This is a genomic window from Occultella kanbiaonis (assembly GCF_009708215.1).
Classification (GTDB): Bacteria; Actinomycetota; Actinomycetes; order Actinomycetales; family Beutenbergiaceae; genus Occultella; species Occultella kanbiaonis.
The window spans coordinates 3,708,448-3,821,337 of the sequence record NZ_CP046175.1; the positions used below are offsets into that span (position 1 = coordinate 3,708,448).

Sequence of the window (112,890 nt, forward strand, 5' to 3'; positions counted from 1 at the left end):
TGGACCTGGAGACGATCAGCCTGCACGCCCCGGTGGCGGAACTGAACGCGAGCGCGCAGGCGCATGACCTGGTGGCTGCGGCGACCCGCGAGTACGAGACCCGCACGGCCGCCGAGACCGCAGGGCCCGCGATCGTGGCCTACCGCGGCCACATCGAGGAACTGCTCGATGCCGAGATCGCCCGCGCCCGCGAGCGCGGCGAGCACTCCGAGGACGTCGAGCGGGCGCTGCGTCACTTCGCCGGCGTCCTCGTGCACTCCCCCACCGCCCGGGCCCGGGACCTGGCCGCGCAGGGCCGGCTACCGGAGCTCACCGATGCCCTCGGGACGCTGTACGGGCTGCACGTGCCACCGCACGACGAGAACACGCTCGGGGTGACCTACCGGCGGATCGGCTGATCCTCGCCGTCGCCCGATCCGCTGGAGCCGGCGGTCCCGCGCAGGGTGAATGATGTGACCGTGACAGGCCACAACAGGATCGAGCGGTACCCGACCCGACGGGCCGCGCACGCGGCGGGCCGGCAGACACGCAAGGTGGCGCCGCGCCGCACCCTCGGCACATTGACGACGTCCGACCGGGACCCCGTCGCCCACCTCACGGAGCAGAACGCCGACCGGTTGCCGGAACTCGTCCCGCTCCGGATGGCTCGGATGCTCCAGGATCCGTTCGCCTTCTACCGCGGCACCGCGGGACTGATGGCTCTCGACCTTGCCGACTCCCCGAGCTCCGGCCTGCCGGTCATCGCCTGCGGTGACGCCCACATCAGCAACTTCGGCATCTACGCCACCCCCGAGCGGCGACTCACCTTCGACCTGAACGACTTCGACGAGGCGGCCGCCGCACCATGGGAGTGGGACCTCAAGCGCCTGGTCACGAGCGCCGTCATCGGCGGCAGGCACGCGGGGTACGCCGCAGCCGAGACCGAGCGGGCCGCCCGCGAGGCCGTGGCCGTCTATGCCGCCGGCCTCAGGGAGCTCGCCGCACTGTCCCCGGCGGCCCGCTACTTCATGCACACGGGCAAGGCGAAGGCCCGGGGATGGCTCGACAAGACCTCGCGCACGGCGCTGAAGGGCGCGGTCGAGTCGGCGCGCAAGCGCACCGCCGAGCGGGCGGTCCGGCGCACCACCGAGCGCGGCCCCGACGGACGGCTGCGCTTCGTCGAGAACCCGCCGACGATGACGCACCCGAGCGGCGCCACCGCCGAGGCCATGGCGGACATCGTCGAGCGCGTCCTCGCGAGCATGAGCGTCGACATCGCCGTCGTCCTGCGCCAGTACGAACCACTGGACCTCGTCCGTCGCGTGGTCGGCGTCGGCAGCGTCGGCACGCGCTGCTACCTGCACCTGATGGGCGGCGCCGACGACGACGTGATGCTCCTGCAGGTGAAGGAGGCAGGCGAGTCCGTCCTGGCCCGGTACGGGCGCGTCGAGCAACCACCGGACATCGCCCGAGGGATCGAGGCGGCCGGAAACGGCCTGCGGGTGGTCGCCCTGCAGCGCGTGCTCCAAGGGGTCTCCGATCCCTACCTCGGCCACGTGCGGGTGGGCGGGCGGGACTACTACCTGCGTCAGTTCCACGACATGAAGGGGTCGATCGACCTCGACGAGCTCGACGCGGCCGCGTTCCGTCAGTATGTCGCCGCCTGCGCGGCCATCCTGGCCAGGGCCCACTCGCAGAGCCCGAGCGCCAGCAAGATCGTCGGCTACCTCGGTAGCGGGTCCGCGCTCACCGATGCGATCACGGAGTGGGCGCACGCCTACGCGGACCAGTCCCGGCGGGACTTCGACGCGCTCCGTGCGGCCGCCGACGACGGCAGGGTGCCCCGGGCCGACCAGCCGTGACGGTCAGGCCGTGGGGCCGCCGAGCCAGTTCACGATCCGCGGTGCGAGATGCTTCAGACGTCCGCCACGGGCGGCTCCGGAACGAGCCCGGTGTGGTGGGCCGCGAACGCGAGCTGGTCGGCGAACTCCGCCGCCTGGGCGTCCTTGGGCTTGCCCATGCCGTGCCCCGCGCGGGTGTCCACGCGCAACAGCACCGGACCGGACTCCCCCGACCCTCCGGACAGGGCATGCTGCAGCTCGGCACCGAACTTCAGGGAGTGCGCGGGCACCACGCGGTCGTCGTGGTCGCCGGTGCAGATGAGCGTGGGCGGGTAGGTGACGTCATCGCGCACCCGGTGCAGCGGTGAGTAGGCGTACAGCGCCGGGAACTCGGCCGCATCGTCCGGGTCGCCGTAGTCGCTGCACCAGGCCCAACCGACCGTGAACCGGTGGAACCGCAGCATGTCGAGTACGCCGACCGTCGGCAGCGCCGCCGCCCACAGCTCGGGCCGCTGGGTCATCGCGGCACCGACGAGCAGCCCTCCGTTCGATCGCCCATGGACCGCGATCGCCGATGCCGTGCCGGACGAGCGGAGCCACTCGGCGCAGGCGTACAGGTCGTCGAACACGTTCTGCTTGCGATCCTTCGTGCCCGCGTCGTGCCACTGCTCGCCGTACTCCCCGCCGCCGCGCAGCGTCGCGACCGCGAGCGTGCCACCGGCCGCGACCCACGCGACGAAGATCGCCCGGAACTCCGGGTTCACCTCGATCCGGAACCCGCCGTAGCCGTACAGGAGCGTGGGCCGGGGTGCACCGTCGGCGAGGTCCGCGCGCTGGACGAGGAACATCGGTACCTCGGTGCCGTCCACGGACGTCGCACGAGGTCGGGTCACGCAGACCTCACCGACGTCGAACGCGCCGGCCGGCCCGGCCAGCACCTTGTGCTTCGGCGCCGGTGCGGTGACGACCCGGTGGTTCGTCCCGGCATCGGTGAACGAGACGGTGCGGACGTGGACGACGGCGGAGCCCTCCTCCACGTCGAGGCCCGCCACGGTCACGGCCTCGCCGAGGTCGACGGCGCGGCGCGCCTCGGTGACGCCCACCGGAACCCCGTCGTCGTCCGCCTGGTCGAAACCGGCGAGCACCACCCGGTGCGTGGCGTCGCGGGAGTAGACGAGCACGAGACCGTCCGCCGTGAGCGCGGACTCCGGACGCAGCACACCGTCCGCGGACTCGGCCACGAGCTCGCGGAACTCGGGCTCCGAACCCGCACCGACGCCGTCGGGATCGATCGTGACGATCCGGCGGCGAGGCGCGCCGTCATCCGTGTGCAGCACGAGCCGGCCGCCCCGGGCGCCGAGGACCGCCCACCGGGCGCGCGCATCGGAGGTCAGCGCGACCTCGTCGGCGTCGATGTCGATGCCACGTGGGCCCGGCACGAGCCGCCGTACCGCGAGGTCGCTCGGCCCCGAGGAGCCCGCCGCGTACCTGATCACGAGCCAGTCCCCCGCGACGTCCGGGTAGGCGAACAGCTTCGGCGCATCCGGCCGGTGCCAGACGGTGACGTCGTCCGCCGGTGCGTCGCCGAGCCGGTGCAGCCGCAGGTACCCGGCCTCGGTGACGTCGGCGAAGGTCGCGCCGGTCGGGGCGTCGTGGACCCAGTACAGGAAGCCGCTCGAGTCGGGCAGCCAGGTGGGCTCGACCCACTTCGTCCACATGATCTGGTCGGGCCGGAGGGCTCCCGTCGCGACGTCGAGCACGCGGATCGTGCGCCAGTCCGAGCCGGCCTCGGCGAGCGCATAGGCGAGCAGTTCCCCGTCCGGGCTCACCGACCAACTGGTCACCGCCGTCGTCCCCGCGGTGTCGAGCCCGTTCGGGTCGAGCAGGACACGGTCCTCGAGGGACGGCACGCCGCCCTCGTCGGAGACGACGAACCAGTCCTGGTTCGCGGTCCCGTCGTTCACCCACGCGAACGTGCGACCGTGCCGCTCGTGCGGGAGGCCAACGCTCGGCGCGTGCAGGATCTGCGAGACGAGGTCGTCGAACACCGGGCGCCCGGGCAGCGCCGCGAGGATCGGTTCACTGAGCGTGTTCTGCGCGGCGACGAACGCCTGCGTCTGTGCCGAATCAGGGTCCTCGAGCCAGCGGTACGGGTCGGCGACGCTCACCCCGTGCAGGACGTCGACGACGTCGGACCGGCTGGCCGGCGGGTAGCTCAGGGATTCAGGGCTCGAGTCGAGATGCATGTGTCCCAGTCAATCGCACCCGGAGCAGACCCCAGCACACGACCCGGCTATCCCCGCGGCGGGACCTCGCCCGTGCCTCGGTGGATCACCCTGGTGGGGATCTCGATGTGGTGCGGCGGTCCGGTGGGGTCGGCCAACCGGTCCAGCGCGAGCCGCGCCGCCCGCCGGCCGAGCTCGGTGGGATCGTAGGCGACCACGCTGATCCCGAACGCATCCGCCAGGTCGAAGTCGTCGAACCCGATGAACGCGACCTCCTCGAGCCGGCGGCCGAGCGCTCGAAGCGCGCCGGCGCTGGCCCGGTTGTTGCCGGTGATGATGGCGGTGGGCGGCTCGGCCATCGACATCAGGTCGCGCACGGCCTCCTCCGGGCTCGGCCCGTCCAGGTCCGAGAGGCGTTCCCAGGGTGACGGGTCGGTGATGCCCGCCGCCAGGAGCGCCTCCCGATACCCGGCGTGCCGCTCGGCGTGGGTGTACAGGTCCGCCGGCCGGGTCACGAACGCGATCCTGCGATGCCCGACGGCGAGCAGGCCGCGCACCGCCTCCGCGGTTCCGGTCCGGTTCGCCAGGACCACCGAGTCCGCGAGCAGGTTGTGCGCCGGCCGGTCCAGGCAGACGACGGCGGTGCCGAGCTGCCGCTCCCCCTCCAGGTAGGACTGGTCCGGTGCGATCGGGGTGATCAGCAACGCCCGAACCTGCTGACGAAGCATCGTCTCCACGACGCGCGCCTCGCTGTCCGCCTCATCCTCGGTGGCCGCGAGCAGCATCGTCATGCCGCGCGTCGCGAGCTCCCGCTCCACGCCGGCGGCCACCTGGATGTAGAACGGGTTCGTCAGGTCACCGATGACGAACGCGACGGTGTTCGTCCGGCCGCCGTGGCGCAGGCTGCGCGCCAGCGTGTTCGGCCGGAACCGGAGCCGCCGGGCGGCCTCCATGACGCGCTCCCTGGTCGCCGGCGCGACGTTCGCGTCGCCGCCCACCACGCGCGAGACGGTCTTCGCGCTGACGCCGGCCAGCCGGGCGACGTCCGCGAGGGTCGCCCGGCTGGCCGTCGTGGCCTCACCCTCTGCGTGCATCGCAGGCTCCCGTCCCTGTTGCCGACCGCCGCGCCGCGGCCACCTCTGATGCGCACCCTACAGCGCGCGGCCGGCTTCGGATGCTGTTCTCACGTTCCAATGACAGCCCTGACATCGAGCCAAGCCATCGAACGTCACATCGTTGCAATACCAACACAATCCACATCAGTGCTAGAGTTGTCAACGTTGACATGCCTCGACCTGGCCGCGTACCGTCGGCACCCAGGCCCGACGATGTTCCACCGCGGCCATCCCGGCGCACTCCGGCGCCCTCAATGACGAGCACGATCAACGGGAGATCACCATGAAGAAGTCAACGGCCAGAGCCGCGGGAGCGCTCTCGGCGGCAACCCTGATGCTCCTCGGCGCCTGCGGGACGGGCGGCGGGTCCGGCGATGCCGAGACCAGCGGCGAGCCGGAGGAGATCTCGGGCTCCATCACCGTCCTCACCCAGCGCACCGACATCGTCGACACCGTGTTCGCCGACTATGCGGACCGGTTCAACGAGGTCTACCCCGACGTCGAGGTGAACTTCGAGGCCATCACCGACTACGAGGGTGAGGTCACCATCCGGATGAACACCGAGGACTACGGGGACGTCCTGCTCATCCCGAACACGGTCGCCCGGGACCAGCTCCCCCTCTTCTTCGAGCCGCTCGGCACGGTGGACGAGCTCAGCGCGGACTACCGCTTCGTCCAGGAGCAGTCGTTCGAGGGGAACGGGTACGGCATCGCGATCACCGGCAATGCCAGCGGCATCCTCTACAACAAGCGCGTCTGGGCCGAGGCGGGCGTGACGGAGGTCCCGACGTCGCACGAGGAGTTCATCGCCGCTCTGCACGCCATCGCGGACAACACCGATGCGATCCCGTACTACACGAACTACGCCGACGGCTGGCCGATGAGTCAGTGGGAGAGCCTGCACGCCTTCACCGGCGACCCGGATGCGGACAACGTCCTCGCCCGGACCGACGCCCCGTGGGCGGAGGGCGAGGAGCACTACCAGATCGACTCCCTCCTCTACGACATCGTCGCCGAGGGGTTGTCCGAACCGGATCCGCTCACCACGAACTGGGAGGAGTCCAAGACGCTGATCGGTTCCGGCCAGGTGGCGACCATGGTGCTCGGTTCCTGGGCGATCGTGCAGATGCAACAGGCTGCCGAGGACGCCGGCTTCTCCGCAGACGACATCGGCTACATGCCGTTCCCGAGCCAGGTGGACGGGGTCTCGTACTCCACCATCGGCGGCGACTACAAGCAGGGCATCAACGTGCACTCGGACAACATCCCGGCGGCGCGGGCCTGGATCGAGTGGTTCACGAACGAGTCGGGCTATGCCTTCGACGAGGGTGGCGTGTCCCCGATGGTGGACGGCCCCGAACCGACCACGCTCGGCGACTTCGAGCCGCTCGGCGTGCAGTACGTGGAGCTGAACCCGCCGCCGGCGGGCGAGGAGACCCTCCTCTCCGACATCCGCACCACGTCCGAGATCGACCTGGGCGGCAACGTCTACCGGCAGCGGCTGGTCGACATCGCTCGCGGCGCAGCCGACGGCGACATGGCGTCCTACTTCGAGGAGCTGAACACCCGTTGGGCCGACGCCCGGGCCCAGGTCGGCTGAGGCGGGGCACCGGATGGCACAGGTCACCTCCGCCACCGGCACCGGTTCGCTCCGCCGGGCCACCGCGCGCACCGCGGTGACCCGGCGGGGCCGCCGGGGCCGGCAGGGCCGGGCGAACGGCTGGCGGATCACCCCGTGGTTGTTCCTGCTCACCCCACTGGCACTCCTGGCGACGTTCACGTACGTGCCCGTGGGCAACATGTTCCTGTACTCGGTGACGAGCTGGGACGGGCTCGACCCGGCCCTGGAGTTCATCGGGCTTGCGAACTACGTCGAGATCTTCACCCGGCCGGAACTGTTCCGGGTGTTCTACGTGAGCCTCTACTACGTCGCCGCATCGGTCGTGCAGATGGCCCTGGCGCTGTACTTCGCCACGATCCTGTCCTTCAGCACCCGGTTCCGGAACGTGTTCAAGGGCATCCTCTTCTTCCCCTACCTCGTCAACGGCGTGGCCATCGGGTTCGTCTTCCTGTACTTCTTCCAACCGGACGGCACGCTGGACACGGTGCTGCACGCCGTCGGGCTCGGCGATCTCTCCCGGCACTGGCTCGGGGACCCGGACATGGTGAACATCTCGCTGGCGGGCACCTCGGTCTGGCGCTTCATGGGCCTGAACTTCGTGCTGTTCCTCGGCGCGATCCAGTCCATCCCGGGCGAGTTGTACGAGGCCTCCGAACTGGACGGGGCGAACCGCTGGCACCAGTTCCGCTACATCATCGCCCCCGGCATCAAGCGGATCATCAGCCTCTCGTTCATCCTCGCGATCTCCGGGTCGCTGTCGGTGTTCGAGATCCCGTTCATCATGACCGGCGGCGCCAACGGCTCCACCACGTTCGTGATCCAGACCGTGGAGATGGCGTTCACCCACCGCAAGGTCGGCCTGGCGTCGGCGATGGCCGTCGTCCTGCTGCTCATCGTCCTGATCGTCACCTGGATCCAGCGGCGGCTCATCCCCGATGACGAGGTGAACCTGACATGAAGAACGTCCTCGCCCCGGCCGGCAAGTACACCTCCCTCGTGGTCGCGTCGGTCGCGACCCTGCTGCCGCTCGCAGTGGTGCTGATCGCGTCCCTCAAGACGCGCACCGAGTACGCCACCACGGGTCCCTTCGACCCTCCGCAGAACTGGTTCAACGTCGAGAACTTCGTCACGGCGTTCACGAACGGCCGGATGCTGCTCGGGTTCGTGAACACGACGGTGATCCTGGCGATCTCGCTGCTCGGCACCCTGCTGATCGGGACGATGGCCGCCTATGCGATCGACCGGTTCTCGTTCCGATTCAAGAAGGGCGTGGTGGCACTGTTCCTGCTCGCCACGCTGGTCCCCGCGGTGACCACCCAGGTGGCCACGTTCCAGGTCGTCAACGAACTCGGCCTGTTCAACACCCGCGGCGCCGCGATCGCCCTGTTCATGGGCACGGACATCATCTCGATCTACATCTTCGTGCAGTTCCTCAGCTCGATCCCGAAGTCGCTGGACGAGGCCGCCATGCTCGACGGCGCGAACCGGTTCACGATCTACTGGCGCGTGATCCTGCCGCTGCTCAAGCCCGCGATCGCCACGGTCGTGATCATCAAGGGCATCGCGATCTACAACGAGTTCTACATCCCGTTCCTGTACATGCCCTCCCGTGATCTCGGGGTGATCTCCACGTCGTTGTTCCGCTTCAAGGGCCCGTTCGGAGCCCAGTGGGAGGTCATCGCCGCAGGTGCCATGATCGTCATCATCCCCACCGTGATCGTCTTCCTGCTGCTGCAACGCTTCATCTACAACGGACTCACCTCAGGAGCCACGAAATGACCGACCTGCCCACCGCCACCCCGCTCCGCACGGACCTCGACCGGGAGTGGGTGCTGTCCGCCGCCGGTGGCCCGGTGCCCGACGCGGTCGCCGGTGTGGAGGTGCCGGCCACCGTCCCCGGCTGCGTGCATACGGACCTGCTCGCGGCCGGCCTCATCCCGGACCCCTACCTCGACGACAACGAGCGGCTGCTCGCCTGGATCGGGGCGAGCGACTGGCGCTACCGGACCACGTTCACCGCTCCCGAGGCCGGCGCCGATCGCAGCGACCTGGTCTTCGAGGGCCTGGACACGGTCGCCACGGTCACGCTGAACGGCACGCTCATCGCGAGCACCGCGAACATGCACCGCAGCTACCGGTTCGACGTCGGTCGCCACCTGCGCCCAGGCGAGAACACCCTCGAGGTGCGTTTCACCTCCCCGGTCCGGTACGCGGACGCCGAGAGCCTTGCGCGTGAGTACCGCCCGCACGTGAACCACCACCCGTACAACGCCATCCGCAAGATGGCGTGCAGCTTCGGCTGGGACTGGGGCCTGGACACGGCGACCTCGGGCATCTGGCGCCCGGTCTACCTGGAGTCCTGGTCGACGGCGCGGCTCGCCCGGGTGCGCCCGGTCGTCTCCGTGGAGACGCCCGACGGCGGAACCCACCATGGTCTGGTCCGCGCCGGTGTGCTCGTGGAGGGGTCGGGCGCCGGTGCCGGCGACCTGTCCGTGCGGGTCACCGTCGCCGGGCAGGTCGCGCGGGCCGCCGTCACCGGCCCCGCCGACGAGACGACCGTCGAGCTGGCCGTTGCGCAGGTGGACCTGTGGTGGCCGCGCGGCTACGGCGCGCAGCCCCGGTACGACCTGCTGGTCGAGCTCCTCGACGGTGACCGGGTCATCGACACCTGGGACCGGCGGATCGGATTCCGTACCGCCCGCCTCGACCTCGAGCCCGACGGCGCCGGCACGGGCTTCCAGTTCGTCGTCAACGACGTCCCGATCCACATCCGGGGCGCGAACTGGATCCCGGACGACGCCTTCCCGACCCGCGTGGACCGGGCCAGGTACGCCGCCCGGCTCGACCAGGCCGAGTTCGCGAACCTGAACCTGCTGCGCGTCTGGGGCGGCGGCATCTACGAGGCCGAGGACTTCTTCGACCTGTGCGACGAGCGCGGCATCCTCACCTGGCAGGACTTCCTGTTCGCCTGCGCGGCCTACCCGGAGGAGGACCCGCAGCGCTCCGAGGTCGAGGCCGAGGCCCGCGAGCACGTGGTCCGGCTGATGAGCCATCCGAGCCTGATCCTGTGGAACGGCTCGAACGAGAACATCTGGGGCTTCCACGACTGGGGCTGGGAGGGCCGCCTGGACGGCCGCACCTGGGGCCTGGGCTACTACACCGACCTGCTGCCCGCGATCGTCGCCGAACTCGACCCGGGCCGGGCGTACACGCCGTCGAGCCCGTGGTCCGGCACCCTCGAGATCCACCCGAACGAGCCCGAGCACGGCTCGATGCACATCTGGGATCTGTGGAACCGGCGCGACTACCCCGCCTACCGGGAGTACCGGCCGCGCTTCGTGGCCGAGTTCGGGTGGCAGGGCCCGCCCACCTGGTCCACGCTGCGGCGCAGCGTGCACGACGACCCGCTGACCCCCGAGTCCCCCGGGATGCTCGTGCACCAGAAGGCGGCCAGCGGCAACGACAAGCTCACCGACGGGCTCGTCGCGCACCTGCCGATGCCGAACGAGACCGAGGACTGGCACTGGGCGATGCAGCTCAACCAGGCCACCGCCGTCGCCTTCGCGATCGAGCACTTCCGATCGCTCGCGCCGCACAACTCGGGACAGGTCGTCTGGCAACTCAACGACTGCTGGCCGGTCACCTCGTGGGCCGCCGTGGACGGCGACGGCCGTGCCAAGCCACTGCTGTTCGCGCTCGCCCACGCCAACGCCGACCGGCTGGTCACGATCCAGCCGCGCGAGTCGGCGCTGATCGCGTCACTGTCCAACGAGACCGACGTCGCGTGGGACGGCGACCTCGTCCTGAGCCGGCGCGCCTTCGACGGCGACGTCCTCGCGCAGGCGTCGGTGCCCGTGCACGTCCCGGCCCGGGGCACGGTCGCCGTGCCGGTGCCCGACGGCGTCGCCGCGGCCGGGCAGGTCGGCGCCGAGGTGCTCGTGGCCAACCTGGGCGACGTCCGCGGGCTCTGGTTCTACGCCGAGTATCGCGACTCCGAGCTGGGCGAGGCCCGGCTGCAGACCGAGGTGACCCGCACCGGCGACGGCTACGACGTGCTCGTCACGGCGGACTCGCTGATCCGGGACCTGACCCTGCTCGTGGACAAGGTCGACCCGGCCGCCGTCGTCGATGACGCCCTGCTCACCCTGCTGCCCGGCGAGAGCGTCCGGCTCTCGGTGCGCTCCGCCGTCGACCTGGATCCGGAGTCCCTGGTGGCACCGAAGGTGCTCCGGAGCGCGAACCAGTTGCTGAACCCCGCCCGGGTGCCGGTGGCGGCCGGCGTCGCGGGCTGAGGCGTGCGCCCGGCACGATCGCGGCGTGGCAGGCTTGGCGCATGAGTTCCTACCCCACCCTGGCCCGGTTCGACTTCCCGGTGGCGCTGGCGGTCTCCTCCGCGAGCGAGGTGCTCTCCTTCGACGGCGACGTCGAGGAGGTCCATCCGTGGAAGTCGGTGACGAAGCCGTTGGCAGCGCTCGCCGTGCTGGTGGCGGTGGAGCAGGGGCGGGTCGGCCTCGACGATCCAGCCGGCCCCGAGGGGTCGACCGTGCGGCACCTGCTCGCGCACGCCTCCGGGCTGCCGTTCGAGGCCGGCGCCGTGCTGCAGGGGCCGGGGCTGCGCCGGGTGTACTCGAACCAGGGCTTCGAGGTTCTCGGCGACCACATCGCGGCGGCGGTGGGCCTGCCGTTCCCCGAGTGGACCCACGCGGCGGTGCTCGAACCGCTGGAGCTGACCAGCGTCACCTTCGACGGCAGCCCCGCGCACGCGGCGAGCGGCTCCGCCCACGACGTGCTCGCCCTCGGCATCGAGATGCTCACGCCCACGCTGATCTCCGCGGAACTCGGCGAGACGGCCCGCACGGTCACCTTCCCCGGCCTGTCCGGAGTGCTGCCCGGATTCGGGCGGCAGGAGCACAACGACTGGGGGCTCGGCTACGAGATCCGCGACCACAAGTCGCCGCACTGGACCGGTGCCTCGAACTCCCCCGCCACGTTCGGGCACTTCGGCCAGTCCGGCAGCTTCGTCTGGGTGGACCCGGACGCGGGCCTGGTGGCCGCGTTCCTCGGCGCCCGCTCGTTCCGGTCGGAGGTGCACGGCGAGCTGTGGCCGTTGCTGAACGAGGAGATCCTCGCCGCGCACCGCGCCTGACCGTCGAGGATCGCGGCGCCGGCCTCGTGGTGGGCGCAGGTCACCTGGGTGCTCGACGTCAGCCGGCCCGGATCAGCTCGACCACATCGTCGGCGCTCGTGCCCTCGGGCAGCGCGATCCGGACGGTGCCGGCCGCCTCCTCGAGCGGTTCGGGCACGGCGGCGGCGGATACCAGCGTATCGCCGACCCTCATGACGAGCCGGGCCGTATCCCCGGCACCGGCTGCCTGAGCGGACAAGTCCCGAAGGACGGCTGTTCCGTCCGGATCGAACGTCAGGTCCACCGCGTCGTGGTCCCCCGCGTCGGGCACGGCCGCAGCGTCCGCGACGCCGGCACGCGAGAACTCCGCGGCGCCGACCTCGACGTGCTCCCCGTTGACCGGTACACAGTCCGCGCCGGAGCCGGGCGTGCAGGACTGCGCCACCGCCAGCTCGATCGCTCCCCCGGTGGGAGTCGGCGTGGGGCCGTCCCCGGCGCCGCCTGCGGAGCACGCGCTCGCCACGAGCACGAGGAGCCCGACGCACCAGGACCGGCGCATTCGATCCGCCATGGGACGACCTCCGTCGAGCGTCGGGCCGGCATCCGCGCCGGGACAGACGTCAGGCTACTAGCCCGTCAGCGACTGCACGCCGGGTCCGGTCAGCTCCCCCGGGCGCACCGGTCGCCCGGAGAGGGCGAGCAGCAGCGCCACGGCGCTCCCCCGCACGTGCTCGCCGTCGCCGACGGTCAGGTCCGCGTCCGTGGCGGTGAGCCGCAGCCCGGCGGCCCGTTCCCTGCCGCCGCCCATCTTCGTGGAGGTGGCGAGCTGGTGCCGGATCGCCGTCACGGCCGCCGCGGGCGGGTAGTCGTGCTCGATCCCGAGCGGGCGCCGGATGTCCTCGCCGTGCACGATCGCCTCGACGAGCCGGGTCGGTAACGGCGCCGGGGCGCCGGTGCTGCGTCGGCTGACGGACTCGAACGCGGCCAACGTCTGCGCCGGGTCCGCCGCGCGCTCGCGGGCCACACCGCGGTCGTTGAACCGGTCGAAATCGAAGCCGGCCCGCACGAACGAGCCGACGAACGAGAGCGTGGTGGTGCGGGCGTCGTCGACGAGGTGCGCGAGCACGTCGTGCACGCTCCAGCCAGGGCACAGCGACGGCGTCGACCACCGCTCGGCGGGCAGGTCCCGCAGGTCCTCGATGAGCGCGGCACGCTCGGCGTGGACGGTCGGCCAGATCGTGGCGGTGTCCTTCGCCATGCTCGCGTGGCTCCCCTCGCTCGGGGTGGACGGCACCCGCGCTCAGCCGGCGAGCAGCTCCGCGTCCACGCGCTGCACCGCGGCGCCACGGTAACGCAGCACGAATGCGCGCACCAGGTGGTGGGCGGCGCTCACATCCGCCCGCGCGACCCGGTCGATGACGGCGGCCATCTCGGCGGCGTCGAAGTAACCGGAGTCGCGGTAGACCTCGATCCGGGTGGTCACCGAGGCCAGGTCCATCTCGGGGTGGAACTGGGTGACGTAGCCGTGCCGGCCGAGCCGGTACATCTGCACCGGGCAGGTCGGCGAGGTCGCGAGCACGGTGGCGCCCGGCGGCAGCACCGTGACGGCCTCCTTGTGCCCGACGTAGGCATGGAACCCCGCCGGCAGGCCGGCGAGCAACGGGTCCACGGCGCCCTCTGGGGTCAGCCGGATCTCGGCGGCGGAGGTCTCCTCGCCGTAGGTCGCGTCCACCACGCCGCCGGTGCAGGCGCCGACGATCCCGACGCCGTAGCAGAGGGCGAGCATCGGCAGGTCGCGGCGGAGCACCTCGTCGACGATGACACCGAGGTCGGCCTCCACCCGGCGCTGCACGGGCGACTTGTGCCGGTCGGAGACGGTGAACGGGCTGCCGCCGATGATCACCCCGGCGTAGTCGGCCGGGTCGAGGTCGGCCACGGACCCGGCCTCCAGACGCACCCGCACCAGCTCGTCCGGGTGCAGCCCGCCGTGGCGCAGCAGGCTGCGGTACTCCTCATCCGCCGCCGCGTCCTCCGCACGGGAGGCGAGCAGGAGGAAGGGGCGCATGCCGCAAGTCTTCCCGACGGCGACGGCTCGCCCTGGCGGGGCCGGGTTCCGTCTCAGTCCGTGGACACCGGCCCCGCCGGGCCGGCCACTTGCGGGCGAGCTACGCCAGCCCCATCGCCGTCCCGGGCCGCGGTGAGCACCGGTGCGGTGGCCCGACGACAGACCTCGGCACCGGAGGCGAACGCCGATGACACCTCGCCGGGATCGAGGTCGGCGAATCGCGCCCGGATCGGCTCGAGCTCGGCCACGACCGCGTCGGTCACCGCAGACTTCAGGGCGCCGTAACTCGTGATGCCCTCGGCCGAGCCGCCACAGGCCGCGAGGATGTCGAGCAGGTTGGTCACTCCGGGCTTGGCCTCGCGATCGGGCCGCACCGAGCCGACGCCCACGTCCGAGTCCGTCACGGCGCGACCGACCTTGCGGCGTACCACGTCGGGCGGGTCGAGCAGGTAGATGGTCCCGCCGGCGTCGTCGCGGGACTTGTCCATCTTCGAGGTCGGGTCCTGCAGGTCCATCACGCGCGCACCGGCCGGCGCCGTGACGATCTCGGGGACCGTGAACACCTCGCCGTAGCTGCGGTTGAACCGCAGCGCCAGGTCCCTCGTAAGTTCGACATGTTGGCGCTGGTCGTCGCCGACCGGCACGTCGGTCGGCCGGTAGAGCAGGATGTCGGCAGCCATCAGTGCCGGGTAGGTGAACAGTGAGACCCGGGTCGAGGGCCGGTTGCGGCCCTTCTCCTTGAACTGGATCATCCGGTTCAGCTCGCCGACGTGGGCGGTGCACTCCAACAGGTAGGCCATCTCGGCGTGCGCGGGCACCTGGCTCTGGATGAACAGCGTGCTCCGGTCGAGCCCGACGGCGAGCAGCAGGCGCGCCATCTCGGCCGTCACCCCCCGCAACCGGGCCGGGTCGTGGTCGACCGTCAGGGCATGGAGGTCGGCAATGCCGTAGTAGCAGGTGTTCCCCGCGGGTGAGACCTGCGCGGCCGCCATCGGACGCAGTGCGCCGAGCAGGTTCCCCAGCGTGAGGTGGCCGGTGGGCTTGAGCATGGACAGATTGATCATCGGGACTCCTTGGATGCGAGCCCACGGGTGCTGTCGATCGGGAGGTGAAACGCACGACGGCCGCCCGTGGGCGGCCGTTTCGTCGAATGCTTCGAACGTGGTCCGCCGGTCAGGCGGGCCACCACTGCATGGAGCGGTGTGTCGTCAGCATGCGGGTCATCATGTCATGGGCGATCCCAGGCCTGGGGCACCGCTGTCCGCAGGTCGCGGCGACACCCGCACGGAGCCGGCGTAGCTCACCAGCAGGGCCGCCGCGAGGACCCAGACCTGGCCGACGGCCGCGAGCCGATCCCCGGCGACGACGATCACGGCGCCGGCCACGATCGTCGGCACGGCCAGCAGCAGAGCGGTCTGCCGGCCGCGCGGGTCGTCACGGCGGATCCCGAGCACCAGGTGCACCACGGCGCCGACCAGCCCGTAGAGGCCGAACGCGACGAGCAGCAGCCACCGCACGTCCGCCGTCAGGGACTCGCCGGGTTCGGCGAGGACACCGCCGAGGACCGCGACCAGGGTGGCCAGCGCGCCGGTCGTGACCAGGTGCAGCGGCCACGCCACCCGCGGGGACACGGCGCCCGTGCCGAGCAGGGCGACGCCGGCATAGCCGCCACGGACGGCGAGGGCCCACAGGGTGACCAGAAGCGAGAACGTGCCCGCCCCGGCCAGCAGGAGGTCGCGGTCCCAGGTGGCCTCACCGGCAGCCGCGACGGCCTGGATCATGCCTTCGCCGAGCACGATGATGACGAACAGCCCGAGCCGCTCACCCAGGTGCGCCTCGTCCCCGGCGAGGGTGCTGACCGTCTCCGGCAGGTCCCGGTCGCCGCGGCGCGGCTCCCGCCCGCGGCCCGATCCGAGCAGGTCAGCACCCTCCCCGGGACCGCGACCCACTCGGCTCCGCCGACCGGACCGGGCCGCGTCGCGGCGCCCGGCGCGTCCGCGTCGCTCACCGCCGTCGATCCGGTCCCGCAGTCCGTCCAGGTGTTCCTGGGCGTTCTGGGCGAGCCTCGGCCCGGAGATCAGCAGCAGGACGCCCACGTCGATCGCGAGGCCGATCGCCCACAGGATGTAGACGACCGATCCGTCGAACCACCAGGACACCATCCAGGGCACGACGCCCCCGAGCGCCTGGACGACGGGCAGGTCCAGCACCACGGTCCCCCGCTGGAACGGCCGCGACGCGAGGATCCGGCCGATCACGTAGGCGATCGAGAACGCGGTCGCGTGCTCGCCGTTGATCTCCGGCACGGCCGCCATCATCACGGCCAGGGCGGCCATCCCGAGGAGCATCGGCCGGGCCCGTGTCGCCTCACCGGCGATGTTGCTGTACGTCGTGAAGCACGCCCAGACCAGCCAGAACGCGACGAACGCGATCGCGTACAGCGCCAGGCCCTCCGGCCCATGGTCGGCGTGCAGCAGGTGGGCCAGGGTGCCGATGCCGGCGACCACGACCAGGTCGAAGAACAGTTCCAGCCAGGACGCGTGCCGGTCGGCTCCCGAGTGCTCCGCGGTTGTCACGGGGACCGAACCTACTCCTGCGCCGCGCCGCTCACAGTGCTCGCGGTGCCGACGGGCGAACGCGCATCCGGTGGCGGCGCGCACCCGGATGGATCCGCGAGACACTGGAGGAGATGAGACTCTCCCCGCCCGCCGACCCGACCGACGACGACGCCCTGGTCGAGTCCTTCACCGACTGGGCGAGCTCGCGTGGCCTCACGCTGTACGAGCACCAGGAGGAGGCGCTGCTGGAGATCGTCACCGGCGCGCACGTGATCCTGTCCACGCCCACCGGCTCCGGCAAGTCCCTGGTCGCGGTCGCGGCGCACTACGTGGCGATGTCCCGTGGGCAGCGCAGCTACTACACCGCACCGCTGAAGGCGCTCGTGAGCGAGAAGTTCTTCGACCTCGTGGAGGTGTTCGGGGCGGACGCCGTCGGCATGATGACCGGTGACTCGGCCATCAACACCGACGCCCCGATCATCTGCTGCACCGCCGAGGTGCTCGCGAACCAGGCCCTGCGGGACGGCGCGGACACCGACGCCGCGCAGGTGATCATGGACGAGTTCCACTTCTACGCCGACCCCCAGCGCGGCTGGGCCTGGCAGGTGCCGCTGCTGGAGCTGCCGCGTACCCAGTTCGTGCTGATGAGCGCCACCCTCGGCGACGTGTCCTTCTTCGCCGAGGACCTCGTCCGGCGCACGAAGCGGCCCGTCGCCGTGATCGCGAACACCGAGCGCCCGGTGCCGCTGACGTTCACCTACTCCACCGAACCGCTGCACGAGCTCGTCCTGGAACTGCTCGGCACCCACCGCGCCCCGGTGTACGTGGTGCACTTCACCCAGGCCGCCGCCGTCGAGCAGGCACAGTCGCTGACGTCCATCCAGGTCGCGAACAAGGAGCGCAAGGCCGCGATCGCGGACGCCATCGGCGACTTCAGTTTCGCCCGCGGGTTCGGCGCCACCCTGTCCCGGCTGCTGCGGCACGGCATCGGCGTGCACCACGCCGGCATGCTGCCGCGCTACCGGCGGCTCGTCGAGCGCCTCGCCCAGGCCGGGCTGCTCGGCGTCATCTGCGGCACCGACACCCTTGGCGTCGGCATCAACGTGCCGATCCGCACGGTGGTGCTGACCGGCCTGACGAAGTACGACGGCGTCCGCTCGCGTCATCTGTCGGCTCGCGAACTGCATCAGATCGCCGGGCGGGCCGGCCGTGCCGGCTACGACACCGTCGGCGAGGTGATCGTGCAGGCGCCCGAACACGTCATCGAGAACGCGAAGTCGCTCGCGAAGGCCGGCGACGACGAGCGCAAGCGTCGCAAGATCGTGCGCAAGAAGGCGCCCACCGGCGTGGTGAACTGGACGGACAAGACGTTCGAGCGCCTGCGCGACGCCGAGCCGGAGAAGCTCACGTCCCAGTTCCAGGTCTCGCACGCCATGGTGCTGGGGGTGCTGGGCCGCGACGACGACGCCATCGCCACCCTGGCCCGGCTGCTCACGGACAATCACGACGAGCCCACCGACCGGAACCCGCACGTGCGCCGCGCGATCGGCATCTACCGGTCCCTGCGCGCCGCCGGTCTGGTGGAGAAGCTGCCCGAGCCGGACGCGTTCGGGCGCCGGATCAGGCTGACCCGGGACGTGCCGGCGGACTTCGCCCTGAACGCCCCGCTGTCGCCGTTCGCCCTTGCGGCCCTTGAGCTCCTCGACCCGGAGGACCCGGACTACGCCGTCGACGTGGTCTCGGTGATCGAGGCCACCCTGGAGAACCCGCGCCCGTTGCTGATCGCCCAGGAGAAGGCCGCTCGCGGCGAGGCGATCGGTGCCATGAAGGCGGACGGTCTCGAGTACGAGGAGCGGATGGCTGCCCTCGAGGAGATCACCTACCCGCGGCCCTTGGCCGAGCTGCTGACCGCGGCCCTGGCCGAGTACCGGACCGCGAACCCGTGGGTGGACGACTACGAGCTCAAGCCCAAGTCCGTGGTGCGGGACATGGTGGAGAACGCGATGACGTTCTCCGAGGTGATCTCCCGGTACGGTCTGGCCCGCAGCGAGGGCGTGGTGCTGCGGTACCTGACCGACGCGTACAAGGCGCTGCGCCAGATGGTGCCGGCCGCCGCTCGGACCGAAGAGCTCACCGAGATCATCGAGTGGCTCGGCGACGCCGTGCGGCAGGTGGACTCCTCCCTGCTCGCCGAGTGGGAGGCCCTGCAGAGCGGCCTGCAGAACGCAGCGGTCGCGCTCGGCGAGCAGACGCCGTCGGGCATCGACGGCACTGACGCGGACGAGGCGCGCTTCGGCGGCGACGACGCCGACCGGCCGATCACCGCGAACGAGCGGTCGTTCCGCATCCTGGTGCGCAACGCGATGTTCCGCCGCGTGGAGCTGGCCGCCCGGGAGGACTACGACCGGCTCGCGCAGCTCGACGCCGCCCTGCCCGAGGACCAGCGCTGGAGCGCCGACGACTGGGCCGAGGCGATGGAGGAGTACTGGGCCGAGTACGGCGAGCTCGGCATCGGTGCCGCGGCCCGGTCGGCGTCGATGACCAGCATCTCCCCCGGGCCGGAGCACTGGGAGGTCACCCAGGTCCTCGACGACCCCGAGGGCGACCGGGACTGGCGGTTCCGGGCGAGCGTGGACCTGGCCGCGAGCGCCGAGCTGGGCCGGGCGGTGCTGCGGATGGTCGACGTCGGGATGGTCAGTTCTGCCCCATGAGGCGGCGGGTCCGGTCAGGAGCCTCGCCTACCATGGCGGGGTGAGCGACAAGGTAGCGGGCTTCTACCCGGACCCGGACGGCCAGAACCGTCAGCGGTACTGGGACGGGGACGCCTGGACGGAGTACTACACGCCGCTCGCGCCCAAGACTCCCGAGGTGCACGGCTCCGCGACCGCCGCCGCCGACTATCCCTACCTGGCCCAGGCCAACCACCCGGACGTCATGGTCGCCCCCGGCACCACACCGAGTTCCTGGCCGACGTCCTCCACCTGGGGACCGGCCGCGCAGCCCCAGGGCGGCGCGGACGAGACGAAGGTGTTCACCTCCGGGGTGCGCGGCACGCCCGGTGGGATGGCCGCCGTGGTCGCGGTGTCCCTGCTCGTGATCATGCTGGTGGTCGGCGTCGGATGGTGGCTCGTGAACGGGCGCAACCCCTCCGACCCGGACCCCACCGCCGGCCCGTCGGCCTCGGGACCGCAGGGCGGTGGCCAGACGAACACCGGCAGCGTGGTCGTCGATGGGAACACCTCCGGCGACGTCCCGGGCGGCGGCACCTGGGTGGGCACCCTGACGATCAGCGCCGACGCCACCTATCTGCTTGACGCTCGCGCCAACGACGGCACCCTGGATCTCGAGCTGGACGTGCGTGACGCGGGCGGCGCGTCCCTCGGCGGCAACGACGACCGCGGCCGTGACCTGTCCGAGCTCGGCGGGGTCTCCCTCGACCCGCTCGCGTTCGTGACGCTGACCGCCGGCGAGTACGAGGTGGTGGTGTCCGAGCACAATGGCGCGGACGCCGGCTTCCAGCTCACCACCACCCAGATCTCCGACCGGCTCGAGCTCGGCGTGACGACCTCCGCCGACGTCCCGTCCGGGGGCGCGTATTACGCCGTGGTGGACCTGCCCGAGGCCGGCACCTACACCGTGGACGTCGCCGACACCGAGGGCGAGGACCCGAGCCTGTACACGTTCGACTCCGACGGCCGGTTCCTGCTGAACGACGACCGTGACTACGACGCCAGCGACTACGACCCGCTGCTCGAGGAGTCCTTCGCAGCCGGGCCGCTCGTGGTCATCGTGACCGAGTACTTCGGCAACGCGACGACGGTCGACGTCACGGTCACCGGACCCTGACGTGGCCAGGAAGAAGGTGGCGGCCGGTCCCCGGACGCCCGCCACCACCGCGCTGACCCGTGCCGGGCTGACCTTCACCACGCATCCGTACACCCATGACCCGGGCAGTGACCTCGGCTACGGGCTGGAGGCCGCGGCAGCGCTCGGGGTGCCGCCCGAGGTCGTCTTCAAGACCCTCGTGGTGCACGTGGACGGGCTGCACGGCTCCGGCCTCGCGGTCGGGGTGGTGCCGGTCAGCACCTCCCTGGACCTGAAGGCGATCGCCGGGGCCCTTGGGCACAAGAAGGCGACGATGGCCGACGGCGCAGCGGCCGAGCGTAGTTCCGGTTACGTCATGGGTGGGATCTCACCGATCGGGCAGCGCACGGCGCTGCCCACCGTGGTGGACTCCTGTGCGCAGGCGCTCACGACGGTGTACGTCTCCGGCGGTCGGCGGGGCTTCGACATCGGGCTCGCCCCCGCGGATCTGGTCGCGGTCACCGGAGGGTCGTTCGCGCCGATCGCGCGCTGAGGCACATCGGCGAATCGCGCCCGGTCGGCCCCAGGTGGTACGACTTGTGGTCATGCAGACATCCTTCGTCACCAGCAGCACCGTTGCCATCACCGGTGGATACGTCGTCCCGATCGACGGCGATCCGATCGAGTCCGGCACCGTCCTCATCGTCGACGGCGTGATCCGCGCCGTGGGCGCACACGTGGACCTCCCCGAGGGCGCCGAGATCGTGGACGCGGCCGGCAGCTGGGTGCTGCCCGGCTTCGTGGAGCCGCACGCGCACCTGGGCGTGCACGAGGAGGCCGAAGGGCCGGCCGGTGACGACACGAACGAGATGACGAACCCGAACGGTGCGGCGCTGCGGGCGATCGACGCCATCAACATCGACGACCTCGGGTTCCGGGACGCGCTCGTGGGCGGGGTGACCGCCGCCGTCATCAAGCCGGGCTCGGGCAATCCGATCGGCGGGCAGTCCGTGGCCATCAAGACCTGGGGTGCGCGGACCGTGGACGAGCAGGCGTTCCGCACCGCGGTGTCCGTGAAGTCCGCGCTCGGGGAGAACCCGAAGCGGGTCTACGGCGAGCGCAAGCAGACACCCGCCACCCGGCTCGGGGTCGCGAAGGTCATTCGCGAGGCGTTCGTGGCCGCACAGAACTACGCGGCCGAGCGTGCCCGCGCCGCAACCGACGGCAAGCCGTTCGCACGGGACCTCGGCCTGGACACCCTCGTCGCCGTGCTCGACGGCGAACTCATCTGGGACCAGCACACCCACCGCCACGACGACATCGCCACCGCGATCCGGCTCGCCGAGGAGTTCGGCTACCGGCTGGTCGTCAACCACGGCACCGACGGCGCCCGGATCGCCGGCGTGCTGGCCGAGAAGGACATCCCGGTCATCTTCGGCCCGATGCTCACATCCCGGTCGAAGGTGGAACTACGCACCCGGGACATCGCGAACCTGGCCCGCCTCGCCGAGGCCGGCGTGCGGATCGCGATCACCACCGACCACCCCGTGGTCCCGATCAACTTCCTGGTCCACCAGGCCTCCCTGGCCGTGAAGGAGGGCCTCGACCGGGACCTCGCGCTGAAGGCCCTGACCATCAACCCGGCCCAGTTCCTCGGGCTCGACGACCGGGTCGGCGCACTGCGGGAAGGGCTCGACGGCGACGTGGTGATCTGGTCCGGGGACCCGCTCGACGTCTTCTCGCGCGCGCAGCGGGTGTTCATCAACGGGCGCGAGGAGTACTCGCTCGAGCTCGGGGTCCGCGAGCGGGACTGAGTCCCGATCCGTCCCGATTCCGGAGCGCGGGCTACGCCGCGCCGGGTCAGGACGCGAACGGCTCGTGCGTGGTGACGATCTCCCGGCCGAGCGGGGTCATCGAGATCGGGATGAGCTTCAGGTTGGCCCACCCCATCGGGATCCCGATGATCGAGATGAACAGCGGGATCGACGTGATGATGTGCCCGATCGCGAGCCACCACCCGGCCACGATGAACCAGATGACGTTCCCGATCCCGGAGATCACCCCCGCCGTCGGGCGCTTGACGACCTCCCGGCCGAACGGCCAGAGCACGTAGTTCGCGATCCGGAAGGACGCGATCCCGAACGGGATCGTGATGATCAGGATGCAGCAGATCACCCCGGCCACGGCATAGCCGACGGCCAGCCAGAACCCGGCGAAGACAAGCCAGATGATGTTCAGGATCGTGCGCACCCGGCCATTCTCTCATTCCCCGACACGGCGGCAGAGTAACTCCGGGACAGGGTGAGACCGGCCCGCCTGCCGGGCGCATGCCTGGGTAGGCTCCGCACGTGGACGATGCTGCGATGACCCCTGAGGAACTGTGCGGCGCGACGCTGTCCCACACCGATCTGGACGGCGCCGTGTGGATCGGCGCCGAGATCGACGAACTGGACCTCGACTCGGTCACCCTGCGCCGGGCCCGGGCCGGTGGCGGCACATGGGAACGGTGCCAGTTCACCGGCGTGGACCTGGCCGGCGCCGACCTCGCCGGGCTCACCACCCGGGACTGCGGGCTGGTGCGGACGTCCCTGAACGACGCCCGGCTGACCGGATCGTCGTGGCTGCGCTCGCGCTGGCGCGAGGTCACCGCCGAGGGCATCCAGGCGGACCTGCTCTCCGCGCACTCGGCCACCTGGACCGACGTGACCCTGACCGGCGGCCGGCTGCGCCAGGCGGACTTCTCGGACGCGACCATGCTGCGGGTCCGGTTCGTCGAGTGTGACCTGACCGAGGCCCGCTTCGCCGGGCTGCGTGCCGACCGGGTCTCCTTCACCGGGTGCGACCTCGCCGGTGCCACCGGCGTCGACTCGCTGCGGGGCGCCACCCTGGCGTGGTCGGATGCGACCTCGGTGCTGCCGTCGCTGGCCCAGCACCTGGGCATCCGATTGACCGAGGACCCCAGCGGCTCGAGCCCGCGCCGATGAGCGACGACGTCGCCGGTCTCGCCCGGGTGCGGGAGCGGATCGACGCGGCGGCCCTCGCCAACGGTCGCGCCGCCGTCGACGTGCAGTTGCTGCTCGCCGTCAAGACGGTCGACGCGACCCGGATCCGGGCGCTGCTGGAGGCGAGCGGCACCACCCTGATCGGGCAGAACCGCGCCCAGGAGCTCGCCACGACCGAGCCCGACCTGGTCGGTGTGGCGCACTCCTCGCATTTCATCGGGCACCTGCAGTCGAACAAGGTGAACGCGGTGCTGCGCTGGGCGGACTGTGTGCAGAGCGTCGACTCGACCAGGCTCGCCGAGCGTCTGGACCGAGCCGCGGCCGCGCGCGGCCGGGACCTCGACGTGTTCGTGCAGGTGAACACCTCGGGCGAGCCCACGAAGGCCGGGGTACACCCGGACGAGGCCACGGACCTGGCCGCCGTCGTCGGCGGCCTCGAGCACCTGCGGCTGCGCGGCTTCATGACGATCGGGGCCAACTCCCCCGAGACGGCACGGGTACGCGCCTCCTACGACGCCCTCGCGCGGGTGCGTGACCAGGTCAGCTCCTCGGGGCTGCCCGGCACCGCGGCCGCGCGTGAACTCTCCATGGGCATGAGCCGCGACCTCGAGGTCGCGATCGCCGCCGGAGCCACCATGGTGCGCGTCGGTACCGGGGTCTTCGGCGCCCGGGGCTGATGCGACGGCGGGGAATACCCAGGCTCCGCGGTCGTTGAATCTTGTGGACAGCCGACCAAGGAGAGCAATGCCCACCATCAACGTCACCACCGACGAGTTCGAGAAGACCATCAGCGACAACGACATCGTGCTGGTCGATTTCTGGGCGTCCTGGTGCGGCCCGTGCCGCCAGTTCGCGCCGGTCTACGAGAAGTCCTCCGAGAAGCACGGCGACGTCACGTTCGCCAAGGTGGACACCGAGGCCGAGCAGGCACTCGCCGCGCAGGCCGGCATCCAGGCGATTCCGACCCTGATGGCGTTCCGCGACGGAATCCTCGTGTTCAACCAGGCCGGTGCCCTGCCGGGCCCGTCCCTCGAGCAGCTCATCGAGGGCGTCAAGGGCCTGGACATGGACGCGGTCCGGGCCGAGGTCGCCAAGCAGCAGACCGGCGAGACCGAGGTGGGATCCGCGGACCCCACCGCCGTTCCGTCGAACTGACGTACCCGTCCCGAGCGCCTCAGGCGCTCGGGACCCGGATGCCGATGGCGCGCGGGCGAAGGGTCACCGTCACGGCGACGACCCGGCCGAATCCGTCGCCATCGAGTTGGATGCTCTGCGGTGGATCGAAGCGCGCCGTGAGCGAGCGGGCCCGGACGTAGGGCAGTACGCGCAGGTCGGGGGTTGCGCGCAGGACGGCCCGGCCATTCCTCGAGCGATGCAGGATCCCTCCGACCCCGAGGCGGGTTGCCACGCGCAGCCACTGCCAGAACCCGGTGGGGCGGAACAGCACCACGTCGAGGAGCCCGTCGTCGGCCCTCGCGTCGGGCAGCAGGACCATGCCGCCGGTGAGAGTGCCACAGTTGCCGACGATCACCGTGTGCGCCCGGATCGACTGTTCTCGCCGGGCGTCCACGCGGTAGTGCATCAGGAAGCGCTGGTTGCCCAGGACCGACCTGCTGATCGGGTCCACGTACGCGAGCCAACCGATCCGCCGCTTCAGCGCGCTGCTGGTGTCGGTCGCCATGCGTGCGTCCAGCCCGACCCCGGTCATCACGAGGAACGCGTGCGAGGTCGTGGACCCGTCATCGTGCTCGAGTGAGACCAAGCCGACGTCGATGGGGCGGGTGGCTCCGGTGAACGCGGTGCGCACGGCCGTCTCGATGTCACGCATCAGGCCCAGGTTGCGCGCGAGCAGGTTGCCCGTGCCCGCCGGCACCACGGCGATCGGGATGCCGCTCGAGTGCAGCTCCTCGGTGACGGCCCGGATCGTGCCATCACCGCCCGCGACGATCACGACGGCCGGGTCATGGACCACCGCGCGCGTCGCCGCCCGTTGCCCGGCATCGTCAGCGGTCGTCTCGAGCCAGACGGTCGGCAGCCACCCGTGCTGCTCCTGCGCCGACGCCACCGCGGACCGCAGCCGTGGGAGATCGACGTTCGTCGGGTTGACGATGACCACGGCCCGGCGTCCGGCCGCGGTGGCGCCCTCGTCGGAGACTCGGGCCGCCGCGACGTGCTGGGCGGGTGGGCGGCTCATGGCTGTGCTCAGGGCACGCGTTCGAGCCATTGAGCGGTCGCGAACTTCTCCGTCACCAGCTGCTCGGCGCGGGCGAGCTCTTCGGGCTTGAGCAGGCCGTCGACCGTGTCGTACCGGGCGCGGAAGTGGTTCTTCATCGACTCGATGATCGCGGCCCGGCTCATCCCGGTCTGCCGGCGCATCGGGTCGACCCGCTTGTTCGCGGACTTGGTGCCCTTGTCGGAGAGCTTCTCCCGCCCGATCCGCAGCACCTGGAGCATCTTGTCCGCGTCGATGTCGTAGGACAACGTGGCGTGGTGCAGGACGGTGCCGTTGGCGAGCCGCTTCTGGGCCGCGCCGCCGATCTTCCCGGTCGGTGAGGCGATGTCGTTCAGCGGGACGTAGTGGGCGTCCACGCCCATCTCGGTCAGGGCGCCGAGGACCCAGTCGTCCAGGAACGCGTAGGACTGCTCGAAGCTGAGCCCGTCCACGAGGCTGCCCGGCACGTACAACGAGTACGAGATCGCGTTGCCGGGCTCCATGAACATGGCGCCGCCACCGGAGATCCGGCGCACCACCTGGACGCCGAACTCGTCGGCCGCCTCCATGTCCACCTCGTTGCGCAGGGACTGGAACGAGCCGATCACCACGCAGGACGAGTCCCACTCCCACAGACGCAGGGTGGGACCGCGCCGACTGGCGGCCACCTCCTCCAGGAGCACCTGGTCAAGGGCGAGGTTCATGATCGGCGGGAGCGCCCGCGGGTGCACGACCTCGAAGGTGTGGTCGCTCCACCCGGACGCGCGCCCGAGGGCCCGCCGGACGGCGATCGCCACGGACTGCGGCGTGAACCCGATCATGTGCGCGTCCGCGGCAGCTGCCTCGACCAGCTCGGTCATCTGCGCGACGGTCGCGTCCTGGGTCAGGCCCGTCAGTGCGGCGTCGATGGCTTCGAGAGCCTCGTCGGGTTCGAGGAAGAAGTCCCCGCTGATCTCGACCCTGCTCAGCCTGCCCTCGGCGACCTCGACCTCGGCCGCCACCAGCTTGCCCTGCGGAACCTTGTATTCACCTCTGGTCACGTACTCACCCTAGGCGCCGCCCGGCTCGACGGCCTCCACCTGCGGCTCGCCACAACTGACCGACTGGGCGCTCGTGACCGCCGGATCGTCCGCCGTCGCCCCCTCGGCGACGACCTCGGACTCACCGTTGGACGCGGATGCACCCATGGCCTCGAGCAGGATCTCGGTCCGGGTCACCTCGAACGTCGCTCCGTCATCGTCGCTGACGGCGTTCAGGCCCACCAGGGCGAGCCCGTCGCCGAGGTCAACGCAGCCCACCCCGGTGCCGTAGCCGGTGAAGCCGAGGTCGAAGGTGTACTGCTCGCCCTCGTCGTTCTGGGTGGGGACGAGGGCGCAGTCCTGGATGGCGTACAGCGACACCGAGCGCCCCGTGTTCAACAGCACGATCGCCGAGCCGTCGCCCAGCCGCCCGGCGATCGCGGTCGCCGCCTGCGGCGCTCCGGCCTCGAAGGTGGTCGCGAACACCCCGCCCGCGGCGGTGGTGACGCCGAGGGTGCGGCCGTCGGCGTCCGAGAGCCAGAGCTCGTCGTCCTGCCCGTCGCCGTCGAGATCCACGGTGGGTACGGGGGTCGCGTCCGGCGGTATCTCGCTCGCGTCGGCCCCGACGGCGGGGCACCCCTCCGCGGTGGCGTCACCGCCGTCGGTGGTGCCGTCGCCGACCGCGGTGCCGTCGCCCGACGGCGCCGGCTCCGTCGTGCTCCCCGCCGAGCCGTCGCTGCCCGGCGGCGAGGTGGCGCCGTCGTCACCGGACGAGCCGCAGCCCGCGATCAGCAGGGTCAGGCCGGCGGCCAGAGCCGTGGCACGAGGCAGGATCGCGGTCCTGGTGCTGCGCATGTGTCCTCCCGCAGGGGCCACAGCCACCGGCCGCCGCCCCCGATCGGCGATGGTCGGTCCCTACCGGTCTAGCACCGGGGCACCGGGCGTGCACCTGGGGAAACGACGACGGACGTGACGACTCCCTGCAGATCGCACGCACCGCCGTCGGGCCTGCGACGACGGCGCCCGGTGCGCTCAGAGCGGGACCACGTCGTGGCGGACCAGTCCGTAGACGAGGGAGTCGACCAACGCCTCCCAGGACGCCTCGAGGATGTTCGGGCCGACCCCGACCGTGCTCCAGGAGTCCTGGCCGTCGGTCATCTCCAGCAACACCCGGGTGACGGCGTCGGTGCCGTGGGAGGAGTCAAGCAGCCGCACTTTGTAGTCGATCAGCTCGAAGTCCTCGATCGCCGGGTAGGCCGTCACCAGGGACTGCCGCAGGGCCGCGTCCAGGGCATTCACCGGGCCGTTGCCCTCACCGGTGGACACCACCCGGACGTCCCCGGTGTGCAGTTTCACGGTGGCCTCGGCGTTAACCTCGCCGGTCTGCTGGGTGTGCTCGACGATCGCGCGCCAGGACTCGGTGCGGAAGTAGGCGGGCCGGGTCCCCGCGATCTCCTCGCGCAGGAGGAGTTCGAACGAGGCGTCCGCGGCGTCGAACGTGTACCCGTTCGCCTCGGCGTCCTTGACCCGCTCGGTGACCCGGCCGAGCAGGTCGCTCTGGCCGCTGAGGTCGAACCCGAGCTCGCGGCCCTTCAGCTCGATGCTGGCCCGGCCGGCCATGTCCGAGACGAGCATGCGCATGTCGTTGCCGACCTTGCGCGGGTCGATGTGCTGGTACAGGTCGGGGTCCACGCGGATGGCGCTCGCGTGCAGACCAGCCTTGTGCGCGAACGCGCTCGCCCCGATGTAGGGCTGCCGGGCGAACGGGGCGATGTTGGTGATCTCGCTGACCGCGTGCGCGATCCGGGTGACCTCGGCCAGGCCCGCGCCGCCGAGGACCGGGATCTCCAGCTTCAGCTCGAGGTTCGCGACCACGGCGAGCAGGTCGGCGTTCCCGGTGCGTTCGCCGTAGCCGTTCACGGTGCCCTGCACGTGGTGGGCACCGGCGATGACGGCGGCCATCGAGTTCGCCACGGCGCAGCCGGAGTCGTTGTGGGCATGGATGCCGAGGCGGCCGTCGGTGCGCTCGCGCACCGAGGAGACGATGTCGAACACCCAGTCCGGCAGCATGCCGCCGTTCGTGTCGCAGAGGGCGACGACGTCCGCCCCGGCCTCGAACGCCGTCGTCACCGCGCGCAGCGCGTAGTCGGGATCGAACCGGTACCCGTCGAAGAAGTGCTCGGCGTCGACGATCACGCGGCGGCCTGCGTCGGTCAGGTAGGCGACGGTGTCCGCGATCATGGCGAGGTTCTCGTCGCCGTCGGTGCGCAGGGCGCGCTCGACGTGCCGGATGTCGCTCTTCGCGACGAGCGTGATCGTCGGCGCGGCGGAATCGAGCAACGCGCGCACCTGGGTGTCGGTGTGTGCCCGGCCGCCGGCCTTGCGGGTCGAGCCGAACGCCGCGAGCTCAGCGTTGGAGAACGTCAGGTCCTTCTCCGCGCGGGCGAAGAACTCCGTGTCCTTCGGAATCGCACCTGGCCAGCCGCCCTCGATGAACGTCACCCCGAGCTCGTCCAGGAGTGGGGCGATGGCCAGCTTGTCCGCGACGGAGAGGTTCATCCCCTCCTGCTGGGCGCCATCGCGCAGGGTGGTGTCATAGACGTGCACATCGGCGACGTCGGGCTTCGATGCGGTACTCATGTCGTCAGCTTCCGGGTGGTACGGGTCCTGCTGTTCTCCTCATCCTCCTCGCCCGGAACGGGGTGCCGCCCGCGCGGATCGGATGTCTGTGCTGCCATCGGCGTCACCGGGATGGTTGGCCCCGGCAACAAAAAGACCCCCCGGGGTGCGGGAGGTCTGCGCGTTCGCCGAGGCGACGAACGCGCTAATCGATAATCAGGACGCTGGTGGGCATCATTCGCTCATGATGTCACATCCGCGGGGCGAGAGCGCACACGGGCGCTCGCGCCGGACGAGGATGTCCGGGTGAGGTCATAACCTCAGGGGGTGGAGATCCTGGTCGCGTCCGAGGCGGGGACGCTGCACGCGCTCGCCCTGGACGACGATCTCGCGCCGACCCGCACGCAGCGGCTCGACCGGTCGGAGTTCGCCGCCTTCGCCGCGTCGGTCGAGCCCGAGCAGCCCCGGTGGGTCTGGGCGGACACGGCGGCCCTGTATCCCGAGCTGCTCCGCGACGACGTCCGGGTGCAACGCTGCCTGGACCTTCGCCTGTGCCACGTGATCCTGCGCCATGCGGCACCGGGTTCGTTCGAGGGGGACGACCTCTGGGACTCGCCGGTACTGGCCGAGGCGGACCCGACGCCGTCGCTGCTCGACGACCTCGAGGACATGGCCCGGCTCGGCGACGTCGGCCCCGAGGAGCTGCTCGCCGAACGGATCCGCCAGCGGGACGCCCTCGTTGCCGTGGCTGACCCGGGCCGGGTGCGCTTCCTCCTGGCCGCCGAGTCCGCCGGTGCCCTGATCGCCGCGGAGATCGCGCACGACGGGCTGCCCTGGGACCTCGAGGCCCACGATCGGATCCTGACCGACGTACTCGGGCCGCGACCCCGGCCGGGGATGCGGCCCAAGCGGCTCGAGGAACTGGCCGGGATCATCCAGGAGCGCCTGTCCGCGCCCCGGTTGAACCCGGACTCGCCGGTGGATCTGCTGCGCACCCTGCGCCGGGCCGGCCTCGACGTGAAGAGCACCAGCAAGTGGGAACTGCGGGAACTCGACCATCCCGTGGTGGAGCCGCTGCTGGAGTACAAGCGCCTGGCCCGCCTCCTGAGCGCGAACGGCTGGACCTGGATGGACTCCTGGGTGCGCCCGGGCACGCAGGATCGGCGCGGCCGGTTCTTCCCGGACTACGTCCCCGGCGGGGTGGTCACCGGCCGCTGGGCCACGAGCGGTGGCGGCGCCCTGCAGCTTCCGAAGCAGATCCGGGCGGCGGTCCGTGCCGATCCCGGTTGGAAGCTCGTGGTGGCGGATGTCGCCCAGATCGAGCCACGGGTGCTCGCGGCGATGTCCCGGGACGAGGCCCTCGCCGCGGCCAGCCGTGGCACGGACCTCTACCAGGGACTCGTGGACGCCGGGATCGTCGACACCCGGGCCCACGCGAAGGTGGCGATGCTTGGCGCGCTCTACGGGGCCACCACCGGTGAGGCGGGGCACCTCATGCCGCGGCTGCTGCGGGCCTATCCGCGCGCGACGGGTCTCGTCGAGGACGCGGCCCGCACGGGCGAGCGGGGCGGAGTGGTCCGCACCTGGCTCGGCCGCACGTCACCGCCACCGTCGGCGACGTGGCGCGAGGTCCAGGGCCAGGCGACCCAGCCGGACGCCGGGGAGTCCGCCGAGCGGCGTGCCCGGCAGCAGGCTCGCGACTGGGGCCGGTTCACCCGCAACTTCGTGGTGCAGGGCACCGCGGCCGAGTGGGCGCTCGTCTGGATGGCGGAGATCCGGCGCCGGCTGACGGCGATGACGAACGGCGCGGATCGTCCGCACCTGGTCTACTTCCTGCACGACGAGGTGATCGTCCACTCCCCTGCCCACCTGGTCGACGACGTCGCAACGGCGATCCGCGACGCTTCCGCGGAAGCGGGCCGGCTCCTGTTCACCGGGTTCGGCGTGGAGTTCCCGCTGGACGTGGCGATCGTGGAGCACTACGGCGAGGCCGAGTGAGGGCCGGTCACGGCAGCGCGACCTCCAGGACCACCCAGGTCCCGTCGAGGAACTGGGTCGTCACGACGATGCCGGCATGGACCGCGCTCGGCGCGGACGCGGTGGTGCCGTCGGCGTGGGTGATCGTGCGCCCGCCCTCCACCACGTCGATGGTGACCCGGTAGGTGTCGTCGACCTGTTCCACGTCCGCGCCGGCGGTCTCGACGCTGGCGGTGCCGCCGGCGAGCGTCGATCCCTGTGTGTGGAGGTCGTTCACGCTCGCGATCGCGCCCGTGCAGAACGCACAGTCCGGTCCGCTGATCGCCTCGAGCGCGGCCACCTCGCGGGCGAGGTGCGCATCGGAGTAGGTCAGGAAGAAGTTGGCCGCCGCGGCCACCGCGCCGGCTCGGCCGGCATCGTCCAGGTCCGCCGGCGGCTCGGCCAGCGGCGCGGCGAACGGCCCCGACCCGAAGCTCACGCCGTCGACCTGCCACCCGTCGGCGCCCCACACGACCGAGACCCAGAGCTCGGGGTAGCGGCCGTTGGCTTGCTCGACCTGACTCCCGTCACCAGAGATCCGGATGCTCGGCGCCTCCACGACATCCAGCTGCACGATGTAGCGCCCATCCGCGCCGTCCTCACCGCTGGTGAGGGCGTGCAGGATCTCGAAGTCACCGCCGGCGTTCCTGCCGCCCTCGGCGTGGAGCTCGGCGGCACCGTCCGCGATCTGCGCGCAGACGGCACAGTCCTCGGTACCCAGCGCCTCCCACTCGTCCAGGTCGCCCGAGGTGAACAGGTACGGGAAGAGGCTGATGAAGTACGACGCTGCCGCGACCGCACCCTCCGGTCCGGGGTCGTCCAGCGCGTCCGGGCGGACCGGTGGCGCAACGCCTTCGAGGGTGTTCTTCTGCCGGTCCTCGGCCTGGGCGACGGTGGCGTTCTCGCCGACCCCGGAGTCGGTCGGCTGACTCCCAGCGGGAGATCCTTCGCATCCCGGGACCAGGACAAGCGCGGCAAGGGCCACCACGGAGGTGACCGAACGGTGGATCCGAGCACTCGAGTTCGATGGCATGCTCGGACGGTAGTGACGGCGTCGCAGCCGTGTGCGAGGCCTGTGGATAACCCGGCGCCGCCGTGCTCGTCTGAGCCGGAGGGAGCGACGTGCAGGTGAGCTTGGCGCTTCCGCGGAAGCGCCGCCGGCGAGCCGCGTCACAAGACTCGCACCGATTCCACGGAGGCGGATCACGCTTCAGCGCTTCCGCGGAAGCGCTGAACGCTCCGCCACGCTCAAGGCACCAGGTTCGTCCCGGCAGGCTCCACGCGGAGCGGGTCTGACACCGCGACCGTCCTGGACGCCGTGCTCGGCGGAACAGGGGGCAGGGGTGTGCAGGTGAGCTTGGCGCTTCCGCGGAAGCGCGAGGTGGGCGGACGCTTCCGCGGAAGCGCGAAGTGGCCGGGTGCTTCCGCGGAAGCGCAAAGTGGCCGGGTGCTTCCGCGGAAGCGCAAAGAGCCCGAACGCTTCCGCGGAAGCGCTACCGGCGAGTCGCGTCGCAAGACTCGCACCGACTCCACGGAGGCGGACCACGCTTCAGCGCTTCCGCGGAAGCGCGAGGTGCCCGGACGCTTCCGCGGAAGCGCGACGTGGCCGTGCCGTGCTCGGCGGAGCAGGGTGCAGGGGCGTGCCAGGTGGGCTCGGCGCTTCCGCGGAAGCGCTACCGGCGAGTCGCGTCACAAGACTCGCACCGACTCCACCGGGGTGGGATCCGCGCTTCAGAGCTTCCGCGGAAGCGCTGAACGCTCCGCCACGCTCAAGGCACCAGGTTCGTCTCGGCGGTCTCCACGCGGAGCGGGTCTGAGACCGTGACCGTCGTGGCCGTGCCGTTCACCGCCAGCCACGGGCCGGTGCCGTTGATCTGAAACTCGCCCGACCAGCTCGTTGTGAGAGTGATCTCGACCGTCTCGGTCGTCGTGTAGACGTGGGTGAGGGTGTGGTCCGGGTAGCCGGCGCCCGCCTCCGTGGTGACCAGAGGGGCGGAGCCGTCGCCGAAGTCCCAGGTGAACTCGACGGGCGTCGCGCGCACCGCGACCGGTAGGCCCAGGACTGTGGTCGAGAACTCCTGGGTGGCGCCGTCCGTGAAGACGATCGTGTCCATATTCACAAGCGTCCACTCCCCCTGGGGCTGGAGATTGATCTCCGAGCCGGCCAGGAGCAGTCTCTGGAAGTCCGTGACGGTGAGCGTGAGCGCCTCGGTCGCTGGCACGAGTTCGCCATCACCGTTGCCAGCCTTGAATTTCATTGCCACCGTGCCGGACTCCGCCACCAGGGGGCAACCAATCGGTATCGCACTGAAGTCGCTGCCGGGCGGCGGGCAGTCCGGGTAGAGCGCGAAGATCTCCTCGACAGTCAGCGCACGGGCAATCGGCGCGGCCGGCTGATTGGAACCATTCGTCTCGAACTCGTCAGTTCCCACGAGTTCGATGACATCATCTTCTGCTCCGGCGTCGACTGCCACCGCAGGGCATGACGCGACGGCAAGCATGATGGCGCAAGCGACCGGCACAGCGAGTAGCCGACGAGTCACTGGTCACTCCCCGTGTTCAGCCCTTCGATCCTCCAACCGTCGGACGTGTAGAGCACCGAAATTAGGATCTCAGGGTAATCGCCACCGACGACCTCTTCGCGGCTCCCATCACCCGAGATTCGGACACTCGGTTCCTCGGAGATATCTAGTTGAACTAGATAGTGGTGACCCTCCCCGTATGGCCCTCCACCCGAGGAGTTCAGAATTGCAATCTCGCCGCCTGTTGTGCTCCCGTCGTCAGCGTGCAATGTCTCGACCTTCGACGAGATGTCTGCACAGAAACTACATTCCTCAGTGCGCATTTCATCCCAGACCGACAGGTCGCCCGTTGCGAAAACATACGGGTACAACTGCATGAAGTACGTACCGGCGGCCACGGCGCCTTCGAGACTCTCCTCGTCCATCGCAGCCGGCCGCTCTGGTGAGGGGAACTCGGTCGGCTCCTCCGTCGTCGGCTCCTCCGTGGTCGGCTCCTCCGTAGTCGGCTCATCGCTCGACTCGGTCGCCGACGTCGGCGGCTCGACGGGCTCCCCACCGTCACACCCGGCGACCAGCAGTACCAGGGCGAGGGCCGCCGTCGGGACGGACCAATGGCGCCGTCTCCCCCGCCACGACCCCCGCGTCATGGACCGACCGTAGTGAATCGACCCCGGATTCGGAAGTCCCTGTGGATAACCCAGGGCGGCGCTTCCGCGGAAGCGCCGGGCGCGTCGGCCCGCCTGTGCGGCGTATCGTCGAACGGCCCGAGCCGAACGGAGCCACCCATGACCGTCACCCAGTTCATCGCCGACCTCAGGGTCGACGATCTCGACGAGGCCCGGCGCTTCTACGTCGACGTGCTCGGCCTGACCGAACAGCCCTTGGGACTGGACTGGGTCACCCGATTCGTCGACCCCAGCACCGGTGCCGCCGTGCAGGTGCTGACCCGCGACGCGACCGCGCCCGAGGACCCCGCGGCGTCGGTGAAGGTGGACGACGTGCATGCCACCTACGCGTCGCTACGCGAGGCCGGCTACGAGATCGTCCACCCGCTCACGACCGAGCCGTGGGGCGTCGTCCGGTTCTTCGTCCGCACGGCCGACGGCACGGTCCTCAACATCGTCCAGCACCACGCCTGACCGCCGGACAGGGACTCAGACGAGCCGGGTCATCCAGCCGTAGGTGTCCTCGTGCCGTCCGTACTGCAGGTCGGTGAGCAGCCCGTACAGCTCGTTCGTGACCGTCCCGGCCGCCCCGTCACCGACGGTGAGGTCGAACCCGGTGCCCTTGAGCACACCGACGGGTGTGATCACGGCGGCGGTTCCACACGCGAAGACCTCGGTGATCTCGCCCGATGCCACGCCGGCCTTGACCTCCTCCAGCGTGATCGCGCGCTCGTGCACCTCGTGGCCGGCGTCGGTGACCAGCTGCAGGATCGACTGGCGGGTGACGCCCTCGAGGATCGTCCCGGTCAGCGCCGGCGTGTGCACGGCACCGTCGGCGGTGACGATGAACATGTTCATCCCGCCGAGTTCCTCGAGGTAGGTGTTCGTAGCCGCATCGAGGAAACAGACCTGCTGGCAGCCGTGCTCGTACGCCTGCTGCTGCGGGAGCAGGCTGGCCGCGTAGTTGCCGCCGCACTTCGCCGCGCCGGTGCCGCCCGGCCCCGCGCGGTGGTACTCCTCGGCCACCCAGATCGAGACCGGCGTGAAGCCCGACGTGAAGTACGGCCCGGAGGGCGAGGCGATCACCAGGTACTCCACCCGGCGCGCCGCCCGGACGCCGAGGAACGCCTCGGAGGCGAACATGTACGGCCGCAGGTACAGCGAGGAGCCGGGCGCGTTCGGCACCCACTCCATGTCCGTGCGGACCAGCTGCCTGATCGAGTCGAGGAAGTCCGCCTCACTCAGCTCGGGTAGCGCCAATCGCCGCGCGCTCTGTGCGAACCGGGCGGCGTTCGCCTCCGGCCGGAACGCCCAGACGGTGCCGTCCTTGTGCCGGTAGGCCTTCAGCCCTTCGAAGATCTCCTGCGCGTAGTGCAGCACCGCGGCCGCCGGGTCCAGGCTGAGCGGGCCGTACGCCTCGATGCGTCGGTCGTGCCAGCCCTGATCGGGGGTCCACGTCGCGTGGGCCATGTGATCGGAGAATACGGTTCCGAACCCCAGCTCGGTCAGCGCGGCGGCGCGCTCCTCACGGGTCCGGGGGTGCGACGTCGGCCGCACCTCGAAGGTCTCCTGTTGCGTGTCGTTACTCATCGTGCCTCTCCACCGTGGGGTTGCGAGTATGACGGTATCCCTACTGACCCGCTTCCGGCGTCAGTAGGGTGAGCGAGGCGCGCCCCGAACGGGGCGTGTCCGCCTCGCTCAGCCGGCTACTCGAGCGGCGAGGGCGTCGCCGATCTCAACGGTGGTGCGCGGCGAACCGTCGCGTGCGGCGATGTCCGCGGTGACCGCGTCGGAGATGCGCGTGGCCTGCTCGGGCAGGCCGAGGTGCTCCAGCAGCAGCGCGACGGACAGCACGGCCGCCGTCGGGTCCGCCTTGGACTGGCCGGCGATGTCCGGCGCGGAGCCGTGCACGGGCTCGAACATGGACGGGAATGCGCCGCTGGGGTTGACGTTGCCGGAGGCCGCGAGCCCGATGCCACCGGTGATCGCCGCAGCGAGGTCGGTGATGATGTCGCCGAACAGGTTGTCGGTCACGATCACGTCGAACCGGGCCGGGTCGGTGACCATGTAGATGGTCGCGGCGTCCACGTGCGCGTAGTCGACGGTGATCTCCGGGAACTCCGCGGCCACGGCGTCCACGGTGCGCCGCCACAGGTGGCCGGCGTTGACGAGCACGTTGTGCTTGTGCACCAGCGTGAGCTTCTTGCGGGGCCGGGCCTGGGCGCGCGCGAACGCGTCCCGCACGACCCGCTCGACGCCGAACGCGGTGTTCACGCTGACCTCGGTCGCGATCTCGTGCGGCGTGCCCACCCGCAGCGCCCCGCCGTTGCCGGTGTAGGGGCCCTCGGTGCCTTCACGCACCACCACGAAGTCCACGTCGCCCGGGTTCGCGAGCGGCGTCGGCACCCCCGGGTACAGGCGCGAGGGGCGCAGGTTCACGTAGTGGTCCAGCGCGAACCGGAGCTTGAGCAGCAGACCCCGCTCGAGCACCCCGCTCGGCACGGTGGGGTCCCCGACTGCGCCGAGCAGGATCGCGTCGTGCGTGCTGATCGCGGCGAGGTCGTCCTCGGTGAGCGTCTCGCCGGTCTCGTGCCAGCGCTTCGCGCCCAGCTCGAACTCCGTGCGCTCCACGGTGACGTCGCTGCCGGCCAGGACGACGTCGAGGACCTTCAGACCCTCGGCGACCACCTCGGGTCCGATTCCGTCACCTGCAACGACTGCGAGCTTGATGGTTCGTGCCATGGTTCGTAGCCTACCCATCGATCCCACGGTATGGACATGCTGTCTCGCATGCTGACCCGAGGGTGATGGTTGCGTCACGTGTTCAAGGGCCGACGGCGGGGGTCGCGTCGCGTCGTGAACACCCCCGACGGCGCGGGGTGGGTCAGGCGGACGGCGTGCGCCGCTTCGGCGGCTTGGGGTAGACGGCCTCGAAGCGCTCGGCGAGGACCTCGGTCCCGTTCGGCAGGGGGTCGCCGCCGGGCGTCAGCCCGGCCTCCGCACCGACACCGCCGCCATCGCCGACCGCCTGCCGCACCACCGCGGTGGTGCGGATCAGTACGCGGGGCTCCCCTCCGCCGTCGAGCAGGATGGAGAGGTCACCGATGTCCGGGGCGGGCTCGTCACCCAGGTCGGCCACGGTCACGACGATCGACGTGCGCGTGCCCGCGAGCACCTCGGCCACGAACTCGTCCGCAGTGGAGCGGTCGTCGGAGAAGGACCACGCGGGTGGCGGGATCGTGTCCCGCGGCGCCTGCCCGACGAACAGCTCGAGCCGGGTGACCTTGCCCTTGAGCCGGGCCACGCGCCAGAACCGGTCGATCGCGTCGTCCTGCTCGGTGTCCATCCGGCCAGTCTGCCGTACCCGTCGGCGCCCCGATCACACCCGCGGACGAGACGCGCTCCGACCTGCGACGTATCGACAGGGTGGCGTGGATGCGGAACGCTGGGTTGACCATCGTTGAAGGAGTGCCCGTGAGTCAGAACCCGCCGTACACGCCGCCTCCCGGCGCCCCGTACCAACCGCCCGTCAACGACAGTGGCAACAAGACGATCGCGATCCTGGCGCACCTGTCCCCGATCATCGCCATGGTCCTGTCCGCCGGACTCATCAGCTTCCTGGGACCGCTGCTGGTGTGGCTGATCTGGAAGGACCGGGGACCGCTGGTCCGCAACGCCGCCGCGAGCGCGTTCAACTTCAACATCACGGTGTGGGTGGTGACGATCATCGGGTGGATCTGCTTCATCACGATCGTCCTGATCCCGCTCGCGATCGTTCTCTGGGCCGTCGTCTGGATCGCCCAGATCGTGCTCTCGATCATCGGCGCGATGCGAGCCAGCAACGGCGAGGTTTACCGCTACCCGTTCCAGGTGCCGATCCTGAAGTGAGTGCCGGGCAGCCGGCTCAGACGGTGCCGGTCGCCCGCAGCGGGAGCAGGATCAGCAAGGCGGCCCAGCTTCCGATGCTGAGCCAGAGGTTCACGGTCAGCATGCCAACGGTCTCGCCGATCGCGGGCGGCACGAACCACCGCGCCCGGTCGAAGGACTCGATGTGGTCGTTGACGTGGTCCGGGATCCTTATCACCCGCCAGAGCGCGCGCAGGCGGCGCATCAGCCGCAGGCCGCCGCGCTCGGCGAGGTCGGCGATCCGCGCCAGGATCTCGAACGAGACGTCCATGAGGTCGAAGAGCCCGGTGAACTGCGTCGCCAGTTCGGCCCTGTCCTCGGCGGCCCGCCAGTACTGCCGGACCCGGTGCAGGAACAGGACCGAGAACACGGCGCCCGCGAGCGCCAGCGCGAGCAGGATCAGTCGGGTCCAGCCATCGGCGCCGACCGCGATCCAGGCGATCCCGATCAGCGGCACGACCGGTACCAGGCCGTACAGGACGGCCGGGATCCGCAGGATCCGGAGCGCCACGGTCAAGGGCCCGGACACCTGCGCGGCCGCCTCGTAGGCGGCCGTCCGCTCCGGATCGCGCTCCGACACCGACTCAGTCATGGGCCGAATCCTAGCCAGCCCGCCCCGAACGCATGAGACCGGACACCCGCCCGGGACCGCCCCTTCGGAAAGGGCGGTCTCGGGCAGTGGTGTCCGGTCTCAGTGGCGAGCAGGCAGCGTCAGCGGCCGCTCGTGCCTCGGGTCAGCTCCGTCAGCGGCCGGCGCTGCCCTCGGTGTAGTCCGCGTCGGAGGGCTTCACCCACGCGAACAGCTTGCGCAGCTCGCGGCCGGTGGCCTCGATCGGGTGCGCCTCGCCCTTGGCGCGGGCGGCCTTGAACTCCGGGGCGCCGGCGTCCTGGTCGTTGATGAACCGCTCCGCGAAGGCACCGTTCTGGATGTCGCCGAGTACGGCCTTCATGTTCTCCTTCACGTGCGGGTCGATCACGCGCGGGCCGGAGACGTAGTCCCCGTACTCGGCGGTGTCGGAGACGCTCCAGCGCTGCTTGGCGATGCCACCCTCGTACATGAGGTCGACGATCAGCTTCAGCTCGTGGAGCACCTCGAAGTAGGCGACCTCAGGCTGGTACCCGGCCTCGGTCAGGGTCTCGAAGCCGTACTGCACCAGCTGGGACGCGCCACCGCAGAGGACGGCCTGCTCACCGAACAGGTCGGTCTCGGTCTCCTCGGTGAACGTGGTCTTGATGCCGGCGGCGCGCAGTCCACCGATGGCCTTGGCGTAGGACAGGGCGAGCGGCCACGCGTTGCCGGTCACGTCCTGCTCGACGGCGACGATCACCGGCACCCCGCGTCCGTCCGCGTACTCGCGGCGGACCAGGTGACCCGGGCCCTTGGGGGCGACCATGATGACGTCGACGGTGTCCTTCGGCTTGATGTAGCCGTAGCGGATGTTGAAGCCGTGCCCGAAGACGAGCGTCGCGCCGTCGGCCAGGTTCGGGGCGATCTCGTCCGCGTACACGTGCCGCTGCACCTGGTCCGGTGCGAGCACGACTACGACGTCCGCCTCCTTGACGGCGTCGGCGACGCCTCGGACCTTCAGGCCCTCGTTCTCTGCCTTCTCACGCGAGGGCGAGCCCTCGCGCAGACCGACGCGCACGTCCACGCCGGAGTCGCGCAGGTTCAGCGCGTGGGCGTGACCCTGGCTGCCGTAGCCGATGACGGCGACCTTCTTCGCAGCGATCAGGGACAGGTCGGCGTCGTCGTCGTAGAACAGCTCGGCCACAGTGGGTCTCCTTCGTTGAATTGCTGATTGTTCGGTTCGGGGTGATCTGGGGTGGGGCGGGGGCGCTCAGGCGGAGCGCGCGATCCGCTCCAGGGCACGGTCCGTCATCGAGCGGCCGCCGCGGCCGATGGCCACCGTGCCCGACTGGACGATCTCACGGATCCCGTGCGGTTCGAGCGCCGCGAGCAGCGCCTTGAGCTTGTCCTCGCCGCCGGTGGCCTCGATCGTGACGGCCTCGGGGCTGACGTCGACCACGTGGGCACGGAACAGCTCGACGACCTGCAGCACCGCGGTGCGGGAGGCGTCGTCGGCCTTGACCTTGACCAGCAGCAGTTCACGCTGGACGGAGGCGTTCGGGGCCAGTTCCACGATCTTGAGGACGTTCACCAGCTTGTTGAGCTGCTTGGTGACCTGCTCGAGCGGGTTGGACTCGACGTCGACCACGACCGTGATCCGGGAGATGTCCGGGTGCTCGGTGGGACCGACGGCGAGGGAGTGGATGTTGAAGGCTCGCCTGGCGAACAGGGCCGAGACGCGGGTGAGCACGCCGGGCTTGTTCTCGACCAGGACGGAGAGCGTGTGTCGGGACATCGTCTTCTGCCTCACTCGTCACGATCGAACGCCGGGCCGATGCCCTGCGCGTACTGGATGTCGTCGTTGCTCACGCCGGAGGGCACCATCGGCCACACCATGGCGTCGCGGCTGACCACGAAGTCCACGACCACGGGGCGGTCGTCGATCTCCTGCGCCTTGCGGATCGTCGCGTCGACATCCTTCGCGTTGTCGCACCGCAGGCCCACGCACCCGTACGCCTCGGCGAGCTTGACGAAGTCCGGGATCCGCGCCGTCTCGTGGCCGGTGTTCAGGTCCGTGTTGGAGTACCGCTGGTCGTAGAACAGCGTCTGCCACTGGCGGACCATCCCGAGCGAGGAGTTGTTGATGATTGCGACCTTGATCGGGATGTCGTCGAGGGCGCAGGTGGCCAGTTCCTGATTCGTCATCTGGAAGCAGCCGTCGCCGTCGACCGCCCACACGGTCTTGTCCGGGGCGCCGACCTTCGCGCCCATCGCCGCCGGCACCGCGTAGCCCATGGTGCCCAGCCCGCCGGAGTTGAGCCACGTGCGCGGGTGCTCATAGCGGATGAACTGCGCCGCCCACATCTGGTGCTGGCCGACCCCGGCCGCGAAGATGGTCTCCGGGCCGGAGATCTCGCCGAGCCGGGAGATCACGTACTGCGGGGCGAGCAGGCCGTCCTCGGTGGGCGACCAGCCGAGCGGGTAGGTGGCGCGCAGCTCGTCGATCGTGTGCCACCACCCCTCCAGGTCCGGCTTCCCGTGCTGGGTCTGCTCCTGGGCGAGCTCGACGGTCAGGTCCGCGAGCACGTCCTTGAGGTCCCCGACGATCGGCACGTCCGCGAACCGGTTCTTGGAGATCTCGGCGGGGTCGATGTCCGCGTGCACGACCGTGGCACCCGGCGCGAAACTGTCCAGCCGGCCGGTGACGCGGTCGTCGAACCGGGCCCCGAGGGCGACCACGAGGTCCGCCTTCTGGAGTGCGGCCACCGCGGGGACGGTGCCATGCATCCCGGGCATCCCGACGTTCTGCGGGTGCGAGTCGGGCAGCGCACCACGCGCCATCAGCGTGGTGACGACGGCTGCACCGGAGAGGTTGGTCAGCTCGATCAGTTCCGCCGAGGCGTTCGCGCGGATCACACCGCCGCCGACGTACAGCACCGGACGGCGGGCGGTCGCCAGCAGGCGGGCCGCTTCCTTGATCTGCTTGATGTGCGGCTTGGTGATCGGGTGGTAGCCGGGGATGTCCAGATCGGCGGGCGGCCAGGTGAAGGACGTCTCCGACTGCATGGCGCTCTTGGCGATGTCCACCAGCACCGGGCCGGGGCGGCCGGTGGAGGCGATGTGGAACGCCTCCGCGATCCGGGCCGGGATCTCACTGGGATCGGTGACCAGGAAGGAGTGCTTCGTGATCGGCATCGTGATCCCGACGATGTCCGCCTCCTGGAAGGCGTCCGTCCCGATCAGGGAGGCGCCGACCTGGCCGGTGATCGCCACCATCGGCACCGAGTCCATGTGCGCGTCGGCGATGGGCGTGACGAGGTTGGTGGCGCCGGGCCCGGAGGTCGCCATGCAGACCCCGACTCTTCCGGTGGCCGCCGCATAGCCCGCGGCGGCGTGGCCGGCGCCCTGCTCGTGGCGGACCAGAACGTGGCGGATCGAGGAGTCGAAGAGCGGGTCGTAGACCGGGAGGATGGCGCCACCCGGGATCCCGAAGATGACGTCGGCACCGACGGACTCCAGGGACCGGACCACCGAGGCGGCCCCGGTCATCACCTCACCGACGACCGCGGGCGCGGCATTCGGTGTGGCTGCTGCCAGCGCCGGCTTGGGCGGCTGCGAACGAGGCGGCGTGGGATGCGGCACGTGTGCCATCGCTCCTCCTGTGCTCTCTCTTGCATGGGTGTGGGCAAACAAAAACCCCTCGTGCCCAGGGGGCGGTCGAGGGGTGCGCGCTCAGTGCGGGATCGTCGATCAGACGGTCGCGTGAGCGCGCCCGGTAAGTACTACGACGATCGCCGAACTGAACATGTTCCAGATAGTAGCCCCGGCTCGCGCGATCCGTCACATCCATCCGGGTCATGTCTCACATATTGGGCCACGAGGCCACATCCTGGACGGCCCGGGGCTCGGTGCACCGGGGCCGGGCCGTCAGTCCCGGGGCCGCCCGAATGCGGTGCACACGCAGGCCTCGTTGCCCTCGGGGTCGGCGAGCACCCAGAACGACGGCGCCGAGTGCGCACTGACCAGCGTTCCGCCGGCGTCCAGGGCGGCCTGCACCCGGGCCTCGGCGGCGTCGAGCGGCACCCACACGTCGATGTGGATCCGGTTGCGCTGGGGGCGCGCGGCATCCATCTGCTGGAACCAGACGGCGGGGTTGCCGTTCACCGGGTCCCCCAGCGCGTCCGCGTCGCCCTCGAACTCGGGCGGCATGTCGTCGTCGTAGCCGAGGACGGCCCGCCAGAACGGCAGCACGGCCGGGATGTCGAGCGCGTCGATCGCGATCTCCTGCACCGAGACCAGCGCCGGCTCCGGGGTCAGGCCGAGCTCGGCCGCGATCGCACTGATCGTGCGGGCCAGGTCGACGTCCAGCTCGGTGAGCCCGTCGGCCGAGTGGGTGGTGAGCACGACCGAGGTCCGGAAGTACCGCAGGTCCAGGTCCGGGTGGTGGTCGGCCGCGTCCGCGGCCGCGCCCACCCGGGTCGCGAACGCGATGCCCTCGGCCAGCGACCCGGTCCGGAAGGTGGCGTGCAACGAGCGGATCAGCACCCGCCAGTCCTCGAGCCCGTCGAGTTCGGAAACGTCCTCAGCCGTCAGGGTGTCCATGCCCCTAGGCTGCCACCGCAACCGGCCACAAGCGAGGGCAGGCGGGTCCTGCTCACCTGGCGGTCCCAGCCGGACGGCGATGCACGCCGCCCGACCGGACCCAAGAGGCGCTCAGGAGAGCACGGCCCCCTGCGACGCCGAGCCGACGAGCTTGGCGTACTTGGCCAGGACACCCCGCTTGAAGGCGTGATCCAGCGGCGCCCAGCCCTCCTTGCGGGCCTCGAGCTCGGCAGGGTCGACGAGCAGGTCGAGCGTCTTGTTGGCCACGTCCAGGCGGATCGGGTCGCCGTCCTGCACGAACGCGATCGGGCCGCCGTCGACCGCTTCGGGAGCCACGTGCCCGACGCACAGCCCGGTGGTGCCGCCGGAGAACCGGCCGTCGGTGAGCAGCAGCACGGTCTTGCCGAGCCCGGCGCCCTTGATGGCACCGGTGATCGCGAGCATCTCGCGCATCCCGGGGCCGCCCTTGGGGCCCTCGTACCGGATCACCACGACGTCGCCGTCGGTGATCGTGCCGTCCTCGAGCGCATCCAGCGCGGCGCGCTCCCGCTCGAACACGCGGGCGGTGCCCTCGAACACGTCGTCGTCGAAGCCCGCGGACTTGACCACGGCGCCGTCCGGGGCGAGCGAGCCGCCGAGGATCGTGATGCCGCCGGTGTGGTGGATCGGGTTGTCCAGGGCGCGCAGGATCTTGCCGTCCGGGTCCGGCGGGTTGATGTCCGCGAGGTTCTCCGCGACGGTCTTGCCGGTCACGGTGAGCGCGTCGCCGTGGATCAGGCCCGCGTCCAGGAGCGCCTTCATGATCACCGGCACGCCGCCGATGCGGTCCACGTCGTACATCACGTAGCGGCCGAACGGCTTGAGGTCACCCAGGTGCGGGACCTTCGCGGCGATCCGGTCGAAGTCCGCGAGCGTCAGGTCCACCTCCGCCTCGTTCGCGATGGCGAGCAGGTGCAGCACCGCGTTGGTGGACCCACCGAACGCCATCACCACGGCGATCGCGTTCTCGAACGCCTTCTTGGTCATGATGTCCCGGGCGGTGATGCCCTTGCGGAGCATCTCCACGACCGCCTCCCCGGAGAGGTGGGCGAAGTTGTCGCGGCGCCGGTCCGCCGACGGCGGCGCGGCCGATCCCGGCAGGGACATGCCCATCGCCTCGGCAACGGACGCCATCGTGTTCGCGGTGTACATGCCACCGCAGGCACCCTCGCCGGGGCAGATGGCCCGCTCGATCCGGTCCAGGTCGCCCTTGCTCATCAGGCCGCGCGAGCACGCGCCGACCGCCTCGAAGGCGTCGATCAGGGTGACGTCCTTCTCGGTGCCGTCCTCGAGCTTGACCCAGCCCGGCATGATCGAGCCGGCGTAGAGGAACACGCTGGCCAGGTCCAGGCGGGCGGCGGCCATCAGCATGCCCGGCAGCGACTTGTCGCAACCGGCCAGCAGCACCGACCCGTCGAGCCGCTCGGCCATCATGACGGCCTCGACCGAGTCCGCGATGATGTCGCGGGAAACCAGTGAGAAGTGCATCCCCTCGTGGCCCATCGAGATGCCGTCGGAGACGGAGATGGTGCCGAACTGCAGCGGGTACCCGCCACCGGCGTGCACGCCCTCCTTCGCGCCCTGGGCGAGCCGGTCCAGGGACAGGTTGCACGGCGTGATCTCGTTCCACGAGCTGGCGATGCCGATCTGGGGCTTGCCCCAGTCGCCGTCACCCATGCCGACGGCGCGCAGCATCCCGCGCGACGCCGTGGCCTCGATGCCGTCGGTGACCTGCCGGCTGCGCGGCTTGATGTCCGGAGTGCTGGGGGTGCTACCCCCGGGTCCTGCGGTGGTGGGAGCAGTCATGCTTCGGATCATAGGACTCCGACGGCAGTGCCGGTGCCGGTGGTCACGTCGCGGACCGCAGCCCTGCCGCTCGGACCGGTTCTCCGCCATGATGTGCGAAGGGTCACACAGCACCGGTTCCGAGCCGGGACCTCCGGCCCGGTTCCTACCCGCAGGTATGCGAAACGATCAGGTCATCCGATCCACCAGCAGCTCACACCGAGGGGAACCGACATGAGCACCGACAGCACCGACAGCACCACGAGCACCGCCACCACCACAAGCAGCGCCGGCGCCCCCGCCGGGGCTGCGAAGTTCGCCAGGCTCACCGGACTGATCCTGCTCATCGCAGGCATCGTGTTCGTCCTCGCCGGGGGCACCACCTGGGGCGTCGTGACCTCGCAACTGAAGGCAGAGGAGATCACGATCTCCGACGACGCCCGCTGGTTCGCCGGACAGCAGGTGGGCGGGCCGTTCACCGCGTACTCGCAGGCGGACGTCATCAACACCCACGCCCTCCACGCCACCGACGGTCGCACCTACGCCGAGCTGGGCGAGGACATGGCTCAGGTCGAGGAGGGCAGCGCCGAGTACGAGGAGCTGGCCGCCCAGCGCGCCACCGTCATGAACGCCTCGTTCCTGCGGGCCTCGCTGTTCACCTCGGTGGTCGCGTATGGCGTCGCGGCCCTGGTCGTCGGCCTGGGCGTGCTGCTCGGTTTCGCCGGCGTCGCGTTCCGCAAGCTCGGCGCCACCGCCTGAGTGACCGGGCCCTTAGCGGGCGCCGCGCGAACTCGCGCGGCGCCCGTTCGCGTGTGCTGGCTACGATCTCCTCGTGGCCGCCAACCCCGATCCGATCGAACTCGTGACCAGCCACGGCCCGGCTCGGGTCCACCCACGACCGGCCGACGGCACGGCCCGGATCGGTGCCCTGCTGCTCGGCCATGGCGCCGGCGGCGGGGTCGGCGCCCCGGATCTGCTCGCGGCCACCTCCGCGGCCCGGACCGCCGGCTTGGACGTGTACCTCGTCGAGCAGCCGTACCGGGTCGCCGGACGTCGCGCGCCGGCCCCGGCTCGCCAGCTCGACACGGCATGGCTCGAGGTGCTCGCACACCTGCGTGCCCACGTCCTGGGCGACGCCCCGGTGGTGGTCGGCGGCCGGTCCTCCGGCGCCCGGGTCGCGTGCCGAACGGCGTCCGACGGCGGAGCCCGGGGTGTCCTGTGTCTCGCCTTCCCGCTGCATCCGCCGGGCCGCGCCGCGGACCCGAGCAAGTCCCGGCTGCCCGAACTGGAGGCCGTCACCGTGCCGGTGCTGATCGTCCAGGGCGAGCGGGACCCGTTCGGGATGCCACCGGCCGGCCCTGGCCGCACGATCGTGACCCAGCCCGGCGACCACTCGCTCAAGGGCGACCCACCCGGCCTGCGCGCCGCCGTCGGGCAGTGGCTCACGCACCTCCTGGCGATCGGGACCTAAGCCCCACCAGCCGCGGAATCCCGCGGAAGAAGTGGGGACATTCGCCCCAGGAACACCCGGCCAACGGCCGGAAGGATTACTCATGAACGGTCCACCAGATGAGGACCACGTCCCTAAGAGGGGAACGAAATCATGAGCAAGACCATCGCACCCGCGGCCCCGGTCCACGAGGCTCGCACCCAGGAGGACATCGTCACCCGTCCGGGTGTGCGCAAGGTCCTCGCCGTGAGCCGCATCGTCATCGGGTTCACATTCCTGTGGGCCTTCCTGGACAAGCTGTTCGGGCTGAACTTCTCGACACCGCCCGCGAACTCCTGGCTCAACGGCGGCACCCCGGCCCAGGGCTTCATCGGCGGCATCGAGGGCCCGTTCGCCGGCTTCTTCGGCCTCTTCGCAAACCCGTTCGGCGACTTTCTGTTCATGTTCGGCCTGCTCGGCATCGGGGTCGCCATGATCGGTGGCGCCGGCCTGCGGATCGCGGCGATCGGCGGCACGCTCCTCATGCTGTTCATGTTCCTGGCCGAGTTCCCGACCGCCACCACGATGGTCGACGGCGAGCTGATCCGCGGCGCCACCAACCCCATCGTCGACTCGCACTGGCACGAGGCACTGCTGCTGATCATCGCCGCCGTCACGCTGGCCGGCGACACCTGGGGCCTGGGCAAGTGGTGGTCCGCCAAGATCGGCAAGCACACCTGGCTCCGGTGACTGAGCCGGACCCATACCTGAGGGGAACGGACCACAACTGAATACGGAGCCCCCGGCTCCCCAGTACTGCGGGCCCGCACCTATCCCCTCGGGTGCGGGCCCGCAACCATGTCCGGGCAGGCGGCCACGCCAATCGGGTGGCCGAGGCTCAGGCGCGGCGGACCAGCACGTCCCCGCTGACCGTCCGCAGCCGCAGCACCACGGCACCGCCACCCTCGCCGTCGGGCCCGTCGCCCGGCGTGAGTTCGCTGCGGACGCTGCCGGAGATCGAGCTGCAGTCGAGCATCGCGGCGGTGCCGAGCGGGATCCCCACGACGACGTCGCCGGACGCGGTCTTCGCCGTGATCTCCCCATCGGCGGCACGGCGGACGATGAGGTCGCCCGAGCCGGTGCGCAGACCGACACGGCCGGCGACCTCCTTGATCACGATGTCACCGGAGCCGGTCGCGGCGTCGACGTCCCGACCGGAGTCGACCCCGACGTCACCGGACCCGGTGCGGACCTCGAGGCTGCCGGCGGTACCGACGTGCACGTCACCGGAGCCACTGACGAGGTGGCCCGTGCCGACGCTGCCGATGCTGACGTCTCCGGAGCCGGACGTGCCGTCCAGGTCCTCGGCGCTGCGGATCTCGACGTCGCCGGAGCCCGACTTGACCCGGACACGCCCGAGCTGGCCGCTGGCGAGCACGTCACCGGATCCGGTCTCGACATCCAGGTCGGACCCAGTGGGCACGTCGACCTCGATGCGCAGCCGCGCGGATCCTCCGAACAGCCGAGTCCGCGTCGAGGGCACCTCGATGCGGAGGTCACCACCCTCGAAGGTGACGCGCGTGGCCTCGGCGATCGCTGCGCCGTCGGACCCCCGGACGATCAGCCGCACGCGGGCCATGCCCGGGACGTCGGCGGGGTCCGCGGCGGCCAGGATCAGATCGCTGGCGCGCAGCTTGGCGTGCACCCGGACGGGGCCGGTGACGGGGAACTCGTAGTCGGTCATCGCCGATCCTGCTCTCTTGGCTCTCTCTGGACGAGGGGTGGTCTGGTTACAGGTTGTCGGCCGGGCGGGGCCGGGTCGCGCTGTTGCGGGTCCCGGTGCGCGGACGACGGCGGCGGTTCAGCCGGGCGAAGTCCTCCTGGATGGGTCCACCCATCCGGGTGGCGGCGATGGCGGCGTAGGCGTTGTCGAACATGTCGGGGCCTCTCAACGGACCCAGCCGGTCATGCGGCGACCGGTCTGGGTGAAGTTCTGGGTGGGCTGATCCTGCGCCGGTGCGGCGAGGACCTTCTGGATGGTGCGGACCAACCAGGAGTTGACGCTCAGGCCCTCGGTCGAGGCGGCGTCGTCGACGCGTGTCTTCAGTCCCTCGGGCAGCCGCAGCGAGATGCGGGTGGTTGACCCGTCCTCGTCGGCCTCGGGCATCGGTGGCACGGGCGGGGCGGGCGGGGCCGGCCGGCCGGCCGGGCCGGAGGCCCACGGCATCGCGCCCGGGCCGTTCGGGGAGCCGAAGGCAACGGTGGGTTCGGAGTCGGCGCCGCGGGGGCGCTGCTCGACGACGATCTCCGGGGCGCCGCCGCGCAGGCGGACCTCGACGACATCGCCGTCGAGCCGGAGGGTGACGTCGGCGGCGACGTCGGACGCGAGCTCCATGAGGCTCAGGCGCAGGGCCGGTTCGAGGGTCTGGGAGAGCCGCTCGGCGGCCTCCTGGACCTCGGGCGAGGAGGCGCGCGTCGCGTTGGCGAGTGCCTGCTGCAGCGAGGACAGGTAGGGGTTCAGGTCCATGACGCCATCATGACATCATGATGGCGTCATGCGCAACCTCAAACTGACGTCAGTTTGAATCAAAGTGACGTCGAACTGACACAGGCGACTACGGTCGGGTCGCGTCGTAGCGGGCGCGAGCGCGCGTGAGGTCCTCCTCGGACAGCTCGCCCCAGGCCCGGAGCCGGCTCAGTCCGCCGTCCGGGTAGACGTCCAGGCGCAGGTGCGTGGCGGGCACGCTCGCGTCGACGAGGAACCGGTGCCGGGTGTCGGCCTGCACGGCCACCTTGGCGAGGATGTCGGTCCACTGGCCGCCCTCGCCGTCGGGAGTGGTGTCCAGGTCCGCCGTCGACTGGGCCAGGTCGGCGACGCTGAGCCGGACCCAACCGGGCGCGTTGCCGACGTAGTAGCTCGTGTCCACCTCGACGTGGGCGATGGTGCCGCGCTGCGCCAGACTGAAGATGGCGTAGTCGTTGCCGGGGCCGCGGCGGCGGGCGTTCTCCCACCCCTCCCCCATGTTCCGGGCGCGTCCGGGCAGGATGATCGCCGCCGGCGAGGAGTAGAACGCGTCCGAGGCGTAGGCGAGGCTGCCGCCGTTCTCGGCCGCGGCCAGGTCGATGGTGCCGGTCAGGAAGTCCGGGTCCGGCACGGCCTCCCCGTGCACGCGGAACCGGGCCACCCCGCCGTCGGGGTAGATGGACAGCCGCACGTGCGTCCAGCGCCGGTCGGAGTCCACGGCGTAGTGGTTCGCGGTGTCCCCGAGCGCGTCGCTGCGCGGCACCAGCGTGTGCCAGTCCGCCTCGAGCAGGTCGGCGACGCTCGGGTAGCCGTCCACGGCGAGCGCCTCCACCGAGACGAACGGCGGATAGTTGCCGCGGAACCACGCGGTGTCCACGACCACGCCGTGCACCACGCCGGGCACGCCGAGGCGCACGATCGCCCAGTCGTTGCCCTCGTCGCGACGACGGCGGGTCTCCCAGCCGTCATAGACCTTGCCCTTGTGGCCGAAGTCGGCGGGGTCGAAGGCGGGGCGGTGCGCGCTGATCAGGTTCTCCCGCTGGGCGAACAGCTCGTCGTTGGCGGCCACGACCGACCCGGCGAGCGCGCGGGAGGCGAGGTCGGGGTAGCTGAGGAAGTCGGGGACCGAGTCCTCGTTCTCCGTTCCGGTACCTCCGGGGGCTGCGTGGGTGTTCATGCGTGTCCTCTCCGGAGCAGCGCTCCTCGTGGTGTGTGGAAGTCCACCTCGACGCCGCGGAGCAGGGTGGTCCGTACCACTCCCTGCAGGGTCCGGCCGGCGTAGGCGGTGATGGGGTTCTTGTGGTGGAGTGCGGCCGGGTCGACGACGAACGTCTGCTCCGGCGCGAACACGGCGAGGTCGGCGTCGGCCCCGACGGCGATCGCGCCCTTGCGCTGCAGGCCGGCCACCCGAGCGGGGCCGGCCGACATCCAGCCGACCACCCGGTCCAGGTCGATGCCGCGCGCCTGGGCCGCCGTCCACATGATCGGCAGCCCGAGCTGCAGGGAGGCGACGCCGCCCCACGCCTGCCCGAAGTCGCCGGTGTCGAGCGCCTTGAGGTCGACGGTGGACGGCGAGTGGTCGGAGACCACCGCGTCGATGGTGCCGTCCGTGAGCGCCTCCCAGAGCCGGTCGGCGTTCGCACCCTCCCGGATCGGTGGGCAGCACTTGAACGTGGTGGCGCCGGCCGGGACGTCCTCGGCGGTGAGGGTGAGGTAGTGCGGGCAGGTCTCGACCGTGATCCGGACGCCGTCGCGGCGGGCGCTGACGATCATCGGCAGGGCGTCGGAGGAGCTCAGGTGCAGGATGTGCACCCGCGCCCCGGTCCAGCGAGCGCGTTCGATGACGACCGCGATCGCGAGGTTCTCCGCGCCGCGCGGCCGGGACGCCAGGAAGTCGGCGTAGCCGGGGCCGTGGGCGGGCGTGGCGTGGTCGATCGCGCCGGCGTCCTCGGCGTGCACGATCATCTGTGCGTCGAACCGGGTCAGTTCGCGCAGGTCCAGCTCCAGCTCGTCGGCGTCGAGCGGACCGAACTCGTCGACGCCGGACGGCAGCAGGAAGCACTTGAACCCGAACACGCCCGCCTCGTGCAGGGGTGCGAGGTTCGGTGTGCTGCCCGGCACGGCGCCGCCCCAGAAGCCGACGTCCACGAACCGCTTGCCCTCGCTCGCGGCGATCTTCGCCGCCAGGGCCGGCACGTCGACCGTGGGCGGGATCGAGTTCAGCGGCATGTCGATGACCGTGGTCACGCCGCCGGCCGCGGCTGCCCGGGTGGCGCTGGCGAAGCCCTCCCAGTCGGTGCGACCGGGCTCGTTGATGTGCACGTGGGAGTCCACGAGCCCGGGCAGCAGCACCTCGTCGGCGGCGAGGGTGCGCACCCGCGCGCCGGCGAGTCCGGCGCCCAGGGGTGCGATGGTCGCGATCGCGCCGTCGCGGATCCCGATCTCGACGGCGGCGCTGCCGTCGGGCGTGATGGCTCGCTCGGCCCGGATCACCAGGTCGTGGCCGGGCTGCTGCGGCGTCACCTGGGCTGCCCGCCGATCAGGTGGTTCCTGCCGAGGATCTCGCTGACGTCCTCCAGCAGCGCCCCGGCCCGGGCGAGGCAGGTGGCCACGTCCGGTTCGATCGAGGTGAGCGGGTAGACGGCGAGGATGCCGTTCTCGCGCAGCCGCTCCGTGGTCAGCGTGGTCCGCCCGGCGACGGCGACGGTCGGCACCCCGGCGGTACTCGCGGCCGCCGCGACGCCGACCGGGGTCTTGCCGAACATGCTCTGTTCGTCGAGGGACCCCTCCCCCGTGATCACGAGGTCGGCGCCGGCCACTCTGGCGTCGAAGCCGATCAGGTCGAGGACCACCTCGACCCCCGGCCGCCGGGTCGCGCCGAGCAGGGCCAGTGCGGCGAAGCCGAGCCCTCCGGCCGCACCGGCGCCAGGGCCGACGGCGACCTCGGCGGCGCGTGCGAACCCGGCCTCGCCGAGGGCCTCGACCCAGCGCGCCAGCCCGGCGTCCAGGTCCGCGATCGCGGTGGCGTCGGCGCCCTTCTGGGCCCCGTAGACGGCGGCCGCACCGTCCGGACCGAGCAGCGGGTTGTCCACGTCCGAGGCGAGGACCACCTCGGTCTCCGCGAGCCGGGGGTCGAGCCCGGACGCATCCACCGCGACCAACCGGCGCAACGCATCCCCGCCCGGGCCGAGTTCGCCGTCGGGGCCGGTCAGCCGCAGCCCGAGCGCCTGGGCGAGCCCGGCGCCGCCGTCGGTGGAGGCGCTACCGCCGACGCCGAGGACGATCCGGTGCGCACCGTGGTCGAGCGCGTGCGACACGAGCTCGCCGGTGCCGTAGGTACCGGACCGGCGTGCCGCGTCGTCGTCCGCGGCCGTGAACGCGAGCCCGGACGCGGCGGCCATCTCGATGACCGCCACCCCATCGCGGGCGGCGTACGTGGCCCGGACCGGCCCGCCGAGCGGGCCGGTCACGTCCACCTCGACCGGTGCGAAGCCGGAGGCGACGGCCGCTGCCACGGTGCCCTCACCGCCGTCGGCCACGGGCAGTTCGTCGATCTCCAGCGCCACCACCGCGCCCTCGGTGACGAGACGGCGCAGGCCCGCGGCGACATGCGCGGCGACCTCCGTGGCCTCGAGGGAACCCTTGAACTTGTCCGGTGCGATGAGGATCCGTGTCGGCGCTGGGGGCTGAGTGGCGTGTGTCATGCCCCTAGTCCAGCAGGGCGACGGCGGTCGGCGCATCCTCCGCCGAGATGGCAAGCGATTCGAATTCGACCACATCGTCGATCTTGACACCCATCGCGATGTTCGTGATCCGTTCCAGGATCACCTCCACCACGACCGGCACCCGGAACTCGGCGGCCATCGCGCTCGCCTTGGCGAAGGCGTCACCGAGGTCGTCGGGCCGGCGCACCCGGATCGCCTTGCAGCCCAGTGCCTCCGCGGCCTTCACGTGGTCCACGCCGTAGCCCTCGAGTTCCGGGGAGTTGATGTTGTCGAACGCGAGCTGCACCTGGTAGTCCATGTCGAACGCCCGCTGGGACTGACGGATCAGGCCGAGGTAGGAGTTGTTCACGACCACGTGCACGTAGCCGATGTTGAACTGGGCGCCCACGGCGAGCTCCTCGAGCATGAACTGGAAGTCGTAGTCGCCGGACAGCGCGACCACGGTCTCCTCGGGCACCGCTCTGGCCACGCCCAGCGCGGCCGGACCGGTCCAGCCGAGCGGACCCGCCTGACCGGCGTTGATCCAGTGCCTGGAGCCGTACACGTGCAGGAATTGGGCGCCGGCGATCTGGGACAGGCCGATCGTGGTCACGTAGCGCACGTCCCGCCCGAAGGCCCTGTTCATCTCCTCGTAGACCCGCTGGGGCTTGATCGGCACGTCATCGAAGTGCGTCTTGCGCTGCATGGTGCGTTTGCGCTCGGCACACTCGGCGGCCCAGCCGGAGTAGTCCGGCACTGCCTCTGCGGCCCTGCGCTCGCGGGCGACCTCGAGAAACAGCTCGATGGCCGCGCCGGCGTCGGAGGCGATGCCGTAGTCGGGGGCGAACACCCGCCCGATCTGGGTCGGCTCGATGTCCACATGGATGAACGTGCGGCCGCGGGTGTACGTGGACAGCTCACCGGTGTGCCGGTTCGCCCAGCGGTTGCCGATGCCGAACACCAGGTCCGAGGCGAGCAGGTTCGCGTTGCCGTACCGGTGCGCGGTCTGCAGCCCGGCCATGCCGACCATCAGTGGGTGGTCGTCGGCGATCGCACCCCAGCCCATCAGGGTGGGGATCACCGGCACGCCGAGGGTCTCGGCCAGTTCGACCAGGCCCGCCTCGGCACCCGCGTTGACGATTCCGCCACCGGCGATGAACACCGGACGCTCGGCGGCCAGGAGCATGTCGATGGCCTTCTCGGCCTGGGCCCGGGTGGCCGCGGTGCGGTGCACCGGGAGCGGGGTGTAGGAGTCCGGGTCGAACTCGATCTCGGTCATCTGCACGTCGACGGGCAGATCGATCAGCACGGGGCCGGGCCGGCCGGAGCGCATCAGGTGGAACGCCTGCGCGAACACGGCGGGCACCTGCCCGGCCTCGAGCACGGTCTTGGCCATCTTCGTCACCGGGGCGGCGATGCTGGCGATGTCGACGGCCTGGAAGTCCTCCTTGTCCAGCTTCGCCACCGGCGCCTGGCCGGTGAGGCACAGGATCGGGACGGAGTCGGCCCAGGCGGCGTACAGACCGGTGATCATGTCCGTTCCGGCCGGGCCGGAGGTGCCGACGCACAGGCCGATGTTGCCGGCCTTCGCGCGGGTGTAGCCGTCGGCCATGTGCGAGGCGCCCTCGACGTGGCGGGCGAGGACGTGGTGGATGCCGCCGTGCGCCTTCATGGCGGAGTAGAACGGGTTGATGGCGGCACCGGGCACGCCGAACGCCTGCGTCACGCCTTCCTTCTCGAGGATGGCCACGGCGGCGTCCACTGCTCTCATGCGAGGCATGGTTCGCTCCTTCGGGTCTGGGGTGGTGCTGGGGGTGTGCGGGGCGGGCGTCGGTGCCCGTGGGGTGTCACTCGGTGCCGGAGAGGCGCCGCACGCCTCGGAACAGCCCGGAGTGGTCGAGGGAGCCGTCCCCGTTGGCGCGGGCGGAGGCCATCAGTTGGCCGACCAGGGAGCCGAGCGGGATCACCACGCCGGCCTCGCGGGCCGCGGAGGTGACGATGCCGAGGTCCTTGTGGTGCAGGTCGATGCGGAACCCGGGGGCGAACTCGCGCCCCAGCATCTTGGCGGCCTTCTGGTTCAGCACGGTGGACCCGGCGAGCCCGCCGCCGAGTACCTCGACGGCCGCCTCGGTGTCCACGCCGTAGGCCTCGAGGAACACGATCGCCTCGGCGAGGGCCTGGATGTTCGCGGCGACGATCAGCTGGTTCGCGGCCTTGACGGTCTGCCCGGAGCCGCTCGGCCCGACCAGGACGACGGTCCTGCCGACGGCGTCGAAGACCTCGGCGGCGGCGTCGAAGTCCTCCCGGGCGCCGCCGACCATGATGGACAGGGCGGCGTTGATCGCACCGGCCTCGCCACCCGAGACGGGTGCGTCCAGGATCCGGAAGCCCTTCTCCTTGGCCGCTGCGGCCAGCTCGACCGTGACATCGGGGCGGATCGAGGAGAAGTCGATGATCAGGGTGCCCGGCCGGGCGTTCGCGAACACGCCGTCGTCGGCTGTGAGCACCTGCGCCACGTCCGGGGAGTCGGGGACCATGATGGCGACGACGTCGGCTCCGGCGACCGCCTCCGCGATGCTCGCGGCCGCGGTGCCGCCCGCCTCGACGAGGGGCCGGGCCTTCTCCGGCGAGCGGTTGTAGCCGATCACGGTGTGCCCGGCGTTGGCCAGGTGGACGGCCATCGGCGAGCCCATGATGCCGAGTCCGATGAATGCGATGGTGCTCATGGCTTCGGTGCCTCTCGTTGGTCGATGGGTTCAGTTCGCGGCGCGGTCGGCCGGCGCCAGCCACCCGAACGGGTCGGTCGCGGCGGACTTGTACTCGAGGCCGAACCAGCCGTCGTAGCCGCCGGCGAGCAGGTCCGCGGTCCAGTCCCCGATCGGCAGCTCACCGGTCCCGGGCCGGTCCCGGCCGGGGGCGTCGGCGATCTGGACGTGGGCGATGCGGTCACGGTGGGCGGCGATCGCGGCGGGTACGTCGTCGCCGTTGACGGCGAGGTGGTAGACGTCGAGCAGCAGGCCGAGGTTGGTCGCGCCGTGCTCGCCGGCCACCCGGTCGATCACGCCGACCGCGTCCGCGGCGGTGAGCAGCGGGTAGCGAGGCGCGCCACTGACCGGCTCGACGAGCACGGTGCCGCCGATACGCCCGACGGCGGCGGCTGCGGCGGCCAGGTTGGCGGCGCCGAGGTCGTCCTGCTCGGTCTGGGCGACGCCCTCGATCCGGTTGCCGTAGAGGGCGTTGAAGGCGCGGCACCCGGTGGCCTCCCCGATCCGGGTGACGACGTCCAGGTTGGCGGTGAAGTCGTCGGAGCGCTCGGGCCAGGACACCAGCCCACGGTCCCCGCCCGGCATGTCCCCGGCGTTGAAGTTCAGTCCCGTCAGTTGCACCCCTGCCGCGGCGAGCGCGCTCACGAACGCGTCGATCTCGTCCGTAGACGGCGTGGACGTCGGGAACGGCCACCAGTACTCGACGGCGTCGAAGCCGGCCGTCCGTGCGGCAGCCGGCCGCTCGAGCAGGGGGAGGTCGGTGAGCAGGATCGAACAGTTCACGGTGTAGCGGGGCGCGGCGCCTGCGGCGGTCATCCGGACTCACTCCTTCGTTCAGGTTTTTCCGTATAGCGGAAGTTGTTTTCCTATTGATGAAAGAATAGGAGAGATCACGGGGTCCGTCAAGGGACCGAGCCGGCTCCGCCGCTCCCGTGAAAGCCCCGTGGCGGCCGCTCAGGCTGAGCGGTACGCCCGCCAGCCGCCGGCGGCCGAGATGTCCGCGTGCCGGCCGGAGGCGACCTCCTCGGGTCGCAGCACCATGGACAGCACGGCGCGGCCATCCTCCAGGCGGATCACGCCGAGCTCCAGCTCGGGCGGCTCATCGGGCAGGAACCGCTCCGCCAGCACCACCAGCGGCACGTCGTAGAGCTCACCGACGATTGCGGCGGTCCCTCCCGGGGCGATGCCGGGGAACTCGTCGCGGACGGAGAAGAACCGGTACCCGGGCGCCGTTCGCACCGGCCCGAGGAACGGGTGCCCCGCGATGTTGTGGTGCACGCCGCCGCCGCGCATGCCCTCACCGTTGACGAACAGTTCAGTCATGCCTGTACACGCTGTCACGGGTGGGCGGGAGAAGCCAGGTCCGGACCCGGACCGGCGTGCCGTCGGAGCCCGCCCAGGAACGCCTCCAGCTCGGCGGTGAACCGTTCGGGGGCTTCGATGCAGCTGACGTGTCCGACGCCGGGAAGGATCACCAGGCGCGATCCGGGGATCGCGGCGCAGAGGGCGTCGGCGACGAACCCCGGTGCCCGGACGTCGGCCGCGCCGTGCAGCACGACCGTGGGCACGTCGATCAGGGGCAGGACGTCACGCAGGTCCGCCTCAGCCGAGGACCGCGCCATCGCTCGGAACCCGCCGGGACGGAAGGATGCGGCGATGTTGTCGCGAACCTCGGCGACCAGGTCCGTCGGGACGTCCGGCGAGAACATGCTCGGCACCATGGTCGATGCGAACTCCGGGGCCGGCAGCAGCGACGCCGCAAGGCAGGTCTGCAACCGCTGCGCGACGGTGGCAGCCGGCAGCGATCCCGTCCAGCCTGCGTAGGCACCGGCGAGGAAGAGTCCCCGCACCTGGGCACCACGATGCCGCCAGTACTCGAGAGCCAGGGCGCCACCGAAGGACAGCCCGACGAGGACGGGCTGCTCGAGTCCGAGCGCGGAGATCAGCCCGGCGAGGCTGGTCGCGTAGTCCGGCAGCCGGAACGACTCGGGCACGTCCGAGGATCCACCGGACCCTGGCGGGTCCCAGGAAACGACCGTGTAGGAGCCCGACAGGGCGTCGATCTGGTGGTGCCAGGTCCCTGCCCCGTCGCCGACGAACCCACCCAGGAGGACGATCGGCCGGCCGCGGCCTGCCCTCGTGAAGGCGATCCGGATCCCATCGACGTCGACGGCGTCCACCGATCCATGATCCCACCCGCCGGGCCGGGACGGAATGGCGTCGAACAGACGACCGGGACGCCCTCGGCGCGGCATCACGACTCCCGCCCACCGTGGTGTCCGGCCGTCTCCGTGGCCGTGGTGCGGACCCAGGCATCGATGCGGTGCGCCACGTCGGGCCATCCGCCGTCGAGCATCAGGTCATGACCCGAACCTTCGACGACCACGGCTCGGGTGCCGTACGTACGCGCCGTCCGTTCCATCTCCGCCAGGGTGAAGAACCGGTCCTCCTCGGCCGCCAGTACGAGCACCGGTGCCCGGACCCGGTCCGGTCGGGGCCGCACCACGATCGTCTGCAGGAAGGCCAGGTAGGACTCGTCCCGGAGCCGAATCCAGGTGTCATGGACGACCCACGGGTCGGTCCGGGCCGTGAAGAAGAGATCGCGCACCAGGGCGTGGGTGCGGACGAACGGCCGCATCCGCAGGGTCATGGTGGCGCGCAGGAGAGCGGTCGGGTGCCGCAGTGCCAGGCGGCCGACGGCGGGCAACGTGCCGCGGGCCGGTGTCGGCGCCAACAGCACCAGCCCCGCCACCCGCTCGTTCTCCAGGAGCCTCTGCGCGACGAGGCCACCCAACGAGTGCCCGACGACGACCAGCGGCGGCCGACACCCGGCCGCCGCATCCCGGACGTCCTCGACGTAGTCGTCGATGCGGTGCCAGATCCGCCCGGTCCGCCCGTCGTGACCGCGCAGCTCGACGGTGCGGACGTCGTTGCCGAGGTCGCCGAGCCGCTCGGCCATGTCCTCCCAGCACCATGGTCCGTGCCAGGCGCCGTGCACGAGCAGGATCGTCGCTCCGGTGGTGACACCGGTCGGCGCCGTGAACCCGGTGGCAGGATCGGTGGTCACGGCCGCGCCTCGTACACGATGTTGAACGGGGTCTCGGTGACCCGCCGGAACCGGCCGAAGCCGGCCTCTTCGATGATCCGGGCGATCGGCTGCTCGCCGGCCTGGTTGCCGAGCGCATCCGACGCGCCCTCGGAGATGGCGTGCGGGACGCACAGGAAGATCGAGAGCGAGTAGTAGAGCCGGCCGACCGGCGTCAGGTTGTCCGCGACGACGTCGCCCGCGTACGGCTCGACGATCAGCCACACGCCGTCCGCGGCCAGCGTGCTGCGGATGTGCCGGGCGGCCCCGACCGGGTCGCCCATGTCGTGCAGGCAGTCGAACGTCGTCACGAGCCCGAGTCCGCCTCCCGTGAAGTCGGCCGCGGCGGCGACGGCGAACTCGACCTTGTCGCCGAGCCCTGCCTGCGCCGTCAGCTTCCTGGCCAGCTCGATGGAGCCCGAGTCGTTGTCGTACCCGATCACGGTGGAGGCCGGGTAGGTCTCGGCGAGGATCCGCGTCGACGACCCGAGCCCGCAGCCGACGTCGGCCACCGTGATGCCGCCGTCCAGCCGCTCGACGAGCCCGTCCACGGCGGGCAGCCAGCTGCTGACCAGGTTCGCGACATAGCCGGGCCGGAAGAAACGCTCGCAGCCCACCGCGACGTCGTCGCCGTGCTCGCCCCAGGCGAAGCCGCGCCCGCTGTGGAATCGGTCGATGATCGCGTCCCGGTCGTCGAAACACGCGAGAGCCATCTGGAACGCGCCGGGCAGCACGAGCCCGTCCGGGTCGGCGAAGGCGAGCGCCTGTGCCGGGGTCATCCAGTACTGGTCGGTGTCCGGCCGGTAGCTCACCAGCTTTCCGGCTGCCTGCCCGCGCAGCCACTCGCGCACGTACCGCTCCACCGTGCCGGTGTACTCGGCGAGCTCGACGGCGGTGAGCGGGCCGGCCTCGGCCAGCGCGCGATACAGGCCGAGCCGGTCACCGATCACGATGTTGCCGGCGGCGCCCGTGGCCCCCAGGTCGGTGACGAAGCGGCCGAGGAGTTCGTTCAACTCGGTCTCGTCGATCGTGGTGTTCGTCATTGGTCCCTCTCCTGACCCGGCCGAGCCCGGTGCTCGGGCCGTGTCGCTCAGCGTGACCCGGCGACCCTGGCCGGAGGTTGGCGCAGTGTTGGCGGAACCTTGGCGGCCGCACGCGGGCACACGGCCGGGCGCCGAGGAACGGCCGGCCATCGAGGTCACAATGGGGCTGGACCGAACGAGAGTCCTCGGAGCAACCAGGCAATCAGAAGCGAGGCACACCTCCATGACGGCGACAGCTGACCACGACGCGTACATCGCCCAAGCGCCCGAGCCCTTCCGGCCCTCACTGAAACGGTTGCGCGCGCTGCTGTCCCGCGCCCTGCCGGAAGCGGACGAGATCGTCGCCTACAACATGCCCGGCTTCAGGATCGGCGGCACGGTCGTCGCGAGCTACGCGGCGTTCAGCAAGCAGTGCGGGCTCTACGTCCTTCCGGGCGCGATCTCCGAGTATGCCGAGGAGATCGCGACCGCCGGCCTCAAGGCAACGAAGACCGGCATCACCTTCTCGCTGCGCAACCCCATCCCGGACGACCTCGTCGAGAAGCTGGCACGGGCGTCGCGAACGGGCGCCGGGGCCTGACGGGCTCAGTCTGATCGATCAGGCGGTCACCTCCCGTCATCGGAAGGCTCATCCGGCAGGCACGTCCTAGCGCAGGAGCTGGTGGTAGTAGCGCTGCACCGTCGCTCCGGGCTCCGTGCCGAGCTCCTCGCTCAGGATCATCCGGAGCCGCCCGTAGCAGGCCAGCGCCTCGGCCTCGTTCCCGCCGGCCGCGAGTGCACGCATCAGCAGCAGGTGCCCGGTCTCGCGCAGTGGCGCGAGCTCGACGAGCTCGCGGGCCGACCGCTCGGCCCCGGGCAGCTCGGTGGCGTCGATCGCGAGGCAGGTCGTCGCATAGCACTCCAGGGCGCGGAGCCGGGCGTCGGCGAGCCGGCGCCGCCAGCCGTCCAGCCACTCGGCGTCCACCCCGGGTAGGAGCGTCCGCCGGGCGACGAACAGCGCGGCGAGGCTCGCATACCAGGCTCGGTCCCACTGCCGGGCGCCGACGGCCGACTCGGCCGTGTGCAGGGCCACGAACGCGCGGTCGACGTCGACGTGGGCAGGTTCGGGCAGTACGACGGCGAGTTCGGCGCGCCCGCGGATCAGGTCGGCGCCGACGGCGGAACGCAGCTTGGAGATCAGCACCGTCAGCGCGTTGGCGGCAGCCGCCGGAGGCGACTCGCCCCACAGTGCGTCGACCAGTGCGTCCCGAGCCATCGGCTGGGGCCTGTTCAGGACGAGAAAGGCGAACAGCGTGCGCGCCTGACGGCTCGGCAGATCCTCGGCGAGACTGCGGCCGCCCAGCTCGACGGCGAACGTCCCGCACAGCTGCACCCGAACGCCGGCTCTGTCCTGCACGCTGTCCCACCTCGGCTCCTGCGTGGCTTGCCGCCATCGATTGTCATCCTGCGGGGCGGCGAAGCACAATCGACACATCATGATCCGTCAGGTGCGTTGTGAGTGCGGCTTCACCGCGCGTGGCTCGACCGACGACGAGGTGATCACGCTGATCCTCGCCCACGTCGGGCAGGACCATCCCCACCTCGCCGCCGTCGAGACGGCCGACGACGTGCGTGGCTGGATCGAGCTCGTCCCGGAGTGATCAGGCCCGCGCCGGCCGCGCCAGCGATGCCAGCGGTGCGCGCTCGAGGCCGGCGAGATCGGCGGCGGCAAGGGCGCCGCAGTCGAGGCCGCGCAGCACGAAGCCGGCGAGCGCCTTCGCGGTGGCGGGTTCGTCCAGCACCGCGCCGGCCCGCCGGTCGAGGTAGGCGCCGAGCCGGGTGACGGCGTCCGGTGCGGACGCGCGGAAGTAGGCGTAGGTGGCGGCGAACCGGCTCGGCAGCTGCGCCGGGTGCAGGTCCCAGCCCTGGTAGAAGCCGCGGTGCAGCGAGCGGGTGACCAACCGGCCGTGCAGCGCCCAGGCCGCCCGCACGCCGTCGGGCTCGCCGACCGGCAGCACGTTCGTGGAACCGTCGGACAGGTGCACGCCCGTGCCCGCCGCGGCGAGCTGCATGACGGCCTTCGCGTGGTCGGCGGCGGGATGCTCCATGCTCTGGTCCGCGGCGGCGATGCCGAGCGAGGCGGAGTAGTCGTAGGTGCCGTAGTGCAGGCCGCTGACCCGGCCCTGGCCCGCGTGCAGCATCGGTGCGATGAGGGCGGTGCCGTCCGCGCCGAGGATCGCCTGCGGCGTCTCGACCTGGATCTCGAACCTGAGCCGTCCGGTGACCAGACCGAGCCTGGCCTCGAGGTCGGCGCAGGCGAGCACCATCGCCCGCACCTGGGCCACGGAGGTGACCTTCGGCAGGGTGAGCACGAGGCCGTCCGGGAGCCCGCCCGAGGCGAGGAGTTCCCCGACGAACAGCGCGAGCGTGCGGAGCCCACGCGCCCTGGTGGCCGGCTCGAGGCACTTGAACCGGATCCCGACGAACGGCGGGAGCCGACCCGCGGCGCCGGCCTGCGCGACGGCACGGGCCGCGGCACGCACGTCCGCGTCCTCGTCGTCGCCGCCGTAGCCGTCCTCGAAGTCGATCCGCAGGTCCTCGATGGGCTCCGCCTCGAGCTTGGCGAGCACGAGGCCGGCGATCAGGGCTCGCTCGCCGGGGTCGGTGACCAGCGCGTGGGCGTCGAGCAGGACGTCGATGCCGCCGACGGCGTCCAGTGCCTCCTGTGCCTGCCTGCCCCAGCGGGTCGGCAGGTCCGGGTTGTACCGGTCCCCCGGCACGTAGACCGTGTGCACCGGCTGCCGGGCGCCGGCGTCCCCCGGGTAGAGCCGGGCGGCCCGGGCGTCCGGCTCGGCGAGCAGGTCCTCGATGGCGCGCGCCGCCGTCGAGGACAGGCCCACGACCGCCCCGCGGTCGGTGCCGTCCTCGCCGTCCGTGCCCGCTGTGCCGTTCATGCCGTTCGTGCCGTTCGTGTCGTTCGTGCCCGCCACGGCTCAGCCCCCGACCGTGGCCGAGAACTGGGGCGCGGCGGCGTCGATGTCGGGCTCGACCGTGTGCCCGGCTCGCTCCCGCTCCACGCGGGCGACGTCCTGGACCGCCTTCGCGACCGCCTCGGCCACCGTCGGGTCGAAGACGCTCGGCACGATGTAGTTGGGGTTGCGCTCGGAGTCGGCCACGGTGTCCGCGATCGCGACGGCGGCGGCGCGCAGCGTGGCGTCGCTGATGGCGGTGGCGTGGGCGTCGAGCAGCCCACGGAACAGGCCCGGGAACGCGAGCACGTTGTTGATCTGGTTCGGGTAGTCGCTTCGCCCGGTGGCCACCACCGCGGCGTGCTGGGCGGCTTCGATCGGGTCCACCTCGGGATCGGGGTTCGCGAGTGCGAAGACGATCGCGCCGTCGTTCATCGCCTCGATGTCCGAGCCGTCGAGGATGCCCGCGGCGGAGACGCCGATGAACACGTCCGCCCCGGCCATGCCCCCCTTCAGCGACCCGGCGAAGCCCTCGGGGTTCGTGTTCTCCGCGAGCCAGCGACGGTGCGCGTCGACGTACTCACGTCCGGCGTGCACGGCGCCGGTCCGGTCGAACCCGATGATGTTCGTGGCCCCTTCGCCCGCGAGCAGGTGGATGATCGCGGAGCCCGCGGCGCCCACGCCGGAGACCACGATGCGCACGTCGGCGAGCTCCTTGCCGACCACCCGGAGCGCGTTGATGAGGGCGGCGAGCACCACGATCGCGGTGCCGTGCTGATCGTCGTGGAAGACCGGGATGTCCAGTTCCTCGCGCAGCCGCCGCTCGATCTCGAAGCATCGCGGCGCGGAGATGTCCTCGAGGTTGATGCCGCCGTAGCCGGGCGCGATCGCCTTGACGACCATGATGATCTCCTCGGTGTCCTTGGTGTCCAGGCAGACCGGCCAGGCGTCCACGCCACCGAACTGCTTGAACAGGGCGGCCTTGCCCTCCATGACGGGCATGGCGGCGGCGGGCCCGATGTCGCCAAGGCCGAGGACGGCCGTGCCGTCGGTGACGACGGCGACCGTGTTCCGCTTGATGGTCAGGCGGCGGGCGTCCTCCGGCTTCTTCGCGATCGCCAGGCAGACCCGGGCCACGCCGGGGGTGTACGCGCGGGACAGGTCGTCTCGGTGGCGCAGGTTCACCTTGGGCCGCACCTCGAGCTTGCCGCCGAGGTGCATCAGGAAGGTGGCGTCGCTGACCTGGCGCACGCTGACGCCGTCGATCGCCTCGAGGGTCGCCGAGATCGTCTCGACGTGTGCGCCGTCGACGGCATTGCACGACACGTCGACGACCATGCCGGAGTCGGTGGACTCGACCACGTCGATGCCGGTCACGGCGGCTCCGGTGGCGCCGACCGCGGCCACGATGTCCGTGGTGGTGCGCGGACCGGTGGGCGCCTCCACGCGCAGGGTGATCGAGTAGCTCGGGCTGGGGAGGGCCATCATCGGTCCAATCTCTCGCGATTCGGATTCACACTTCCACTTAGTGGAAGCATAGGCGATACTGGGATCTGACGGAAGCAGGTTTCACGCCGGGCCCAGCGATAGGAGAAGGTAGGGACATGGAGAGCACACCGTCGACGGAGACGACCCAGCCGGAGCCCCGGGAGAAGGTCGCGAGCGGCCAGGTGCAGTCCGTGGACCGCGCGATCGAGCTGCTGGAACTGATGGCGGATGCCGGCGGAGAGGCGGCGCTGTCCGAGCTCGCGGCCAGCACCGGGCTGCCGCTGCCGACGATCCACCGGCTGATGCGCACGCTCCTGTCCCGCGGGTACGTGCGTCAGCTGCCCTCGCGGCGCTACACCCTCGGGCCCCGTCTGATCCGCCTCGGCGAAAGTGCCGGACGCCAGCTCGGGGCCGGCGCCCGCCCCTACCTGACCGCCCTCGCGGCAGAGCTCGGCGAGACCGCGAACCTGGCCATGATCGACCGCGACATGGCGGTGTACGTGGCCCAGGCGGCATCCCGCCACTCGATGCGGATGTTCACCGAGGTGGGCCGCCGGGTGTTCACCCACGCGACCGGCGTGGGCAAGGCCGTCCTGGCCCAGCTGCCCGACGCCACCGTGCTGGAGATCGTGGCCCGGGTGGGCATGCCGGCCGCGACCCCCCAGACGATCACCGACCCACAGGCGCTCCTGGCCGAGCTCGCGAAGATCCGCGAGCGCGGCTATGCCATCGACGACGGCGAGCAGGAGATCGGGGTGCGCTGCTTCGCCGTCGGGGTGCCCGGCGCGCCCACGCCCACGGCGCTGTCCATCTCGGGACCGTCCGCACGCGTCGGCTACGACTTCGCCGAGACGGCGGTGCCGGTGCTGCAGCGCACCGCCGCCGACCTGGCCAAGGAACTCATCTCCCCCGCAGGCTGACCGGCTCACGGGCTACTCCTCGCAGACCGCTCGGACCTCGTCCCGGCTGGTGATCTCGCCGCTGGCGACCTTGCGCCGGACGACCTCGTACCGGTCGTCGGGGACCACCGGGACCTCCTCGCCGTCGGCGTCGACGACCTTGCCGCCCACCACCGAGTCCCCCTCTCGCAGCGACTGCAGGTCCACCTGCTTCAGCAGCCGCACCGAGGTACCGGCCACGAACACCGAGGAGTTGTCGGTGTTGCCGGCGCGGATGTGGTTGAAGACGATGTTCAGCAGCACGGCCATGAGCGCGGCGGAGCTGATCCCGGAGTGGAAGATGATCGTGAACCAGTCCGGGAACGCGTCGTAGAACGTCGGCTGGACCACGGGGATCAGGCCGAACGCCAGCGACACCGCGACGATGATCAGGTTCATGTTGTTCTCGTACCTGACCTTGGCCAGGGTTCGGATGCCCGCGGCGGCCACGGTCCCGAACAGCACCACGCCGGCCCCACCGAGCACCGGCGTGGGGATCGCCGCGACGACGCGACCCACCAGCGGGAACAGGCCGAGCACCACCAGGATCACGCCGCCGGCGCTGACCACGAACCGGCTCTTCACACCGGTGATGGCGACCAGCCCCACGTTCTGTGCGAACGCCGTCTGCGGGAAGGAGTTGAACACCGGCGCGACGGCGGAGGAGAGCATGTCCGCGCGCAGGCCGTCAGCGATCCGGCGCGAGTTCACCTTGGTCTTGACGACCTCACCGACGGCGAGGATGTCCGCCGTCGTCTCGGTCATCGTCACGATGATCACGATGAACATCGAGACGATGGCGGCGACGTCGAACGTCGGCCAGCCGAACGCGAACGGCGTCGGGAACGCCACCACGGCGCCGTCGCCGACGCCGGAGAAGTCCGCCATGCCGAGCACCGCGGCCACGATGGTGCCGATCACGATCGCGAGCAGGATGGACAGGCGGGACAGCGTCGCGCTGTTGACCTTGGACAGGATCAGCACGATGGCCAGGGTCAGCCCGGCCAGGCCGATGTTGGCCATGCTGCCGTAGCCCTCGGCCTCTGCGTTGCCGCCCATCGCCCAGTTCGCGGCCACCGGCATCAGGGTCAGACCGATCGTGGTGATCACCACGCCGGTCACCACCGGTGGGAAGAATCTGATGATCTGCGCGAAGAACGGTGCGATCAGCAGCCCGATGAGCGAGGCCACGAGCACGGCGCCGAACACGTCGCCGAGGCCACCTCCGCCGTCGAGGATCGCCAGCATGGTGGCCACGCCTGCGAACGAGACGCCTTGGACCAACGGGAGCTGGGACCCGAAGAACGGCAGCCCGAAGGACTGCAGGATCGTCGCCAGTCCGCCGATGAACAGGCAGGAGGCGATCAGCAGGCCGATCTCACCCGGCGCGAGCCCGGCGGCACCGCCCATGATCAGCGGCACGGCGATGATGCCGCCGTACATCGTGAGGACGTGCTGGAGACCGTAGGCGAACGAGGCGCCGATCGAGAGGCGCTCGTCCTCCGGCCTCGTGGGCTTGGTCCTTGTGTCTGGTGCTGCCTCCGCCATGGCGGTCACTCTCCTTTGAGTCTGGTCGGCCCGGGCTGCAATCCTCGGACGACGTCGGGCCTCTGGTCCGGTGGGACCGATGCGGCTGTGGTTCGTCAGTTCCGGCGGACTACGCTCGCCGGGTGGACGTGTGTGGTGTGGTGCTCGCGGCCGGGGCCGGGAGCCGGCTCGGCCTGGGCACGAAGGCACTGTTGCGGTTTCGGGGTACGTCCCTGGTCGAGCACGTCGTCGGTGCGCTCCGGGCCGGTGGCTGTGCCCGGGTGGTCGTGGTGCTCGGCGCGGAGGCGGACCGGGTCCGTTCGGGTACCGAGCTCGGCGACGCCCAGGTGGTGGTGAACGCCGACTGGGCGAGCGGCCTGGCATCCTCGTTCCGGGCCGGGGTGGCGGCCGCACGGGCCGCCGGGCCGGTTCCGGTCCTGATCGCCCTCGTCGACCAGCCCGGCGTCAGCGGCGAGCTCGTGGCCCACCTGCTGGCCGAGCACCGGGCGGGAACGGTCACCGCGGCCCGGTTCGGGCCGGACGCGCGGCCGGGGCACCCGATGGTCTTCGACGCCGACGTCGCCGCCGCGGCGGCCGCTTCGGCAACCGGCGACGAGGGTGCCCGGCGCTACTTGCGCGCCAACTCCGAGGTGCTGCGCCCGGTGGACTGCACCGGGCTCGGCGCAGCGGAGGACGTCGACGTCGCCGGCGACCTGCACCGACTCCGGTCCTGACCAGCGCACCGTCGCTGCCCCGATCAGCAGAAGCCGGTGACGGAGGCCCAGGCGCGCGGCTCCGGCGTGGCGTCCTTGCGCTGCACGGTGGCCTCGATCAGCCCGTACGGGCGGTCCGCCGCGAAGAAGACGACGTTCGGGTTGTCCTGACCGAACGGGCTCAGGTCCACCAGGAAGTGGTGCTTGTTCGGCATCGAGAACTTGATCTCGGCGATCTCCGGGTGCGCCTCGAGGACCGCGATGCCCATCTGGTACAGGGTCTGCTGCAGCGCGTAGGAGTGCTGGGTGGCGAACTGCTCCAGCATGAGCCGGCGAACGTCGTCGAACACCGCGTCGAAGTCCAGGTCGGAACGGGTGTAGCGCCACCGGGCCTTGACGTCGGTGGCCAGGATCCGGTCCGTGGCCTCGGCGAGCGTCGTGTACTTGTCGCGGGTGAAGCCCACGAACTCCGACGCGGTCGACTTCAGCACGGTGAGATCCTGCAGGCCCGCCACGACGAACACGTCGTCGCCGTCGCGCTGGACGACGGCGGTGCGCACCTCGGTGCCGCTCCTGACGAACGAGTGGTCGTGCTCGCCGGCACCGGTGGGGATCCTGACCCAGGAGTACTTCTCGATCTCCCAGCGACCGCCGGAGATCCAGTCGTAACTGGACGTGAAGTGCTCCCCCAGCCGGAGCGCGAACTCCTCCGGGGTGCCGACGCCGTCCCGGGCCAGGGAGTACACGGTGTTCTTCTGGCTGTCGGTGGCGACGCAGTGCGCGTTGTCGCCGTCGGTGTGGATCGCATCCAGGTCGCCGCGCAGCTGTGATGAGACGTTGAAGTCGGTGATCTCGTGGCGTGGCGTCTCCCGCTCGATCCGGACGAGGCGAACCTCGGCCTTGCCGTACTGGTTCTCGCCCAGGACGGCGATGTCGCTGGTGGTGTTGTCGGGCATGTCAGCTCCCTCTGTAGGTGGAGTAGGCGAACGGACTCAGCAGCACCGGTACGTGGTAATGCTGGTTCGGCTGATCTGTCACTGCCACCCGGAAGGACACGGTGACCTCCGGGTAGAACGTGTCGACACCCCGGGCGTCGAAGTAGGCACCGGTGGCGAAGGTCAGCCGGTAGGTGCCCCCGGGCAGCGCTTCGGGCCCGAGGTCGGCGATGCGGCCGTCGTCGTCGGTGGTCCCGGTGGCGACCTCGGCCCAGCCGGAGCCGCCGGAGACGGCGCCCTCGAGGACGACGGCGATCCCGGCGGCGGGGCGACCGGCGGATGCGTCCAGGACGTGGGTGGTGACGTGGGACATCAGTTCGTTCCTTCCAGGACGGACTCGAGGCGGAGCACGGCGATCTCGCGCAGTTGCGACGCGGCGATCCGGCGCTCCTGATCGGGCGTATGGGTGAGCCGCTCGTCGAGGGCGGCGAGGATCTGCGCGGCGCTGCGGCCGGCCGCCCGGATCAGGAACACGTGCCCGAACCGCTCCTCGTAGGCGGCGTTACCGGCACGCAGCCGCTCCTGCACCTCGGCATCGGCATCGATGCCGGACTGCTCACGACGTGACATCGCCGCGTCGGCGGCGCCACCGTCGGCGCGCTCACCGATCCGCGGGTGGCGGGCCAGGGCGGCATCGATCTCCGCATCGGTCCAGGGCTCCGCCGCGGTGCGAGCAGCGGCCAGCGCCTCGGCCACCGTCGCGAACGGCAGCGCGTCGGCGACGGCCCGGGCCCACCGGTCCACGTCCGCGCAGCTGCGCAGCACCGCAAGGGCGTCCTCCCTCGGTGCGGTGTTGAACTCGGCCAGCCTCATCGCTCGGTGCCTTCGCCTTCCGCTTGACTTCCGTATGTCGGAATCTAACTTCTGCTAATCGCAAGTTACTCGGACGATCCGATGGGTGTCAAGAGAACCATCGCGTCGACATGGCGGCGGGCAGACACCCTGAGGGTGCCTGCCCGCCGTCGTCCTCACCCGCCTAGGCCACACCCAGCTCCTCGCGCAGGGCGCGCACGTGCCCCTGGGCGGCCACGTCGTAGGCGACCGAGGCCAGCGTGCCGTCGGGCGCCACCACGAACGTGGACCTATGCACGGAGTCGAACGTCCGGTCGCCGAAGGTGACCGGACCCCACGTGCCGTAGGCCTCGGCGACCGAGTGGTCGAGGTCCGAGGCGAGCGGGAAGGTGAGGTGCTGCTCGGTTGCGAACGTCTGCAGGTCGGCGACCGGATCGGCCGAGAGGCCCACGACGGCGTAGCCGGCGCCCTGCAGCGAGGCCAGGGCATCGCGGAAGTCGCAGGCCTCGGTGGTGCACCCGGGGGTGCTCGCCTTCGGGTAGAAGTACACGATCACACCGTTGGTGGCACCGTCCCTGAGATCGGCGAGGGTGGCCTTCTCCCCGTTGGCGGTCGGCAGGCTGAAGTCGGGGGCGGTGTCCCCCACGTCGAGTCGGCTCATCGGATCGGCTCAGTCCTCTCAGGGCATGCGTTCGTAGGCGGGCAGGGTGAGGAAGTCTGCGTAGTCGTCCGCGACGGCGACGTCCAGGAAGGTCTGGCGAGCCTCGGCGTAGTCGGCAGCGTCGCCGTCGAGCTTGTCGACCTCCTCGGTCACGAGCCGGTCGATCAGCTCCCGCGTGACCTGCTCACCGGAGTCGGCCAGGACGATGTCGTTGTGCAGCCACTGCCACACCTGCGAGCGCGAGATCTCGGCCGTGGCGGCGTCCTCCATCAGGTTGTTGATGGCCACCGCACCGAGCCCGCCCAGCCAGGCGTGCAGGTACTGGATGCCGACCGAGATGTTCGAGCGCAGACCCACCTCGGTGACCTCGCCCGGTGTGGCTGCCACGTTCAGCAGGTCCGCGGCGGAGACGGACACGTCGTCGCGAGTCACCTCGATCTGGTTCGGACGGTCCCCGAGGACGTCGGTGAAGACCTCCTTGCAGAGCTCGACCATGCCCGGGTGCGCCACCCAGGATCCGTCGAAGCCGAGGGTCGCCTCGCGGGTCTTGTCCGCGCGGACCTTCTCGAAGGCGGCCTCGTTGACCTCGGGATCCCGGGAGGGGATGAACGCGGCCATCCCCCCGATCGCGTGTGCGCCGCGCTTGTGGCAGGTCTGCACGAGCAGGTCGCAGTAGGCCCTCATGAACGGAACGGTCATGGTGACGGAGTTGCGGTCCGGGAGCAGGAACTCGGTGCCGCGGGTCCGGAACGACTTGATCACCGAGAACATGTAGTCCCACCGGCCGGCGTTCAGCCCGGCGGAGTGCTCGCGCAGTTCGTAGAGGATCTCGTCCATCTCGAAGGCGGCCGGGTAGGTCTCGATCAGCACGGTCGCACGGATGGTCCCGCGCGGGATGCCGAGGGCGTCCTGGCCGATGACGAAGGCGTCGTTCCACAGTCGTGCCTCGAGGTGGGACTCCATCTTCGGCAGGTAGAAGTACGGGCCGAGGCCCTTCTCGATCTGGCGCAGCCCCGCCGTCGCCAGGTAGAGCGCGAAGTCCACGAGGCTGCCGGAGACGACCTCGCCGTCGACCGTGATGTGCTTCTCCGGGAGGTGCCAGCCGCGCGGGCGCACCACGATGGTGGCGAGCTCGTCGTCGGGCTTGAGGGCGTAGGACTTGCCGGTCTCGGCCGTGAAGTCGATGGTCCGGTTGATCGCGTCGAGCAGGTTGACCTGACCGCCGATCACCGAGGACCAGTGCGGGGTGTTCGCGTCCTCCTGGTCCGCGAGCCACACCTTCGCCCCGGAGTTGAGCGCATTGATGGTCATCTTGCGGTCGGTGGGACCGGTGATCTCGACCCGGCGGTCGGCCAGGCCGGGCGCGGCCGGCGCGACCCGCCAGGTGTCGTCGGCGCGGATGCTCGCGGTCTCGGGCAGGAAGTCGAGGGTGCCGCCCTCGGCAAGGGCCGCCACGCGCCTGCTGCGCGCCTCGAGCAGCTCGAGGCGGCGGGCGCCGAGCTGACGATGCAGGCTCGCGATCAGTTCGAGGGCCGCGGCGGTGAGGACCTCCTCGGCCCGCTCGGGGAGATCGCCGACGATCTCGAGGCCGGACACATCGCTCATGGGAGGACTCCTTCTTCGGGCGTGGCCTGGCAGCCGGTTCGAGCATGCCAAGGCCGGCAAGGTGTGGCAATCGGTCAAGACACTTCCGCTGTGCGGAATTGTGATTCCTTTGGATGATACCAGCGGGTTGCTGCCGCAGGACGGCACGTCCCATGCGCAATCTCTTGCCCTCCCCGCCCCCGGACGCGGAGGATGGCCGGATGGATCCCGCGGACTTCCCCACCGGTCTCGTCGCCGATCTCCACGCCCCGCTCCGCTCGGTCATACGGGCCGCCGAGCCCCGCCGATACCACTCGACCTCCCTGGCCGGACCGACGTTCGACCCGCGCCCCGACGGCGGGACGGCGGGGCGGGCGAGCCGATGAGGGCCGTCCGATACGACCGATACGGGCCACCGGAGGTGCTCCGGCTCGAGGAGGTGCCGGTGCCCGTCCCCGGGCCGAGGCAGGTGCTCGTGCGCGTGGCCGCGACGTCCATCAACCTCTCGGACTGGGAGTGTCTGCGCGGTCGGCCCGCCTACGCCCGCACCAGTGGGGTGCTCCGACCCGAACGGGCACCGGTGCTTGGTTCGGACATCGCCGGATGGGTCGAGGCCGTGGGCGCGGAGGTCACCCGGTTCCGCCCCGGGGACGAGGTGTACGGGGACAACCTCTTCGCCAAGGGTGGCTTCGCCGAGTACGCCGTGGCACCGGAACGGGTCCTGACCCACAAGCCCGCCGAACTGACCTTCGCCGAAGCCTCGACCCTGCCCCAGGCCGGGGCGATCGCCCTGCACGTGACGTCCGGCATCCGTCCCGGGGACCGGCTCCTGATCAACGGCGCCGGCGGCGGCTCGGGAATGTTCGCGATCCCGCTCGCGGTCGCGGCGGGAGCCCACGTGACCGGGGTGGACAATGCCGGCAAGCTCGACTTCATGCGCTCCCTCGGGGCGAACGAGGTGATCGACCACCGGACCCAGGACTTCACCCGGACCGGGCCCTACGACGTCATCGTCGACCTGGTCGCCCACCGGTCGCCGTTCGCGTACCGGCGCGCCCTGGCCAGGGGTGGGCGTTACGGGCTGGTCGGCGGCGGGGTACCGACCATGCTCGGGGTGGCGACGGTCGGTGCGCTCGCGGGTCTGGTCACCGGCCGGCGGCTCGGGATCATGGCCGTGCAGTCCGGGCCGCCGTTCTTCGCGCCGCTGACGCAGCGGTGCATCGACGGAGAGGTCACGATCAGGATCGACCGCACCTTTCCGTTGGTGGACGTCGCCGAGGCTCTGACGTACGTCGGCAAGGGGCGCGCCCTGGGCAAGGTGGTGGTGGAGGTCGCCTCCTGAGACGCCGGGCAAGGCGCGCGGCGATACGATCGGGGCTTGGTCCATGGCGCTCGACGTGACGAGGTCCTCCGTGCAACGAGACCAGTATCCTTCGGCCCGGTCGGTGCCTCATGTCGAGCGCCCCGGACGGGCGGTGGCCTCGCCGGTGCACGCGCCTGCACCGGACCGGCGACTGCTCCACGATTCTGCTCTCGCGTGGCAGCGGGAGGTTGGCAACGGTGCGGTGAGCCGGCTCGCCGGCGGCGTGCCGATCGTGGTGCAGCGAGATGTGCTCATCGGCGACGAGACCCTCCCGAAGGGTGCGATCGTCACGGCACTGAAGGGCCGGCCCGAATGGCGGGCGCTCGGCGGGCTCGCGGCGATGGAGGACGTCATCCGGCTGGTCGAGGCTCAGGTCGCTGACTTCGAGGACGGAGGCTTCTTCGAGGACTGGTCCGTGGTGATCAAGGGGCTCCGCTTCTTCGCGGTAGGTACAGACGTCTTCGAGACCCGGCTGGAGGCCCGCGACTCGCTGACGAAGCACGACCCCACGTTCGCGACGGTGACGCCGGAGGTCTCAAGAGCCCTGGAGTCCTGGCTGATCGAACACCGCGCGTTCAAGGACTGGGCCGAAGCCACTGCCGCACTGCCACGACCCGAACCGATACCGCAGGACGCGGCGAAGTTCGTCAAGATCGGGGAGCGGCAGTACACACTCGTCGGCACGATGCACACCTCCACCGCCCCGGACCTGTCCGGCGCCGTACCAGCGCAGAACCTGACGAACGCAGATCTGATCCTGGAGTACCCGCCCCTCGTCGAGCACGCCCGGGAATACACGGCCAAGGACATCGCGAAGGTCCACGACAAGACGCAGACGGCCCTCGCGGCGCAGGCACCGTACCGCCCGACCATGACGGTCATCGGTGCGGACGGGCGGAAGTTGCAGATCGCACCGGGCGAGCACATGTCGCTGTCCATCCGGAACAAGCGGTCCGACGATTTCGTCATCGAGACGGTGGATATCGATGCTGGCGCGGTCCGCAAGGAAGTGGCCGGTTACCTGAGCGCATGCACCGGGAAGGATGACCTGCCCGGGGTGCTGATGGAGCCACTGGGCACCTGGGTCGGGTACCGGGACAAGACCGACCTCCAGGGCGTCCTCGGAAAGACCGCAGAGCGGGTCCGCGCACTCTCCCGCGACCGCGACGAATCCACGATCGCGCTGATCCATCAGCATGTGCTCGGGGTCCTGGACCGCAATCTCGCGACCGTCGCCAAGGACTTTCCGAAGGACCTACCGGACTACACGGCGGCCCAGCGCACGCAGGCCCGGAACTCCGAACTCGTCAGCGCCGCGCTCGATGCGGTCTGCAACCTGCTTCTGTTCACCCAGACCCTGGCGAGCAGGAAGCCGAACGTCGTCGTCGCGTTCGGCGACGAACACGTCAGACCTCTCACGGCCCTACTCGAGCAGGTGGTCCGCGACCTGCGCGCCCAGGAGCAGAAGGGTGACCCCGCGGAGCAGAAGCGGGAGGGCGATTGATCGGGCAGAGATCCGCGCTCGTCGGCCCCGACGCCGGCCTGAGCCGGCGGGTGGCGTCCCATCGCGAGCGGATGAGCTGCCAGACCCTTGACCGGGGGCGACCCGCCGCTGGTAGCCTTCCGGGCACCGGCGACGACACCCGAGTGGACCGCTCGCCGCCGGTTCCTGGATCAGCAGACAGGACCTCACTGAGCTGGCGGCATGGTCGCCGCCCGTGACCGCGCCGTTCGTCAGAACCGAAAGGCGATCCCCGTGAGCACCCTCTGGCTGTCCCACCCGCAGGCCATCTTCACCGGCACCGGCGCCGACTCCGACGGCAGCGCCGCCGGCGGCCTGGTCGTCGACACCGAGACCGGCACCATCGTCGAGCTCGTCGGCTCCGGCGCGCGACCGACCGTGACGCCCGACCAGACCTACGACGCGTCCGCGCGCGTGGTGATCCCGGGGCTGATCAACACCCACCACCACTTCTATCAGACGCTCACCCGCGCCTGGGCGCCGGTGGTGAACGTCCCGCTGTTCCCGTGGCTGGTGAACCTGTACCCGGTCTGGGCGCGGCTCACCCCGCGCGCGCTGGAGCTCGCCACGACGGTCGCGATGGCCGAGCTGCTGCGCTCGGGCTGCACCACGGCGGCCGACCACCACTACCTGTTCCCGGACGGCATGGAGGACTCGATCGACATCCAGGTCGCCGCCGCCCGGGCGCTGGGCATGCGGGCCACCCTGACCCGCGGCTCGATGACCCTCGGCGAGAAGGACGGCGGGCTGCCGCCGCAGTCCACCGTCCAGGACCCGGACGTGATCCTCGCCGACTCGCAACGGCTGATCGACACCTACCACGAGCGTGGCGACGGTGCGATGATCCAGATCGCCCTTGCCCCGTGCTCGCCGTTCTCCGTGACCACGCGGATCATGTCCGACAGTGCCGAGCTGGCCGCCGCCAACGACGTCCGCCTGCACACCCACCTCGCCGAGACGATCGACGAGGAGGACTTCTGCCTGGAGCGGTTCGGGATGCGGACCGTGGAGTACCTGGACTCGGTCGGCTGGCTCACGAACCGCACCTGGCTCGGGCACGGCATCCACTTCAACGACGACGAGATCGCCCGGCTCGGCGCGGCCGGCACCGCGGTCGCGCACTGCCCCACCTCGAACATGCGGCTGGCCTCCGGGATCTGCCGTGCCGTGGAGCTCGAGGACGCGGGCGTCCCCGTCGGCCTCGGCGTGGACGGCTCCGCCTCCAACGACGCGTCCAACATGATTCTCGAGGTGCGCCAGGCGATGTACCTGCAGCGGCTGCGCTACGGCGCGGAGAAGGTCACCACCGAACGGGCCCTCGGCTGGGCCACGAGGGGCTCCGCCCGGGCCCTCGGCCGGTCCGACGTGGGCGAGCTCGCGCCCGGCAAACAGGCCGACCTGGCCCTGTTCCGCCTGGACGACCTGCAGTTCTCCGGTAGCCACGACCCGCTCGCCGCGCTGCTGCTGTGCGGCGCCGACCGGGCCGACCGGGTCATGGTCGCCGGGACCTGGCGGGTGACCGACTCCGAGATCGTCGGGCTCGACGTGCCCGCGCTGATCGCCGAGCACAGCGAGCTCGCTCGCGCCCTGGTGGCGGGCTGACCCGGCCGGAGCGCGACGGAGCGCACGCCGCCCGGGGTGGGCTCCGCCGTCGGGCCGTAGTCAGCGCCAGCTGGCCCGAGCGCCGGCGTACTCGTCCTCGAGCATGCCCATCCGGATCGAGTCGTAGTAGCGCTCGGAGTCGAGGTAGGCCTCACGGACCCGGCCCTCCACCACGAAGCCGAGGGACTGGTACAGCGCGGCCGCGCGGGGGTTGAGGCTGAGCACCTCAAGGCCGACCCGGTGCAGGCCGAGCCCGCCCGCGTCCGGAGTCTCGAACGCGAACCCGAGGACCAGCATGATGGCCTCGCGCCCGTACCCGCGGCCCCGGTGGCCGGGGTTGGTGAGCAGGCGCACGTCGGCCCGCCGGGACGTCAGGTCGATGTGTTCCAGCGCGATCTCGCCGACCATGCGGCGGCCCTCGGTGCACATCGCCCAGTCGTACCGGCCCTCGAGCTCCGCGGCCGTGGCGGCCCACTCGGCGACCTCCTCGCGCGTGCGCACGTCGGTCTCGCCGGTCTGCCGTCTGCCCTCCGGGTCGCTGACCCCGAGCCACAGGTCGTCGGCGTCGGCGGCCTCGATCGGACGCAACGTGACCATCTCGCCCGGAAGGGTCGGAACGGCCCAGTCGACTTCCGGCATGGCACTCCCCCGTCGTCGTGATCGGCGAGCCCGATCGGCGAGCCCGATCGGCGCCCCTCTGCGCGGTCCGGCCTCCCGACCGACGCTAGCACTGAGTCGAGCGCGCGAGCGCGCACCATCCCGCTGGATCCGAGCGGGATCGTGCGCACTCGCGCGCCAGGGGCTTCAGCTGAGGCGCTCCATGATCAGCTCGCGCACGCGGCCGGCGTCGGCCTGGCCGCGGGTGGCCTTCATGACCGCGCCGATCACCGCACCGATCGGGCCGAGGTTGCCGGAGCGGATCTTCTCCGCGATGTCCGGCTGGGCGGCGAGGGTCTCGTCGATGACCGCGAGCAACGGGCCGTCGTCGGAGACCACCTCGAGGCCTCGGGCGGTGACGACGTCCTCGGGGGACCCCTCGCCGGCGAGCACGCCCTCGAGGACCTGCCGGGCGAGCTTGTCGTTGATCCGCCCGGAGTCCACGAGCGCCTGCAACTGCCCGATCTGCTCCGGGGTGACCGGAAGGTCCTCGAGCGCGACGCCCTGGGTCTTGGCCGTGCGGGCCAACTCACCCATCCACCACTTGCGCGCGGCGGCCGGGGACGCACCGGCGGCGACGGTGGTCTCGATGATGTCGACGGCGCCGGCGTTGACCACGTCGCGCATCTCGGCGTCGGCGTAGCCCCACTCCTCGCGCAGGCGGCGCCGGCGCGCCACGGGGGCCTCGGGCAGGGTCGACCGGATCTCCTCGACCCACTCCCGCGGCGGCGCGAGCGGCACCAGGTCGGGCTCGGGGAAGTACCGGTAGTCGTCGGCGTCGGACTTGACCCGACCGGAGGACGTCGAACCGGTGTCCTCGTGGAAGTGACGCGTCTCCTGCAGAACGGAACCTCCGCCGTCGAGCACCGCGGCCTGCCGCGACACCTCGTACCGGACCGACCGCTCGATGGAGCGGAACGAGTTCACGTTCTTGGTCTCGGTCCGCGTGCCGAGCGGGGCGTCCGCGGACTCGCGCAGGGACAGGTTCACGTCCGCGCGCACGTTGCCGCGCTCCATCCGCGCCTCGGAGACGCCGAGGGAGCGGAAGATGTCCCGCAGCGTCTGCACGTACACCCGGGCGATCTCCGGCCCGCGGGTGCCGACACCGGTGATCGGGCGGGTGACGATCTCCACGAGCGGGATGCCGGCCCGGTTGTAGTCCACGAGGGAGTACTCGGCACCCTGGATCCGGCCGGTGGCGCCACCGACGTGCGTGTTCTTGCCGGCGTCCTCCTCCATGTGCGCCCGCTCGATCTCGACGCGGAACACCTCGCCGTCCTCGAGCTCGATGTCGAGGTAGCCGTCGAACGCGATCGGCTCGTCGTACTGGGAGGTCTGGAAGTTCTTCGGCACATCCGGGTAGAAGTAGTTCTTCCGGGCGAACCGGCACGTCTCGGCGATCTGGCAGTTCAGCGCCAGGCCGATCCTGATCGCGTACTCCACAGCCCTGCCGTTCACGACCGGCAGCGCGCCGGGCAGCCCGAGCGAGACCGGGGTGACCGAGGTGTTCGGGACCTCGCCGAAGGAGGCGGGCGCGTCGTCGAACATCTTCGTGGCGGTACCGAGCTCGACGTGCACCTCGATGCCGAGGACGGCGTCGTAGCGGGCGATCGCGTCGTCGTAGTCGACGAGTTCGTCGGTGACACTCATGCGTTGACCTCGAGTTCCGGGGCGCGGGACAGCAGCGGGGCGCCCCACTGGGCGAGCAGCAGGGATTCCAGGGCGGCGCCGACTCGGTACAGCCGCTCGTCGGCGCGGGCCGGGGCGAGGATCTGGAACCCGACCGGCAGACCGTCGTCGGACAGCCCGCTCGGCAGGGACAGGCCCGGCACGCCGGCCAGGTTCGCCGGGATGGTGGCGACGTCGTTGAGGTACATCGCCATCGGGTCGTCGACCTTGTCACCGAACTTGAACGCCGTGGTCGGCGCCGTCGGGGAGACGAGCACGTCCGCCTGGGCGAACGCGGCCGCGAAGTCCCGCTGGATGAGCGTGCGGACCTTCTGGGCGCTGCCGTAGTAGGCGTCGTAGTAGCCCGCTGAGAGGGCGTAGGTGCCGAGGATGATGCGGCGCTTGACCTCGTCCCCGAAGCCGGCGCCGCGGGTCGCGGCCATCACGCGCTCGGCGGTGATCGGGCCCTCGGTGGGCTCGACCCGCAACCCGAACCGCATGCCGTCGAACTTGGCCAGGTTCGAGGAGGCCTCCGACGGCAGGATCAGGTAGTAGGCGGCGAGCGCGGCGGTGAAGCTCGGGCAGGAGACCTCGACGATCTCCGCGCCCGCGTTCGTGAGGAGCTCCAGGCTCGCCTCGAAGCTGGCGCGGACCCCGCTCTGGTAGCCCTCGCCGCCGAGCTCGGTGACGACGCCGACCTTGAGGCCGGTCAGGTCGCCGGTGGCGCCCGCCTTCGCGGCCTCGGTGTACGACGGCGCCCGCTCGCTCAGCGAGGTCGAGTCACGTGGGTCGTGGCCGCCGATGACGTCGTGCAGGAGCGCCGAGTCGAGCACGGTGCGGGTGCACGGGCCGGCCTGGTCCAGGCTGGAGGCGAGCGCGATCAGCCCGTACCGGGAGACGCTGCCGTAGGTGGGCTTGACGCCGACGGTGCCGGTGACGGCGGCCGGCTGGCGGATCGAGCCCCCGGTGTCGGTGCCGATCGCGAGCGGTGCCTCGAACGCGGCGACCGCGGCGGCCGAGCCACCGCCCGAGCCGCCGGGGATGCGCTCGAGGTCCCACGGGTTGCGGGTGGGCCCGTACGCGGAGTGCTCGGTGGAGGAGCCCATCGCGAACTCGTCCATGTTCGTCTTGCCGAGGATCGGCATCCCGGCCGCGCGCAGCCGCTCGACCAGGGTCGCGTCGTAGGGCGGCACCCAGTTCTCGAGGATCTTCGATCCGGCCGTGGTGACCTGGCCCTTGGTGACCACGACGTCCTTGACGGCGATCGGCACGCCGGCCAGTGCGTGCAGGTCCTCGCCGGCGGCGCGGGCGGTGTCCACCGCGGCCGCGGCGGCGAGCGCCTCGTCGGTGTTGGTGTGCAGGAAGGCGTGCACGGCGCCGTCGACCGCGCCGATCCGGTCCAGGTGCGCCTGGGTGACCTCGACGCTGGAGACCTCGCCGGCGGCGAGCCTGGTGGCGAGTTCGGCCGCGGTGGCGCGGGTGAGGTCGCTCACTGCTCCTCCCCCAGGATCTGCGGCACCAGGAACATGCCCTCCTCGGCGGCCGGCGCCTGGGCGAGCACGTCCGCCACGGGCAGGGTCTGCCCGACGGTGTCCTCGCGCAGCACGTTGGTGAGCGGGATCGGGTGACTGGTGGCGGGCACGTCGTCGCCGGCCACCTCACTCACGGTCGCGACGGCCTGGACGATGACGTCGAGCTCACCGGCGAGGCGGGTGATCTCGTCGGGAGCGAGGTCGATTCGGGCGAGCGCGGCAAGGCGCGCGACCTCATCGGAATTGATGGTGGACATGGCCGCGAGTCTACCCAGCGGCCGGCACCCGTCCGCCCCACGCGTACCGGTCGTCAGGAGCGCGCCGTTCTACGGCGGATCAGGCCCGTGAGCCGCAGATCAGCACGTTCGCAGGGCCGCGGTGGGCCGTCTACGGTTGTGTGCGTGAGTGAGAACGGGATCGCCGGAGACGACAAGGACTGGACCTGGGTCCTCGACCGCCGGTGCCCGGACTGCGGCCTCGACGCCGGCGCGATCACGCTGGCGGACGTCCCGGGGGCGATCCGGGCGCAGATCCCGCTCTGGCCCGAGGTGCTGCACCGCCCGGACGTGCGCGAGCGGCCGGACCCGGGCACCTGGTCCACCCTGGAGTACGCCGCCCACGTGCGCGACGTCTTCGAGGTGTTCGCCGGGCGGCTGAACCTGATGCTCACCGAGGATGACCCGCTGTTCCCGAACTGGGACCAGGACGCCGCCGCCGTGGCCGGTCGCTACGGCGAACTCGAACCGCATGATGTCTCCTTGGAGCTCCAACGCCGCGGCGCCTCGCTCGCGTCCGACTTCGACGCCGTCACCGGTGAGCAGGCGACCCGGTCCGGGCTGCGCAGCAACGGGTCGGTGTTCACCGTGCTGACCCTCGCCCAGTACCTGATCCATGACCTGGTCCACCATGCCTGGGACGTCACCCAGGGCCGGGCCGGACATGAGGGTGGCGCCGCCGTCGCGGGTGCAGCCGGGTCATCCACCGAGCCTGTGGCGGGTCTGGCCGCCGTCGCGGCGCCCGAGAACAACGCGGCCGACGGCGGCCCTCGCGCTGTCGAGGACGGTTCCGTCGGCGAAGGCTCGGCCGACGCCGGCCCGGACACCGGCGAGGAACCTGTAGCCGCCCCCGACGCCGCAAGCACGCAGAGCGAGACCACCAAGGAACTGCCGCCCATCCAGCGCTTCGCGCACGAGCACCGGCTCGCCGTCGGCCTGACGCTCGGGGTGCTCGCACTGGCGCTCGCGGTGCTGTTCGCCATCGCCACCCCGGACTCGGACGCCACCGGCTTCTCGGGATTCGTCACCCGGTGGGCCAGCTCGCTGTGCTGGCTCCTGGTCTCCGGTGTCGCCGTGTCCTGGGCGCTGCGGGCCAAGCGCACCACGACGAACGGCCTCGCCTGGCTCGGGATCGCGTGCTACGCCTGCTACCTGTTCTTCCGGGCCGGCTGAGCCCGCTCCCCCCACTCCGACGATGTCGGCGCTCGGTCGCACACTTGAGCATGACCACCGGCCCCGTGCTCCGCGCCGTCGACTGCGTGACGATCCCGGTCCCCGACCTCGAGACCGGCCTCGCGTTCTACGCCGGCGCGCTCGGACACGAACTCCTGTGGCGCGACGAGACCACCGGGCAGGCCGGCTTGCGCCTGCCGGACACCGAGACCGAACTCGTGCTGACGACAAGCGCTCCGTACGCGCCGGCGTGGCTCGTCGACGCGGTCCCGGCCGCGGTGGCGGGCCTGGTCGCGGCCGGCGCCACCGTGCGCCGGCCGGTCGAGGCGATCCCCGTGGGCCGCATCGCCGTGGTCACCGACCCGTTCGGCAACGACCTCGTACTCCTCGATCTGTCCGCCGGCCGCTACCCGTGACGCACCGCTCTCACGTCACGTGGTCGGCCCGCGACGCCTGGCGGAACTGCGACGGGCTCGAGCCGCTGACGGCCCGGAACTGCCGGGAGAAGTAGAACGCGTCCGGGTAACCGACCTCGCGCGCGACCTCGGCCACGGTCCGGCTCGTGGTCATCAGCATCACCCGAGCCCTGGCCATCCGGATGCTCTTGACGTACTCGAGGACGCCGCCGCCGGTGGCGTGCCGGAACAGGGCCGCGAAGTGGGAGGCGCTGAGGCCCACGTGCGCGGCCAGTTCCGGGACCCGGACCGGGGCGTCGAGGTGCTCGAGCAGGTACTCGCGAGCCCGCTGGACCGGGCCGGCCTCGTTGCGCGGCCCGGCCAAGCGGTCCGCCCCGATCTGGGCGAGGGCGTTCCAGGCCGCCCCGGCCGCGGCCATCAGTACCGGGCGGGTCTCGTCCCGTTCGAGCGCCTGCACCACCTGCTCCATCGTGTGCACCGTACGCGCGGGATCGTGCAGGTCCACCACGGCGTGCCCAGCACCGCCGACGATCGGAGCGAGCAGCGTCGGCACGTCCGACCCGGCCGCGTGGAACCACCAGAGTGTCCAGGGGTCGGCCCGGTCGGCCCGGTACAGGTGCGGGGTGCCGGGCGCGAGCACCAGGGCCTGACCGACTCTGATCGCCTCGGTCGAAGCGCCGACGTCGCACCAGCCGCGACCCTCGGTGCACACCAGGACCACGGCTTCACGCGCCCCCTTCGGCCGGGACCGTCCATGGTTCGCGGCGTGCGGGAAGTACCCGGCGTCGGTGGCGAGCAGCCGCTCCGTGACCCCGACCGTCAGCGCCTGGCCGACCAGCGGACGCGGCAGCACCCGCATGCGCTGGCCCGGGAAGCCGTCCCTCGTGTACGTCACCATGGGACCACCCTGCCATCGAATCGTCCAGGAAGTCCGGCCGATCGGACATTCCCCGACCGACCCTGCGCTGCCTACGGTCGAGACATGCTCACAGCCGAGCCTCTGCTCGATCTCCCGGACCGCCCCGCCGACCTGGCCGGCGCCGACGTCGCCGTCTGGCGCGCACCGCTGACGATGCGCACCTACCTCCCGGCGCCGCCGTCCGACCTGCCCTCCTACCTCGACGCTCGCGTCTACCAGGGCTCGTCCGGTCGGGTGTACCCGCTCCCGTTCCACGACCGGATCAGCTCCGAGCCGCGCGAGCACGACTGGGACGCCGTGCACCTGGAGAACGAGTGGATCCGGCTCCTGGTCCTTCCGGAACTCGGTGGGCGCATCCACCTCGCGATCGACCGCACCACCGGCCATGACCTGTTCTACGGCAACCCCGTGATCAAGCCGGCCCTCGTCGGCCTGGCCGGGCCCTGGATCGCGGGCGGCATCGAACTGAACTGGCCGCAGCACCACCGACCTGCGACGTTCCTGCCCACCGACGTCGAGATCGAGCACGAGGGCGACGGGTCCGTCACCGTGTGGTGCTCCGACCACGACCCGTTCGAGCGGATGAAGGGCATGCACGGAATCCGGCTGCGCCCCGGCCGCTCCGCGATCGAGCTACGGGTCCGCCTGTACAACCGCACCCCGCTCACCCAGACGTTCCTGTGGTGGGCGAACGTCGCCGCCCGCGCCGACGCCGACTACCAGTCGTTCTTCCCCGAGGACACCCGCGTCGTCGCCGACCACGCCAAGCGGGCCGTGACCGCCTTCCCCGCCGCGGACCGCCCCTACTACGACATCGACTACCCGGCCCGGCGCGAGCTCACCTTCACCACCGGCGACGGCGAGATCGTCACCGGCGACCGCATCGACTGGTGGGAGAACATCCCGGTCCCGACGTCCTACATGGTCACGCACAGCGCCGAGGACTTCTTCGGCGGCTACGACCACGGCCGGGGCATGGGCTTCGCACACGTGGCCGACCGGCAGCTCGCCGTCGGCAAGAAGCAGTGGACCTGGGGCAACTCCGCGTTCGGGCGCGCCTGGGGACGCAACCTCGCCGACGACGACTCCGCCTACGTCGAGCTCATGGCGGGCGTGTTCACCGACAACCAGCCCGACTTCGCGTTCCTCGCACCGGGCGAGACGAAGGTCTTCGAGCAGTGCTGGTTCCCGCTGCCGGCCATCGGCCCCGCGAACCGCGCGACGGCGCAGGCCGCGGTCCGCATCCGGGTCACCGAGGGCTGCGCTCGCGTCGGCGTCGTCACCACGGCCCGCCGGCCCGGGTGCCGGATCGAACTGCTCGACGGCGCCGGTCGCCTCGTGGCCGAGACGGTCACCGACATCGACCCCGGCTCCCCGGCGCTGTGGCAGGCCGACCTGCCCGACGGCGTCGCGGCCGGTGCCGTCACGGTCCGGGTGGTCAGTGGTGACGTCGTGCTCGTGGAGTACACGCGCCCACAACCGGGCGCGGGCGACGACCCGACCACCGACGCCGTCGGCGACCTCGCCGAACCCGCCCGTGAGCCCGACCGTCCCGCGGAGGTGGCGAGCGTGGCGGAGCTTCTCGACATCGCCGGCCACCTGGAGCAGTATCGGCATGCGACCCGCTCACCCGAGCCGTACTGGGAGGAGGCACTGCGCCGCGATCCCGGGAACGCGGGCGCTCACACGGCCGTGGGCATCCGCCGGCTGCGCCAAGCCCGCCTGACGGAGGCGCAGACACACCTGCGCGCCGCCGTCGCCCGTCTGACCGCCTTCCACCCCACCGCCCCGGACGCCACGGCGCTCTACCACCTCGGTCTAGTGCTGGCTCTGGATGGCCGGCCGGACGAGGCCTACGACGCGTTCGGCAGGGCCTCCTGGAACCGCTTGTGGCGTGCGCCGGCCGGGTACGAGATGGCCAGGATCGACGCCGCGGCCGGCCGCACGGCCACCGCGCTGCACCGCCTCACCGACGTTCTGCGCGCCGAGCCCGAGCACCTGCAGGCCCTGACGCTGGCCTCGATCCTGCGCGGCCGCGCCGACCGGGATGCCGCAACCGAACCGAGCCGTGTCACGGACCTCGACCGGCTGCACTGGTGGAGCCGCGACGTGGCCGGCACCGACCTCACCTGCGACGCGCAGACCTGCCTCGACGTCGCCCTCGAGTACGCCGGCATCGGTGCCGATGATGACGCGCTGCGGGTCCTCGGCGTCGCGCTGGACCGCGAGCGCGACCGGGTGCCCGGGCAGCCGGCCGCGGAGCCGCTGCTGCACCTGCACGCGGCGGCCATCCACGCGGCCCGCGGTGACACCCGGGCCGAAGAGCGCGAGCTCGACGCAGCGGATGCCGTGTCCCGCGGGTGGTGCTTCCCGGGACGGCTCGCGGACGCCGTCATGCTCACGCAGACCCTGACCCGACACCCGGCCCAGGCCACCGCCCTCGCGCTCCTGGGGCACTGGCAGTACGCGATGGGCCGCACCACCGACGCCCTCGAGGCCTGGCGGGCGTCCGCCGCCGCGGATCCCGGGGACCCCGTGGTGCACCGCAACCTGGGCCTGGCCCTGGTGAACACCCGCGGTGACCTGGATGGCGCCCGCGACGCCTACGACCGGGCCCGCGCCCTCGCCCCCGGCCACGCCCGGTTGCTCTTCGAGAGCGATCAGCTCGACACCCGGCGGGCCGTCGACCCGGCGGCGCGCCTCGCGGTGCTGGAGGGCGCCCGCGACCTGGTCGCCGAGCGCGACGACCTGACCGTCGTGCTCGCGCACCTGCTCATCACCGCCGGCCGCGCCGAGGACGCGCACGGCCTGCTCGCCGGGCGGGCGTTCCAGCCCTGGGAGGGCGGCGAGGGCGAGGTGCTGCGGGCCTGGGAACGCAGCTGCGCGGTGCTGGCCCGAGCTGCGCTCGCCACCGGGGACGCCGCGGCCGCCGGCGCTCTGGTGGCGCAGGCGCTGGACCCCCCCGCGTCCCTCGGTGAGGCTCGCCATCCGCTCGCGACGACGGCCGGGCTGCAGCTGCTGGCCGGGGACGCCGCGGCCACCGCGGGCGAGACCGATGCCGCCCGGCGCGCCTGGGCGATCGCAGCCGAGCAGATCGGCGACTTCCGCACGATGAGCGCGTCCCGGCACAGCGAGGCGACGTACCACTCCGTGCTCGCCCTGCGCCGGCTCGGCCGCGCGGCGGAGGCCGACACCCTCGCCGCGGACCTCGCCGACTACGTCCACGAACAGGCCGGCACCCCCGCCCGGATCGACTACTTCGCGACGTCGCTGCCGCAGCTCCTGCTCTTCACGCCGGACCTGGACCACGTCCAGGCGCAGCGCCTGGAGTTCCTACGCGCCCAACTGGACGTGCTCGCTCGCGACGAGACCTCCGCCGTCGGGCGGTTGCAGCACCTGCTGCGCGAGGTGCCCGATCACACCGACGCGCACGACCTGCTCGCCGCCCTCACCGAAGGAGCCCACCGATGACCGAGTACCGCCCCGTGCCGACGGCTGCCCACCTGCCGGGCAGGCTCACCATCACGCTCTGGGACTTCTCCTGGTTCGTGCGCACCGGACCCGGTGAGCCGTTCGAGGACCTGGACGCCGCGTTCGCCGGCGCCGTCGAGCGCGGGTACAACACGATCCGGATCTGCGCGATGCCGTACCTGCTGTTCGGGTCCGGGCTCGACACGACCGCGCTGCGGCTCGGGCCGCTCGGCGGCGGCTACGCCCAGCAGGTGCGCTGGTACGACGTTGCCAGCGAGAGCACCATCGACGCCCGGGAGCACCTGCTCGAGCTGTTCCGGGCCGCGAAGCGCCATGACTGCTACGTGATCGTCTCCTCCTGGGAGTACCAGCAGAGCCCCGCGTTCGCCGCGGAACCCGACTGGTACCGGGCGCTGCACGCCGTCGACCCGGAGGACCGCGCCGTCGAGCTCGCCCGCGCGCACGCCGCCCTGATCGACCTCCTGACCGAGCATGACCTGGCCGACCGGGTCGCGTTCGTCGAACTGCACAACGAGGTCCAGATCGGGCACCTCACCGCCGGGCTGGACGCCCGCGGCGACGACGCGATCGTGGCGCTCACGCCCCGGCTCGAGCGCGGCCTGGCCACCTTCCACGAGCTCCAGCCGGAGGTCCCGGTGACCGTGAACTACGCCCACGTGCCCGTCGCGGTGATGCGATCCATCCCGGCGAACCTGGACGTACTGGTGGTGCACCCCTACATCTACGGGGTGCTCGACGCGCTGATCGAGACCTACGGCATGCGCGGACCCGTCGAGGACTTCCCGCAGGAGGCCGCCCGCCGCGACCTGCTCCGCCCGGGCGCCCCGGACATCGGCGACTGGGGGCTGCCGCCCGAGCACGCGTGGCGCCTGGACGCGATGATCGTGGCCAAACCGGAGATCTACGTGCACGACTGGGCCGACGCCGCCACCATCGACCGCTGGCTCTACGACCACTACGGCGAGCACCGGCTCGCGATGGCGCAGAAGCTGACGCTGTGGCTCGAGGTGGCCGCCGACCACGCCGAGCGCCGCGCCCTTCCGCTCGTGTTCGGGGAGGGCTGGGTCGGCTACACCCCGCTGCACGGGCAGTTCGAGGAAGGTCCGGTCGGTGCTCAGCTCTGCCGGTTCGCGATGTCGGAATCGGCGCGCGTCGGCGCCTGGGGCTCGATCGTCTGCTCGAACGCCGCGCCACAGCACCCGATGTGGGCCGACGTCGCCCTGCAGAAGGAGGCGAACGCCCTCTTCACCGGCTGAAGCGCCACCGCAGACAACAGCACGGACCGCCAGAGCGCAGCACCCCGAACACCACCCCAAGGTTCCGGCCAACCGGCCGGCCGCACCCAACCAGCGCCAACGACGGCGCACCGGAGGTCGAAGATGAGCACCACATCCGACTACACCCGCCGAGGATTCCTGCTCGGCGCCACTGCGCTGGGAACCGGAGGCCTGCTGTCCGCCTGCGTCGGCTCCGGCGGCGGTTCCGGCGGCGAGACGAGCGGCTCCGGCGACGGCGGCGCCTCCGGTGACGCCGGCGGGCCGGTGACGCTGCAGTCCTCGTTGTCCGACCCCGCACCGAAGGCGGCCCTGGAGCTGGTGATCGCCGACTACGACGGCGACGTCACCCTCAACACGGTGGCGATCGAGCAGTTCCGGGCGCAGCTGTCGACGTACCTGACCTCCAGCACTCCGCCGGACGTGCTCACCTGGTACGCCGGCTCGGTGGCCCGTGACTACGCCGCCGAGGGTCTGCTGCTGGACGTCTCCGACCTGTGGACCGGCGACGGCGCCTGCGCCGGGTTCTCCGAGGCGCTGAAGTCGCTGTCCACCGCCGAGGACGGCTCACAGATCTTCGTCCCGACGAACTACTACTGGTGGTCGGTCTTCTACAAGAAGAGCGCCTTCGCCGAGTGGGGCGTGAGCATCCCGGAGACCTGGGACGACTTCCTCGCCCTCTGCGAGACCCTCAAGGGCCTCGGCGTGAACCCGCTCGCGAACGGGATCGGCTCCACCCCCTGGATGGCCTCCGGCTGGTTCGACTACCTGAACCTTCGCATCAACGGCGCGGCCTACCACCGCGAGCTCCTCGCCGGCGAGCACGCGTTCACCGACCCCGAGGTGGAGGCCGTGCTCACCGAGTACGCCAAGCTCATCCCCTACTTCGACCCGAACATGGCCTCCTACTCCCACCAGGAGGCGGTCACCCCGATGGTCCAGAACGAATCGGCCATGTACCTGATCGGGGCGTTCGTCACCCAGTTCTTCCCGGAGGACCAGCAGGACGACATCGACTTCTTCTCGGTGCCGCCGATCAACCCGGACGTGCCCAGCGCCGAGGAGGCGCCGACGGACGGCTACTTCGCGAGCGCGAACACCGCGAACGTCGAGGGCACGAAGTCCCTGCTGACCTACCTCGCCTCCGCCGAGGCGCAGCAGCAGTTCATTGCCGAGTCCGCCTCCTCGAACCTGCCCACCAGCCCGGACGTGGACAGTTCCGGGTTCAGCCCGCTGGTCCAGAAGGGCATCGAACTGCTGGAGAACACCGAGGAGATCACGCAGTTCTTCAACCGGGACTCCTCGGACGCCCTGCAGAGCACCGCCGACGACGCGCTGACCCGGTTCCTCGCGGACCCGTCCGACATCCCGGGCATCCTCGCCGGCTGGCAGGCCGCAGCCGAACGGGTCTGGGACCAGTGAGCAGCCCGAGCGCCACGGCCGTGGGTCCGGGCAGGTCGGCGGCCTCGGCGCGGTCGACCCCGCCGGACCCACGCCGGCGCTCGGTCCTGCGGCGGGTGCCGTGGGTGGTCTGGCTGTTCCTGCTGGTGCCGCTCGCCGCCGAGGTGTTCTGGGTGTTCTGGCCGGCCCTGAACTCGTTCTCGCTCTCCTTCACCCGGTGGAACGGCATCGGCGCGGCCGAGCCGGTCGGCTTCGGCAACTATGTCGACCTGTGGAACGACCCGGTGTTCCGCACGGCCCTGCGCAACAACGTGATCTGGGTGATCGGGTTCGGTGGGCTCTCCGTGCTCGGCGGCCTGATCCTGGCCGTGCTGCTGAACCGGCCCGGCCGGGGCATCGGCATCTACCGCAGCGCCATCTACCTGCCGATGGTGTTCTCCCTCGCCGTCACCGGGCTCTTCTGGCGGGTCATGTACTCCCCCGCCGGCCTGGTGAACACGACGCTGGCCACGCTCGGCCTCGAGTCCTGGGAGCGGCAGTGGCTCGCCGACCCGGACGTGGCCCTGTACGCGGTGCTGATCGCCGCCGTCTGGCGGCAGGTGGGCTACATCATGGTGCTCTACCTGGCCGGGCTGAAGGGCGTGGACCCGGCCCTCGAGGAGGCCGCCGCGATGGACGGCGCGAACCGGCGCCAGCGGTTCTTCTCCATCGTGATGCCGCAGCTGAAGGGCGTGAACGCGGTGGTGTTCGCGGTCACCGTGATCGACTCGCTGCGGACGTTCGACATCGTCTGGGCGATGACCCGCGGCGGGCCGTACAACAGCACCCAGCTGCTCAGCACCTACATGTTCGAGCAGGGCTTCACGCTCGTGAACCTGGGCTACGGATCAGCGATCGCGGTGGTCATCTTCGCCCTCGCGATCGTCTTCATCATCACCTACCTCGTCCGCTCGATCCGGCAGGAGGACTGACATGAGCGCCACGATTCCCACCGCCGGCGCGACCGGCGCCGCGGCCCCCGGCCACAAGCGGCACCACCGCCGGGCCATCGGGTCCCGGTCCCCGTGGTTCCACGTGTTCATGATCCCGTTCACCCTGGCCTGGATCACGCCGATGGTGTTCGTGCTGGTGGTCGCGTTCCGCTCGTTCGACGACATCGTCGCCCGGGGGTTGTCCGCGCTGCCCGCCTCCCTGAGCTGGGAGGGGTTCGCGACGGCGCTGTCCGCCGGTGGGATCGCCGGCGCGCTGCGCAACAGCGTGATCGTGACCGTGTGCGCGGTGATCGTCTCGCTGTTCCTGGCGTCCATGGCCGCCTACGCGCTGAGCCGCTACCGGATCCCGTTCCGGAACGCGATCCTGCTGGTCATGCTCGCGGGCAACCTGCTCCCGCCGCAGATCCTGCTGATCCCGGTCGCCAAGATCGCCGAGGGACTGGGCATCTACGACAGCCTGCTCGCGCTGGTCGTCGTGCAGGTCGGATTCGGACTGGGCTTCTACACGTTCGTGCTGCACGGGTTCATGCGCTCGCTACCGGACGAGGTGTTCGAGGCGGCCCGGATCGACGGCGCCGGCCCGATCCGCATCTACGCCCAGATCGTGCTCCCGTTGTGCCGGCCCTCCCTCGCCGCCCTGACCGCCCTGGCCACGACGTGGATCTTCAACGATCTGATCTGGGCGATGACGGTGCTGCGCACGGAGACGAACTTCCCGATCACGGCGGCTCTGCTGAACCTGCAGGGCGGGTTCGTGAGCCAGTGGAACGTGGTCGCGGCCGGCTCGATCATGGCGGCCGTGCCGACGGCGATCGTGTTCTTCATCTTCCAGAAGCAGTTCGTGTCCGGGCTGATGGTGGGGGCGAGCAAGTGAGCGACGAGGCCCAGGGGCCGTGGCTGCTGCCCACCGCGGACGCCGAACTGGCCTACCTCCCCTCCCCCGGCGGCGAGGGGCTGCTGCTGGACCGTTGGGGTCCGGGCGCCGGGTGGGCGCCGCCGGTCCGGGTCGCGGTCGAGACGCAGGCGGACGTCACCCCGCTGGCCCTCACCGCCGCCGGGACCCGTCAGGTCCAGCGGGCGGACCTGCTGGTCGAACGGCCGGACGGGCGCACCGGCGCGCGCCTGCGGCTCGGGCCGGTCCGGCTCACCCGAGAGGGCACCCGCACCCGGCTCGCCGCGGAACACTCCGATCCCGACGGCGGCGTGCTGGCCACGCTGTTCGTGGAGTCCGACACCCGGCACGGCGCCGTGGCCCAGTGGGCGGAGATCGTCAACACCTCCGCCGTGCCGATCCGGCTCACCCGTGCCTTCGGTGGTTCCTGGGAGCTGCCCGTCGGTCCCGGCGCGCGCATCGGCGTCCTGGCGGGCGCCTGGAGCCGGGAGTTCACGCCGCTCACCGTCGACCTGCCCGCCGGCACACTCGCGATCGGCTCGCGCACCGGGCTCACCTCGCACCTGTACGCGCCGGTCGTCGCCGTCGAGCCCCGGGAGCCGAACCTGCCCGACGGCGGGGTCGGCCGGGCCGCCTTCTCCGTGGCCCTCGCCTGGAGCGGGTCGTGGTCGATGACGGTCGACGCGGTCCCGTTCCGGGGCCGGGTCCGGGTCGGCGCCGGCGTCGACGACGAGACCGGCGTGATCGGACTCGAGCCGGGCGCGTCGTTCACGACGCCACGCACGTACGCGATCCGGGCCGCGGACCCGGCCGAGCTACCCGGCGCCTGGCACGACTTCCAGCGCACCGTGCTGCGCCGGGACGCCTCGGCCCACCACCACCCGGTGGTCTACAACTCCTGGTACGCCACCACCTTCGACGTCCGGGCCGACCACCAGCTCGCCCTGGCCCGGCGGGCCGCCGACCTCGGTGCCGAGGTGTTCGTGGTGGACGACGGCTGGTTCCGGGGCCGGACCTCGGACGCCGCCGGCCTCGGCGACTGGGACGTGGACCCGGCGAAGTTCCCGGACGGTCTCGGCCCGCTCATCGACGGCGTGCAGGACCTGGGGATGCGGTTCGGAGTCTGGGTGGAGCCCGAGTGCGTGAACCCCGACTCGGACCTGTTCCGTGCCCACCCCGACTGGGTCTATCGCGCAGGCGAGCGCCCGTTGGTCACGGTCCGCAACCAGCACGTGCTGGACCTGGGCCGGCCCGAGGTGGAGGCGTTCGTGGCGGACATGCTGCGCCGGCTGCTCACCGAGCACGACATCACCTACCTCAAGTGGGACATGAACCGTCCGGTCGGCGACGGTGGCCGTCCCGGCGACCCGCACGGCCTCGAATGGTCGGTCCAGCACGCCCGCGCCTACCACCGGCTGCTGGACCTGCTCCGCTCGGAGTTCGGCGACGTGACCGTCGAGGCGTGCGCGTCCGGGGGCGGCCGGGTGGACACCGAGGTGCTCGCTCGCAGCGACGTGGTCTGGGCCAGCGACGAGACCGGGCCGCGGGACCGGCTCGCGATCCAGCACGGCTTCCTGTCCGCGTACGCCGCGTCCTGGATGGTCTCCTGGGCCACGGACGAACCCGACCAGCTGGACACCGAGCCGACCAGTTTCGCGTTCCGGTTCCTGGTCGCGATGTGCGGCGTGCTCGGCGTCGGCGGGGACCTGGGCGCCTGGTCACCGACCGACCTCGCCACGGCCCGCGACCTCATCGCGGCCTACCGGGAGATCCGGCCCGTCATCCTCGACGGTGACGTGACCCGGCACGGAAGTCCCGCCGTCGGGCAGTACGTGGTGCAGTACCGCCGAACAGAGCCCGACGGCGGAGCGGACACGGTCGTGCTGCTCGCCTTCTCGCGCGGTGGCGTCCGCGAGCGCGTACGGGTCGCCGGGCTCGACGGCAGCTACCGGGTGCGAGGCACCGACGCGACGGTGTCGGCGACGGATGCCGCCGGCGCCGGGGTGGAGATCGGCTACCGCGTCGCCCCGGACGCGGACCTGGTGGTCCTGGACCGGTTCGAGTGAGCGGCTGGTCGCAGCCGCTGGCGACTCGGCGCCGCCCTGCTCAGGTGGCCGCGTTGTCGGTGCACAGGCCGACGAGCCGCCCACCGGGGTCGACGATCTGCGCCCACCAGCCCATGTCGCCCCCGACCTCCTCACGGGTGTTCTTCACGGTGCCGCCGGCGGCCTCGGCCGCGGCGAGGGTCGCCTCGAGGTCGGCGACGTTGACGTAGACCCGGATGCCGTCCGAGGTGGCCTGTTCGGGCGCCTGCCAGAGCCCGCCGATCATCTCGGAGCCATTCAGGATGCCTTCGTACCCCTCGCCGAACGGGGTGAAGGTCCACCCGAACACGGCGCCGTAGAAGGACTTCGCCTGGTCCAGGTCCGTGACCGGCAGTTCCCACCAGGTCACGGTGTTCACGGGCGCGGACGTCGGTTCGCTCATGATCGGTCTCCTCTGATCGGATCGGGCTGGATCACTCTCGTCCCGTACCTCGGGGACGGTCAAGACCTGCGGTGCACCGAGCCTCACACTGGACTCATTGGCCGTCGAACCGCACCCAGCGGCACCGGCATGCGCACTGCTCGTCCCACTCCCACGCGTAGTACTGGGTGGCGGTCTCATTGCCGACCATGATGAACAGCGGCGCGAGGGCGTCGCCGTCCGCGTCCGCGTAGACGACCTCCCGCAGTTCGTAGGTAGGTCCACACCGGTGATCGCATGCGGGTCCCCGCTCGGCTCGGGTGTCGGTTCCGGGTCCGGAGGTGATCTCGTGCGTCGGGTCCGCCAAGCCTGCCACGCCACCTCCGCCGGGTGCGCATGCCTGCCCCAGGGCGTCTGACCGGCGTCACCAGCGCTGGTGCACGTCCTCGGCCCACCCGAACACGTCGGATACCCGGAGCCACTCCCCGGCGATCCGGACCCGGCCCGACCACGTGCCGAAGCACTGGTGGGTGAAGGAGGAGATCATCCCGAGGTCGACTCCACCGGTCTTGTCATGCTCCGGGGTCAGCGTGAGGTCGACGTCCGTCCCGGTGACGCGCCAGGGCCGCAGCCAGTCCTCCGTGTCGTAGTCCCAGAGGAGTTCCTCGCTGATCTTGTGCAGCCGGCCGTCCACGAAGATCGCGTTCTCGGTCGACCCGGTGCCGTCGGTCCACTTCCCACCGAGCTGGATGCCGAGCACCCGTCCGTCCGTCCGCCCGGACCCGGCGCCCCAGTTCCAGTGCATCCGGTGCGGCCAACGGCCCCGGCCGTGGTCCAGCGTCGCCCACGACTGCCCGTCGGGGAGCCGGTGCTCGACGCCGTCCATCCAGAGCCGACCGGTCGCCGGCCGCGCCACGTCCTTGACCGTGTACTGGAACAGCCGCTCGCTCCAGGGCACCACGACGCCGAGGGACTCGTGCCCCTCGGGCCGGTGCGCGAGGACGTCCACGCGGACCCGGTCACCGATCGCACGCAGACGCGTGCCGCCGTCGACCTCCTCGATGCGGACCGCCACACCCAGGGACCGCACGGTCGTCGGCACCTCGCCGAGAGTGCCCGGCAGCGAGACCCCTGGGCCGAACGGGGCCATCACGTCCTGCCCTCGGATGGCGCCGGTACGCCGGTCCCACAGCCACAGCCCGTGCACACCCGCGTAGTCGATGTGCGAGGTGATCATGGCCATGACGTGGGTGGGCGTGGTCACCGCCCAGTACTCCCAGCGCTTGTTGCGGCCCTTGCCGTACCAGCCTCGGCCGACGCCGTCGGTGCGGACAAGCGGCGTGCGGCACCAGCCGATGGCGTCCGGGTTGAGACGGCCGTCCGGTCGGGTCAGCGACACGGGCGCCATCAACTCACGCTCGGTGACAGCGACCGGCTTAGCGGCGGGGCCGGGCACACCGGGAGGGTTCTGACTCACCAGCGCACTCTAGCCAGAGTGCCCGGGCGTCCCGACACGGTCTGGCCGGCGCGCGCGAGTCGACCCGGTGGCTGGGTGTGGCGCGACGGTCGGGCCCGGCTACACCGCCGTGCGCAGGGCAGCCACGGCCCGGTCCAACTCGTCCGCGGCGGCGAGGAGTCCGGACCGGATGCCCTGATCCGGAGCGGGCAGTGCGCCGGCGTACAGCGCCAGCCGTTCCGCCAGTGCGCCGGCCGTGGCGGCAGCCCCCTCGGCCAACTCCCGCGGACGACTGGCCTTGGTCCGGTGGCTCAGTTCCTGCGCTGACCGTGCCACATCGGCGGTGCGGCGTTGCAGGTCCGGCCACACGTCGGCGCCGGCGGCGCCGGCGTGCCCGGCCCAGATCCGCACCGCGTCCACGACCTCGCTGCCCTGGTCGGCGAGACCGTTCGCCTCGTCATGCCAGCGCACCGCACGGCCGGACCGACGGGACGCGGTGCCGATCGCGATCCCCGCCAGGGCCAGGAGCACGAGGGCCACGACGACCCAGGTCACGATCGGCCCGGCCCCGACGCCGGCGGCTTCCTGCATCCTGGGTCAGGCCTCCTCGGAGAACGCCGCGCGCAACTGCGCCTCCTGCTCGTTGCTGAGGTTCGACTGGATGAGGGTGCCCTGGATACCCCGGGCCTGGAGGTTGTCACGCACCTTGTCCACCACGGCGTTCTCGGACATCAGGAACAGGGCGGATGTGCCGGGAACGACCTGGTCGCGGACCGAGCCGATGAACTCGTCATCGATGCCGACGTCTGTCAGCGCCCCCGTGAGCGCGCCGATCCCGGCACCGATGGCCGCCCCGAGGAACGGCACGAAGAAGATCAGCCCGAACAGCAGGCCCCAGAACGAGCCACCCAAGGCTCCGACGCCCGCGGTGCTGAGGCCCTGACGCGTCTTCGGCTTCTTCTTGCCGGCCTCCCAGGAGACGGTGGCCGAATCGTCGACCGTGATCAGGCCCTGCTTCGACAGTTCCCCGAGGGCTACGGCCGCGGCGTCCGCACCTTCGGCCGTCTCGAACTTCCAAACGCTCAGCGTTGCCATGCTTCAGTCTCCTCATGGTGGGTGGACCGGCCCGGACGAGCACCGAGCCCGGTCTGTACCCCACCATCGTCCGAAGCCTGCCGGCCGGACGCATCATCCCTGGCGGGTGAGCCCGGTATTGCCGACCTTCGTCCGGAACGCGTGAGGCGGGGACGGCTCACACCGACGAGGCTTGGCGCCGACCGAACGGGCCGAGGGAGGTGCGATGCGCTACGACATCCGGGTGCGCGGGCGCTTCGACCGGGCTCTCGTGACCGCGCTGGGAGATATCACGATCAGTACGGCGGACCACGAGACGACCCTGCACTGCCGGGTTCCCGACGTCGCCGCACTGGTCGGGATCCTGCACGCTCTCACGGCGCAGGACCTGACCGTGAGGGAGGTCCGGACGGCGGACTCCGAGTCCGGCTGAGCGCCTCAGCCGGCACCTGGGTCAGGTCCGTCGTCCACTTCGGTCTCGCCACCCGGTGCCGGTCCGCCGCCCGTCGCGGGCCGGTGTCGAACCCGTCGGCTGGTCGCCGCCTCCATGGCGTGCGTCGTGGATTCGCCGAGCATCTCCGTGGCCGGGAACACCTCGAGGGCCGCCCCCACCCCTCGGAGCCGCTCCTCGTCCCAGTACCTCACCATGTCCTCGCCGAGGCCGCTGAGATACAGGCGGCCTCCGTTCGCCTCGAGGCGGCGGGCGTAGTCGGAGACCACCGTGAAGAAGGTGACCCCGAGGGTGGTCCGGCCCCGCAGGCGCAGCACGACGGCGGCGTCGGTCGCCACCCCGGGATCCGGCAGCCGGGCCTGCAGCGTACGCGCACCCGCGTAGAACAGGCTGCCGTAGACGTCCAGGACGACGACGTCATCCGCGGCGAGCGCCGCGGGCGCCGGACCCTCGATCAGGTGCCCCTGGTCGTCACGCTCCAGTCGCACCACCTTCAGGTCCACGGCCTCCTGGTTGAGCTGGACGAGGAGCGAGAGGGCCACACCGATCCCGACTGCGACGACCACGGGCAGGGCGAGCGTCGCCACGAACGTCGTCGTGAGCGCGATCTGAGAACTGGCGCCGGCGCTCCAGATCGTCCGGATCCGAGCAGGATTCAGCGAGCCGATCGCCGCATAGATCAGGATCGCGGCGAGGGTCGGCATCGCCACCCGGCCGACCAGACCCGCGAAGACCACCAGGATGAGCAGCATCCAGACGCCCGCGAAGACCGACGCCCAGTGCGTCCGGGCGCCGGCTGCGACGTTGATCGCGGTCTGCCCGACCGAACCGCCCACCGGCATCCCCCCGAAGGCCGCGGATGCCACGTTTCCCCAGCCCTGCGCGCCGAAGTCGCGGTTGGCGTCCGAGCGCCGGCCGGACGGGTTCGGCGCGGACTCCGCGACGCCGGCGCCCTGCACCAGCACGATGGCAGCGACGGCGAACGCACCACCGACCAGGCCGAGGGAGAATGCACCGGGATCGGGGATCTGCGGCAGTGGAAGGCCCGTCGGTATCGTGCCGACGTCAGAGACGTCGGCCACGGTGAGCCCGAAGATCGCGACCGCGGCCGTCGGGATGACCAGCGCGATCAGCGAACTCACCATCGCGAACCGTCCCTTGCCGAGGACGATGAGCAGCGCCAGGGCGGACAGCCCGATCACCAGGGATGCGGGATCGATGCGCCCGGGGTGGCTGATCACGTCCCAGGCCTTGAGCAGTGCCACGGCCCCGGACGCGTCGGCGCCGGCCAGGTCCGGCAGCTGCCCGAAGATGATGTTCACCGACACCCCGGTGAGGAAGCCCGTCATCACCGAGTGGGAGACGAACCTCGTGTACCGGCCCAGGCGCACCAAGCCGGCCACGACCATGAGCGCCCCGGCGATCAGCGTCAGCCAGATGATCGCATCCGAACGCTGCTCCGGCGCCACGGTCGCGATCGCCGAGCCCGCCGCGAGTGCGGCCGCGCTGGTGGTGGTGATGACCATCATCCGGGTGCTCGCGGTCATTCCACCCACCAGCGGACCCGCGAAGCTGGCGTAGAGCCCGTGTACAGGGTTCACCCCGGCGAGCACCCCGGAGGCCATGCCGTCCGGCACGGAGGAGATCGCGCCCGGCAGCCCCGCGACGATGTCGGTTCGTAGGTCCTTCCACCGCGGTCGACGCCGCCGCGCGCGAGCGGACTCGTCGGTCATGTCGGTCCGTGCTGCGGCTCGACCGGGTCGTCACGCAGCAGCGCCGAGTCGATCAGCTCGTGCCGTCGCAGGTAGGTCGAGATCACCGCCTGCGCCGTGGCCGCGAGTGGCAGGCCGATGAACGCGCCCATCGGTCCGAGCACCGCGCCGAACGCGATCACCGCCACGAAGGAGACGGCAGGGTTGATCTCGAGCGCCTTGGACGAGACCCGGGGCGAGAGGATCAAATTCTCGAACTGTTGGTAGGCGATGATCCAGGCGAGCACCACCAGGCCCAACCCGATCGACTGGGCGCCGGCCACCGCGATCGGCAACGCCCCGGCGATGTAGGTACCCACGGTCGGTACGAACTGGGAGACGACGCCGACGAACAACCCGAGCGGCACGGCGTAGTCGATGCCGATCACCGTGAGGAAGAGCGTGGTGCAGACGGCCGAGACGAGCGCCAGCACGACGCGCGACGCGATGAAGCCGGAGAGCTTCTCCTGGGCGATGCCCCACATCGCGAGCACGCGGGCCTGCCGCACCGGCTCCAAGGGCCGGCAGATCGCGATCCGCAGCCGGGGTCCCGCGGCAAGCATGTAGAAGGTGATCAGCAACACTCCGGTGGCGGTGATGAAGCCTGAGACGAGCAACCCACCGACGCCCAGGATCCCGCTGGCGAGATCGGCGCCGTACCGCTCCAGGGCCTCGGTCACGAGTGCCTGCCGGTCCGGAATCTGGCCCGCGAGTGCCGGATCCAAGCCTGCCCGGACCTCGACCAGCGCTTCGTCGAGGGCGGCGACGAGTTGCACCAGCTGGGTCACGAACAGGTTCCCGAAGACCGCGATGAGCGCGACCACGGCGACCAGGCCGCCCACCATGACGGTCGCGGTCGCCATGGCTCGTCGCCACCGGTGCCGCACCAGTGTGTTGACCGCCGGCTCCATCGCCAGAGCGAGAACGAACGCGATCAGAACCGTGGAGATGATTCCCTGGAGCGAGCCGAGGATCCCGAACGCGATCACCCCGACGATCGCGGCGATGACCACCTGGACCAGCGCGCGCGGCAGCCATGGCGGTGGTCGTCGGTCCACGACAGGTAGGGACGCGCTCACCTCGTGGACGGTACGCCGGGGCCCTTCCGCTGGACTCACCCCATCCGCATGAAGGCCGGTGGTGGGGCCGTCAAAGGAGGTCGCGCTCGACTGCGATCCGGACCGCCTCCCGTCGCCCGGACGCGCCGAGCTTGCGGTAGACGGCGCGCATGTGCGTCTTCACCGTGTTCGCCGAGACGAACAAGGACTGTCCGATCTCGGCAGCCGTCATGGGCGAGCGGAGGTAGGTCAGGATCGTCAGCTCCCGTTCGGTGAGCTCCCAGAACGAGGGCGACCGGCGGACCGGGACCCGATCGCGCATCCGGGTGATCAGATCGCCGACCAGGGTGCCGTACTGGGTCCCCCAGCCGAGGTGCTCGGACAACAAGGGGGCGAGGTCGGGTCCGAGCAGCGCGAACGGGCGCGTCAACTCTGACTCCAGGGAGGTCCGGAGCGTCCGCTCAAGCAGAACGTGCGCGTCCTCGGCCGCACCCTCCGCAGCGAACATCAGGGCCTCGGTCAGGTTCGCGCACATGGCGATGTGTGCGGTCCGCCGCGCGGCCGGGAGCCGGGCGAGCACACCACGAGCATCAGCGTACGTGCCGGCACGGCGGTGCAGATCCGCGATCCAGACGAGGATGCTTGACTCGAGTTGGCCCGGGTCCATCGACGTGACCCTGGCCAGTGCTGCGTCCGGGCGACCCGAGACGTCCTCGCGAAGCGCCTCCATGATCGTCGCGATCGGCTCGGTGAGAACGCCGTCCGGCTCCGGGTCATCCTGTCCTGCCTGCCGAGCAACCTCGACGAGGGAAGCATCATCGATGGACAGCCCCACGATCATCAGGACAAGTGCCGCGTTCTTGCGCAGTTCTCCCTGACGGGGCTGGGCTTTCCGGATGGCCGCTTCCAGATGTCCTCGAGCCTGCTCAAGGTGGTCGAGCCAGTACTCGGCCGCACCGAGGACGAGATGGGCCGGGACGAGCGAACTGGAACCGGACCGCCCGGCGCGCCGGCCGCCGTCGACGGCAGCACGAGCGACGCGGGCGGCCTCGTCGAATCGGCCGAGGATCCACAACGGGATCGGCGCCATGGCGGTACTCGCGGCCGCGAGTTCGTGCAGGTCGCAACCGGAGGCAAGGTCCTCCGCCCGCTGGAGGTTCGCCAGGGCACCGGCGGGATCGTCGCCCAGCCGCACCGTCGCCTCGCCGATCAGGAAGTGCGCGAACGCCGCGACCGCACGGTCACCGGGGCCGTCCACCGGAAGGAGATCACGGACGCGCTCACGTGCGGTAGCGATCTCCGCATCCTGGCCGGCCACGAACAACTGGAGCAGGGCGTCCACGACTTCGACGTGACGCGCGCGATCCGTCGGCAGCGCCACGGCCCTGGCCCGCGCCCGCGCCCGGGTCGCGGAGCTCGTGCTGCGGTGGTCGAGGAACTCGCAGAGGGCGAGCACCAGGAGGATCTCGGCGTCGTCTGCCTCGGGGGCGGGCAGTTGCCCGCAGATCCGCCGCAGCAGTTCCGTCTCGCCCCGGAGCAAGAGGTCGGGCCACTGCGCTCGCACCAGCTCGAGCGCGAACGGACCGTCTCCCCCCGCCACAGCCAACGAGACCGCGAGCGGCACGTCGGCCCCAGCCCAGTACCGGGCCGCGCGACGACGCAGGGTCAGCGCCGCCGCCGGGTCGTTGCGCTGCAGGATCGCACGGCACTGCGACGCGAACAGAGCATGCCAGCGGAACTCCTGCTCGGTGCCACCGACCGCCGTGAGGAAGACGCCGGTGCGTACGCATTCCTCGAGCAGTGCTGCCCCATGCGGGTGAAGCACCGCGGCCAGGTCGCCGCGGATCCTGTCTCCGACGGTCGCGTGCAGGATGAACGTGGCCAGTTCGGGACGGAGGGTGCCGAGGATCTCGTCCGTGAGGTATCCGGTCAGCGGCAACTCCGCGTCGCTCATCGCTTCGAACCGCCGCCGCCAGTCCGTCGAGGTGCCGAACGCGACGATCGCCATCTTCGTCGCGACGGGCCAGCCACCGGTCGACTCGAGCAGGAGGTCGGTGTCCGGCCCGTCCAGCTCGAGCCCGGCCTGCGCCGCCAGGGCGGCCACCTCCGGCCGGCTGAAGCAGAGGTCGGCCTCCCGGAGCTCTCCGAGTTCACCGTCCAGCCGGCGCTTGTGCACCGGCAGGTTCGGGTCGGACCGCCCGGACAGGATGAGCCGCAGGTTGGGTGGCGCGAACCGCATCAACCGGCCGACCACCTCCCTGGACGCCACGTCATCCACGTCGTGCAGGTCGTCGATGACCAGCACGATCGGCGCCCGGAGCTCCTCCAGCGCCGTCAGCAGCGCGTCGTACTGCTCGGGATCCACCCGGTACCGCGGCACCAGCGCCGCCAGGCGGGCTCCGTCGGATCGTCCCGACCGGTGCAGCGCGGTCCGGAGGGCGTTGACCAGGCCACGGAACAACCGGCGCGGGTCGTTGTCGAACTCGTCGACCGTCAACCAGGCAACGGTCTGGCCCGTCGTCGCACACCACATCGTCAGCAGCGTGGACTTGCCGTAGCCCGCGGGTGCGGTGACCAGCGTGAGCCCGTGGCCGGCCACACACTCGGTCAGCCGGTCCATGAGCGCGCTGCGCTCGAGGAGATGGGCGCCGACGCTCGGAACCTCGATCTTCGCCGATGGCGTCGCCGTCGCCCAGGTCGCGTCCGCGCCGTCAGCCTCCGGAGGAGGTTGCTCGCGGGCAGCCAGGTCGAAGAGCGGGTGCCGACCGCCCGAGTCCGTGACGGAGCGCTCGGCGTCCTCGTGTGAGCCCCTGATCCCATCCGACGTCATCCGGCCGTCCCGCCCGCGTTCCCGACCCTGCCTGACGCACACCACTTCGTGAGCGTCCCCCTGGCGTCATCCAAGCGAGACCGTCACATCCGTGTCAACCGGGCGCGCGATCCACCACGGCGGGTGTCGTGTCAGACGAGGACGGAGATCGCGTCCCCGACAACCTTGGTCCCCAGCACCAGCAACAGCACGGACATGATGACGGCATTGTTCGCCAACATCCAGGCCCGCATGCGCTCGAGCAGCTGCGCGGCCCGGTCGCCCATCACGAGGTAGAGGACGACCGGGAGGATGACGCCGATGCTGGCCACCACGGTGAACACCGCCAGGGCCACGAACTGGTCTCCGCGGGCGCCTGTGGCGTTCGCGATCGCGGTGGCCCCCGCCACGACCAGGAGCAGGTTCTTCGGGTTGATGCCGCCCAGGAGGAACGCGAGACCGAACGCCTTCACGGGGGTGAACGTCTCGATCGCGGCCATCCATTTCGGCACCACCGGCTCGACGTCGCTGCCGGGACGGCCACGCCACTGCTTCACCGCGAGGAACAGCAGCCCAAGGCCGAGTGCCAACTTCAGCAGGCCCACCCAGACGGGCGTGGCGCCGTCGTCCGCGCCGGCCGCGTCACCGACGAGCAGGAGCACGACCGACCCGACCGCGGCGATACCCGCGACCCAGCCGAGCACGAACGCGACGCCGTTCGACCTCGCCCGCGCCGAGACCAGCATCAACACGACCGCCACGATCGGCATCGGGGAAACCATCACGCCGACCGCGATCGGCAACGACTGACCGATCGCCTCGCCCATCCTGGCCTCCTCGCTTCGCCACGGACCCATGACGGGATCCCGACCGTGTCATCCTCGTCCGATCCGCCGTTAGCGTGCTCATCCGTAACGGGTGGTTCGCAGGCCTGCCAGCGCGGGTGACACTCGGAGCCTGGTCCGCACCGTCGGCGTCCCCGCGCGTGCACCGGCCATCCATGTCACGCCCGGGCTACGGGAGGTCAGCGTGCTCTACCAGGTCCTCGTGGACGGTGCCGTCCGTCCCGATCGGCTCATCGGCATCGACTACGTCAGCGTCACACCGATCGCGGATCAGACCCTCCTGGCCTGCGCGGTGCCGGATCCGGCGGGTGTGGCCGAACTCGTCAGCGTGCTGATCGACCACGGTCTGCGTTTCGAACGGCTCTGCCGGATCCTCGACGTCCGGCAGTTCTGAGAGGACTCATCACGTTGGGGTGAGGCAGTCGTCCCGCCCGCGATCCAGGCTGGACACCTACCGGGGTCCATGGGCGGACGCCGGACCGAGGAAGACGGAGGTGTGGACGATGGCCAGGAAGGTTTCTGCCTGGGTCGGCTGGATCTGGTTCGCCGGGCTGATCATGCTCAGTTCTGGGGTCTTCAACCTGCTGAGCGGGATCTACGCGGTGGGTGCACGCGACGTCGGCGTCGTCGAGGTCGGCACGCAGATCCTGCTTCTTGACGTCAACTCCTGGGGCTGGGTCCACATCGTGATCGGCGCCCTGCTGATCCTGGTCGCCCTGTGCCTGCTCGCCGGGCAGGCCTGGGCACGGATAGCCGCCGTGGTCGTGGTCGGCCTGAACATGGTCACCCAATTCGTCTATCTGCCGCTGACTCCGTGGTGGTCGATCGTCGTGATCGCCCTCGACATGGTCGTCCTGTGGGCGCTCATCGTGCACGGCGAGGAAGCCGAAAAGGTGTCGTGACCGAACCGCAGGAGCCCACCGGCGGGGCCGTGCCACCACCCGTGCGGGCGCGACTCTTCCAGGGTTCCGGCGCCGGCCTCGCGGGCCTGCTCTTCGCGGTCCTGTTCGTCGTCGGCTTCGTGATCCTGGACCAGGTGCCGGATTCGGCGACCCGCGAGGACCTCATCGAGTACTACCGGGGCGCCGGCGGCAGCGCCGTGATCGTGGCAGGGTTCTACCTCGTCCCGTTCTCGGGCCTGGCCTTCCTGTGGTTCATCGCCGCATCACGGCACCGGTTGCGCTCCCTCGCACGCCGGGAGGACCCCCTGCTGGACACCGTGCAGATCACGGCCGGCGTGCTGTTCGTCGCGATGATCTTCGTCGCGGCCGCTGCGGCGGTGACCGGCGTCTCCGCGGTCCGCCTCAACACCTCGAACGCCGCCGACCTCGTCACGCTCGAGCAGGCCTCGACGATGACGTCCTACGCGCAGACGCTGCTCATGATCTACGCGTTCCGGACGGCCGGTGTATTCATCCTGGCCAGCACGACGCGGGGGCTGCGGGCGAAACTGTTCCCGCGCTGGTTCGCGGTCGTGAGCTTTCTGGCCGTCGCGGTGCTGCTCCTCTCCCTGACCTCCGTCCGGGCCGTGGTCCTTGTGGTCCCCCTGTGGGTCGCCGTGGCCTCCGCCGTGATCCTGTTCCGCCGCGCCACCGGCCAGCTGGAGGTCGCCTGAGATGTCCCCTGCAACGGCGGACTCCCGCGTGCCGGTGTTGTTCGGCTCCCTGCGCGGCTACCAGGGCCAGTGGCTCCGCCGCGACCTTGTCGCCGGGCTGACCGTCTGGGCGGTCATGGTGCCCGAGGCATTCGCGTACGCGACGATCGCCGGCGTGCCGCCGGTGGTCGGCCTGTACGCGGCCGTACCGGCACTGATCGCGTACGCCGCATTCGGCTCCTCCCGGCACCTGGTGGTCGGTCCGATGTCCGCCACGGCGGCGCTCTCCGCGGCGACGATCGCCGAGTTCGCGCCCGGTGACTCCGATGCCTACATCGTGCTGACCACGGTGCTCGCCGTCGTCACCGGTGTGGTCGCGATCCTGGCCGGGCTGGCCCGGCTCGGCTTCGTGGCAACCTTCATCTCGGAGCCGGTCCTGAAGGGCTTCATCGTCGGCCTGGCGCTGACGATCATCATCGGCCAGCTACCGAAGCTGTTCGGGGTCGAGGGTGGTGGCGAGGGCGCGATCGGGAAGCTCGTCCATGTGGTCGCGCACCTGGGGCAGCTCTCCGTGCTGACGACCGTGATCGGGGTGCTGTCCCTGGTCATCGTCCTGGCCCTGAAGCGGTGGCTACCGGTGGTGCCGGCGTCCCTGGCCGTGGTCCTGGTCGGGATCCTCGCGGTCCATGTGTTCGGCCTGAGCGACCGCCTCGACGTGGTCGGTGAGATCGACCCGGGTCTGCCCACCCTCGGCCTGCCCTCCACGACGTGGGGCGACTACGCCCAGCTGGCCGGGCCCGCCGTCGGGGTCATGCTGATCGCGTTCGCCGAGGGCCTGGGGGCGGCGAAGACGTACGCCGCGAGGAACGGCTACGAGGTCGACGCGAACCGGGAACTCATCGGCCTCGGTGCAGCCAACCTCGGCTCCGGGCTGGCCTCGGGCATGGTCGTCAACGGCAGCTTGTCCAAGACTGCCGTGAACGGCTCTGCCGGCGCCCGCTCGCAGGTGAGCGGCCTCGTCGTGGCCGCCCTGAGCCTCATCACGCTGCTGTTCCTGACGGCGCTGTTCGAGGAATTGCCGGAGACGGTGCTGGCGGCCGTCGTCATCTGCGCGGTCATCGAGATGGTCGACACGAAGGCCATCGTGCGGCTCTACCGGGTCTGGACACCGCGCCTCGGCGGCACCTATGGCTCGGCGGCGCGCGCAGATTTCGTCGGGGCGATCGCGGCACTGCTCGGGGTCCTCGTCTTCGATACGCTGCCCGGTCTCATCATCGGCATCGTCACCTCGGTCCTGCTCCTGCTCTACCGCTCGTCGCGCCCGAGTGTGCGGCCGCTCACCGACGTGGACGGCAGCTGGGTCGATGCGCAGGCCCACTCGGACCATCCGGTGGACCCGGCCGTGCTGGTGGTTCGAGTGGAGTCTGGACTGTTCTTCGCGAACGCGGACCACGTCAAGGACGAGATCCGCCGCCGGTGCACCCCACAGACTCGACTAGTGGTCCTGGACGCCCAGACCACGCCATTCGTCGACGTCAGCGGCGCGACGGCACTGGCGGAACTGACCGACGACCTGGCTCGGGACCACATCGAATTTGCGATCGCGGGCGACATCGGCCAGGTCCGCGATGTGCTGCGCACCGATCGCGTCGGCGGACCACGACCGTTCACCACGGTCGCGGAGGCCATCGGCGTGCTCGGTGCCGACGCCGACTCGGAAGCCACGCGGGACGATCCGAGGCGGGCCGGGCCGTGATCGGCGCGGAGGGACAGAACCCGACGGACCAGCTGACCGAGCTGGTGGACTCCGCGAGCCTGAACGGCTGGGATCTCCTGGTCGTCGTGATCGTGGTGATCCTCACCTGGGTCGGGTCACGCGCGGGCCGGCGAACCGTGATGCGGCTGCTCGCCAAGACGGATGCGGTCCCCTACGAGGTGGCCTACACCTGTTCACGCGCGGTGGGCTACTTCATCGTCCTGCTTGGGGTCGGGATCGCGCTGTCTGTCCTCGGTGCGCAGATCCAACCGGTGCTCGCCGCAGTGATCCTGATCGCAGTGGTGGCCTACTTCGCACTCCGGGGCGTCGCCGACAACTTCGGCGCGAGCCTGATCCTGCAGATGCGCAAACCCCTTCGCGTCGGGGACTGGGTCGAGACCGATGATCGCTGGGGAGCCGTCACGGACATGAACGCCCGCTCCGTGGTGTTGCGGACCTCCGACGGGAAGGTGATCCACGTCCCGAACGCCCAGTTGCTCTCCGACCCACTCGTGATCCAACCCGTCAAGGGGACCGTACGGTCCGAGATCGAGGTCCGGACCACGGATCTGACCAGGCTCACGGCGGTCGCCACGGCAGCCGTCACGCTGGCCGCCACCGCGGACGGGGTTCTCGCCGAGCCGGCCCCGGACCTGGTCTGGGTGTCCAGCACACCGGACCGGACCACCGGACGGATCCGGGTCTGGCACGAGGCGGGCGCGAACACCAGAGTGGGCTCGAATGTCGTCCGCGCCGTCTCCGAAGGCTTCGCCGAGGCCGGCCTCACGGCGAGCCTGACCTCACCGCCGCCGGCGCCACCGCTGGGCCCGGCGCCGTCGCTCTGAGGGTCGAATCCGCCACGGGTGTGGGCGCGCGCGGCCCGGGCAAGATCAGACGCCGGTCCAGGCGATCGGCGCGGCATGGTGCCGGAACCGCACTTCTTGCCCCGGCCTCAGCTGACCGGCAGCGTCGCGTGCGGACTCGGTGAGCACGGCGATCACCGGGTAGCCGCCGGTCACGGGATGGTCCGGACCGAAGATCAGCGGCTGCCCGTCGGGGGGCACCTGCACCGACCCGGCCACCACCGCCTCCGACGGAAGTTCGTCGTCGCGGGCGCGACCAAGCAACGCCCCGCGCAATCGCAGCCCGACCCGGTCGCCGACGTCGGTCACCCGATATCGGCCGGTGAACAGGGTCCGCCAGGCATCGTCGGTGAACCAGTCCCGGCGCGGCCCAGGCATGGCGTCGAGCATGAACCCCGGGCCCGACGGCGGAACCTGGTCGGCGTCGATCGTCGCCAGGGCGGAACGGACCCGCCCAACGGGCAGAACGTCGCCTGTCCGCACCGGCGCGGGACCGAGCCCGGACAGGACGTCCGTCGAACGGGAGCCGAGGACCTCCGGCACGGCGATCCCGCCGGCAACCGCGAGATACGTGCGCAGGCCCCACCGCGGCACGCCGAGCCGCACCACGGACCCCGACGCCACCGCCAGCACCTGCTGGGGCGACACTGCCACGGCGTCGACGGTGACCGGGGCACTCGCCCCCGTCAGGGCGAACAGCAGGTCGGATTCGGCACGCACCGTCAGGCCGCCCATCGTGACCTCCAGCAGGGCGGCGCCGTCCTCGTTGCCAAGGCGGCGGTTCGCAGCGATCAGGGCACCCCGGTCGGCGGCTCCCGAGGGGGACACGCCGAGCGCGGCGAACCCGGGACGACCGAGGTCCTCGATCAGCGTCAGCGCTCCGGCCTCGAGCACGGTCAGGGCGCGCTCACTCATCCGGCCACCTCGAATCGGACCCGCATCCCGGCCCGCAGCAGCGACGGCGGGTCGGCGGTGACGTCGAACAGGGGCGCGTCGGTCTGCCCGAGCAAGCGCCAGCCGCCCGGGGAGGCGCGCGGGTACACGGCGGTGCGGTCGGCTGCGATCGCGACGGAACCGGCCGGCACACGTGGCCGGGGCGTCGTCAGCCGCGGCAGGTGCAGCGCCGGGTCGAGCCCCGAGAGATAACCGAACCCGGGCGCGAAGCCGACGAAGTCCACGGTGTACACGGGCGCCGCATGCCGGGCGATGACCTCAGCCTCGGTCAGCCCGGTGGCACTCGCCACGTCGGCGAGATCGGGGCCGTCGTAGCGCACGGCGATCCGAACCAGCTCCCCCGCCGGTGCGGTGGTTGGCGCAGCCGTGTCCATGTCCCGTACCCGGGCGGCGATGCCCGGCAGGTGAGCGGCAGAGTCCGTGACCACGAGCACGGTGCGCGCGGCGGGGACGATGTCCACGATCCGAGGATCGCCCGCAGCGGACAGTGCCGCGGTCAGCGCATGCACCTGCGCGAGGGTGGCCACCTCGACCAGGACGGCACGCTCCCCGCTGGGCCGGATCAGCAACCGTCCCCCTCAGCTGAACGGCACCGGCGTGAGGCCGACACGCTCGAGCTCGGCACGGACCCGGGTCGCGATCGCGACGGCGCCCGGGGTGTCGCCGTGCACGCAGATGGTCCGCACATCGAGGCGCACCCGGCTACCGTCGACGGCCGTGAGCGTGCCGGTCCGGGTCAGGTCGGCGACCCGGGCCGCGATGGCCCGCGGGTCGTGCAGCACCGCCCCGGGTTCGGTGCGCGGCACGAGCGACCCGAGCGGCGTGTAGGCACGGTCCGCGAAGCCTTCCGCGATCGACGTCAGGCCGGCCTCGCGGGCCAGGTCCAGGTCCAGGCTGCCGGGGGCGCCGACGACGGCGAGTCCTGCGCTGCGCGCCAGCGTCACCACGGCTCGTGCGTGCGGCGGGTGGGAGCCGGCCGCGTGGTACAGCGCGCCGTGCGGCTTCACGTAACTCACCGTGGTGCCCGCGGCCGCGGCGATGTCGGTGAGCTCGCCGAGCTGGTCCGAGATGTGGCTGAGCAGGACCGCCTCGGCGAGGTCGACGAACGTGCGACCGAAGTTATCCCGGTCCGGGTAGCCCACGTGGGCGCCCACCCGGACGCCCAGTGCCGCAGCCTCCTCGCACGCCGCACGCATGGTGGCCCGGTCACCGGCGTGACCGCCGCAGGCCACGTTGGCGCTGGTCACCAACGCGAGCATGGCGGTGTCGTCGCCCATCCCTTCACCAAGGTCGGCGTTCAGGTCCAGCATGCCCCGATGATCCCATGCACCCGGGTGGCCGCGCCAAGCCCGCCCGGGCCGATCAGATCTCAGGTGACAACGCTGCTCCCCCAGTTCGTCAGCCGGCCAGGATGCGCGCCTTCTGTGCCTCGAACTCGGCGTCGGAGAGGATGCCCTGCTCCTTCAGCGCGCCCAGGTCCTTCAGTTGCGCGAGTTTCTCGTCCATGCTGATGCCCGGTGCGGCAGGGGCCGGCGCAGGGGGCGGGGGCGCGGCGTAGACGGGCTGCGGCGGCGGGGCCTGAGCCGCCTGTTGTTCCTGCCATCTTCCGGCCTGGCGATGGGCGACGCGGCCCGAGACGGCGGTGGCGGTGCCGGCGATCGCGGCGGTGCGGGCCATGGTGCGAAGCAGTCGTGGCATGGTGGGTGTCCCTTCCAAATGGGTTCGGGTGGATGGTCGGATCGGGCTCAGGTCAGGCGTCCGCTTCGGTCTCGTCGAGGGACTCCAGGAACTCCTCCAGCGGGATCCGGCCGTTGGAGACCAGCTGCCCACCGGAGGCTCGGACCGCTGACGCGAACGGAACCGCCCACAGGTTCTCGTAGATCAGGACCGCGGCGGAGCTGCCGGGTTCGATGACCCCGCCCACGTCGTCGAGATCGTCCTTCCCGATCAGCCCGGTCGAGGCGCCTTCGAAGACGCCCAGGTCGAGCTCGCCGTCGCCGTCCAGATCGGACACGGTCAGCATCACGACCTCGCCGTCGACCTCCTTGCGGACGAAGAGCAGGTCGATGATCCTGATCAGGCCGGCGTCCACGAGATCGAGCAGCCGCGGAAAGACATCACCGCGGAACTGGTTGCCCGGGAACTCCAGAACGAGGTAGTCGATGGGGCCGATCTCATCGAGAGTTTCGGTCATTGTGCATCCTCCATGTCCGTTCGGTGAGGGTACCTAGCCGCGCTGGCCGATCGTGGCTGCAGCACGGCAAGGTACCGGGGCCCTCCGCCCAAGGGTCAGAATGCTCGCCACGGGTCGCCAGGCACATCACCCGAGCAGGATGAAAACGGGACCGCGGTGTTGCGACTCAGCCCTCGACAAGGGCGGAGAGGCCGTCCAGGACCCGCTCGAGCCCGAATCCGAAGGCGGCATCCGGGTCGTACGCGGCGCCCTGGGCCGCCCCCGCCGCCTCGCCGATCCGGACCGCTCGCGGGTAGCGGGCCGGGTCGATCACGCTCGCGAGCAGAGGGCCGTTCGCGGCCCACCATTGCGCGTCCGTGGCGCCGGAGTCACGGCGCGTCGCGACGACCGCGCGTTCGGCGAGTGACTGCTGCTGCGTGAAGCCGAGCACGAACGTCAGGGCGGCGTCGACGTCGACGTCGGACAGGCCGGTGCCATCGAACGCAGCAAGCTCGTGCTCGTACTTGGCCAGCTGGCCGGGCCCGAGCGGCGGTCGGGACAGCGCCACGACCTCCACCAGCCATGGGTGTGCCCGGAGCAGGTCCCGGTTCGCCTCGGCCACGGCTCTGACCCTGCCGCGCCATCGCCGTCGGCCCCACGCCGGGCGCGGCATCGCCAAGTAGAGTTGATCGACCATGAGATCGGCCAGCTCCGCCATCCCGGGCACGTGGGTGTACAGGGACATCGGTGCCATGCCGACGGCGGCAGCCACCGACCGCACGCTCAGGGCGGTCGGCCCGTCGGCGTCCGCGAGCGCGATCGCGGCCACGATCACCTCGTCGAGCGTTCGGGCGGGCGTCGGTCCGCGACGGCGCGGGACCGGCGGTCCCTGACCTCGCCAGAGCAGGGCGAGGGTCCGGTCCCGCTCGCCCACCTCGGAGTCGTCGTCTCCCATGGGAATGATTCTTGCATCCCGAACATTGTGCAGCGTACGGTGTACTTACCTTGTACGCCGTGCGTTGTTATTTCCTCGAAGGAGACCCCATGCACATCACCGAGTCATCACTGTCGCTCAACGTCCCGGACGTCGAGGCTTCGGCCGCCTGGGTCCGCGATCACCTGGGCTTCACGCAGGCCATGGCGGCGGACGGGTTCGTCTCCCTCACACATCCCGAGGCGGGCATGGCCCTCATCTACCTGCGCGTGGGTCTGCCGACGTTCAAGCCGGCCTCGGCTGCCGGGGCAGTCGATGGCGTCCTCGTCGTCTTCACGGTGGACGCGATCGACGCCGAGTACGAGCGGCTGCGCAGCGAGGGCGTCGAGATCGTCACCGAGATCGAAACCGAGCCATGGGGCGAGCGCTACTTCCAGATGAGGGACCCGAATGGGGTCGTCTACCAGCTCGTCCAGTGGGTCGCAGCGCCGGACCAGGCGTGAGTTCGGCGCACACGGTCCCAGGGATCTCGCCCGCCAGAAAGGCCCTTGGGACGGGCCTGCCCGGCCATGCCCGGCCTGCCCACCCACGTCCGTCCGGATAGCGCCCAGCTCGCTCGGCCGTCGGCATCGAGCTGATGGCACCGTTCCTCGGCCTGGCGATCCAACGGCTGTCAGGGGTGGTGCGGGATCGGGTGAATGTTGCGGTCCTTGGGCAGGAGGTGACCGCCGCGACGAACCCGAGATCGCGTCGCGGGTGGCCCCGTCGGCCCACGAGGGCAGGCTCGCCGGGAGCTACTGCTTCATCATGGCGACGGCGACCTTGTGCTCGTCGTCGATGAGGTGCGAGTGATCATCCTCACCCAGGTCGATCTGCACCCAGTCCAGATCGCCGGTGAACTCGTTGCCCGTGGCGGTGTAGTCGGACGAGACCGGCGAAGCCAGATCGAGGCCCACATCGACCGTCTCGTCGAACGTGAACTGGAACGGGATCGTCCTCTCCACGCGGCCCTCGCCGATCTGGTGGGCATCGGCGAACAGGCTGACCGTGCCGCCCTTGGCGAGACCGCCTCCGTCGTACGCGAAGTGCGCCCGGATCTCAGTGGTCCCTGCGGGCACGGGTGCCTCGGAGCGGATGATGTCGGTGTGGATGCCCAGGAGGTTGTAGGCGAACGCGAGTCTGCCGTTGACGCCGTAGAACGACCAGCCACCGTACGCGCCGCCCTGGGCGATGACCACACCGTTGGTGCCCTCTGCCGGTACGACGACCTTGGCCGTGACGGTGAACGACTTGTTCTTGATGTTGATCGCCGAGTTCTCTCCGAGCCGTCGCATGCCACGGTAGAGCTTCTGGCTCTGCGCGGTGATCAGTGCTGGGCGTCCGGCGAGATCGGAGTTGAAGCGCTCAGCTGTGCGGATATCGATCGGCAGCACGTTGAATCGGGCCGCCTGGATGAGGAACAGCTGCTGCAGGTGCGCCAACCTCTCGGGTTCCGAAGCAGCGAGATCGTTGGACTGGGTCCAATCCTCCTCGACGTTGTAGAGCTCCCAGACATCTTCGTCGAGGCCGTGGCTGGAGCCGAGCCACGGGTCCTTGTGCTTGGCGACCGCCGTCCAGCCCTTGTGGAACATCGCCCGGTTGCCGACCATCTCGAAGTACTGCGTGGTGTGGCGCTCGTCGGCATCGGCGTCGGCGAAGGTGTAGTTCATCGGCGTGCCCTCGTAGGGTCGCTGCGTCACGCCGTTGACAGTGCTGGGTTCGGGGATGCCGGCCGCCTCCAGCACGGTCGGTGCGACGTCGATCACGTGACTGAACTGGTTGCGGATCCCGCCCTTCTGAACACCACCGTTCGGCCAGCTCAGGATCGTGCCGTTTCGGGTGCCGCCCCAGTGGCTCGCGACCTGCTTGGTCCACTGGTACGGCGTATCCATCGCGTGGGCCCAGCCCACCGCGTAGTGGTTGTACGAACTCGGGGTACCGAGGTCGGCGATGTGCGCGGCGACGTATTCCTCGGTCTCGATCTCGTTCATGTGGTTGATCGTGA

The 112,890-nt window shown here is 71.0% G+C and carries 110 protein-coding genes (2 of these 110 cut by a window edge); 43 read left to right on the forward strand and 67 right to left on the reverse strand.

From position 1 onward, the window contains the following. Together GKS42_RS17105 and GKS42_RS17110 are read left to right on the forward strand one after the other, a co-directional pair. Positions 1 to 398: the 3' end of a glutamyl-tRNA reductase gene (locus GKS42_RS17105; protein ID WP_232847713.1), read on the forward strand. 868 nt of this gene lie to the left of the window's left edge; the window shows 398 of its 1,266 coding nt (coding positions 869-1,266); the start codon falls outside the window, past its left edge; its stop codon occupies positions 396 to 398. A gap of 60 nt (positions 399 to 458) precedes the next feature. After that, entirely contained in the window at positions 459 to 1,841 is a 1,383-nt protein-coding gene (locus GKS42_RS17110; RefSeq protein WP_232847714.1) for a DUF2252 domain-containing protein, read from the forward strand. Positions 1,842 to 1,894: 53 nt separating this feature from the next. Here the strand turns inward: GKS42_RS17110 and GKS42_RS17115 are convergent, their stop codons facing one another. Both GKS42_RS17115 and GKS42_RS17120 read right to left on the reverse strand, forming a co-directional pair. Continuing rightward, complete coding sequence (locus GKS42_RS17115) at positions 1,895 to 4,066, reverse strand: prolyl oligopeptidase family serine peptidase (protein ID WP_154794923.1); 2,172 nt, start codon at positions 4,064 to 4,066, stop codon at positions 1,895 to 1,897. Between the two features lie 47 nt (positions 4,067 to 4,113). Continuing rightward, entirely contained in the window at positions 4,114 to 5,139 is a 1,026-nt protein-coding gene (locus GKS42_RS17120) for a LacI family DNA-binding transcriptional regulator (RefSeq protein WP_154794924.1), read from the reverse strand. A gap of 304 nt (positions 5,140 to 5,443) precedes the next feature. Between GKS42_RS17120 and GKS42_RS17125 the strand changes: the two genes are divergently transcribed. From GKS42_RS17125 to GKS42_RS17145, 5 genes are read left to right on the forward strand one after another with little or no spacing between them, the layout of a single operon-like run. Next, positions 5,444 to 6,760: an ABC transporter substrate-binding protein gene (locus tag GKS42_RS17125; protein ID WP_154794925.1), complete on the forward strand. Its 1,317-nt coding sequence runs from the start codon at positions 5,444 to 5,446 to the stop codon at positions 6,758 to 6,760. 13 nt (positions 6,761 to 6,773) lie between these two features. Beyond that, a complete protein-coding gene (locus GKS42_RS17130) occupies positions 6,774 to 7,739 on the forward strand; it encodes a carbohydrate ABC transporter permease (protein ID WP_154794926.1) in 966 nt (321 codons plus the stop codon). Continuing rightward, positions 7,736 to 8,560 (forward strand): carbohydrate ABC transporter permease, encoded by an 825-nt coding sequence (locus tag GKS42_RS17135; RefSeq protein WP_154794927.1) that lies wholly within the window; start codon positions 7,736 to 7,738, stop codon positions 8,558 to 8,560. The genes GKS42_RS17130 and GKS42_RS17135 overlap by 4 nt, the downstream gene beginning before the upstream one ends. Continuing rightward, positions 8,557 to 11,073 carry a glycoside hydrolase family 2 protein gene (locus tag GKS42_RS17140; RefSeq protein ID WP_154794928.1) on the forward strand — a complete coding sequence of 839 codons (2,517 nt, stop codon included), beginning with the start codon at positions 8,557 to 8,559 and terminating at the stop codon, positions 11,071 to 11,073. The genes GKS42_RS17135 and GKS42_RS17140 overlap by 4 nt, the downstream gene beginning before the upstream one ends. Positions 11,074 to 11,114: 41 nt before the next feature. Then, on the forward strand, positions 11,115 to 11,927 hold the full coding sequence (locus GKS42_RS17145; RefSeq protein WP_154794929.1) for a serine hydrolase domain-containing protein: 813 nt from the start codon (positions 11,115 to 11,117) through the stop codon (positions 11,925 to 11,927). A 58-nt stretch (positions 11,928 to 11,985) separates the two neighbouring features. On the opposite strand, the gene GKS42_RS17150 is transcribed toward GKS42_RS17145, so the two are convergent. The 5 genes from GKS42_RS17150 to GKS42_RS17170 all read right to left on the reverse strand — a co-directional run bounded on the left by GKS42_RS17150 (position 11,986) and on the right by GKS42_RS17170 (position 16,547). Next, positions 11,986 to 12,477, reverse strand: coding sequence for a hypothetical protein (locus tag GKS42_RS17150; protein WP_154794930.1), 492 nt, complete (start codon positions 12,475 to 12,477; stop codon positions 11,986 to 11,988). A 57-nt stretch (positions 12,478 to 12,534) separates the two neighbouring features. Further along, the gene (locus GKS42_RS17155; protein WP_154794931.1) at positions 12,535 to 13,164 is read right to left on the reverse strand and encodes a maleylpyruvate isomerase family mycothiol-dependent enzyme; all 630 of its coding nucleotides are present in this window, start codon (positions 13,162 to 13,164) and stop codon (positions 12,535 to 12,537) included. Positions 13,165 to 13,206: 42 nt separating this feature from the next. Continuing rightward, complete coding sequence (locus GKS42_RS17160; protein ID WP_154794932.1) at positions 13,207 to 13,971, reverse strand: glutamine amidotransferase; 765 nt, start codon at positions 13,969 to 13,971, stop codon at positions 13,207 to 13,209. A 53-nt stretch (positions 13,972 to 14,024) separates the two neighbouring features. Continuing rightward, positions 14,025 to 15,035 (reverse strand): tryptophan--tRNA ligase, encoded by a 1,011-nt coding sequence (trpS, locus tag GKS42_RS17165; protein WP_154794933.1) that lies wholly within the window; start codon positions 15,033 to 15,035, stop codon positions 14,025 to 14,027. A gap of 159 nt (positions 15,036 to 15,194) precedes the next feature. Beyond that, on the reverse strand, positions 15,195 to 16,547 hold the full coding sequence (locus tag GKS42_RS17170) for a low temperature requirement protein A (protein WP_168217880.1): 1,353 nt from the start codon (positions 16,545 to 16,547) through the stop codon (positions 15,195 to 15,197). Between the two features lie 113 nt (positions 16,548 to 16,660). Here GKS42_RS17170 and GKS42_RS17175 point away from each other — a divergent pair, with 113 nt between their 5' ends. Genes GKS42_RS17175 through GKS42_RS17190 form a run of 4 tightly spaced genes read left to right on the forward strand, consistent with a single transcriptional unit; the run spans position 16,661 to position 22,147 of the window. Next, positions 16,661 to 19,240: a DEAD/DEAH box helicase gene (locus tag GKS42_RS17175; protein ID WP_154794935.1), complete on the forward strand. Its 2,580-nt coding sequence runs from the start codon at positions 16,661 to 16,663 to the stop codon at positions 19,238 to 19,240. 40 nt (positions 19,241 to 19,280) lie between these two features. Continuing rightward, a complete protein-coding gene (locus GKS42_RS17180; protein ID WP_154794936.1) occupies positions 19,281 to 20,375 on the forward strand; it encodes a DUF2510 domain-containing protein in 1,095 nt (364 codons plus the stop codon). A 1-nt stretch (position 20,376) separates the two neighbouring features. Next, positions 20,377 to 20,886, forward strand: coding sequence for a Cys-tRNA(Pro) deacylase (gene ybaK / locus GKS42_RS17185; RefSeq protein ID WP_154794937.1), 510 nt, complete (start codon positions 20,377 to 20,379; stop codon positions 20,884 to 20,886). Between the two features lie 52 nt (positions 20,887 to 20,938). Then, entirely contained in the window at positions 20,939 to 22,147 is a 1,209-nt protein-coding gene (locus GKS42_RS17190) for an amidohydrolase (protein WP_154794938.1), read from the forward strand. 46 nt (positions 22,148 to 22,193) lie between these two features. Here the strand turns inward: GKS42_RS17190 and GKS42_RS17195 are convergent, their stop codons facing one another. Continuing rightward, a complete protein-coding gene (locus GKS42_RS17195; protein WP_154794939.1) occupies positions 22,194 to 22,583 on the reverse strand; it encodes a YccF domain-containing protein in 390 nt (129 codons plus the stop codon). 113 nt (positions 22,584 to 22,696) lie between these two features. On the opposite strand from GKS42_RS17195, the gene GKS42_RS17200 reads away from it, so the two are divergent. The 3 genes from GKS42_RS17200 (at position 22,697) to trxA (ending at position 24,490) form a co-directional block, all read left to right on the forward strand. Then, positions 22,697 to 23,317, forward strand: coding sequence for a pentapeptide repeat-containing protein (locus tag GKS42_RS17200; RefSeq protein WP_154794940.1), 621 nt, complete (start codon positions 22,697 to 22,699; stop codon positions 23,315 to 23,317). Continuing rightward, positions 23,314 to 24,012 (forward strand): YggS family pyridoxal phosphate-dependent enzyme, encoded by a 699-nt coding sequence (locus tag GKS42_RS17205; RefSeq protein ID WP_154794941.1) that lies wholly within the window; start codon positions 23,314 to 23,316, stop codon positions 24,010 to 24,012. Before GKS42_RS17200 ends, GKS42_RS17205 begins: the two co-directional genes overlap by 4 nt. Positions 24,013 to 24,079: 67 nt before the next feature. After that, positions 24,080 to 24,490, forward strand: coding sequence for a thioredoxin (gene trxA, locus GKS42_RS17210; protein ID WP_154794942.1), 411 nt, complete (start codon positions 24,080 to 24,082; stop codon positions 24,488 to 24,490). Between the two features lie 19 nt (positions 24,491 to 24,509). Here the strand turns inward: trxA and GKS42_RS17215 are convergent, their stop codons facing one another. The 4 genes from GKS42_RS17215 to cimA all read right to left on the reverse strand — a co-directional run bounded on the left by GKS42_RS17215 (position 24,510) and on the right by cimA (position 29,206). Continuing rightward, positions 24,510 to 25,529 (reverse strand): diacylglycerol/lipid kinase family protein, encoded by a 1,020-nt coding sequence (locus tag GKS42_RS17215; protein WP_154794943.1) that lies wholly within the window; start codon positions 25,527 to 25,529, stop codon positions 24,510 to 24,512. 8 nt (positions 25,530 to 25,537) lie between these two features. Further along, on the reverse strand, positions 25,538 to 26,587 hold the full coding sequence (gene lplAB, locus GKS42_RS17220) for a lipoate-protein ligase LplAB (RefSeq protein ID WP_154794944.1): 1,050 nt from the start codon (positions 26,585 to 26,587) through the stop codon (positions 25,538 to 25,540). 9 nt (positions 26,588 to 26,596) lie between these two features. After that, a complete protein-coding gene (locus GKS42_RS17225; RefSeq protein WP_154794945.1) occupies positions 26,597 to 27,421 on the reverse strand; it encodes a hypothetical protein in 825 nt (274 codons plus the stop codon). Positions 27,422 to 27,598: 177 nt separating this feature from the next. Then, on the reverse strand, positions 27,599 to 29,206 hold the full coding sequence (gene cimA, locus GKS42_RS17230) for a citramalate synthase (protein WP_154794946.1): 1,608 nt from the start codon (positions 29,204 to 29,206) through the stop codon (positions 27,599 to 27,601). 306 nt (positions 29,207 to 29,512) lie between these two features. Between cimA and GKS42_RS17235 the strand changes: the two genes are divergently transcribed. Then, positions 29,513 to 31,183 carry a bifunctional 3'-5' exonuclease/DNA polymerase gene (locus GKS42_RS17235; RefSeq protein WP_154794947.1) on the forward strand — a complete coding sequence of 557 codons (1,671 nt, stop codon included), beginning with the start codon at positions 29,513 to 29,515 and terminating at the stop codon, positions 31,181 to 31,183. A gap of 7 nt (positions 31,184 to 31,190) precedes the next feature. Here the strand turns inward: GKS42_RS17235 and GKS42_RS17240 are convergent, their stop codons facing one another. From GKS42_RS17240 to GKS42_RS17250, 3 genes are all read right to left on the reverse strand, one after another. Then, positions 31,191 to 32,234, reverse strand: a complete 1,044-nt coding sequence (locus GKS42_RS17240; RefSeq protein ID WP_154794948.1) for a DUF6318 family protein — start codon at positions 32,232 to 32,234, stop codon at positions 31,191 to 31,193. 736 nt (positions 32,235 to 32,970) lie between these two features. After that, positions 32,971 to 33,675 (reverse strand): hypothetical protein, encoded by a 705-nt coding sequence (locus GKS42_RS17245; protein WP_154794949.1) that lies wholly within the window; start codon positions 33,673 to 33,675, stop codon positions 32,971 to 32,973. Between the two features lie 65 nt (positions 33,676 to 33,740). Next, positions 33,741 to 34,370: a DUF6318 family protein gene (locus GKS42_RS17250; protein WP_154794950.1), complete on the reverse strand. Its 630-nt coding sequence runs from the start codon at positions 34,368 to 34,370 to the stop codon at positions 33,741 to 33,743. A 138-nt stretch (positions 34,371 to 34,508) separates the two neighbouring features. On the opposite strand from GKS42_RS17250, the gene GKS42_RS17255 reads away from it, so the two are divergent. Further along, the gene (locus GKS42_RS17255) at positions 34,509 to 34,862 is read left to right on the forward strand and encodes a VOC family protein (RefSeq protein ID WP_154794951.1); all 354 of its coding nucleotides are present in this window, start codon (positions 34,509 to 34,511) and stop codon (positions 34,860 to 34,862) included. Positions 34,863 to 34,877: 15 nt separating this feature from the next. Here the strand turns inward: GKS42_RS17255 and GKS42_RS17260 are convergent, their stop codons facing one another. From GKS42_RS17260 to GKS42_RS17270, 3 genes are all read right to left on the reverse strand, one after another. Further along, complete coding sequence (locus GKS42_RS17260; protein ID WP_154794952.1) at positions 34,878 to 35,978, reverse strand: branched-chain amino acid aminotransferase; 1,101 nt, start codon at positions 35,976 to 35,978, stop codon at positions 34,878 to 34,880. Positions 35,979 to 36,086: 108 nt separating this feature from the next. Beyond that, the gene (locus GKS42_RS17265) at positions 36,087 to 37,130 is read right to left on the reverse strand and encodes a 3-isopropylmalate dehydrogenase (RefSeq protein ID WP_154794953.1); all 1,044 of its coding nucleotides are present in this window, start codon (positions 37,128 to 37,130) and stop codon (positions 36,087 to 36,089) included. Between the two features lie 142 nt (positions 37,131 to 37,272). Continuing rightward, a complete protein-coding gene (locus GKS42_RS17270; RefSeq protein ID WP_154794954.1) occupies positions 37,273 to 37,734 on the reverse strand; it encodes an ASCH domain-containing protein in 462 nt (153 codons plus the stop codon). Positions 37,735 to 37,862: 128 nt separating this feature from the next. On the opposite strand from GKS42_RS17270, the gene GKS42_RS17275 reads away from it, so the two are divergent. Next, complete coding sequence (locus GKS42_RS17275) at positions 37,863 to 38,276, forward strand: DUF4870 domain-containing protein (protein WP_210769206.1); 414 nt, start codon at positions 37,863 to 37,865, stop codon at positions 38,274 to 38,276. A 16-nt stretch (positions 38,277 to 38,292) separates the two neighbouring features. On the opposite strand, the gene GKS42_RS17280 is transcribed toward GKS42_RS17275, so the two are convergent. The 6 genes from GKS42_RS17280 to ilvD form a co-directional block, all read right to left on the reverse strand. Next, positions 38,293 to 38,886 (reverse strand): hypothetical protein, encoded by a 594-nt coding sequence (locus GKS42_RS17280; protein ID WP_154794956.1) that lies wholly within the window; start codon positions 38,884 to 38,886, stop codon positions 38,293 to 38,295. A gap of 151 nt (positions 38,887 to 39,037) precedes the next feature. Beyond that, on the reverse strand, positions 39,038 to 40,066 hold the full coding sequence (gene ilvC, locus GKS42_RS17285) for a ketol-acid reductoisomerase (RefSeq protein WP_154794957.1): 1,029 nt from the start codon (positions 40,064 to 40,066) through the stop codon (positions 39,038 to 39,040). Positions 40,067 to 40,132: 66 nt separating this feature from the next. Then, positions 40,133 to 40,657: an acetolactate synthase small subunit gene (gene ilvN, locus GKS42_RS17290; RefSeq protein WP_154796790.1), complete on the reverse strand. Its 525-nt coding sequence runs from the start codon at positions 40,655 to 40,657 to the stop codon at positions 40,133 to 40,135. Between the two features lie 11 nt (positions 40,658 to 40,668). Next, positions 40,669 to 42,513 carry an acetolactate synthase large subunit gene (locus GKS42_RS17295; protein ID WP_154794958.1) on the reverse strand — a complete coding sequence of 615 codons (1,845 nt, stop codon included), beginning with the start codon at positions 42,511 to 42,513 and terminating at the stop codon, positions 40,669 to 40,671. A gap of 276 nt (positions 42,514 to 42,789) precedes the next feature. Next, positions 42,790 to 43,464: a VOC family protein gene (locus GKS42_RS17300; protein WP_154794959.1), complete on the reverse strand. Its 675-nt coding sequence runs from the start codon at positions 43,462 to 43,464 to the stop codon at positions 42,790 to 42,792. Positions 43,465 to 43,575: 111 nt separating this feature from the next. Continuing rightward, positions 43,576 to 45,309 (reverse strand): dihydroxy-acid dehydratase, encoded by a 1,734-nt coding sequence (gene ilvD, locus GKS42_RS17305; RefSeq protein WP_154794960.1) that lies wholly within the window; start codon positions 45,307 to 45,309, stop codon positions 43,576 to 43,578. Positions 45,310 to 45,522: 213 nt separating this feature from the next. Here ilvD and GKS42_RS17310 point away from each other — a divergent pair, with 213 nt between their 5' ends. The 3 genes from GKS42_RS17310 (at position 45,523) to GKS42_RS17320 (ending at position 47,467) form a co-directional block, all read left to right on the forward strand. After that, complete coding sequence (locus tag GKS42_RS17310) at positions 45,523 to 46,047, forward strand: aromatic ring-opening dioxygenase LigA (protein ID WP_232847715.1); 525 nt, start codon at positions 45,523 to 45,525, stop codon at positions 46,045 to 46,047. Positions 46,048 to 46,120: 73 nt separating this feature from the next. After that, positions 46,121 to 46,759, forward strand: coding sequence for an alpha/beta hydrolase family protein (locus tag GKS42_RS17315; RefSeq protein ID WP_210769207.1), 639 nt, complete (start codon positions 46,121 to 46,123; stop codon positions 46,757 to 46,759). 132 nt (positions 46,760 to 46,891) lie between these two features. Further along, positions 46,892 to 47,467, forward strand: a complete 576-nt coding sequence (locus GKS42_RS17320) for a DoxX family protein (protein WP_154794961.1) — start codon at positions 46,892 to 46,894, stop codon at positions 47,465 to 47,467. Between the two features lie 148 nt (positions 47,468 to 47,615). Here GKS42_RS17320 and GKS42_RS17325 read toward each other — a convergent pair whose 3' ends face one another. From GKS42_RS17325 to GKS42_RS17385, 13 genes are all read right to left on the reverse strand, one after another. Next, entirely contained in the window at positions 47,616 to 48,461 is an 846-nt protein-coding gene (locus GKS42_RS17325; RefSeq protein ID WP_154794962.1) for a DUF4097 family beta strand repeat-containing protein, read from the reverse strand. A gap of 46 nt (positions 48,462 to 48,507) precedes the next feature. After that, a complete protein-coding gene (locus GKS42_RS17330) occupies positions 48,508 to 48,654 on the reverse strand; it encodes a hypothetical protein (RefSeq protein WP_154794963.1) in 147 nt (48 codons plus the stop codon). 11 nt (positions 48,655 to 48,665) lie between these two features. Continuing rightward, positions 48,666 to 49,244 (reverse strand): hypothetical protein, encoded by a 579-nt coding sequence (locus GKS42_RS17335; RefSeq protein WP_154794964.1) that lies wholly within the window; start codon positions 49,242 to 49,244, stop codon positions 48,666 to 48,668. A gap of 88 nt (positions 49,245 to 49,332) precedes the next feature. Then, positions 49,333 to 50,418 carry an allantoicase gene (gene alc, locus GKS42_RS17340; RefSeq protein WP_154794965.1) on the reverse strand — a complete coding sequence of 362 codons (1,086 nt, stop codon included), beginning with the start codon at positions 50,416 to 50,418 and terminating at the stop codon, positions 49,333 to 49,335. Further along, entirely contained in the window at positions 50,415 to 51,764 is a 1,350-nt protein-coding gene (gene allB / locus GKS42_RS17345) for an allantoinase AllB (RefSeq protein WP_154794966.1), read from the reverse strand. Before allB ends, alc begins: the two co-directional genes overlap by 4 nt. Then, the gene (locus tag GKS42_RS17350) at positions 51,761 to 52,945 is read right to left on the reverse strand and encodes a glycerate kinase (RefSeq protein ID WP_154794967.1); all 1,185 of its coding nucleotides are present in this window, start codon (positions 52,943 to 52,945) and stop codon (positions 51,761 to 51,763) included. The genes allB and GKS42_RS17350 overlap by 4 nt, the downstream gene beginning before the upstream one ends. Before the next feature lie 4 nt (positions 52,946 to 52,949). Then, positions 52,950 to 54,725, reverse strand: a complete 1,776-nt coding sequence (gene gcl / locus GKS42_RS17355; protein WP_154794968.1) for a glyoxylate carboligase — start codon at positions 54,723 to 54,725, stop codon at positions 52,950 to 52,952. Positions 54,726 to 54,792: 67 nt separating this feature from the next. Continuing rightward, positions 54,793 to 55,671: a 2-hydroxy-3-oxopropionate reductase gene (locus tag GKS42_RS17360; RefSeq protein ID WP_154794969.1), complete on the reverse strand. Its 879-nt coding sequence runs from the start codon at positions 55,669 to 55,671 to the stop codon at positions 54,793 to 54,795. Positions 55,672 to 55,701: 30 nt separating this feature from the next. After that, positions 55,702 to 56,526, reverse strand: a complete 825-nt coding sequence (locus GKS42_RS17365; RefSeq protein ID WP_154794970.1) for a hydroxypyruvate isomerase family protein — start codon at positions 56,524 to 56,526, stop codon at positions 55,702 to 55,704. A 138-nt stretch (positions 56,527 to 56,664) separates the two neighbouring features. Further along, entirely contained in the window at positions 56,665 to 57,033 is a 369-nt protein-coding gene (locus GKS42_RS17370) for an allophanate hydrolase-related protein (RefSeq protein ID WP_154794971.1), read from the reverse strand. Positions 57,034 to 57,047: 14 nt separating this feature from the next. Next, a complete protein-coding gene (locus tag GKS42_RS17375; protein ID WP_154794972.1) occupies positions 57,048 to 57,890 on the reverse strand; it encodes an alpha/beta fold hydrolase in 843 nt (280 codons plus the stop codon). A gap of 74 nt (positions 57,891 to 57,964) precedes the next feature. Further along, positions 57,965 to 58,777, reverse strand: a complete 813-nt coding sequence (locus GKS42_RS17380) for an alpha/beta hydrolase (RefSeq protein WP_154794973.1) — start codon at positions 58,775 to 58,777, stop codon at positions 57,965 to 57,967. Beyond that, positions 58,774 to 59,838, reverse strand: coding sequence for a class I SAM-dependent methyltransferase (locus tag GKS42_RS17385; protein ID WP_174791091.1), 1,065 nt, complete (start codon positions 59,836 to 59,838; stop codon positions 58,774 to 58,776). Before GKS42_RS17385 ends, GKS42_RS17380 begins: the two co-directional genes overlap by 4 nt. A gap of 223 nt (positions 59,839 to 60,061) precedes the next feature. Between GKS42_RS17385 and GKS42_RS17390 the strand changes: the two genes are divergently transcribed. Beyond that, on the forward strand, positions 60,062 to 60,418 hold the full coding sequence (locus GKS42_RS17390; RefSeq protein ID WP_154794974.1) for an iron chaperone: 357 nt from the start codon (positions 60,062 to 60,064) through the stop codon (positions 60,416 to 60,418). A gap of 66 nt (positions 60,419 to 60,484) precedes the next feature. On the opposite strand, the gene GKS42_RS17395 is transcribed toward GKS42_RS17390, so the two are convergent. Further along, complete coding sequence (locus GKS42_RS17395) at positions 60,485 to 61,234, reverse strand: AfsR/SARP family transcriptional regulator (protein ID WP_154794975.1); 750 nt, start codon at positions 61,232 to 61,234, stop codon at positions 60,485 to 60,487. A 79-nt stretch (positions 61,235 to 61,313) separates the two neighbouring features. Between GKS42_RS17395 and GKS42_RS17400 the strand changes: the two genes are divergently transcribed. Then, positions 61,314 to 61,478: a DUF1059 domain-containing protein gene (locus GKS42_RS17400; protein ID WP_154794976.1), complete on the forward strand. Its 165-nt coding sequence runs from the start codon at positions 61,314 to 61,316 to the stop codon at positions 61,476 to 61,478. On the opposite strand, the gene GKS42_RS17405 is transcribed toward GKS42_RS17400, so the two are convergent. Then, complete coding sequence (locus tag GKS42_RS17405) at positions 61,479 to 62,771, reverse strand: DUF6986 family protein (protein WP_154796794.1); 1,293 nt, start codon at positions 62,769 to 62,771, stop codon at positions 61,479 to 61,481. It lies immediately after the preceding gene. A gap of 39 nt (positions 62,772 to 62,810) precedes the next feature. Beyond that, entirely contained in the window at positions 62,811 to 64,271 is a 1,461-nt protein-coding gene (locus tag GKS42_RS17410; protein ID WP_154796795.1) for an NAD-dependent malic enzyme, read from the reverse strand. Between the two features lie 119 nt (positions 64,272 to 64,390). On the opposite strand from GKS42_RS17410, the gene GKS42_RS17415 reads away from it, so the two are divergent. Further along, positions 64,391 to 65,194 carry an IclR family transcriptional regulator gene (locus GKS42_RS17415; RefSeq protein ID WP_154794977.1) on the forward strand — a complete coding sequence of 268 codons (804 nt, stop codon included), beginning with the start codon at positions 64,391 to 64,393 and terminating at the stop codon, positions 65,192 to 65,194. Between the two features lie 12 nt (positions 65,195 to 65,206). On the opposite strand, the gene GKS42_RS17420 is transcribed toward GKS42_RS17415, so the two are convergent. Further along, entirely contained in the window at positions 65,207 to 66,760 is a 1,554-nt protein-coding gene (locus GKS42_RS17420) for a nucleobase:cation symporter-2 family protein (RefSeq protein WP_154794978.1), read from the reverse strand. A 122-nt stretch (positions 66,761 to 66,882) separates the two neighbouring features. Between GKS42_RS17420 and GKS42_RS17425 the strand changes: the two genes are divergently transcribed. After that, the gene (locus tag GKS42_RS17425; RefSeq protein WP_232847717.1) at positions 66,883 to 67,473 is read left to right on the forward strand and encodes a nucleotidyltransferase family protein; all 591 of its coding nucleotides are present in this window, start codon (positions 66,883 to 66,885) and stop codon (positions 67,471 to 67,473) included. Positions 67,474 to 67,496: 23 nt separating this feature from the next. On the opposite strand, the gene pucL is transcribed toward GKS42_RS17425, so the two are convergent. The 5 genes from pucL to aceB form a co-directional block, all read right to left on the reverse strand. Then, complete coding sequence (gene pucL / locus GKS42_RS17430) at positions 67,497 to 68,408, reverse strand: factor-independent urate hydroxylase (RefSeq protein WP_154794979.1); 912 nt, start codon at positions 68,406 to 68,408, stop codon at positions 67,497 to 67,499. A gap of 1 nt (position 68,409) precedes the next feature. Then, a complete protein-coding gene (gene uraH / locus GKS42_RS17435; RefSeq protein ID WP_154794980.1) occupies positions 68,410 to 68,760 on the reverse strand; it encodes a hydroxyisourate hydrolase in 351 nt (116 codons plus the stop codon). Then, the gene (gene uraD, locus GKS42_RS17440; protein WP_154794981.1) at positions 68,760 to 69,260 is read right to left on the reverse strand and encodes a 2-oxo-4-hydroxy-4-carboxy-5-ureidoimidazoline decarboxylase; all 501 of its coding nucleotides are present in this window, start codon (positions 69,258 to 69,260) and stop codon (positions 68,760 to 68,762) included. The genes uraH and uraD overlap by 1 nt, the downstream gene beginning before the upstream one ends. Positions 69,261 to 69,423: 163 nt before the next feature. Continuing rightward, positions 69,424 to 69,900, reverse strand: coding sequence for a thioredoxin-dependent thiol peroxidase (bcp, locus tag GKS42_RS17445; protein ID WP_154794982.1), 477 nt, complete (start codon positions 69,898 to 69,900; stop codon positions 69,424 to 69,426). 18 nt (positions 69,901 to 69,918) lie between these two features. After that, entirely contained in the window at positions 69,919 to 71,505 is a 1,587-nt protein-coding gene (gene aceB, locus GKS42_RS17450) for a malate synthase A (protein ID WP_154794983.1), read from the reverse strand. Between the two features lie 200 nt (positions 71,506 to 71,705). Here aceB and GKS42_RS17455 point away from each other — a divergent pair, with 200 nt between their 5' ends. The 4 genes from GKS42_RS17455 to GKS42_RS17470 all read left to right on the forward strand — a co-directional run bounded on the left by GKS42_RS17455 (position 71,706) and on the right by GKS42_RS17470 (position 75,971). Then, positions 71,706 to 71,870, forward strand: coding sequence for a hypothetical protein (locus GKS42_RS17455; protein WP_154794984.1), 165 nt, complete (start codon positions 71,706 to 71,708; stop codon positions 71,868 to 71,870). After that, entirely contained in the window at positions 71,867 to 72,826 is a 960-nt protein-coding gene (locus GKS42_RS17460) for an NAD(P)-dependent alcohol dehydrogenase (protein WP_154794985.1), read from the forward strand. The genes GKS42_RS17455 and GKS42_RS17460 overlap by 4 nt, the downstream gene beginning before the upstream one ends. Before the next feature lie 223 nt (positions 72,827 to 73,049). After that, entirely contained in the window at positions 73,050 to 74,351 is a 1,302-nt protein-coding gene (locus GKS42_RS17465; protein ID WP_154794986.1) for a hypothetical protein, read from the forward strand. 201 nt (positions 74,352 to 74,552) lie between these two features. After that, a complete protein-coding gene (locus GKS42_RS17470) occupies positions 74,553 to 75,971 on the forward strand; it encodes an 8-oxoguanine deaminase (RefSeq protein ID WP_210769208.1) in 1,419 nt (472 codons plus the stop codon). Positions 75,972 to 76,031: 60 nt separating this feature from the next. Here the strand turns inward: GKS42_RS17470 and GKS42_RS17475 are convergent, their stop codons facing one another. From GKS42_RS17475 to gatC, 4 genes are all read right to left on the reverse strand, one after another. Further along, complete coding sequence (locus GKS42_RS17475) at positions 76,032 to 76,610, reverse strand: GNAT family N-acetyltransferase (RefSeq protein ID WP_154794988.1); 579 nt, start codon at positions 76,608 to 76,610, stop codon at positions 76,032 to 76,034. 165 nt (positions 76,611 to 76,775) lie between these two features. Next, entirely contained in the window at positions 76,776 to 78,278 is a 1,503-nt protein-coding gene (gene gatB, locus GKS42_RS17480; RefSeq protein WP_154794989.1) for an Asp-tRNA(Asn)/Glu-tRNA(Gln) amidotransferase subunit GatB, read from the reverse strand. Next, on the reverse strand, positions 78,275 to 79,789 hold the full coding sequence (gene gatA, locus GKS42_RS17485) for an Asp-tRNA(Asn)/Glu-tRNA(Gln) amidotransferase subunit GatA (protein WP_154794990.1): 1,515 nt from the start codon (positions 79,787 to 79,789) through the stop codon (positions 78,275 to 78,277). The genes gatB and gatA overlap by 4 nt, the downstream gene beginning before the upstream one ends. Then, positions 79,786 to 80,085, reverse strand: a complete 300-nt coding sequence (gene gatC, locus GKS42_RS17490; RefSeq protein WP_154794991.1) for an Asp-tRNA(Asn)/Glu-tRNA(Gln) amidotransferase subunit GatC — start codon at positions 80,083 to 80,085, stop codon at positions 79,786 to 79,788. Before gatC ends, gatA begins: the two co-directional genes overlap by 4 nt. 144 nt (positions 80,086 to 80,229) lie before the next feature. Between gatC and GKS42_RS26950 the strand changes: the two genes are divergently transcribed. Continuing rightward, positions 80,230 to 81,276 (forward strand): DinB family protein, encoded by a 1,047-nt coding sequence (locus GKS42_RS26950; protein ID WP_354002667.1) that lies wholly within the window; start codon positions 80,230 to 80,232, stop codon positions 81,274 to 81,276. A 50-nt stretch (positions 81,277 to 81,326) separates the two neighbouring features. Then, complete coding sequence (locus GKS42_RS17500; protein ID WP_154794992.1) at positions 81,327 to 81,692, forward strand: VOC family protein; 366 nt, start codon at positions 81,327 to 81,329, stop codon at positions 81,690 to 81,692. Between the two features lie 10 nt (positions 81,693 to 81,702). Here GKS42_RS17500 and GKS42_RS17505 read toward each other — a convergent pair whose 3' ends face one another. Beyond that, positions 81,703 to 82,590, reverse strand: a complete 888-nt coding sequence (locus GKS42_RS17505; protein ID WP_154794993.1) for an AraC family transcriptional regulator — start codon at positions 82,588 to 82,590, stop codon at positions 81,703 to 81,705. 84 nt (positions 82,591 to 82,674) lie between these two features. Between GKS42_RS17505 and GKS42_RS17510 the strand changes: the two genes are divergently transcribed. The 6 genes from GKS42_RS17510 to GKS42_RS17535 all read left to right on the forward strand — a co-directional run bounded on the left by GKS42_RS17510 (position 82,675) and on the right by GKS42_RS17535 (position 92,728). Continuing rightward, positions 82,675 to 86,082: a DUF5107 domain-containing protein gene (locus tag GKS42_RS17510; protein WP_154794994.1), complete on the forward strand. Its 3,408-nt coding sequence runs from the start codon at positions 82,675 to 82,677 to the stop codon at positions 86,080 to 86,082. Further along, positions 86,079 to 87,359, forward strand: a complete 1,281-nt coding sequence (locus tag GKS42_RS17515) for a cellulase-like family protein (RefSeq protein ID WP_154794995.1) — start codon at positions 86,079 to 86,081, stop codon at positions 87,357 to 87,359. Before GKS42_RS17510 ends, GKS42_RS17515 begins: the two co-directional genes overlap by 4 nt. 123 nt (positions 87,360 to 87,482) lie before the next feature. Then, a complete protein-coding gene (locus GKS42_RS17520) occupies positions 87,483 to 88,799 on the forward strand; it encodes an ABC transporter substrate-binding protein (RefSeq protein WP_154794996.1) in 1,317 nt (438 codons plus the stop codon). Next, positions 88,796 to 89,749: a carbohydrate ABC transporter permease gene (locus GKS42_RS17525; protein WP_232847718.1), complete on the forward strand. Its 954-nt coding sequence runs from the start codon at positions 88,796 to 88,798 to the stop codon at positions 89,747 to 89,749. Before GKS42_RS17520 ends, GKS42_RS17525 begins: the two co-directional genes overlap by 4 nt. Before the next feature lies 1 nt (position 89,750). Further along, the gene (locus GKS42_RS17530; protein WP_154794997.1) at positions 89,751 to 90,644 is read left to right on the forward strand and encodes a carbohydrate ABC transporter permease; all 894 of its coding nucleotides are present in this window, start codon (positions 89,751 to 89,753) and stop codon (positions 90,642 to 90,644) included. Then, complete coding sequence (locus GKS42_RS17535; protein WP_168217881.1) at positions 90,641 to 92,728, forward strand: alpha-galactosidase; 2,088 nt, start codon at positions 90,641 to 90,643, stop codon at positions 92,726 to 92,728. The genes GKS42_RS17530 and GKS42_RS17535 overlap by 4 nt, the downstream gene beginning before the upstream one ends. A 40-nt stretch (positions 92,729 to 92,768) precedes the next feature. Here GKS42_RS17535 and GKS42_RS17540 read toward each other — a convergent pair whose 3' ends face one another. From GKS42_RS17540 to GKS42_RS17560, 5 genes are all read right to left on the reverse strand, one after another. Further along, positions 92,769 to 93,149 (reverse strand): VOC family protein, encoded by a 381-nt coding sequence (locus tag GKS42_RS17540; protein WP_154794999.1) that lies wholly within the window; start codon positions 93,147 to 93,149, stop codon positions 92,769 to 92,771. A gap of 94 nt (positions 93,150 to 93,243) precedes the next feature. Further along, positions 93,244 to 93,504 (reverse strand): hypothetical protein, encoded by a 261-nt coding sequence (locus GKS42_RS17545; protein ID WP_154795000.1) that lies wholly within the window; start codon positions 93,502 to 93,504, stop codon positions 93,244 to 93,246. A gap of 48 nt (positions 93,505 to 93,552) precedes the next feature. Beyond that, positions 93,553 to 94,605, reverse strand: coding sequence for a DUF2804 domain-containing protein (locus tag GKS42_RS17550; RefSeq protein ID WP_232847719.1), 1,053 nt, complete (start codon positions 94,603 to 94,605; stop codon positions 93,553 to 93,555). Positions 94,606 to 94,704: 99 nt separating this feature from the next. After that, positions 94,705 to 95,175, reverse strand: a complete 471-nt coding sequence (locus tag GKS42_RS17555) for a hypothetical protein (RefSeq protein WP_154795001.1) — start codon at positions 95,173 to 95,175, stop codon at positions 94,705 to 94,707. A gap of 6 nt (positions 95,176 to 95,181) precedes the next feature. Further along, positions 95,182 to 95,679 carry a DUF1269 domain-containing protein gene (locus GKS42_RS17560; RefSeq protein ID WP_154795002.1) on the reverse strand — a complete coding sequence of 166 codons (498 nt, stop codon included), beginning with the start codon at positions 95,677 to 95,679 and terminating at the stop codon, positions 95,182 to 95,184. 205 nt (positions 95,680 to 95,884) lie between these two features. Here GKS42_RS17560 and GKS42_RS17565 point away from each other — a divergent pair, with 205 nt between their 5' ends. After that, the gene (locus tag GKS42_RS17565; RefSeq protein ID WP_154795003.1) at positions 95,885 to 96,091 is read left to right on the forward strand and encodes a hypothetical protein; all 207 of its coding nucleotides are present in this window, start codon (positions 95,885 to 95,887) and stop codon (positions 96,089 to 96,091) included. 5 nt (positions 96,092 to 96,096) lie between these two features. Here the strand turns inward: GKS42_RS17565 and GKS42_RS17570 are convergent, their stop codons facing one another. The 4 genes from GKS42_RS17570 to GKS42_RS17585 form a co-directional block, all read right to left on the reverse strand. Continuing rightward, positions 96,097 to 97,842 carry a SulP family inorganic anion transporter gene (locus GKS42_RS17570; protein WP_154795004.1) on the reverse strand — a complete coding sequence of 582 codons (1,746 nt, stop codon included), beginning with the start codon at positions 97,840 to 97,842 and terminating at the stop codon, positions 96,097 to 96,099. Further along, positions 97,839 to 98,939: an AI-2E family transporter gene (locus GKS42_RS17575; RefSeq protein ID WP_168217882.1), complete on the reverse strand. Its 1,101-nt coding sequence runs from the start codon at positions 98,937 to 98,939 to the stop codon at positions 97,839 to 97,841. The genes GKS42_RS17570 and GKS42_RS17575 overlap by 4 nt, the downstream gene beginning before the upstream one ends. Positions 98,940 to 99,009: 70 nt before the next feature. Further along, complete coding sequence (locus GKS42_RS17580; RefSeq protein WP_154795006.1) at positions 99,010 to 101,748, reverse strand: LuxR C-terminal-related transcriptional regulator; 2,739 nt, start codon at positions 101,746 to 101,748, stop codon at positions 99,010 to 99,012. A gap of 131 nt (positions 101,749 to 101,879) precedes the next feature. Further along, entirely contained in the window at positions 101,880 to 102,554 is a 675-nt protein-coding gene (locus tag GKS42_RS17585) for a GAP family protein (RefSeq protein ID WP_154795007.1), read from the reverse strand. A 91-nt stretch (positions 102,555 to 102,645) separates the two neighbouring features. Here GKS42_RS17585 and GKS42_RS17590 point away from each other — a divergent pair, with 91 nt between their 5' ends. The 5 genes from GKS42_RS17590 to GKS42_RS17610 all read left to right on the forward strand — a co-directional run bounded on the left by GKS42_RS17590 (position 102,646) and on the right by GKS42_RS17610 (position 106,767). Continuing rightward, positions 102,646 to 102,966, forward strand: a complete 321-nt coding sequence (locus GKS42_RS17590) for a hypothetical protein (protein WP_154795008.1) — start codon at positions 102,646 to 102,648, stop codon at positions 102,964 to 102,966. A gap of 109 nt (positions 102,967 to 103,075) precedes the next feature. Beyond that, positions 103,076 to 103,474, forward strand: a complete 399-nt coding sequence (locus GKS42_RS17595) for a DUF7144 family membrane protein (protein ID WP_154795009.1) — start codon at positions 103,076 to 103,078, stop codon at positions 103,472 to 103,474. After that, entirely contained in the window at positions 103,471 to 104,187 is a 717-nt protein-coding gene (locus GKS42_RS17600) for a hypothetical protein (protein WP_154795010.1), read from the forward strand. Before GKS42_RS17595 ends, GKS42_RS17600 begins: the two co-directional genes overlap by 4 nt. A 1-nt stretch (position 104,188) precedes the next feature. Next, positions 104,189 to 105,922 carry a SulP family inorganic anion transporter gene (locus GKS42_RS17605; protein ID WP_154795011.1) on the forward strand — a complete coding sequence of 578 codons (1,734 nt, stop codon included), beginning with the start codon at positions 104,189 to 104,191 and terminating at the stop codon, positions 105,920 to 105,922. After that, positions 105,919 to 106,767 (forward strand): mechanosensitive ion channel family protein, encoded by an 849-nt coding sequence (locus GKS42_RS17610; protein ID WP_154795012.1) that lies wholly within the window; start codon positions 105,919 to 105,921, stop codon positions 106,765 to 106,767. Before GKS42_RS17605 ends, GKS42_RS17610 begins: the two co-directional genes overlap by 4 nt. Before the next feature lie 45 nt (positions 106,768 to 106,812). On the opposite strand, the gene GKS42_RS17615 is transcribed toward GKS42_RS17610, so the two are convergent. The 6 genes from GKS42_RS17615 to GKS42_RS17640 all read right to left on the reverse strand — a co-directional run bounded on the left by GKS42_RS17615 (position 106,813) and on the right by GKS42_RS17640 (position 110,867). After that, positions 106,813 to 107,700: a 5-oxoprolinase subunit C family protein gene (locus tag GKS42_RS17615; RefSeq protein WP_154795013.1), complete on the reverse strand. Its 888-nt coding sequence runs from the start codon at positions 107,698 to 107,700 to the stop codon at positions 106,813 to 106,815. Then, entirely contained in the window at positions 107,697 to 108,308 is a 612-nt protein-coding gene (gene pxpB, locus GKS42_RS17620; protein WP_154795014.1) for a 5-oxoprolinase subunit PxpB, read from the reverse strand. The genes GKS42_RS17615 and pxpB overlap by 4 nt, the downstream gene beginning before the upstream one ends. A 9-nt stretch (positions 108,309 to 108,317) precedes the next feature. Then, positions 108,318 to 109,049: a 5-oxoprolinase subunit PxpA gene (locus tag GKS42_RS17625; RefSeq protein WP_154795015.1), complete on the reverse strand. Its 732-nt coding sequence runs from the start codon at positions 109,047 to 109,049 to the stop codon at positions 108,318 to 108,320. A gap of 88 nt (positions 109,050 to 109,137) precedes the next feature. Then, a complete protein-coding gene (locus tag GKS42_RS17630; protein WP_210769209.1) occupies positions 109,138 to 109,416 on the reverse strand; it encodes an SHOCT domain-containing protein in 279 nt (92 codons plus the stop codon). Positions 109,417 to 109,489: 73 nt separating this feature from the next. Beyond that, entirely contained in the window at positions 109,490 to 109,933 is a 444-nt protein-coding gene (locus GKS42_RS17635; protein ID WP_174791093.1) for a DUF6325 family protein, read from the reverse strand. Between the two features lie 166 nt (positions 109,934 to 110,099). Continuing rightward, positions 110,100 to 110,867, reverse strand: a complete 768-nt coding sequence (locus GKS42_RS17640; protein WP_154795017.1) for a TetR/AcrR family transcriptional regulator — start codon at positions 110,865 to 110,867, stop codon at positions 110,100 to 110,102. Between the two features lie 89 nt (positions 110,868 to 110,956). Here GKS42_RS17640 and GKS42_RS17645 point away from each other — a divergent pair, with 89 nt between their 5' ends. Further along, positions 110,957 to 111,349, forward strand: coding sequence for a VOC family protein (locus tag GKS42_RS17645; protein WP_154795018.1), 393 nt, complete (start codon positions 110,957 to 110,959; stop codon positions 111,347 to 111,349). Positions 111,350 to 111,640: 291 nt separating this feature from the next. Here GKS42_RS17645 and GKS42_RS17650 read toward each other — a convergent pair whose 3' ends face one another. Continuing rightward, on the reverse strand, positions 111,641 to 112,890 hold the 3' portion of the coding sequence (locus GKS42_RS17650) for a sulfatase-like hydrolase/transferase (protein ID WP_435529675.1). 1,111 nt of this gene lie beyond the right edge of the window; 1,250 of the gene's 2,361 nt are visible here — the last part of the coding sequence; its start codon lies off the right edge, out of view — the gene reads right to left on this strand; it ends in the stop codon at positions 111,641 to 111,643.

Coding starts and splice junctions, on each gene's coding strand:
- GKS42_RS17295 (WP_154794958.1), bottom strand. CDS start 42,513: ATGGCACACGTGCCGCATCCCACGCCGCCTCGTTCGCAGCCGCCCAAG.
- GKS42_RS17520 (WP_154794996.1), top strand. CDS start 87,483: ATGAGCACCACATCCGACTACACCCGCCGAGGATTCCTGCTCGGCGCC.
- GKS42_RS17140 (WP_154794928.1), top strand. CDS start 8,557: ATGACCGACCTGCCCACCGCCACCCCGCTCCGCACGGACCTCGACCGG.
- GKS42_RS17360 (WP_154794969.1), bottom strand. CDS start 55,671: ATGAGCACCATCGCATTCATCGGACTCGGCATCATGGGCTCGCCGATG.
- aceB (WP_154794983.1), bottom strand. CDS start 71,505: ATGAGCGATGTGTCCGGCCTCGAGATCGTCGGCGATCTCCCCGAGCGG.
- cimA (WP_154794946.1), bottom strand. CDS start 29,206: ATGAGTACCGCATCGAAGCCCGACGTCGCCGATGTGCACGTCTATGAC.
- GKS42_RS17155 (WP_154794931.1), bottom strand. CDS start 13,164: ATGGCGAAGGACACCGCCACGATCTGGCCGACCGTCCACGCCGAGCGT.
- GKS42_RS17240 (WP_154794948.1), bottom strand. CDS start 32,234: ATGCCATCGAACTCGAGTGCTCGGATCCACCGTTCGGTCACCTCCGTG.
- GKS42_RS17455 (WP_154794984.1), top strand. CDS start 71,706: ATGGATCCCGCGGACTTCCCCACCGGTCTCGTCGCCGATCTCCACGCC.
- GKS42_RS17250 (WP_154794950.1), bottom strand. CDS start 34,370: ATGACGCGGGGGTCGTGGCGGGGGAGACGGCGCCATTGGTCCGTCCCG.
- GKS42_RS17115 (WP_154794923.1), bottom strand. CDS start 4,066: ATGCATCTCGACTCGAGCCCTGAATCCCTGAGCTACCCGCCGGCCAGC.
- GKS42_RS17130 (WP_154794926.1), top strand. CDS start 6,774: ATGGCACAGGTCACCTCCGCCACCGGCACCGGTTCGCTCCGCCGGGCC.
- GKS42_RS17160 (WP_154794932.1), bottom strand. CDS start 13,971: ATGCGCCCCTTCCTCCTGCTCGCCTCCCGTGCGGAGGACGCGGCGGCG.
- GKS42_RS17555 (WP_154795001.1), bottom strand. CDS start 95,175: ATGCAGGAAGCCGCCGGCGTCGGGGCCGGGCCGATCGTGACCTGGGTC.
- GKS42_RS17470 (WP_210769208.1), top strand. CDS start 74,553: ATGGTCGCCGCCCGTGACCGCGCCGTTCGTCAGAACCGAAAGGCGATC.
- GKS42_RS17320 (WP_154794961.1), top strand. CDS start 46,892: ATGAGCAAGACCATCGCACCCGCGGCCCCGGTCCACGAGGCTCGCACC.
- GKS42_RS17540 (WP_154794999.1), bottom strand. CDS start 93,149: ATGAGCGAACCGACGTCCGCGCCCGTGAACACCGTGACCTGGTGGGAA.
- GKS42_RS17405 (WP_154796794.1), bottom strand. CDS start 62,771: ATGAACGGCACAGCGGGCACGGACGGCGAGGACGGCACCGACCGCGGG.
- GKS42_RS17630 (WP_210769209.1), bottom strand. CDS start 109,416: ATGGCCCGCACCGCCGCGATCGCCGGCACCGCCACCGCCGTCTCGGGC.
- GKS42_RS17570 (WP_154795004.1), bottom strand. CDS start 97,842: ATGACCGACGAGTCCGCTCGCGCGCGGCGGCGTCGACCGCGGTGGAAG.
- GKS42_RS17640 (WP_154795017.1), bottom strand. CDS start 110,867: ATGGGAGACGACGACTCCGAGGTGGGCGAGCGGGACCGGACCCTCGCC.
- bcp (WP_154794982.1), bottom strand. CDS start 69,900: ATGAGCCGACTCGACGTGGGGGACACCGCCCCCGACTTCAGCCTGCCG.
- GKS42_RS17135 (WP_154794927.1), top strand. CDS start 7,736: ATGAAGAACGTCCTCGCCCCGGCCGGCAAGTACACCTCCCTCGTGGTC.
- trxA (WP_154794942.1), top strand. CDS start 24,080: ATGCCCACCATCAACGTCACCACCGACGAGTTCGAGAAGACCATCAGC.
- GKS42_RS17120 (WP_154794924.1), bottom strand. CDS start 5,139: ATGCACGCAGAGGGTGAGGCCACGACGGCCAGCCGGGCGACCCTCGCG.
- GKS42_RS17225 (WP_154794945.1), bottom strand. CDS start 27,421: ATGCGCAGCACCAGGACCGCGATCCTGCCTCGTGCCACGGCTCTGGCC.
- GKS42_RS17390 (WP_154794974.1), top strand. CDS start 60,062: ATGACGGCGACAGCTGACCACGACGCGTACATCGCCCAAGCGCCCGAG.
- GKS42_RS17615 (WP_154795013.1), bottom strand. CDS start 107,700: ATGAGTGAGCGCGCCCTGACCGTGCTCGAGGCCGGAGCGCTGACGCTG.
- GKS42_RS17265 (WP_154794953.1), bottom strand. CDS start 37,130: ATGGCACGAACCATCAAGCTCGCAGTCGTTGCAGGTGACGGAATCGGA.
- GKS42_RS17580 (WP_154795006.1), bottom strand. CDS start 101,748: ATGACGTCGGATGGGATCAGGGGCTCACACGAGGACGCCGAGCGCTCC.
- GKS42_RS17530 (WP_154794997.1), top strand. CDS start 89,751: ATGAGCGCCACGATTCCCACCGCCGGCGCGACCGGCGCCGCGGCCCCC.
- GKS42_RS17475 (WP_154794988.1), bottom strand. CDS start 76,610: ATGCCGGAAGTCGACTGGGCCGTTCCGACCCTTCCGGGCGAGATGGTC.
- gcl (WP_154794968.1), bottom strand. CDS start 54,725: ATGCCTCGCATGAGAGCAGTGGACGCCGCCGTGGCCATCCTCGAGAAG.
- GKS42_RS17515 (WP_154794995.1), top strand. CDS start 86,079: ATGACCGAGTACCGCCCCGTGCCGACGGCTGCCCACCTGCCGGGCAGG.
- GKS42_RS17625 (WP_154795015.1), bottom strand. CDS start 109,049: ATGCTGGACCTGAACGCCGACCTTGGTGAAGGGATGGGCGACGACACC.
- GKS42_RS17635 (WP_174791093.1), bottom strand. CDS start 109,933: ATGACCGAAACTCTCGATGAGATCGGCCCCATCGACTACCTCGTTCTG.
- GKS42_RS17260 (WP_154794952.1), bottom strand. CDS start 35,978: ATGAGTAACGACACGCAACAGGAGACCTTCGAGGTGCGGCCGACGTCG.
- GKS42_RS17415 (WP_154794977.1), top strand. CDS start 64,391: ATGGAGAGCACACCGTCGACGGAGACGACCCAGCCGGAGCCCCGGGAG.
- gatC (WP_154794991.1), bottom strand. CDS start 80,085: ATGTCCACCATCAATTCCGATGAGGTCGCGCGCCTTGCCGCGCTCGCC.
- uraH (WP_154794980.1), bottom strand. CDS start 68,760: ATGTCCCACGTCACCACCCACGTCCTGGACGCATCCGCCGGTCGCCCC.
- GKS42_RS17255 (WP_154794951.1), top strand. CDS start 34,509: ATGACCGTCACCCAGTTCATCGCCGACCTCAGGGTCGACGATCTCGAC.
- GKS42_RS17365 (WP_154794970.1), bottom strand. CDS start 56,526: ATGACCGCCGCAGGCGCCGCGCCCCGCTACACCGTGAACTGTTCGATC.
- GKS42_RS17175 (WP_154794935.1), top strand. CDS start 16,661: ATGAGACTCTCCCCGCCCGCCGACCCGACCGACGACGACGCCCTGGTC.
- GKS42_RS17330 (WP_154794963.1), bottom strand. CDS start 48,654: ATGTTCGACAACGCCTACGCCGCCATCGCCGCCACCCGGATGGGTGGA.
- GKS42_RS17280 (WP_154794956.1), bottom strand. CDS start 38,886: ATGACTGAGTCGGTGTCGGAGCGCGATCCGGAGCGGACGGCCGCCTAC.
- GKS42_RS17200 (WP_154794940.1), top strand. CDS start 22,697: ATGACCCCTGAGGAACTGTGCGGCGCGACGCTGTCCCACACCGATCTG.
- GKS42_RS17350 (WP_154794967.1), bottom strand. CDS start 52,945: ATGACACACGCCACTCAGCCCCCAGCGCCGACACGGATCCTCATCGCA.
- GKS42_RS17560 (WP_154795002.1), bottom strand. CDS start 95,679: ATGGCAACGCTGAGCGTTTGGAAGTTCGAGACGGCCGAAGGTGCGGAC.
- GKS42_RS17505 (WP_154794993.1), bottom strand. CDS start 82,590: ATGGTGACGTACACGAGGGACGGCTTCCCGGGCCAGCGCATGCGGGTG.
- GKS42_RS17370 (WP_154794971.1), bottom strand. CDS start 57,033: ATGACTGAACTGTTCGTCAACGGTGAGGGCATGCGCGGCGGCGGCGTG.
- GKS42_RS17190 (WP_154794938.1), top strand. CDS start 20,939: ATGCAGACATCCTTCGTCACCAGCAGCACCGTTGCCATCACCGGTGGA.
- ilvD (WP_154794960.1), bottom strand. CDS start 45,309: ATGACTGCTCCCACCACCGCAGGACCCGGGGGTAGCACCCCCAGCACT.
- GKS42_RS17145 (WP_154794929.1), top strand. CDS start 11,115: ATGAGTTCCTACCCCACCCTGGCCCGGTTCGACTTCCCGGTGGCGCTG.
- pucL (WP_154794979.1), bottom strand. CDS start 68,408: ATGCCCGACAACACCACCAGCGACATCGCCGTCCTGGGCGAGAACCAG.
- GKS42_RS17385 (WP_174791091.1), bottom strand. CDS start 59,838: ATGACGAACACCACGATCGACGAGACCGAGTTGAACGAACTCCTCGGC.
- GKS42_RS17460 (WP_154794985.1), top strand. CDS start 71,867: ATGAGGGCCGTCCGATACGACCGATACGGGCCACCGGAGGTGCTCCGG.
- GKS42_RS17410 (WP_154796795.1), bottom strand. CDS start 64,271: ATGGCCCTCCCCAGCCCGAGCTACTCGATCACCCTGCGCGTGGAGGCG.
- GKS42_RS17595 (WP_154795009.1), top strand. CDS start 103,076: ATGGCCAGGAAGGTTTCTGCCTGGGTCGGCTGGATCTGGTTCGCCGGG.
- GKS42_RS17400 (WP_154794976.1), top strand. CDS start 61,314: ATGATCCGTCAGGTGCGTTGTGAGTGCGGCTTCACCGCGCGTGGCTCG.
- uraD (WP_154794981.1), bottom strand. CDS start 69,260: ATGAGGCTGGCCGAGTTCAACACCGCACCGAGGGAGGACGCCCTTGCG.
- GKS42_RS17310 (WP_232847715.1), top strand. CDS start 45,523: ATGAGCACCGACAGCACCGACAGCACCACGAGCACCGCCACCACCACA.
- GKS42_RS17125 (WP_154794925.1), top strand. CDS start 5,444: ATGAAGAAGTCAACGGCCAGAGCCGCGGGAGCGCTCTCGGCGGCAACC.
- GKS42_RS17300 (WP_154794959.1), bottom strand. CDS start 43,464: ATGGACACCCTGACGGCTGAGGACGTTTCCGAACTCGACGGGCTCGAG.
- GKS42_RS17215 (WP_154794943.1), bottom strand. CDS start 25,529: ATGAGCCGCCCACCCGCCCAGCACGTCGCGGCGGCCCGAGTCTCCGAC.
- GKS42_RS17325 (WP_154794962.1), bottom strand. CDS start 48,461: ATGACCGACTACGAGTTCCCCGTCACCGGCCCCGTCCGGGTGCACGCC.
- GKS42_RS17150 (WP_154794930.1), bottom strand. CDS start 12,477: ATGGCGGATCGAATGCGCCGGTCCTGGTGCGTCGGGCTCCTCGTGCTC.
- GKS42_RS17335 (WP_154794964.1), bottom strand. CDS start 49,244: ATGGACCTGAACCCCTACCTGTCCTCGCTGCAGCAGGCACTCGCCAAC.
- GKS42_RS17565 (WP_154795003.1), top strand. CDS start 95,885: ATGCGCTACGACATCCGGGTGCGCGGGCGCTTCGACCGGGCTCTCGTG.
- alc (WP_154794965.1), bottom strand. CDS start 50,418: ATGAACACCCACGCAGCCCCCGGAGGTACCGGAACGGAGAACGAGGAC.
- GKS42_RS17500 (WP_154794992.1), top strand. CDS start 81,327: ATGACCACCGGCCCCGTGCTCCGCGCCGTCGACTGCGTGACGATCCCG.
- GKS42_RS17205 (WP_154794941.1), top strand. CDS start 23,314: ATGAGCGACGACGTCGCCGGTCTCGCCCGGGTGCGGGAGCGGATCGAC.
- GKS42_RS17270 (WP_154794954.1), bottom strand. CDS start 37,734: ATGGACACCGAGCAGGACGACGCGATCGACCGGTTCTGGCGCGTGGCC.
- GKS42_RS17605 (WP_154795011.1), top strand. CDS start 104,189: ATGTCCCCTGCAACGGCGGACTCCCGCGTGCCGGTGTTGTTCGGCTCC.
- GKS42_RS17645 (WP_154795018.1), top strand. CDS start 110,957: ATGCACATCACCGAGTCATCACTGTCGCTCAACGTCCCGGACGTCGAG.
- ilvN (WP_154796790.1), bottom strand. CDS start 40,657: ATGTCCCGACACACGCTCTCCGTCCTGGTCGAGAACAAGCCCGGCGTG.
- GKS42_RS17420 (WP_154794978.1), bottom strand. CDS start 66,760: ATGGCGGAGGCAGCACCAGACACAAGGACCAAGCCCACGAGGCCGGAG.
- gatB (WP_154794989.1), bottom strand. CDS start 78,278: ATGAGTGTCACCGACGAACTCGTCGACTACGACGACGCGATCGCCCGC.
- GKS42_RS17585 (WP_154795007.1), bottom strand. CDS start 102,554: ATGGGCGAGGCGATCGGTCAGTCGTTGCCGATCGCGGTCGGCGTGATG.
- trpS (WP_154794933.1), bottom strand. CDS start 15,035: ATGATCAATCTGTCCATGCTCAAGCCCACCGGCCACCTCACGCTGGGG.
- GKS42_RS17510 (WP_154794994.1), top strand. CDS start 82,675: ATGCTCACAGCCGAGCCTCTGCTCGATCTCCCGGACCGCCCCGCCGAC.